The following is a 111476-nucleotide window of genomic DNA, read 5'->3' as shown; positions in this document are numbered from 1 at the left end:
GCGGTACGCGCCGCGCGGCAGGCGCGGGGCGCTGACCTCGCGGTCGCGTGGCCCGCGACCCCCCCGCACACGCCGAGCCCCGGACCCCCGCCCACGCCTGACCGCCCGCCTAAGATCACCCCCGTGCCTCCCCCACGCCGCCCCCGCCCCCTCCGTACCGCCCTCGCCGCCTTCGCCGTGCTGATCCCGGTGGCCGGCTGCGGGGGCGGGGGAGTGCACGGGACGCCGGGGGCGGCCGGGGTGCTCGACCCGCTCTTCCCCCGGCTGGGCAACGGCGGTTACGACGTACGCCACTACGACCTCGCGCTCGACTGGGCCCCGGCCCGGTCCGGGGAACGCGCCGAGCAGCCCCTCCGCGGGACGGCGCGGATCACCTCGCGGGCCACCCAGAACCTCAGCGCCTTCAACCTCGACCTGAAGGGGCTGGAAGTCACCTCCGTCACCGTGGACGGCCGCCCCGCCCGCTACGGCCAGGCCGGGACCGAACTGACCGTCCGGCCCGAGGAGGAGCTCGACAAGGGGACGATCTTCCGGACGACGGTGGCGTACGCGGGCCGCCCCGGCCCCCTGGAGGACGCCGACGGCAGCGAGGAGGGGTGGCTGACCGGGAAGGCGGGCACGGTGGCGCTCGGCGAGCCGTCCGGGGCGATGACCTGGTTCCCCGGCAACCACCACCCGCTCGACAAGGCCACGTACACCCTCCGCGCCACCGTCCCGGAGGGGCAGCGGGCCGTCTCGGGCGGCGAACCGGAGACGCTGAAGCCGAAGCCGCGCGCCGACGGCCGCACCACCTGGACCTGGAACTCCCGCCGCCCCATGGCGAGTTTCCTGACCACCCTCGCCATCGGCCGCTACGAGCTGAGCACCGGCCGCGCCTCCTCGGAGCTGCCGCTCGTCAACGCGGTCGCCCCCGGCGAGGACGCCGAGGTGCTGGAGCGGCTGCCGGAGGTGCTCGACTGGTCGGTGGAGCGGTTCGGGGCGTACCCGTTCGACTCCTACGGCGCCCTCGTCCTCGACCCGGGCACCGCCGGCTACGCGCTGGAGACCCAGACCCGCCCCGTCTACCCGGGCGCCCCCGGCGTCGGCCTGGTCGTCCACGAGACCGCCCACCAGTGGTTCGGCAACTCCGTCACGCCCCGGACCTGGCAGGACATCTGGCTCAGCGAAGGCTTCGCCACCTACGCCGAATGGCTCTGGGAGGAGGACCACGACGGGCCCACCGCCCAGTCCACCTTCGACCGCCTCTACGCCACCTCCGAGGACGCGGACCTCTGGGCCTTCCCCCCGGCCGACCCGCCCGGCCCCGACGACCTCTTCTCCGACCCCGTCTACCAGCGCGGCGCCATGACCCTCCACCAGGTCCGCCTCCTCCTCGGCGAGGACCGCTTCGCCCGCCTCCTCACCGGCTGGCCGAAGAAGCACGCGTACGGCAACGCCCGCACCGCCGACTTCACCGCCTACGCCGAATCCCTCGCCCCCGACACCGCGACCCGCGAGGCCCTGACCCGCACCTGGGCCGCGTGGCTGCGCGCCGAGGGCAAGCCGGACAGCGCGCGGCCGGGGCGCTGACGGCCCCCGGCGCCTGGGTCAGGGCAGCCGGAAGGCGTCTGCCAGCAGGTTCATCTGGAGCGGGAGCAGCGTGGCGGGCCGCTGGCCCATGCCGGTGAACTGGCCCGCCGCCTCCAGGCCGACGATGCCGTGTGTCTGCGGCCAGGCCGTGACGGCGCCGGTGAGCGCGACGGCCGCCCCGGGCGCGTCCGCGGCGAGCCCCGTCCACCGCTCGGCCCAGGCGGCGACCCCGGCGTCCTCGCGCAGCCACGCCTCCGACTCGGCCATCAGCGGCTCCAGCGCGGGCGTGGGCCGCCCCTGGGCGAAGACGGTGAGGAAGGGGCCGAGCACCGCGCGGGCCCGCTCCACCGTCTCGGCGGGTGCCTCGAAGCCGGGCACGGGGGTGCCCTGGATCAGCAGGTACAGGTGCGGCTGGGCCAGTGCCCACGCGCGGTAGGCGGCGGCCAGCGCCTGGAGTGCGGCGCGCCCCCCGCCGTCGAGGTCGACGGCGCGCAGGGCGTCCGCGAGCGCCTGGTAGGCGTCGGTGACCAGCTCCGCCAGCAGCTCGTCCCGGCTGCCGAAGTAGCGGTAGAGGGCGGGCCCGGAGAGGCCGATCTCCTTGGCGATCCGCAGCAGCGCCACGTTCTCGACGCCGCCCTCGGCGAGCCGCCGCACCGCGCTCCGCTTGATCTCGCCGCGCGTCTGCTCGCGGTACCGCTCGCGTGGCGTGCGGGCTCGGTCTGCCATGCGGGGCCTCCTTCTGGCTTCTGGCCGTGGCGCACACATTAGGGCCTCGCGGCGGCGCGAAGGTTCCGCCCTCGCGACTGCTACTCACTTCAGTTACATGCTATAACTGAAGTGATGGATAGTAGCTTCGGGTCCTCTGCCCAGCCGGTCCGCCCGTGTCCGCCCCGCCCACGAGAGGTGAACGAGACCATGACCACCGCCACGCACGACGCCCCCGCCCACCTGCACGTCGTCCTCGGAGCCGGTCCCGCCGGCACGACCCTCGCCGGGGAGCTGGCCCGGCGGGGACACGAGGTCCGCCTCGTCAACCGCTCCGGCACCGGCCCGGCCCCGGCCGGCGTCACCCGCGTCCCGGGCGACGTCAGCACCCCCGAGGGCGCCCGGGAGGCGATCCGGGGCGCCGCCGTCGTCCACCACTGCGTCAACGTGGCCTACCACCTCCAGACCGCCGTCCTGCCCGGCATCCAGGAGGCCGTCCTCGGCGCGGCCGAGGCCGAGGGCGCCCGGCTCGTCGTGCTCGACACCCTCTACCCGTACGGCGAGACGCACGGCGAGGTGATGACCGAGTCCACGCCCTGGCGGGCGACCGGCGCCAAGGGGCTGATGCGGGCCGCGCTGGACGAGAAGTACCTGGCCGCGCACCGTGCCGGGCGGGTCCGCGTGGTGCTCGGCCGCTCGGCCGACTTCGCCGGTCCCGGCGTCCTCAACTCCACCCTCGGCGGCGCCGTCTTCCCCGGCGCGCTGACCGGCGGCGAGGTGCTGGCGCTGGGCGACATCGACCTGCCGCACAGCTACACCGACATCCGGGCCGTCGCCGCCGGCCTCGCCACCCTCGGCGAGCACCCCGAGGGCGACGGCCGGGTCTGGCACCTGCCGACCGCGCCCGCCCGCACCACCCGCGAGGTCTTCCGGATGATCGAGGAGCGGACGGGCCGGCCGCTCGAACTGCACGTCATGGCAGACCCGCGCCCCTTCGGCCCGTTCGACCAGACCTTCATGGACGCGTACGCCGAGCTGTTCTACCAGCACACCGAACCGCAGGTGATGGACTCCACCGCCGTCCAGGACGCCTTCGGCCTGCGCCCCGTCGACCTCGGCACCACCCTGGACGACACCCTCGCCTGGTACCGCGCGTTCCTCGCCGCCCGGCGTTAGGGCGTGGCCCCGCGGCCCCGCTTCGGAAAGGACGCCTTGTCGCGGTCGGTCCCGTCGGTGAACCACCAGTGGCCGCCGCCGCTCAGGGCCAGTTCGGCCCGGCCGTCGCCGTCCCAGTCGGCGGCGGCGAAGAGGGAGCCGTCGACGGGGCCCTCGTCCACCGGGCCCGAGGGCTCGGCGACCGTACGGCGGACGGTGCGCCAGGGTTCGGAGGCGAGCCCGTGTTCCGAGCCGCCGTGCAGCACCGCGAACCGGGCGTCGGCCGCCTCCTTCTTCCGGGTCAGCTGGACGGCCAGGTCGTCGCAGCCGTCGCCGTCGAAGTCCCCGGCGCCCAGCCGCGTACCGAAGCCCTCCTGGGGCGCGCCGCCCTCCATGGTCACCCACGTGCCCGGCTCCTTGCCGTAGGCGATGCGGAGCTGGCCGCGCCGGTAGGGGGTCTCCTCGTCGTCGTACGGGTCGACGAAGCTCCGCCCGACCGCGATGTCCCGGCGCCCGTCGCCGTCGAAGTCGCCGAAGGCGACGCTCTCGCCCGCCGGCAGCCGCGCGGGCTCGGCGCTGAGGCCGCTCGGGGTGTCCGCGCCGCCGGTGAGCAGCAGCGGCGGGTCGTACGGGGAGTCGTAGACGGCGAGGTCGGCGGCCCGGTCGCCGTCGGCGTCGCCGAGGAGCAGGGCGGGGAAGGCGGCCTCGTTGACCGGGGTGGGTGTCTCCGCGGTGTCGGCGGGGGCGCCGGAGCGCTTGAACGGGCCCTTCAGGACGACCAGTGCGGGGTTCTTGGCGGAGAAGCGGTAGGCGACGAGGTCGATGTGACCGTCACCGTCGACGTCCCCGGCGACCGGGACGGTGTGGTACGGGCGGCCCGGCAGCGGGACCCGCCCGCGCGGGCCGCCCGCCCGAGGCCCGTCCGGCCCGCCCCAGACCACCCGGGCGTCGCCGCTGACGACCAGGTCGAGGTGGCCGTCCCCGTCCAGGTCGGCGACGGTGGGCCGCCAGGTGTCGTCGATGGTCTGGACGGAGTCGGGCACGCCCAGGTCGTCCCGGTTCAGCACGGTGGCGCGGCCGGAGACCGGCCCGCGCGCCGAGCCGGGGACGACGACCACCTGGAAGTCGTCCGGGTCCTGGGAGTCCTCGTAGACCAGCTCACCGAAGCCGTCCCCGTCCAGATCGGGGGCGAGCAGGGGGTCCGTACGCGCCGGACCGTCCGCCCGGCAGGGGCTGCCGGGCACCGACGCCACCTCGCCCGAGGGGAGCAGCACGAGGTACGCGACCACCGCCACCGCCACGGGAACGGTCACCAGGACGCGCTGTCCGCGCGGCCGCCGGAACAACTTCCTGCCTGCTGTCGAGGAACCCATTCCCCCGACTCCACCCGCGCGGACCGCACCCGGGCAAGGAACCGGAGGGTTCTGTTACGTGGGTGGTGCACAGACCGGCCCGGCTCCCCGCTCCCGGCCGGGACGGGCCGTCAGGGGCGCAGGACGGCCTTGACCATGCCGTCCTCCCGGCGGTCGAAGGTGGCGTAGAAGCCAGGGGCGTCGTCCAGGGTGCCGTGGTGGGTGACGACCCGCTCGGGGTGGGCGCGGCCGTCCAGGATGAGGTCGCGCAGGAGCCGGGTGTAGCGGCGGTCGTGGGTGCGGCCGAAGCCGACGCGGACGCCCTTGTCGAAGAGCTGGGCCCAGGGGACGCGGAGCGAGCCGTCGCGGTGCCCGGCCGGGGCGGCGGGGTGCGGGTCCTTGGCGGCGTAGACCCCGGCGATGCCGAGCGAGCCGGTCGGGTTGACCAGGCGGGCCAGGTCGTCGACGACCTGGGCCGGGTTCTCGTGGGCCGGGTCGGCGCGGTCGCGGGCCTGGAAGCCGACGGCGTCGATGCCCCGGTCCACGCCGCCGGTGCCCGCCTCGCCGGGCGGCAGGCCGCGCGCCCGGCGGTGGACGCGGATCTGCTCGACCGGGTCGCCCGCCGTGAAGTCCACCGCGACCGCGCCGAACTCGGCGGCGAGGGCGAGCCGGGCCGGGACGTGGTCGACCACGTAGACCTCGCCCGCGCCCCGCAGCAGCGCGGAGTGGGCGGCCAGCAGGCCGACCGTCCCGGCGCCGAAGACCGCCACGCTGTCGCCCGGCCCGACCCCGGCCAGCTCGGTGGCGTGCCAGCCGGTCACGAAGGCGTCGGCGAGCAGCACGAAAGCGTCCTCGAAGCGGTCCCCCGGCTCACCCGGCAGCGGTACGCAGTTGGCGTCGGCGAAGGGGACGCGCAGCAGCTCCGCCTGCGCGCCCCGGTACGGGCCCATCCCCGCGTAGCCGTAGGCGGCGCCGAAGCCGCCCGGGCGCACCCGGGAGCAGGCCGCCGTCAGGCCCTGGGCGCAGTGCGGGCAGGTCCCGCAGTACAGGTGGGTGGGGAGGACGACGCGGTCGCCCGGGCGGACCGCGGTGACGGCGCCGCCGGTCACCTCGACCACCCCGAGCGGTTCGTGGCCCAGCACCAGCCCCGGCTCGGCGCCGGCCCGCCCGTCGTACATGTGCAGGTCGGTGCCGCACAGGGCGCTGGAGGTGATCCGGACCAGCGCGTCGGTCTCCTCCTCGACCACGGCGTCCTCGACCTCGCGGACGACGACGCGGCGCTCACCCTCGTAGACGACGGCGCGCATCAGCTCTCGCCCGCCGCCGCGCCCGCCTCGGCCCGGCCCTCCCGCGGCCCGGCCAGCTCCCGGCGCAGCACCGTGCACTCCCGGCCGCGGCGCAGGTCGGGGCGGTGGTCGACGGGGACGTAGCCGAGGGCCTGCCAGAAGGCGAGGGCGGTGGTGTTGGTGTCGAGCACGGCGAGGCGCAGCCCGGTGCGGCCCGCCTCGCGGAAGCGGGCGGCCAGGTGGCCGGCGAGGGCGCGGCCGTGTCCCTCGCGGCGCCGCTCGCCGTGGACCAGGAGCAGCCCGATCCACGGATCGGGGTCGTCCGGGTCGGCCGGGTGGTGGTCGAGGGTGACGGCGACCGCGACCAGCTCGCCCCTGACCCGGGCCAGGTGGACGACACTGCCGGGCACCGACAGCTCGTCGGCCAGGGCGGCGGCGACCTGCGGGACGCGGATGTCGCCGGCGTCCGGGAAGTCACCGGTCAGCTCGTGGAAAGCCTGCGCGGAGGCGTAGACCCCGGTGATCTCGGTGAGCAGGGCGCCGGGCAGTGCCGCGTCGTCCGGGGTCACGATGTCGACGTACATGGCGGCCACGCGCGCTCACTCCCTCGTCCGCACCACCCCCGGTCCGGCGGGAGCGGGGGCTTCGATTCTGCGGCGGGGGGCCGGAAACCGCGACCGCCCGGCCCTCCGGGGTGGGACGGAGGGCCGGGCGGGGCGGGATCCGGGGCGTCGGTCAGACGTTGACGCCGAAGTCCTGGGCGATGCCGACCAGGCCCGAGGCGTAGCCCTGGCCGACGGCGCGGAACTTCCACTCGGCGCCGTTGCGGTAGAGCTCGCCGAAGACCATGGCGGTCTCGGTGGCGGCGTCCTCGCTCAGGTCGTAGCGGGCGATCTCGGTGCCGCCGGCCTGGTTCACGATGCGGATGTAGGCGTTCCGCACCTGGCCGAAGTTCTGCGAGCGGGACTCCGCGTCGTAGATCGAGACCGGGAAGACGATCTTGTCGACGTCGGCGGGGAGGCCGGCGAGGTTGACGTTGATCGCCTCGTCGTCGCCGTCGCCCTCGCCGGTGCGGTTGTCGCCGGTGTGGACGATGGTCTGGTCCGGCGTCTGCTTGTTGTTGAAGAAGACGAAGTGGCCGTCGGAGTAGACCTTGCCCTGGGCGTTGACCGCGATGGCGGAGGCGTCGAGGTCGAAGTCCGTACCGGTGGTGGTGCGGACGTCCCAGCCGAGGCCGACCGTGACGGCGGTCAGGCCGGGAGCCTCCTTGGTGAGCGAGACGTTGCCGCCCTTGGACAGGCTTACAGCCATGGGATGTCCCTTTCGTCGTGTGTCGCGGGCTTCGTACGCGGGACGAAGCTACCGTCACCCTTTGCAACGCGGCAGCCACCCCGGAGGGTTCCATCTCGCTTTACTTTCTTTGCCGAGAGGCGGGAAAGCCGCCCGCGCGCGGCGAAAACGATGTGACGCGAGGCCGCCGGACGCGCGACCATGGATGACATGTCCACCGACCGAAAGCCCGGCACCCCGAAGCCCGCCCCCACCGGCGGTCGCGTCATCCGGGGCTCGGTCGTCCTGCCCGACTCCGAGCTGACCTGGCGTTTCTCGCGCTCCTCCGGCCCGGGCGGGCAGCACGTCAACACCAGCGACAGCCAGGTGGAGCTGCGGTTCGACCTGGCCGCCACCCAGGCGCTGCCCGAGGTGTGGAAGGAACGGGCGCTGGAGCGGCTCGCCGGCCGGCTCACCGGCGGCGTCCTCGCCGTCCGCGCCTCCGACCACCGCTCGCAGTGGCGCAACCGCGAGACCGCGCTCGACCGGATGGTCTCCCTGCTCGGCGAGGCCACGGCGCCCCCGCCCCGGCAGCGCCGGGCCACCCGCATCCCGCGCGGGATCAACGAACGCCGGCTGCGCGAGAAGAAGCAGCGCTCCGAGGTGAAGAAGAACCGGGGGCGCGGCGGCGACTGGTGAGCCGCGCGCCCCGGGGCAACCCCCGGGGGCGGTTATCGGCCGAGGTGGCGGTAGCGGCCCCGGTAGTAGACGAGGGGCCCGCCCTCGGCGGAGGGCAGGGCGGCCGACAGGACCCGCCCGATCAGCAGGGTGTGGTCGCCCGCCTGGACGCGCTGCTCGGTACGGCACTCCACGGCGCCGAGGCCGCCCTCGATCAGCGGGGCGCCGGTGAACTCGCCCCGGGTGTGCGGGAGTGAGGCGAAGAGGAGGCTGTCGCTGAGGCGACCGCTCATCGCGAACCGGCCCGCGATGTCGCGCTGGTCCTCGCCGAGGAGCGAGACCGCCCACAGCGGCCGGTCGGTCAGGACGTCGTCCATCCGGGAGCCGGTCCGCACGCTCACCATCACCAGCGGCGGGTCGAGCGAGACGGAGACGAAGGCGGTGGCGGTCATCCCGGCGTCCTCGCCGCGCGGGCCGTCCTCCGGGTCGTGCGCGGTCACCAGCACCACGCCCGCCGCCAGCCGGGACATGGCGGCGCGGAACTCTTCGTTGCTCACCCCTTCAGCATGCCCCGGCCCGGCGGCGGGGGCGGCGGGGACGGCGGACGCGGGGGAGCCGGAGGTGGCGCGGGTCGTGAACACCCTCGTCACGCTAGTCCGGGCCCGCGCGCCGCCACATCGGCCGGGGGAACCAGCGGGGACCTAGGTCCCGGGTCCGACCCCGGCCCCGGTTTCGCGGCCGGGTTGGCCGGATCAGGCCGCTGTCGACCGTCCGATGCCGCAGAGTGGCAGGGTGTGAGCGGAAGGGTACCTTCCGGGACCGGGCGGGATGCGTGTTCCGCCCAGGTTCGGGCAGGCCCTGAGCAACTCCGGGTGAATATGCCGCAAGGTGGCCAAGTCACCCGTGGATCATGTGACTTGAGTCACAGAACGCACATTTTGTTGACCCTGTGTACCGAGTGAACAGCTCGCTGTGATTCAGTGGCCGGGAACGGATGACGTGACACTGAGGGACGCTGCCCATCCTGGAGTTGCTGTCGAGGTCTCGGGGAGAGAGCGCATGGAGACCGAGTCGGAGCCCTACGTCCGCCTTGCGACCCTGCGGCAGCTGCATCAGGTCATCGCGGACCTGAACAGTGCCCGCAGCCTCGCGGACACCCTCCAGACCGTCGCCGACGGCGTGGTCACCGGCCTCGGCTACGAACTGTCCGCGGTCAACCTCGTCCAGGCCGACGGGGACCTCGTCGTCGCCGCCGTCGCCGGGAACTCCTCCGCCGAGGCCCTCCTCACCGGTCAGGTCGGCCCCCGCCACTCCTGGGACCACCGCCTCTCCATCGCCGAACACTGGGGTGACCTGCGGTTCATCTCGCACACCGAGGCGTGGCAGCTCGACGAGGACGGCGTCCCCGGCTGGTACACCCCCGCCCCCGTCCCCCGCTACGAGGACGAGTGGCACCCCGGCGACCGCCTCTTCGCCCCGCTCCACGTCACCGGCAGCGACGAACTCCTCGGCGTCATCTCCGTCGACCGCCCGCGCAACGGCCGCCTCCCCGGCCCCTGGGGCCAGGAAGCCTTCCAGATGTACGCCTTCCAGGCCGCGATAGCGATATCCAACGCCCGGCTCCGCGCCAACATGCAGCGCGCCCTGGTCCGCCTGGAGCGCGAACAGCAGGCACTGCGTGCCAGCGAGGAAAGCTTCCGCCAGGCGTTCGAGTTCGCCCCCAGCGGCATGGCCATCGCCGAGATGGGCGGGGACCAGCACGGCCGCATCCTCCGCGCCAACGACGCCCTCTGCCGCCTCCTCGGCCGCCGCGCGGGCACCCTGCGCCGCTACACCTTCTCCGACCTCGCCCACCCCGAGGACATCGGCACCCTGCTGCGCACCAGCGCCGAGGGCGGCCGCACCGAGGTCCGCCTCTCCACCAGCGAGGGCGCCTACCTCTGGGTCAGCCTGCGCAACTCCGTCGTCGCCGACGCCACCGACGGGCCCCGCCTCCTCCTCACCCACGTCGAGGACATCACCGAGCGCAAGCGCCACGAGATGCAGCTCGCCCACCGCGCCAGCCACGACGCCCTCACCGGCCTCCCCAACAGCGCCGAACTGCGCGCCCGCCTCTCCGCCCGCCTCTGCACCCGCCCGCACGCCGGCCGCCCCAGCGCCGTCGACACCCTCGACGCCGCCTACGGGGGACCCGCCCCCGGCTCGTTCCCCGGCCCCGCCGCCGACCCCGACGCCTACGACGCGGACGCCCACGACTTCGACCTGGGCCTCGGCCTCGGCGGCGCCCGCCACGCGGCCGGGCCGACCGGCGCCGGATTCGGCGTCGCCCCCTACGAGCACCACGTCCACACCGTCGCCCCCGACGAGGACGGCGACCAGGACGGCGAGGGCGCCAAGGGCCTGGCCGTGCTCTTCTGCGACCTCGACGGCTTCAAGTCCATCAACGACCGCTTCGGCCACCACACCGGCGACGCCGTCCTCATCGAGGTCGCCCGCCGCCTCACCAGCGGCGTCCGGGACGGCGACACCGTGGCCCGGCTCGGTGGCGACGAGTTCGTCGTCCTCGCCGACGGCCTCTGCCACGCCGACGCCCAGGACCTCGCGGTCCGCCTGCGCAACGCGATCATCCCGCCCATCCGCGTGGACGGACGCGCGGTGCGCGTCGGGGCCAGCTTCGGGATCGGCTGGGCCCACTGCGGCATGTCCGTCGAAGAGGTCCTGCAAAGCGCCGACCAGCGCATGTACATCGAGAAACGTTCCCGCTCCAAGCAGCAGCGGCGGGCCGGATAGGGCCCGTCCGCCTTGGTTTGGCTGTTCTGCCGGGCTGGGGGTTGCCGGGCCTGGAAGGGGTGGTCCGGGGCGTCGTCGGGCGTGGCTTTCTCTCTCTTTCTTCGGGTTTCTCCCCTGGGAGGGGTGCGAAGGTGAGTCCGCGCACAGCCCCGGCGGGACCGCGGACCCAAACGTCCCCGTAGCTGTAGGCGAGTTGAAACCTTGGGGAGGGCTACATCACCCCTTCGCGTCAGTTCGAGCGGGTAGGCTCGCCGAGTCGATGACCCTGCGATTCCGGTACGTGTTTGAGGAGTGACCACGGGATGACACCCGGCCCTGGCAACAACGGCGCCTCTGGCGACAACGGCACGCCCGAGGGCGACGACCCCTTCGGCTACCTGTACGCCGACGGGCAGGCGGCCGGTGCCACCCCGCCAGGCGGGGGCGGCGGCTACGGCTACCCCGGCCCCCGTTCCTCGTACAACCAGGTGCGTGCCGTCGGTGAGCGGCGGTACGGCGGGCAGCAGGCCCAGGGGCAGCAGGGTGGGTACGGCTATCCGCCCCAGCAGCAGCCCTACGGGCAGGCGCCGCAGGGCGTGCCGCAGCAGCAGCACGGGGCGCCGCCGCCGGTGGCGCCCGGGGGCGGGCACGGGCGCGGTTCCGGTTCGGGCGGGCCCAACACGCGGATGCTGCTGATCGGCGCCGTCGCGGTGGTCGTCGCGGTGATCGTGGTGATCGCCGTCACGATGTTCTCCGGCGACGACGACAAGGGCGACGAGGCCGGCAAGGACACCGCGCCGACCGCCGACGCCGGGGGCGGCGAGGGCGAGGGCGAGCAGCAGGAGAAGCCGCAGGAGGACGAGGAGGAGAAGCCCGTCGACCTGCCGAAGACCGATGCCAAGGCCCTCAAGCTGGAGGGCGGCACCGTCACCGCCTCCGACATCCAGGGCGCCGAGGCCGGGACGTACGTCGCCGGGTTCAACAAGGTCGGCGCCAAGGTGACCTGGACGGTCAACGGCATCCCGGAGGACGCCGGTTACAGCCTGCGCGTCTCCTACGGCGTCCCCGGCAAGGCCGCCAACGCCACGATCTTCGTCAACGGCAAGGCCCAGGAGCGCCCGCTCAACATGGACAACTTCGCCAATGTCGAGGAGGGCGAGTGGTCCGACAAGTGGGTCAACACCTGGGCCGTGGTCAACCTCACCAAGGGCACCAACACCATCACGCTCTCCTGCGAGGAGGGCAACCAGTGCGACGCCAACTTCGACCAGCTGTGGCTGAAGGAAGGCACGCAGGGCTGACGCCCGCCACCGGCACTCGCTGAGGTACGCGGCCGGGCCCGCCCCCTGTACGGGGGGCGGGCCCGGCCGTTCGCGTACGCGTTCCCGGTGGCGGGGTCGGCTCAGACCCCGGACAGCACGGTCAGGAAGTGGTGCGCGCGGCCTCGTACGGCCGCGCGGGCCAGGGAGAGGTACGGGCGCGGGTCGGGGTGGTCGGTGAGGTGGGTGGTGAGGGCGGAGGTGAACGCCTGGTTGAGGGCGGTCCCGATGTTGATCTTCGTCGTGCCGGAGCGGACCGCGTGGGCCAGTTCCTCGTCGGGCACGCCGCTGGAGCCGTGCAGCACCAGGGGGACGGGCACGGCCGAGCGCAGGGCGGCGATCAGGGTGTGGTCCAGGGCGGCGGTGCGCTCCGTCATGGCGTGCGAGGAGCCGACGGCCACCGCCAGGGCGTCGACCCCGGTCTCCTTCACGTACGCGGCCGCCTCGGCCGGGTCGGTACGGACCCCGGGGGCGTGGGCGTCGAGCGGTGGTTCGCCGGGCTTGCCGCCGATCCGGCCCAGCTCCGCCTCGACCCAGAGGCCGTGGGCGTGGCCGAACCGTACGGCCTCGGCGGTGCGGCGCAGGTTCTCCTCGGCGTTCAGCCGGGAGGCGTCGTACATGACCGAGCCGAACCCCTCGGCGGGGGCGGCCTCGACCAGTTCCCAGGAGTCGGCGTGGTCGAGGTGGAGGGCGAGCGGCGCGGTGGAGCAGCGGGCGACGGCGCCGGTGGCGGCGGCGATCGGGCCGAGCCGGTGGCCGTGGTAGGCGACGGCGTTCTGGGAGATCTGGAGGACGGCGGGCAGCCCCGCCTCCTCGGCGGCGGTGGCGACGGCCTCGGCGTGTTCGAGGGTGATGACGTTGAACGCGGCGACGGCCCTCCCCGCGGCCGCCGCTTCGGTGACGAGTTCCCCGGTCGGTACGAGTGGCACGGCTCTCCCCCTGCGGGTGTCGGCTGACGTCGGCCGGGCGGCCGCGTCCGGTCGGGCTCGGCGCTACGGGCTCAGGCGGCTCCGGGCAGCGCGGTGGCGGTGATGCGGGCGGCCAGGTCGCGGTAGGCCGCCTCGTCGTACTCCCCGGCGGCCGAGGCGTGCACGGTCGCGGCGGAGAGGGCGGCGGCCCGGACGAGGCGGTCCGGCCAGTCGGCGCCCTCGGTGAGACCGGCGAGCAGCCCGGCCACCACGGAGTCGCCCGCGCCCGTCGGGTTGCCCCGGACCGGGGCGGGCGGGGCGGCGCGCCAGGCACCCACGGGGGTCTCGGCGAGCAGGCCCTCGGCGCCGAGCGAGGCGACCACGGCGCGGGCGCCCCGGCGGCGCGCTGCGCGGGCGGCGTGGCGGGGGTCGCGGGTGCCGGTGAGGTCGGCGAGTTCGGTGGCGTTCGGCTTGACCAGGTCGGGGCGGGCGGCGATGCCCCGGCGCAGGGGTTCGCCGCTGGTGTCGAGGAGGACGGGGACGCCGGCGGAGCGGGCCTCGCGGATCAGGTGGGCGTAGGCGCCGACGGGCACGCCCGGCGGGAGGCTGCCGCAGAGGGCGACGGCTTCGGCGCCGGGGAGGAGGGAGGCGTACGCCTTCTTCAGGGCCTCCCACTCGGCGGCGGTGACGGTCGGGCCGGGTTCGTTGAGCTGGGTGGTGTTGCCGCCGGCGGCGTCGACCACGGCGACGGTGCGGCGGGTGGTGCCGCCGATGGGGACCAGGGCGTCCTTGAGGTGGGGTTCGCCGGAGAGGGCCTCGCGGAGCCAGGTTCCGGTGGGGCCGCCGGCGAAGCCCGTGACCGTGGTGGGGTGGCCCAGCCGGGCCAGGACGCGGGCGACGTTGACGCCCTTGCCGCCTGGGCGGTCCTGGGTCTCCGTGACGCGGTGCGTGGTGTGGGGGCGCAGGGTGGGGACGTGGTACGTCAGGTCTACTGCGGTGTTCAGAGTGACGGTGAGGATCACGGTTCCAGCCCTGTGCTGCCCTGGCCCGCCTGGGGGTTCCGGCGGGTCTGCCTGCGGTTTCGTGGCCTGATCATGCCAAACCTAGGCGATGCGGCAGGGTCGCGGAAGAGGGCTGGGGGGACGGGGAGTTGGCCTGCCCGGTGCGAGCCGAGTGGGATGGGGATGTTCCCGCGGCGGGCTGACCACGAGGTCCACCTCGCGTGCGACGGCGACTGCCGCCCCCACCCTTCGTTCTCACCACGGCCTACCGATGGCGGCCCCGGACGAACAGGTGATGCAGCGGCTGTGCGGTGCGGCGTGAACGGCGTGAACGGTGAGAGGACCCCGGCGGCGGCGCCGGGGTCCTCGGCCGTCAGCCGTGCTGCCTGGTCCGGCGGCTCCGGTTGAAGACCATCGCGCCACTGGCGAAGACGACCGCCCCCAGGCCCGCCACCACCGCGGGCACGGGGACGGCAGCCTCGTCGCTGGCGGCTGCCAGCTTCTCGCCGGCCGCGGCGTGTCCGGCGTGTCCGGCGGCGTGGACCGGGTCGGCCTTGGTGTTCTCGACGTCCGCCCCGATCGCCTCGACCTCTGCGGCCGACCGCTTGCCGCCCGCCAGGCCGGTGACCTCACCGCTGCCGCCGTCGAAGACGACGTCGGAGCAGGAGAAGAAGTTCTCCTGGCTGTCGGAGCGGATCCACTGGATGAAGAGCAGGTGCTGACCGCTCCGCTGCGGTAACTGGAGGTTCCAGTAGTAGTGGCCTTCGTCCGTGCCCACACCGCCGTTCTGCGGCGGGTTGGTCACCGTCTGCAGGTGGTCCAGGTCGTCCCACGCGAGGGCCTTGGCCGGGCTCCACCCGCTCTTGGTGAGGTAGACCTCGAACTTGCCCGGATGGGCAGCCCAGTTGCTGTACTTGAGCTGGATGTCGGAACCCGAGGTCAGGTGCGTCTTCGGCCAGTCGGTGCGGACCGCGTTGTACGCGGAGAAGTCGTACGGGCTGCGGTCGCCCGCGCTGCACAGCTTGCCGTCCGGGACGTAACCCGCGCCCCTGCCACCGGCGTTGGAGTCCAGAACGGCGAACCAGTTGTACAGCGGGGTGGTGCCGGTCTGCCGTACCGCGTCGGCGCAGGCGGGGTTCGACGGCATCTGGGTCGAGCCGTTCTGGAGCAGGTCCTTGTAGCACAGGTTGGTCCGCGAGCCGGGCATGATGCTGACGCCGTGCGCCGATGCCGGGGACGGCACGGAGAGCACCGCTGCGGCAACGCCCGCGGCCGCGGTCAGGGCCAGTGTGTGCCGGGCACGGATCGAGTTGAGGGCCATGAGTCGGTCTCCTTCGTGAAGGTTCCCTTTCGAGCGCCGGCCGGTCGGCCGGGACCTGTCGCGGGCGTCGCCCCATGCTGCGGGAGCCGACCGTTCGGGCCCGGCGATCGACGTGCAAGAGGGACTGGCGTGGAGGGTGGGGGGTTGACGAGGGCGGTGGGAGCGCTCCCATCCGTTGTAGCGCGTGGGGGTGGAGTAGTAAATGGCCTCGTCGAAGTTACTGACAGGTCCTGGTCAAGAACTCTCCTCGGAGTGGGCGTCGGCAAGGGCCTCGCCGAAGAGCCGCCCGGCGAGTTCCAGGCAGCGCATCCGGGCAGGAGAGAAGTCGTAAGGCATCTTGGTGAACGCTGCGGCGGCGCTCATCCCTCTGCCCTCGTCCCCATCCGTGTCGGCGTCCCAGCTCTCGAGGATCTTCGCCTCGGCCGCTTCGAGATCAGCTGCCTCGATGGCCTGGTTCAGGGCCATCTGGTGAGCGCATCGTTGTACGGCGAGCTCTTCGACACGCGGGTCGTCGGGTGCGACGCCGTCGTCGAGGGCGGCCTCGGCCGCCTCAAGACGGTCGTCCTCGGCCCGCAGGCCGGGGTGGGTGGTCAGCACGATGAACGCGCTGGCCTGGATCGCGGCGCCCAGCGGCCCGCAGATCCGTTCCGTGACCAGCAGGGCGTCCAGATCGGAAGGGCGCAACGCGCCCGGGGGCAGATGGCTGAGCCGGTCCGAGACCAGTTCGGAGAGCAGCCCCAGCGGGCTGCCCACCGCCTGCAGGCGCTGGACGGCCGCGCGCCGGCGTTTGATGGCGACCTCCTGCGCCGCCAAGGTCTCCTCCAGCCTGCTCAGGACCGACTCGATACCCGGGGCCTGGTCCGAGGCCTCGTCTGCGGTGCCATCCCGGGCTTCGCCGAAGGCGGCCCGCATGTCGTCCAGGCTGATACCGGCATCAGCCATCTTGCGGATCCACAGCAGGCGGATCATGTCGTCATAGCCGTAGCGGCGGCGGCCGTCTCCGCCGCGCTCGGGCTCCGGCAGCAGGCCGATCCCGTGGTAGTGGCGGATGGCGCGTGGGGTGATCCCGGCGAACGCAGCGGCATCACCGATCTTGACCTGCCGGGGAGGCGTGAGGGAGGGGTACATCGCAGACAGAGCCTTTCGTGCCGTGGTCCCCCGACCCCACCACATGCCGCTACGGCATGTGCAAGGGCGGCGATCGAGGCCGGTCAGTGACCGGTACGGGCGGCAATCGGCATCCCCGGCCGCGGCGCGGCCACACCCAGGGGGTCAGGCCGCAGCAGCCACCTGCGGAGCAACAACCCAGTCCCCGCGCCGCAGAACCCCCTTGACCTCGAACCCCTCGTCGAGAACGACGAGATCCGCGTCCTTGCCGGGCTCCAGCGACCCGATGCGATGGTCGAGCCCGAGCAACCGGGCAGGGTTGGCGGAGAGGGCCCGCACGATCTGGCCGACCGGGAGCTTGTCGACCAGCGCGGCACGCCGGAAGGCCCGGTCCAGAGTGAGGGTCGAACCGGCGATCGAGCCCCCCTCGACCAGCCGGGCCACCCCGTCGACCACGTCGACCTCCAGCGGCCCCAGCAGATAGCGGCCGTCACCGAACCCGGCCGCGTCCATCGCGTCGGTGATGAAGGCGACCCGGTCCGCGCCGGCGCGGTGGAAGGCCAGTTCCAGGGCGGCCGGGTGCAGGTGGGTGCCGTCGTTGATCAGCTCGACGGTGACCCGCTCGTCCTCCAGCAGGGCCGCGATCGGGCCGGGGGCGCGGTGGCCCAGCGGCGGCATCGCGTTGAAGAGGTGGGTGGCGACGGTCGCGCCCGCGTCGATGGCCTCCACCGTCTGCTCGTACGTGGCGTCGGTGTGGCCGACCGCCGCGATGACCCCCCGGTCGGCGAGGAGGCGTACGGAGTCCAGGCCGCCGGGGAGTTCGGTGGCGAGGGTGACCATGCGGGCGGCTCCCCGGGAGGCGTCGAGGAGGGCGGCCACGTCGGCGGGGTGCGGGTCGCGCAGCAGGGCCTCGCTGTGGGCGCCCTTGCGGCACGGGGAGATGAACGGGCCCTCGAAGTGGATGCCGGCCAGGTCGCCCTGTTCGGTCAGTTCCGAGAGGAGTCCGGCGCGGGCGGTGAGGAACTCCATCTCGCCGGTGACCGTGGAGGCGACCAGGGTCGTCGTGCCGTGCGCCCGGTGCGTGGCGATGCCGGTCAGGACGTCGTCCACCGTGCCGGAGGTGAAGGAGGCGCCGCCGCCGCCGTGGTTGTGGAGGTCCACGAAGCCGGGCACGATCCAGTGGCCCGACAGGTCCCAGCGTTCTGCCTCGGGCTCCTGACCAGCCGAGGGAGCGCTCCCGCCGATGTGCGCGCCGTCGATCACGAGCTCGCCGTCGTCGACCGTGCCGGAGGGCAGCACCACCCGGGCGCCGGTCAGTACCTTGCGTGCGGGAGCGGCCATCAGGCGGATACCTCCGTGGCGAGTAGATCCCAGGCGAGGAGCCCCGCGCCCAGGCATCCGGCGGTGTCCCCGAGGGCCGCCGGGACGATCGTGGGGAGCTTCTGGAAGGTGACGCGTTCCTCCACAGCCGCCCGCAGCGGTGTGAACAACGTTTCCCCCGCCTCGGCGAGGCCGCCACCGATGATCAGGGTGCGGGGGTCCAGCAGAGTGACAGCGATGACCAGGCCGTCGGCGAGCGCGTCCACCGCCTCCTGCCAGACGGCGACGGCCCTCGGGTCGCCCGCCGCCACGGCGCGGGCGCAGTCGGCGGCGTCCGCCTCCGGGTCGCCGCTCGCCTCCGCCCAGGCCAGGGAGACGGCGGAGGCCGAGGCCAGCCGTTCCAGGCAGCCCCGCTGGCCGCAGCCGCACGGGATGCCGCCGGGCCGGATCACGACGTGGCCGATCTCCCCGGCGGAGCCGTGCGCGCCCGGCTCGATCACGCCGTTGATGCCGATGGCGCCGGCGATGCCCGTGCCCAGCGGCATGAACAGGAACCGGTCGGCGCCCCGGCCCGCCCCGATGCGGCCCTCGGCGAGGCCGCCGGTACGGACGTCGTGGCCCAGGGCGACCGGGATGCCGCCGAGGCGGGCGGTGAGCAGGTCCCGCAAGGGGACGTCGGACCAGCCGAGGTTGGCCGCGTAGACCGCGACGCCCTTCTCGGTGTCGACGATGCCGGGCACGGCGACGCCCGCCGCGGCGGCCTCCTCGCCGAACTCGGCCAGGCCGTGGGCGCGCAGGGCGTCGGCGAAGTCGAGGATCGAGGCCACGACGGCGTCCGGGCCCCGGTCGCGGCCCGTGTCACGGCGGGCCTCGTGCAGCAGCTCGCCGTCCGGGCCGACCAGGGCCGCCTTCATTCCCGTGCCGCCCACATCGAGCGCGATCACATGTCTCACCCGGACAGTCTGACCGGTGGGGCGGGAGAGGTCTAGTCCAGTGGGGAAATCGGCTGCGGCGCGCTTGCTGGGCGGGGGTGCCCCCCGGCTGGGCTTTCCTGTGCCGCGACCGGGGCCGGGGCGGGGTGGCCTCAAGCGCCGGCCGGGCTGTTCCTGGGGTGGTCGGACTCGATGCGCGAGCTGATTTCCTACTCGTTTGATACGGTCGGGTGTATGGCGGAAGCTGAGTACAACATCGGTGAAGGGCCTGCGACCCGGGTGAGTTTGTCGCTTCCTGAGGGGACGGCCGAGGCTATTCGGACCCGGGTGGGGAAGCGGGAGTTCTCCGCGTTCGTGACGGCGGCGGTCGAGCGAGAGTTGCGGGGGCAGATTCTGGACGAGTACCTGGCCGACTACGAGCGACGTAAAGGGCCGCTCCCTGCTTCGATGCAAGCAGAGGCGCGGGAGCTTTTCGATGAGATCTTCGCTGAGGAAGCGGCTCTCGGGGATGACGAATCCGGCCCGGCCGAGGGTGACCAGTGGCGCGCCGCAAGCTGACTCATGCGGGCACGATGGTGCTCGACAGTGAAGGGCTGGCCAAGCTGCTGGCCGACGACGCCGGTGTGGTGGTCCTGGTCGGGGAGGCTCGACGGCGCGGCATGGAGGTGGTGATCTGCGCCCTGACCATCATCGAGGCCGTGCACGCGCGGACGAACAGGAGTCGCCTGGCCTGGGTGCTGTCAGGGCTGCGCGTGGCACCCGTCGGGGACGAGGAGGCCAAGGCGGCCTCCGCCCTGCTGACGCGGACAGGCTTGCACGGGCACAAGCATGCGATCGACGCGGCCGTCGCAGAGCTGGCGATGCGGCAACAACGCCCTGTCACCCTTCTGACGTCAGATCTCGACGACATGGGAAAGCTCTGCGAAGGCCGCGTGCGACTCATCGCCGTGTGACGTGCCGGTCAGCTCTCCCCGCCCCCCACCCCCAGCACCACGCTCCGCGTCAGGTTCCTCGGCCGGTCCGGGTTGTGGCCCTGGGCTTCCGCGAGGGCGACCGCGAGGCGTTGGGCGCGGATGAGGTCGGCGAGGGGGTCGGTGGTGGGGTGGTGTTCGAAGTGCCCGCCGACCCGGTGGACGTCGTCGGAGAGGCCGGCGGGCGCCTCGCCGAAGAGCCAGGTGACGCGGCCGGGGGCGGTGATGGCGATGGGGCCGTGGCGGTACTCCATGGCCGGGTAGGACTCGGTCCAGGCGCCTGCCGCCTCGCGCATCTTCAGGGCCGCTTCCTGGGCGAGCCCGTAGGCCCAGCCGCGGCCGAGGAAGGTCCACTGGCCGGCGGTGAGCAGGGGGCGGGGGAGGGGTTCGGTGACGGCGCGTTCGGCGTCGTCGGCGGCGCGGGGGACGGAGGCGAGGCCGGGGAGGTCGCCGAGGGTGGCGCGGAGGAAGGCCAGGGCGGTGGTGGCGAAGCGGGTCTGGACCACGGACTCCTCGTCGGCCCAGTCCAGGACGGCCACTTCGTCGGCGGCGGTCATCACGGGCGTCGCCGGGTCGGCGGTCAGGGCGACGGTGGCGGTGCCGGCGGCGCGGACCAGGGCGAGCAGTTCCAGGACCTCCGTGGTGGTGCCCGAGCGGGTCAGGGCGACGACCCGGTCGTAGGCGCCGACGGCCCGGGCGCGCGGGAACTCCGAGGCGGCGAAGGCGTCGGTGGTTCCCTGGCCGGCGGCCTCGCGCAGGGCGGCGTAGGACTGGGCCATGAACCAGGAGGTGCCGCAGCCGACGACGGCGACGCGTTCCCCGGGCCGGGGTGCGGCGGTGAAGCGGGCCGCCTCCTCGGCGGCGCGGCGCCAGCAGGCGGGCTGGGTGGTGATCTCTGCTGCGGTACGGGACATGCGCGGCTACCCCTCACGGTTCTCCGCCCGGGCGGCTCCGGTGCGGCCGCCCCCGGCGGGGCTGTGCTCTCGCTCTCGTACGTTCCGGCGGCCGGCTGCGGGCCGGTGGTGCCCTTCCAGGTCTGACGGTACGTCGGACCGCCCGCGGTTCCCGTCCTGCTGTGCGGACCCGCGGGAGGCCGCGTGCGGTCCTCGTGACGCACGGTGGACGCGGTGTGCAAGGTCGATGTGACCTCGGCACGGAAGTGCATAGCAGTCCCGGACAAGCCGGGGCAACGGCCACCGGAGGTGGTCCTGGCCAGGCCCTTCGGCGGTGTACACCTTCCCGGGACGTCCGGGAGCGGCCCGGACCCGGCGGATCAGGGCGAGGAGCACGGCGTGCGGCGACACCACGAGGGACGGGGCGAGGGATCAGGGCGTGTCCGGGGGGCGGCGCGGACGGCCGCCGCGCTCGTGGCCGCCCTCGCGCTGGCGGCCACCGTCGCCGGCTGCGGCTCGGGAGAGGCCGAGGAGGGGACGGGCGAGGAGGTCACCCTGCGCCTGGTCGCCCCCGAGTACGGCGACTCGGCCGAGAACAGCAGCAAGGGGTACTGGAAGCGGGTCGTCGCCGGCTTCGAGAAGGGCCACCCCGGGACCACCGTCGACGTGGAGGTGCACCCCTGGCGCACCGTCGACAAGGTCCTCGCCCGCCAGGTCGCCACCGGCAACGCCCCCGACCTCGCGATCAGCGGCACCTACGCCTCGTACGCCGCCGACGGCAAGCTCTACCGCGCCGACGACCTGCTCTCCATCGGCACCCAGGCCGACTTCCTGCCGCCGCTCGCGCGCGCCGGGGAGATCCAGCGGGTGCAGTACGGCATGCCGTTCGCCGCCTCGACCCGGCTGCTCTTCTACAACCGCGACCTCTTCGAGGAGGCGGGCCTGACCCCGCCGAAGACCTGGGACGGGGTGCGTACCGCCGCCGAGGCGCTGAAGAAGCGGGACGTGCCCTACCCGTACGCGCTGCCGCTCGGGCCCGAGGAGGCGCAGGCCGAGACGCTCAACTGGCTGCTGTCGGGCGGTTCCGGCTACACCGACGACCTCGGCTCGTACACGCTCGACTCGCCGGAGAACGTGGAGACGGTCGGCTGGCTGAAGGAGGAGCTGGTGGGGGAGGGGCTGACCGGGCCCACCCCGCCGGGCGAGCTGGACCGGGCCGACGCCTACGCCGCCTTCGCGAAGGGGCGGGTCGGCATGGTCAACGGCCACCCCTCGCTGATGCGCGCCGCCGAACGCTCCGGTGTGCGCTACGGCGTCGCCCCCGTCCCCGGGCGGACCGAGGAGGCCGGGGCCACCCTCGGCGTCACCGACTGGATGATCGGGTTCCGGCAGGCGGGCCACCCCGAGGAGGCCGGTGCCTTCCTCGACCACGTGTACAGCGAGAAGAACGTCCTCGCCTTCACCCGCGCCCACGACCTGCTCCCCGTCACCCACACCGCCTCCGACACCCTCGCCGCCGCCCCCGGCGACACCACCCTGCGCCGCTTCCTCACCGAACTCCCCGAGGCCCGCCTCTACCCGTCCGAGAAGACCTCCTGGCCCGAGCTGAGCACCCGCATCAAGTCCGGCCTCGCCGACGCCGTCGCCCCCGGCGGCTCCCCCAAGGCCGTCCTCAGCCGCCTCCAGCGCCACGCCGCCGCCTATGAGAACCCGCAGGCGGGCAACGGCTGACACCCCGCCCGTGAAGGGCGGAGACACCGGAGGGGCGACCGCGCACGCGGTCGCCCCTCCGGTGTCTCCGTTCGTGAACGCATACGTCGGGGCGGCCCGGGAACGCGGAGGAAAGGCCCGGTCGAATACGTGAACGGGCGGACCGGAGGAATCGATGAGACAGGGCAGGAAGCCTTATGGCGAAGGATGAGGAGAACGACGGAAAGGAAAGCGGCGGTGCCCCCGCGCGGGTCGGGATATCCGAGGCGATGCGCAAGGCGGCCGGGCAGCTTTCCGAACTTCTCGGCTGCGAACCGAGTTCCGTCTCTTCGCTGAAGGCCACGGACGACGGATGGACGGCGGACGTGGAAGTGGTCGAGATCGAAAAGGTCCCGGACACGACCAGCGTCATGGCGTCCTACCACGTCTCCCTCGGAAAGCAGGGAGAACTTCTCGGATATGAACGCACACGCCGCTACACGCGCGGTCAAGTAGACCGTTGAGCGTTCCCCGCGGCAGAGACCGCGGGGAAAGGCTCGCGCGCACCCAACAGTGGGAGGGAGCCCGGCCATGAGTCTCGTACAGCAGAGCAGCGCCCCGAACAGCGGGGGCGGTTCCGGAAATCTCTACGACGTTCTCGAGCTGATCCTCGACAAGGGCCTCGTCATCGACGCCTTCGTGCGGGTCTCGCTCGTGGGCATCGAGATCCTGAAGATCGACGTGCGGGTGGTCGTCGCCAGTGTCGACACCTACCTGCGCTTCGCCGAAGCCTGCAACCGCCTGGACCTGGAGTCCGGACGCAAGGCGCCGACCCAGCTCACCGACATCGTCGGGGACTCCGTGGAGAGCGGTGCCAAAGGGAAGTCGAAAGGAGCGCTGACCGGCGCGGTGGAGGCGTTCACCGAGTCCTTCCAGGGCGGCCGTGACGACTCCGAGGACAAGGAGAAGGAGGAGGAGAAGCGGCCGGCCCGCAAGTCCACCTCCTCCAGCCGCCGCAGCAGCCAGCGACGAGAGGAGTGACCATGGCCACCTACATCTACGCCATCACGGCGGCCGACCACCCGCTGCGCCTCGACGGGCTCGTCGGGGTCGGCGAGAACCCGTCCGAACTGCGGGTGGTCAGGTCCGGGCGGCACGCGGCCGTCGTCAGCGACGCCCCGGCGGAGCTGCGGGCCAAGCGCCGTGACCTCGTCGCCCACCAGAGCGTCCTGGAGCGGCTGATGACCGAGGGGGCCGCGCTGCCGATGCGGTTCGGCCTGGTCGGCCCCGACGACGACCAGGTGCTGGCCGCGCTCGAACAGGAGCAGGACACCTACGCCCAGCGGCTGGAGGAACTCGACGGCCGCCTGGAGTACAACCTGAAGGTCGCGCGGGACGAGGACAGCCTCCTGCGGGAGATCCTCACCGAGTCGGACGAGGCGCGGCGGCTCAGGGACCACACCCGGAGCAACCCGGACGCACACGGGGAGAAGGTCGCCCTCGGCGAGCTGGTCTCCCGGGAGATCGAGGCCAGGAGCGATGCCGCCGCCGAGCGCATCGCCGGACAGCTGGCACCGGCCGCGGAGCGCAGCTCCGACGCCGGCCCCACGAAGGCGCATTTCCTCAACGTGTCCTATCTGGTCGCCCGCGACGACGCGGCCGCCTTTTCCCAGGCGGTGCACGAGGCGGCGGAGAAGTACGGCGACGACTACACGTTCACGCTGAACGGCCCGCTGCCGCCCTACAGCTTCGTGTGACCCGCGGTTTCCCGCGATTCGTGCGACCGATCGGAGGCATTCGCCATGGGTCTCCTCATGAATGTCCTCACGCTTCCCCTCGCCCCGGTCAGAGGCGCCGCTTGGGTACTCGATCAAGTGGTGCTCGCGGCCGAGCGAGAACACTACGACCCGGGACAGGTACGGCAGCAACTCGCCGCGCTGGAACAGCAACTGCTGAACGGTGAGATCGACGAGGAGGAATTCGACCGTCGTGAGGACGAGTTGCTGGACTGGCTCGAAGAGTGCGAGGCGTACCAGCAGAGCCAGCAGAATTCCTGAATCCCGGAGAACGAGGTCTCAGCAATGACGGAGAACGTCAAGATAGGCGCGGCCCTGGTGGGTGGATACCTGCTGGGCCGTACGAAGAAGGCGAAGCTGGCAATCGGCTTCGGCATGTTCCTGGCGGGCAAGAAGCTCGACCTCGACCCGAAGAAGCTCGGCAGCATGCTGGCCAGTTCGCCGGTGCTCGGCGGCCTGAGCGACCAGGTCCGCAAGGACCTCGTCGGGGCCACCCGCACCGCGGCCACCAACGCGCTCACCCAGCGGGCGACCAGCTTCGCCGACTCCCTGCACCAGCGCACCCTGCGCCTCGACGACCCGGAGGCCGCCCAGGAGGAGGAGCAGCGCGACGCCGACGACGCCGACGACGCCGACGCGGCCGAGGACGAGGCGCACGAGCCGGAGGACCGCGACGAGGAACCCGGGGAGAAGTCCGGGGAGAAGCCGGCGCGCTCCGGCAAGTCCTCGTCCGGACGCAGTGGTTCGGGCAGCGGGGGCTCCTCGGGCTCCGCCCCGAAGAAGAAGGCGGCCTCGACCGCCCGGCGGACCACCTCGCAGGCGCGCGCCAAGGCTCCGGCGAAGAAGACCGCGGCCAAGGCCCGCTCGACGCGTGGGGGCAGCCGTGGCTGATTCCGCCTTCACCAAGTTCAAGGACGACGTCGCCAAGAATCCGGCGACCGAGCGGCTCCGCGACGAGTTGCAGAACTACCTGAGCGCCCGGGCACGGCACGCCGTGACCAACCTCGGCCACAAGCTGGGGGAGAGCGCCGGCAAGCTCGCCGACGGCTCGGCCCCCACCGGCGCGGTGAAGTCCCTCGCCAAGGGCGGCAAGGCGCTCGGCGAGGGCAAGTCGCCCGCCCAGGCGGCGCTGAGCGCCGGCGGCTCCCACGTGATGGACACGATCAAGGACAAGGTCAAAGGCGTGTTCGGCAAGGGACGCAAGGGCGGCGGCGGCAAGTCGAAGAGCGTCACGATCTCCGAGGACATCGACGTGGGCGTGCCCGTGCGCGAGGCGTACGACCAGTGGACGCAGTTCCAGGAGTTCAGCACCTTCGCCAAGGGCGTCGTCAGCGTCGAGAAGTCCGACGACACCAGCAGCAACTGGAAGGTGAAGGTCGCCAAGTCCACGCGCAGCTGGAAGGCGAACGTCACCGAGCAGGTGCCGGACGAGCGGATCACCTGGACCACCGAGGGCGCCAAGGGCACGGTCAAGGGCGTCGTCACGTTCCACCGGATCACCGACAACCTGACGCGGGTGCTGCTGGTCCTGGAGTACTTCCCGAAGGGCCTCTTCGAGAAGACCGGCAACATCTGGCGCGCCCAGGGCCGCCGGGCCCGCCTCGACCTCAAGCTGTACCGCAAGTTCATCATGATGCGCGGTGAGGCGACGGACAGCTGGCGCGGGGAGATCCGCGACGGCGAGGTCGTGGTCGACCACGACGAGGCCGCCCGCCGCGAGGAGGAGTCCGAGGAGAACGACGGCGAGGACACCTCCGGCGAGGACACCTCCGAGGAGGAGGCCGAGTTCGAGGACGGCGAGCCCGAGGACGGGGCCGACGAGCGCGACGAGCCGGACGAGGAGTTCGACGACGAGGACGAGTTCGACGAGGACGACGCCGAGGCCGAGGAGTCCGATGAGGACGTCGAGCCCGAGGACGTCGAGGACGAGCCCGCCGAGGAGGCCGACGAGGAGGAGGCCGACCCGGCGGACGGGGACGCCGAGTGGGACGAGGAGGAGCCGGAGGAGGAGCCCCGGCGCCGTTCCCCGGCGCGCGGCTGACACCGCACAGCGATCGGGCCGGCCGGAGAGTACAGACTCCCGGCCGGCCCGATCGCGTGGTCGTGCCGGTGCGGGCTCCGAGGAGCCCGCACCCCGTCATCCCTCGTCCGCCACCGGTTCCTCGCCGGGCGCGGCCGGCAGCTCGGTGAAGGAGTACGGGGGCCACGGGCCGAGGAAGCGGATGCGGGCGGCGGGATGCTCCTCCTGGAGGTCGGCGAGGAGGGCGCCGACGGTGTCGATCTCCTCCCGGCGCACCAGCAGGGCGCCCGCGAAGACGCTGACCTCTCCCGGCTCCTGGCCGCGGGCGGAGCGGACGCTGATGTCGTCGGCGACGGCGGCGAGCCGGCGCCGGACGCCCGCGTGCAGGGTGTCGGCGAGGCGGTCCCCGGCCTCCTTGCGAAGGCGTTCCAGCCGCTTGGCGAGCATCCGCCGCAGCCCCGGCGACCGGCCCTCCATCTCCTCGACGAGCGACTTGGCCTCCTCGTCGTCCTCGGTGACGGCCTCCCGGTCGAGGCTGATCTCCACCCGGACCTCGGCCCGCCCGGCGAGCGAGCCCAGCAGCTCACGGAGGACGTCGGCGCGGGCGGAGAGCCATTCCTGGACCCGCTGCTCCGCGTCCGCCTCCTGGTCGGGGGCGACGAGGACGTTGAAGGTCATGGGCAGCACGGTTCCGGCGTACTCCCAGACGGCCACCAGCGCCGCGTCCTGTTCCCGGACCCACTGGCGCACCTGCTCGTCCGGGCCCTGGTAGGGGGCGGGGGCGGTGTGGTGCACGAGGGCGGTCACCCCGCTGCCCGGCGCGGTGACCAGGTGGAGCGGGCGGCCGTCCAGGCCCGTCGTGCCGGGCGGCAGCGTGGCGCCCTCCGGCAGCAGGGCGTAGACGTAGAGGGCGTTCCGGCCGGGCGCGTCCGCGCCGTCGGCGGCCGCCCCGGAAAGGGTCTCCTGCGACTCGTAGGTCATCGGCCGGCCTCCTCGGCCCAGCGGGCGGGGTTGACGAGCTTGTCGACGACGTCGTCCACGACCTCGTCGAGTCCCCGGTGGAGGTCGGCGACGGACGAGGTGATGCCGTGCTCCTCCTTGATCTCCTCCATCGCCTCGTCGAGTTCGAGGAGGGCGTCACCGAGGCGTTCGAGTTCCTCGGTGGTGAGCGAGCCGCCCTGCATCCGGCGCTCGGCCTGGCGCTCCAGCGCTTCCTGGATCACCTCGACCAGGGTCACCACGAGGGACAGCACCCCGTGCTTCAGGCTCTTCTCGTCAACGGTGATGGCCATGGTCTCCTCCTTCTGGCGTCAACGTGCGGCCGCGTCCGCGGGCTCGGCGGGAGCGGTCTTCCCGGTGGTCTCGCGGAACGACGCCAGCCAGTGCGCGGGGTCGGTGGCCGCGAGGGCGAGCACCCCCAGGCTCTGCGTGCGCACCTCCAGCACCGTGCCCTCGCCGCCCGGACTGCGGCCCGCCACCTGGCGGACGCCGAGGATGTCGTCGGCGGGCACGGCGAGGGCGGGGCGGGCGTCGAGCGGGGACTTCCAGACGAGTCCGCCGGGGGTGAGCTTCCCGGTGCCGCCGCGCCACAACGGGCCGTCCCGCCGCGGCTCCTGGTACCAGAGGTGGCCTTCGGCCAGCACCTGCTGGGCCGCGCCGGGCCGCAGCTCCTGGCCGAGGACCCCGGGCAGGCTGCGGTCGAGCAGGTCGCACAGGGCCCCCGGGTCGGCCGCGGAGAGCAGCGCGGTGGAGTCGTCGTCCAGTTCCAGGCGGACCCGGGTGCGAGGGGCGCCGCCCGCGCTGCGCTCCGTCTCCGGACGTACGGCGCGCACGGCGGACAGGTCGGCCTGCCACATGATCTCGCGCGGGTCGCGGCGCAGCACCACGAGGCGCTGGTCGGTGAGGAAGACGGTGCCGGGACGCCAGGCGGTGTACACGCCCTCCTCCAGGAGGTGGCCGCCGTGCATCTGCGCGACGTGCCGTTCGCCGTCGCGCAGGTCGAGGCCCCTCCGGGCGGACGAACCCTCCACCCAGGCACGGGTGTGCTCGTCCCACTGCCGCATCATGCCGTGTTCGAGCATGGTCTCCATCCCGGCGATCGCCGCCCGGAGGTTCACCCCGATGAGGGGGATGTCGGCGACGGAGATGATGAGGTCGAGATGGAGGACGGCCCCCTTGTTGAGCAGCACCTCGACGAGGTCGTCGAGGGTCACCCGGGGGTCGCGGGTGGGCTTCATGGGGGGCTGCTCAGCCACGGTCCCCCGTCCCCTCCGCCTCGGCCTCGGAACGCGCGCGCCCGGACGGCTTCCTGCCGCCCGGGCCCTTCTCCTCGTCCCTGTCCCGGCTCTCGGCGTTCCGGGCCCCGCCGTCTCTGGACGCGTCGGTGTCCTGGGCGTCCCCGCCGGCCGACGGGAGGGCGGCCCGGCCCTGCTCCAGGGACTGGGCGCTCCGCCAGCCGCACCACGGGCACCACTCCTCCAGCAGCTGCCGCGTCGGGGAGCGTTTGCCGCACTCGGGGCAGGTCTCCTTCTCGACCCGGGTCTCGCGCCAGGCGGCGGTCTCCGTGTCGGTGCCGGCGGGGAACTCCAGCCCGTAGCGCGACGCCGTCTCGAAGGACGCCAGGGCGGCGCGCAGCCGGATGCCCAGCAGCTCGACCCCCGCCACCGACACCATGATGTCGGCGTTGAGGACGAGCCCCTTGTCGAGCAGGGTCTCCACGACATGGGCGAGGCTGCCCTCGCCGTCCCTGCGCGGTTCCATGATCCGGCTCTGCGCCATCGGTCCCGAGGAGCCCCGGGCGGTCACGGTTCCCCGTGACCCGGGCGGCTGACTCGGGGTGACGGCCCGCTGGCCGGGTATCGGCTCTGGCTGGTTCGGGGTCATCTTGTCCGTATGTCCGCCCCCGGACGCCTCATGCAGGGAGGTGTCCCAGGTCTCCGCCGCCCGCGCGACGGCGTACGCCCCTGCCGTCCGCGCGTGAACGGACGGTGTTCGTCCCTCCCGGAGACGTTCTCGGGTCGTTCATTGTTTCGATCCCGAAGAGCGGGTTACGCGGCAGCCATGACTGCTGACAGCGATGAGACCAAGAACACGAACGGGACGACCACCAAGGGCCGTTCCGCCGCAGGCAAGGGCACTCAGGCCGTCAAGCGGGCCGGCAGCCGGGCCAAGTCCGGCTCGCAGACCGCCGCGGGCAAGGCCGAGTCCACCGCCGCCAAGGCCGGGGAGAGCACCCTGGGCCGGGTCGGTTCCGCGGGCGAGGCCACGAAGCGGTTCGCGTCGGCCGGCTGGGAGAAGAGCCAGCAGAGCGTCGCAGCGGTCGCGGGCAAGGTGTCCACCAAGGCCACGGCGGCCTGGACGATCCTCAAGTACCGCAAGGTGATCGCGGGCGGTGTCGCCGCCGGAGCCGTCTCCGTCGTCGGCGGGGCCTACGCCCTGGGCCGCCGCTCCGCGGCCGCCCACCACGGGCCGATCACCCGCCTGACCGGAGGCCGGATCTGACCGCTCCGCCCGTTCCCCGCCGCGACCCTCCCCCGCGAGGACGCGGCGGGGAAACGGGTGCGTACGCACCCCTCACCAGGGCCGACGCCCGCGGTGGTCGCCTGCGCCCCGCCGCACATAGGCTGAAGGTATGACCGACCACGAGCCCGCCTCCCCGGAGGCGGCGACGCCCCAGGAACCGGACTCCGACGGCGGCGGCGGGGACCTCGGCGACGGCCTCAGCGAGCAGGACCGCGCCGTCCTCGCCTTCGAGGCGCGCGGCTGGCAGCGCCCCGGCACCAAGGAGCGGGCCATCCGCGAGCAGCTCGGTCTCTCGCCCACCCGCTACTACCAGCTGCTCGGCGCCCTCCTGGACGACCCGGCCGCCCTGCGCCACGACCCGGTCACCGTCAACCGGCTCCGCGAACGCCGGGCCGCCCGCCGCGCCGCCCGCTGACCCGGCCGGGCGTGCCCCATGGGCAGCCGCGGCCCCGCTCGGTAGGGTCTGCCGCATGGCCAGCCCCGCGCGCCCCTCGCCCCTGCCCCTGCCCGACACCGCCGCCGGGCGGGAAGGGCTGGAGACCCTGCTGGCCCGGCCCGCCGAGGCCGTCGTCGGCCTGGACTTCGACGGCACCCTCGCCCCGATCGTCGCCGACCCCGACCGGGCCGGCGCCCACCCCGACGCGGTCCCCGCCCTCGCCCAGCTGGCGCCGCTGGTGCGCTCGGTGGCGGTGATCACCGGGCGGCCCGCCGAGAAGGCGGTCCTCCTCGGCGGGTTCGCCGACGAGCCCGGCCTCGGCCACCTCACGGTCCTCGGCCACTACGGCGCCCAGCGCTGGGACGCCGCCACCGGCCAACTCCACACCCCCGAGACGCCCCCGGGTCTCGCCGCCGCCCGCGCCGAACTCCCCGCCGTGCTCGCGGACGCCGGAGACCCGCCCGGCCTCTGGACCGAGGACAAGGGCCAGGCGTTCGCCGTCCACACCCGCCGCGCCGAGGACCCCGAAGGCGCCTTCGCCACCCTCCGCGGCCCCCTCGCCGCCCTGGCCGAACGCCACGGCCTCCACCTGGAGCCGGGCCGCCTCGTCCTGGAGATCCGCCCGCGCGGCATCGACAAGGGCGTCGCGCTGATCCACTACGTCCAGGAGACCGACGCCCGCGCCGTGCTCTACGCCGGGGACGACCTGGGCGACCTCGCCGCCTACGACGCCGTCGACCGGCTGCGCGGCGAGGGCGTGCCCGGGCTGCTGGTGTGCAGCGGTGACGAGGTCCCCGAGCTGGCCTCCCGCGCCGACCTGGTCGTGCCGGGGCCCGGCCAGGTCGCCGCGCTGCTGGCGGCCCTCGCCGAGACGATCCGCCGGACCCGGTGAGGCCCGGCCGGGCCGGTGGTCAGCCGCCCAGTGCCTCCAGCTGGTCCAGGAACCAGCGCTGGGGCGGCAGGGCCGTAGCGGCCGCCGCCAGGCGCTTGCTGCGCTCGGCGCGCTCCGAGGGCGGCATCATCAGGGCGTCGTGGAGGGCGCGGGCGGTGGCGCTCACGTCGTACGGGTTGACCGGCAGGGCGTCCTCGCCCAGCTCCTCGTAGGCGCCCGCCTCGCGGGAGAGGACCAGGGCGACGCCCGCGTCGGAGACGACCGGGACCTCCTTGGCGACCAGGTTCATGCCGTCCCGGATCGGGTTGACCAGCGCCACGTCGGCCAGCCGGTAGGCGGCCAGCGAGCGGGCGAAGTCGTCCTCGACGTGCAGGACGACCGGCGTCCAGCCGACCGTGCCGAACTGCTCGTTGATCTCGTCGGCCAGCGCCCGCACGGAGGCGGTGTACTCGCGGTAGACCGGCAGGTCCTGGCGGGAGGGGTAGGCGAAGGCGATGTGGACGACGCGGCCCGCCCACTCCGGGTGGTCGAGGAGGAGCTGGCGGTAGGCGAGCAGGCCGCGGACGATGTTCTTCGACAGCTCGGTGCGGTCCACCCGGACGATCGTCTTCCGGTCCGGCTCGCCGATCTGCTCGCGCAGCGCCACCAGCCGGTCGTCCACGTCGGTCCGGTGCGCCCGCTCCCGCAGGAACTCCGCGTCCGCCCCCAGCCCGTACACGCCGATCGCCGTACGCCGCCCGTCGTGCGCCAGCTCCGAGGCGCCGGCGCGCTCGGCGCCGAGGACCGCCTGCGCGCAGTCGGCGAAGGCGCCCGCCCAGCGCCGGGTGAGGAAACCGAGGCGGTCCGCGCCGAGCAGGCCGGACAGGAGCTGGGCGGCGATGTCGTCGGGGAGCAGCCGGAAGTAGTCCGGCGGGGCCCACGGCGTGTGCGTGAAGTGGGAGATGCGCAGGTCGGGCCGGAGCGCGCGGAGCATCCCCGGGACCAGCGCCAGGTGGTAGTCCTGCACCAGCACGGCCGCGCCCTCACCGGCCTCGGCGGCCAGCGCCTCCGCGAAGGCGCGGTTGTACGCCTCGTACGCAGCCCACTCCTCCCGGAACTCCGGGCCGAAGGCCGGCTCCACCGGGGTCTGGTACAGCATGTGGTGGACGAACCACAGCACGGAGTTGGCGATGCCGTTGTACGCGGCGGCGTGCGTCTCGGCCGGGATGTCCAGCATCCGCACCCGCTGCCCGCCGGTGTCCTCCGCGTCCAGCGTGCTCGTACCGGCCCGGCGCGCCGCCTCGCGGTCCCCGTCGCCCAGCGCGGCACACACCCACAGCGTGGAGGCGTCCGCCCCGATCGCGGAGAGCCCCGACACCAGCCCGCCCCCGCCCCGCCTGGCCTCCAGCTCCCCTTCGGGCAGCAGGGCGTACGAGACGGGGCCGCGGTTGGAGGCGACCAGAATGCGTGCACTGTCAGACGTCACAGCCATGCGGCGTACCTAGCCTGTTCCTGTGGGTGGCAAACACCCGCGACGGAGCTTGTCCTCATCCCGTCCGCCGGTGGTACGGGTCCTCCGGGACGCGGGTGTGGGCGGTGTGTTCCGGCAGGGGCTCCCGCGGGGCTCCGGCGAGGCGGCCGCCGCGGTACTCGGTGATCTCGATCATCGGGGGGCGCTCCTCCGTGTCGACCTGGGTGGTGCGGGCCACGAAGCCGTCGTCGCCGCGTTCGAACTGGGTCAGTTCCGGGCGGACCAGGTGGCCGCGGGCCAGCCGGAGCTGGGCCGTGCGGTAGATGGCTGCGGCCATGCGGCCGAGCGCCAGGCCGTCCTGGTGGCGGTGGATGCGGACGCCCACGTCCACCTGGGCCAGCGCGTCGAGGCCGACCGTGTGCAGGGCGTCCACCAGCAACCCCAGCTCCACGCCGTAGCCGACGGGGAACGGCAGCTGCTCCAGCAGGCTCCGGCGGACCGCGTACTCGCCGCCCAGCGGCTGGACGAAGCCCGCCAGCCGCGGCCAGTGCAGGTTGAGGACCGGGCGGGCCATGAGTTCGGTGACGCGGCCGCCCTGGCCGGGGGCCGAGCCGAGCGGACGGTCGTACATCGCCTTGACGAAGTCGACGTCCGGGTCGGTCAGCAGGGGGCCGACGATGCCCGAGACGAAGTCGGGCGAGAAGTCCTTCAGGTCGGCGTCGACGAAGCAGACGATGTCCCCGCTGGTCACCATCAGTGACCGCCACAGCACCTCGCCCTTGCCGGGCACGGCGGGCATCCTCGGCAGGATCACGTCGCGGTGCACGACCCGGGCCCCGGCGGCCGCGGCCTCCTGCGAGGTGCGGTCGGTGGAACCGGAGTCGATCACCACCAGTTCGTCGACGAGCGGTACGGCCTCCATGAGCGAGCGGCGGATCTCCGCCACGATCGCCCCGACCGTCGCCTCCTCGTTCAGGGCGGGCAGCACCACGCTGACCGTGGACCCGCTCCTGCGTTTGGCCGCCACCAGTGCGCTCAGCGGCCGGTCGGCGGCGGACCAGGACCGCTTGGTGAGCCAGCGCTCCACCTCTTCGAGCACGTGATCGTCCCCTCATGTCCGGGTCATGTCCGAGGCCATGTCCTAGGTGATGTCCCATGATCCCCCGGGCCTCCGCGCGTCCTCGCGGGAGGGCGATGCGCCAGAAAAGCGGTCGGTGACGAGGGGCGGCGGCCGGCGGCGCTGCCGGTACCTGGGCCCCATCTCGCGGTTCGGACGACCCACACAACTGTCCAAGCCGTCGGTTACAGTCTTGAACAGCGCGCGTGACCATCGCATGTCGAGAGACGCCGGTTCCGCGCCCGACAAACGCGTTCGGCCCCACCAGACAAGGGCTCCGACGCCATACCGCTCATCCAGAGGGGCAGAGGGACACGGCCCGTTGAAGCCCCGGCAACCCTCCGGTCGGTACTCCCGGCGCGTGTTCCACCCGCGTCCGCGAGGCTCCCGGCTCGGGAAGGTGCCAATTCCGTCTCGCGGCGAGATGCGTCGCGAGGAAGATGAGGAGAAAGGGCCTCGCCGTCATGGCTGTGCACACCGTCGCCACCCCCGCAACCCCCTCGCAGGACGCCCCCGCGGTCGATCTCGGTCCCGCTGTCGCCCTCTCCTGCCGTGAGTGCGGCGAGCGCTTCCCGCTCGGCCCCGTCTTCGCCTGCGTGAGCTGTTTCGGGCCCCTGGAGGTCGCCTACGACCTCCCCACCGGCGACCCCGAGGCCCTGCGCGCCGCCATCGAGGCCGGCCCGGACAACATCTGGCGGTACGCCCCGCTGCTGCCCGTCCCCGCCGACGTGGCCACCAAGCCCAGCCTCAACCCGGGCTTCACCCAGCTGGTCAAGGCCGACCACCTCGCCGCCGAGCTGGGCGTCACCGGCGGCCTGTACGTCAAGGACGACTCCGGCAACCCGACGCACTCCTTCAAGGACCGCGTCGTCGCCATCGCCGTCGAGGCCGCCCGCGCCTTCGGCTTCACCACCCTCTCCTGCTCCTCCACCGGCAACCTGGCCGGAGCCGTCGGCGCCGCCGCCGCCCGCGCCGGATTCCGCTCCTGCGTCTTCATCCCGCACGACCTGGAGCAGGGCAAGGTCGTCATGGCCGCGGTCTACGGCGGCGACCTGGTGGGCATCGAGGGCAACTACGACGACGTGAACCGCTTCTGCTCCGAGCTGATCGGCGACCCGCTCGGCGAGGGCTGGGGCTTCGTCAACGTCAACCTGCGCCCGTACTACGGCGAGGGCTCCAAGTCCCTGGCGTACGAGATCGCGGAGCAGCTCGGCTGGCGGCTGCCCGACCAGATCGTGATCCCGGTGGCCTCCGGCTCGCAGCTCACCAAGATCGACAAGGGGTTCAAGGAGCTGATCGCGCTCGGGCTGGTCGAGGACCGCCCGTACAAGATCTTCGGCGCCCAGGCCGAGGGGTGCTCGCCGGTCTCCACCGCGTACAAGGCCGGGCACGACGTGGTCCGCCCGCAGAAGCCCGACACCATCGCCAAGTCGCTGGCGATCGGCAACCCGGCCGACGGCCCGTACGTCCTGGACATCGCCCGGCGTACCGGGGGCGCCGTGGAGGACGTGGACGACGCGCAGGTGGTCGACGCCATCAAGCTGCTCGCCCGTACCGAGGGGATCTTCGCGGAGACGGCGGGCGGCGTGACCGTCGGCGTCACCCGGAAGCTCATCGAGGCCGGGCTGATCGACCCGTCGCTGACCACCGTCGTCCTCAACACCGGTGACGGCCTCAAGACCCTGGACGCGGTGGCGCCCACCACCGGACCGACCGCGACCATCCGGCCCGACCTGGACGCCTTCCGCGCCGCCGGTCTCGCCACCTCCTGACGCCGACGCCCGACGCCGTCCTCGCCCCGCGCGTCGCCGACGCGCCCTCACCCGTACCGCAGCCCCAGCTTCCGGAAGGCACTCCCATGAGCGTCAACGTCCGCATCCCCACCATCCTGCGCACCTACACCGGCGGCCAGTCCGAGGTCCCGGCCGAGGGCGCCACCCTCGCCGAGGTCATCGCCGACCTGGAGAAGAACCACTCCGGCATCGCCGCCCGCGTCCTGGACGACCAGGGCAAGCTGCGCCGCTTCGTCAACGTCTACGTCAACGACGACGACGTCCGCTTCGAGCAGGGCCTGGAGACCGCCACGCCCGACGGCGCCGGTATCTCGATCATCCCGGCGGTCGCCGGCGGCTGCTGAGCCCCGCCGCCTCCGCGGCGAACCCCCGCTCCACCGCATTGCCCTCTCCGCTCCATTCCCTCCGGGGAAAGCGGAGGGGGCAATTCTGCATGGTTGAACGCGGTAGAGTTGGGGAACAGCCTCCCGCGTTTGTGCCGGGAGCATATGAGCCGCCGTTCTTTCCCCGGCGAGCAGCACACAAAGTACCCCGGTTATTCGCCCCCTTGCGCGCCTTTTGCCGGGCCCGACTTGCCCGGAACTCCGGCGCATCCTCCCGGTTCCGCCCTTTCCCCGCGCCCGGATTTCTCGTCCGACTGACCTGTTGCAGACGGCAGTTGGGCAGATACATTCAGCGGCGGTCGACGCGTTCCGGCGCACACCCCCGACCGAAGGTTGGGGGGTGAGGTCTGACCCGGGTCCGCGAAGTGCGGGCCTGTGCAAGGGCCAGTAATAGGGGAGTTAGGCATGGCTCAGGGCACCGTCAAGTGGTTCAACGCGGAGAAGGGCTACGGCTTCATCGCGGTCGACGGTGGTGCGGATGTATTCGTCCACTACAGCGCGATCCAGATGGACGGCTACCGCACCCTTGAAGAGGGTCAGAGGGTCGAATTCGAGATCTCGCAGGGTCAGAAGGGGCCGCAGGCGGACATGGTCCGCGTGGCCGCCTGAGGCGCCGACCGCACCACACTCACGAGGGCCCGCCCCACAACAGGGGGCGGGCCCTCTGCGCTGGCCTCACACGCCGACCGGGCTCGATGGCCTCAAGCGACGGCCGGGCTCCGTGGCCTCAAGCGCCGGCCGGGCTATAGATAGCCCGGCCGGCGCTTGAGGCCATCCTTCGAGCCCGGCCGGCGTTTGAGGCCACCCCACCCCCGCCGCGGCAAGGGCGGCCTGACCTCCGCATCCGCCGGTACGGACAGGGCGCCCCCAGCACGCGGGCGCGGGGCCGGAGGCCCCTAGCGCCTTGCACTCTCCTACCCCGAGTGCTAATTATTGGCGTTAGCACTCTCCGAGTGAGAGTGACAGAAGGACCGGGTCGGTGAGGCCCGCAGGCCGCGCGGGGCAAGGAACCGCGAGGCAGGCAGGCCGTCCGTCGCGGGCGCCAGCACGGTCCGGAGTATCCACCCTCCCCCAGACAGAGTCCGGGGGGACCCCCAGTCCTGGGAGGACCACTTCACATGGCCAAGATCATCGCGTTCGACGAGGAGGCGCGGCGCGGTCTCGAGCGCGGGATGAACCAGCTCGCCGACGCCGTCAAGGTCACCCTTGGCCCCAAGGGCCGCAACGTCGTCCTCGAGAAGAAGTGGGGCGCCCCCACGATCACCAACGATGGTGTCTCCATCGCCAAGGAGATCGAGCTCGAAGACCCGTACGAGAAGATCGGCGCCGAGCTGGTCAAGGAGGTCGCGAAGAAGACGGACGACGTCGCCGGTGACGGCACGACGACCGCGACCGTCCTGGCCCAGGCGCTCGTCCGCGAGGGTCTGCGCAACGTCGCCGCGGGTGCCAACCCGATGGCCCTGAAGCGCGGCATCGAGAAGGCCGTCGAGGCCGTCTCCTCCGCGCTGCTGGAGCAGGCGAAGGACGTGGAGACCAAGGAGCAGATCGCCTCCACCGCCTCCATCTCCGCCGCCGACACCCAGATCGGCGAGCTGATCGCCGAGGCCATGGACAAGGTCGGCAAGGAAGGCGTCATCACCGTCGAGGAGTCCCAGACCTTCGGTCTGGAGCTGGAGCTCACCGAGGGTATGCGCTTCGACAAGGGCTACATCTCGGCGTACTTCGCCACCGACATGGAGCGGATGGAGGCGTCGCTCGACGACCCGTACATCCTCATCGTCAACTCCAAGATCGGCAACGTGAAGGACCTGCTCCCGCTGCTGGAGAAGGTCATGCAGTCGGGCAAGCCGCTGCTGATCATCGCCGAGGACGTCGAGGGCGAGGCCCTGTCGACCCTGGTGGTCAACAAGATCCGCGGCACCTTCAAGTCCGTCGCCGTCAAGGCCCCGGGCTTCGGCGACCGCCGCAAGGCCATGCTCGGTGACATCGCCATCCTCACGGGCGGCACGGTCATCTCCGAGGAGGTCGGCCTCAAGCTGGAGAACGCCGGTCTCGACCTGCTGGGCCGCGCCCGCAAGGTCGTCATCACCAAGGACGAGACCACGATCGTCGACGGTGCCGGCGACAGCGACCAGGTCAACGGCCGCGTCGCGCAGATCCGCGCCGAGATCGAGAACAGCGACTCGGACTACGACCGTGAGAAGCTCCAGGAGCGTCTGGCGAAGCTGGCCGGCGGCGTGGCCGTCATCAAGGCCGGTGCCGCCACCGAGGTCGAGCTGAAGGAGCGCAAGCACCGCATCGAGGACGCGGTGCGCAACGCCAAGGCCGCCGTCGAGGAGGGCATCGTCGCCGGTGGTGGCGTGGCTCTGCTCCAGGCTTCCTCGGTCTTCGAGAAGCTGGAGCTCGAGGGCGACGAGGCCACCGGTGCCGCCGCCGTCAAGCTGGCCCTGGAGGCCCCGCTCAAGCAGATCGCCGTCAACGGTGGCCTGGAGGGCGGCGTGGTCGTGGAGAAGGTGCGCAACCTCGCCGTGGGCCACGGCCTGAACGCCGCGACCGGCGAGTACGTCGACATGATCGCCGAGGGCATCCTCGACCCGGCCAAGGTGACGCGTTCCGCGCTCCAGAACGCCGCGTCGATCGCCGCCCTCTTCCTCACCACCGAGGCCGTCATCGCCGACAAGCCGGAGAAGGCCGCCGCCGCTGCCCCGGGTGGCATGCCCGGCGGTGACATGGACTTCTGACCGGACTCGCTTCCGGTCGGCCCGTCCGGCACCACGCCCACCGGGGCGGTGTCCCTCTTCCGAGGGATGCCGCCCCGGTGGCGTTGGTGCTGTCCGTCCTCGGGATCGCCTCGGACACCCGCGATGTGCGAGGGTGGACCCGGCCTCACGGCCACGGAACGTCCGAGAGAAAGGAGCGCGGTCATGTCCTCCAAGCGTCGCCGTAAGAAGAAGGCGCGTCGCAAGAACGGCGCCAACCACGGCAGCAGGCCGCAGTCCTGACTTCCGTGCGGCGCTCCTGAGGCCGGGGGAGACCCCGAAGGGCCCGGGCGCGCCGGCACCACGCCCCCGTCACACCGCCGCAGGCGGCAGGCGGGGGCGTCGTCGCGTTCAGCGGGTCGGCGCGGTCAGCAGGGTCCGTCCTCGGCGGAGACGTGGAGGATCGACCGGTCGGCGGCCGCGTCGTGGCCCTCGTAGACGTGGAGGCAGTACGCGGCGGAGGTGCCGGAGCCGGTGACTGTGTACGCGGTGCGGTCCGGGCCGGTGCCCCGGTGGACGGAGGCGCCGATGAACGGGGTGCCCGGCTGCCGGTCGACGGCGTCCTCCAGGGACCAGGCGTAGCCCAGGTCGGAGTGGTGGACGTGCGGGGCCCGGTTCATCTCCTCGGCGGCCCGGTAGACCGCGTCCCGCAGTTCGCCGCGGCTCCAGCTGCCGGTGTCGTGCAGGTAGAGGATGACGCCGAGCGCGGTGAGCGGCGCCAGCAGGATCAGGGCGAGCCCGACCGGATTGCGGTGGTTGTAGACGTACCGCGTGCCGCCCCGGGCGGGCGTGAACACCGGCTCGTACGGGTCGTCCGCCCCGTCGGGGGCGGTGCCGGGGCGGGTCGTGGTCATGGGGCCCATCCTCCGGTACGCGGGAGGGTGGCGGCCCGGCGGGGGTGTGCGGGGTCGTCGTCCGGAGGGCTCCGCGCGCCGTCGCCACCCCCGGATGTGCCTGCCGCTACCCCCGGATGTGGGGAGGAGCGCCACTGTCGGGGGCCTCGGCGCGTTGAACACGCTGTGTGGGCAATCTCACTACAGAGCGTGGACGATGGAGAGGGAGTGAGCGCCGTGAAGGGCACGGAGGCGCACGGCAGGACCACCGACCGGGTGGGGGCCGCCCAGGAGGCGGTGGACCGGCTTCGCGCCGGGCTGGCGGAGGCGGGGATCGTCCTGCCGTCGCTGCGGCTGGAGCCGGTGTCGAGCGCGGGGAACGACCCCGCCCCGCTCGTCGACCTCGGGCGGTGCAACGTCGAGACCGCCGACCGGCTCAGCGCCGTCCTGGAGGGGGCCCGGCAGCGATGAGCGACGACGATGCCTGCTGCGCCGGTGCCGACGAGCCGGAGGCGCCCGAGGTCGTCTGGGTGGTCGGCGCCTTCGCGGTCGACGCGCGGGACGGTCGCCTCGGCCGGGTCATGGGCAGCGAGGGCCCGTACATCCAGCTCCGGCCGCCCGGCGGCGGCAAGGAGTGGGACTGCCCGCCGCGCGCGGTCCGGGCCGCCGACCGGAAGGAGGTGCTGCGCGCCAAGGTGCGGGAGATCAACTGGGAGGGGCGGCTGCCCTGAGGCGGCCCCCCGCCGGGCTCACGGGCGCGGCTCCACCTCGCCGAGGATCAGCTGGTAGCGGTGGTGGTCGCGCCAGGCACCCGCGATGTGCAGGTAGTCGGGGGCGGTGCCGTACCAGGTGAAGCCCGCGCGGAGCAGGACGCGCTGGGAGGCGGTGTTGTCCAGCAGGGTGCCCGCCTCCAGCCGGTGCAGGCCGAGCGCGTCCCGGGCGTACGCCACGGCCTGGGCCAGCGCCTGCCCGGCGAGTCCGCGCCCGGTGTGCTCCCCGTCCACCCAGTAGCCGACCGAGGCGCTGAGCAGCGGCCCCCGGACGATCCCGGTGAAGGTGAGGGTGCCGAGCACCGGAGGCGTCCCCGGCACGTGGGAGCCGTCCAGCACCCACGGCACGGCCCGCCCGGCCTCCCACTCCCGCAGTTGCCCCGCGATCCGCTCGGCCTGCCCTTCGAGGGTGAGGAACCGCTCCCCGCGCCGGGGCTCGGTCGGCGCGAGGTGCGCGGCGTTGCGCCGGTACGCGGCGAGCAGGGCGGGGGCGTCGTCGGGGCGGACCAGGCGCATCAGGGCGCCGCCGGGGAGCTGGGCGTCCGGGACGGGGGCGGGGGAGCCGGGCTCGGTCATCCGGCCGATGGTACGCCGCAGGACGGGGGCGAGGCGGCCGGCCGCCACCGCCTGCGGTCCGTCTTCTCCTCGTACGGCTGCGGGTCCGGGTACGTCACCAGTTCCAGGGTGCTGCCCCACGGGGTGCGGAGGTAGGCGAAGCGGTTGGCGGGGCCCGCCTCGGGGCCGGGGAGGGGGTGCGGTGGGGAGAGGGGGTGGGCGCCCGCCTCGATGGCGCGGTCGCGGAGGGTGTCGAGGTCGTCGACGTACAGGGCGAGGTGCTGCCAGCCGAGATCGCTGGGGAGGGCCGGGGAGCGGCCGGGCGGGTCGTAGGCGAAGAGTTCGATGCCGGGGCCGTCGGGGAGGGCCAGCATGCGGATGGCCAGTTGGCGGGTGCCGGGCGGGACGCCGAGGCGCTGTTCGGTCTCCGGGCCGCCGACCGGCCCCCGGCCGGCGGGGAGCGTGTCGTACAGCACCTCGGCGCCGAGTGCGTCGGCCAGGAAGCGGGTGGCGGCCTCCAGGTCGGGGACGGTGAGGCCGATGTGGTCGATTCCTCGTACGCGTGCGGTCATCGCGCCATGATCCGGCGCCGGGGCGCGGCGGGGGTGCCGCCGCGCCGGGCGGGGGTCAGGCGTCGGGGGCGCCCAGCCGCTCCAACTCGGCCTCGCCCAGGCGCAGGGAGCCCGCCGCCACGTTCTCCTCCAGGTGGGCCGGGTCGGTGGTGCCGGGGATGGCGAGGACGTGCGGGCCCTGCTGGAGCGTCCAGGCCAGTTTCACCTGGGCGGGGGTCGCGCCGTGCGCCTCGGCGATCTCGCGCACGGCCTGTCCGGGCTCGCCGGCGCCCGCCTCGCGACGGGCGCCGGCGAGGGAGAAGAAGGGCACGTAGGCGATGCCGGCCTCGCCGCACTCCTGGACGAACTCCTGCTCCTCGGCGCTCGCGCCGATCCCGTACAGGTTCTGCACGCAGACCACCGGGGCGATGGCGCGGGCCTCCGCGAGGTGGTGCGGGCGGACGTTGGAGACGCCGAGGTGGCGGACGAGGCCCGCCTCGCGGAGTTCGGCGAGGGCGCCGACGTGGTCGGCGAGGGACTGGGTGGTCTCCTGGCGCGCGACGCGGAAGTTGACCACGTCGAGGTGGTCGCGGCCGAGCTGGCGCAGGTTCTCCTCGACCTGGCCGCGCAACTGCTCGGGCCGGGCCCACTGCCACTCGCCCCAGGTGTCGCGGCCCGGCCCGACCTTGGTGACGATGACCAGGTCGTCGGCGTAGGGGGCGAGGGCGGCGTTGATCAGCTCGTTGGCGGACCGGGTGGTGGAGAAGTAGAAGGCGGCCGTGTCGATGTGGTTGACGCCCAGCTCCACCGCCCGGCGCAGCACCCGCAGCGCGCGCTCGCGGTCGGTGCCGGGCCCGTTCAGAGGGCCGGGCAGCCGCATCGAGCCGTAGCCGACGCGGCGGACGGCGGGCAGGTCGTCGGCGAGCTGCCAGGTGCCGGAGTCCAGGGCCGAGGGGTGGGGCGGGGGTGTGGTCATGGGGTGGATTCAAGCAGGGCGTACGGCCCCCGGCACCGCGTTGTCGATCATGCGACGCGGTGCCGGGGGCCGTACGGGTCAGCTGCTCGGCGCGGGCGCCGGGGCGGGGGCCGGGGGCGTCCCCGGGCGGGGGTCGCCCGGGGTCCCGGATGCGTCCGGCGCGTCCGGGGAGTCGGGCGTGTCCGGTGCCGCGTCCGTCGGCTCCGACTCGGCGCGGGCCTCGCCGGACTCCCCGGCGTCGACATCGGCGTTGAGGTCGGTGAGCATCTGCTTGCTGAAGCCGAAGAAGTACGTGGCGAGGAAGCCGGCCAGGTAGCCGGTGAGGAGGCCGCCGCCGTAGACGGCGATGAGCAGGCCGAGGCTCTGGTTGCCCGCGAGGAGCGGGAAGAGGGCCCAGCCGGAGGGGCCGATCGCCGTGGAGCCGACGGTGTCGCCGAGCATCGAGAAGGCGCCGATGAAGGCACCGCCCGCCGCGCCGCCGACGCAGGCCGTGATGAAGGGGCGGCCCAGCGGCAGCGAGACCCCGTAGATCAGCGGTTCGCCGACGCCGAGGATGCCGGCGGGCATCGCGGAGCGGATGGTGCGGCGCAGCGAGGCGTTGCGGCGCAGCCGCAGGTAGACGGCGACGGCACAGCCGACCTGGCCGGCGCCGGCCATGGCGAGGATCGGCAGCAGCGCGGTGTAGCCCTGCGACTCGATCAGGGTGGTGTGGATGGGGATGAGCGCCTGGTGCAGGCCGAGCATGACCAGCGGCAGGAAGAGCCCGCCGAGGACGAACCCGGCGAAGGCGCCGGTGTTCTCCAGCAGCCAGTCGGCGCCGGTGCCGATGCCGGAGGCGATCTGCCCGGCGACGAACATCAGGCCGAAGACGGTGACCAGGCCGGAGACGAGCACCGTGACGGTCGGTGTGACCAGCACGTCCACCGCCTCCGGCACCCAGCGCCGGCACCACCGCTCGACGTAGACCGCGAGGACCGCCGCGCCCAGCGCGCCCAGCACCCCGCCCTGGCCGGGCGAGAGCTGGGAGCCGAACACCTCCACGTCCCCGATCCCGGGGAAGACGATGATCGAGGCGACGGCGCCGCCCAGGATCGGCGTACCGCCGAACTCCTTCGCCGTGTTGTAGCCGACGAAGACCGCGATCAGCGCCATGAAGCCGGAGGCGAGGGCGCCGAGTGCCGGGGTGACGCCGGGCGCCCAGCCGAGGTTCGTCAGCAGGCCGTTGACGCCCGCGATGATGCCGCAGCCGATCAGGGCCGGGATGAGCGGCACGAAGATGTTGGCGATGCGGCGCAGGAACAGCTTGAGCGGGGTGGCGTTGCGCGCCTTGCGCTCCGCCTTGATCTCGGCCCCGCGCGCCGCCAGCTCCTCGGCGGTGACCGGGTGCGGCTCGGGAGCGCCGGCGGTGGCGGGCACGGGCTGCGGAGCCGGAGCCGGAGAGGCCGCCCGCTCCTCCTCCACCAGCACCTCGAACTCCGGCGTGACCCGGGCGACCGTCCCCGGCCCGAGGACGATCTGGTACGTGTCGTCCTCGACCACGCCCATCACCCCGGGCACGGCCTTCAGGGCCTCGTCCTGGACGAGCGAGCGGTCCGCGAGACCCAGCCGGAGCCGGGTCATGCAGTGGACGACGGTGGTGACGTTGGCGGCGCCGCCGACGAGCGGGAGGATCGCGGCGGCGAGGGCGCGGTTCTTGTTCTCAGCCATGGTGCGTGCTGCCTTGCTGTGCGGGGGTGGGGCGGTGGTGCGGTCAGGTGGTGCTGCCGGGACGGGCGGCGGCGAGCGCCTCCCGCAGATGACCCCGGGCGTCGGTGAGCAGGCGGTCGGCGGCCGGGGCGTCGACGCCCCCCAGGATCGTCAGGATGGCGTTCTTCACCTCGCCGCCGGTGGCGGTCAGCGCCGCCTCGATCTCCTCGTCCCCGGCGCCGGTGGCCAGCGCGACGATGCGGCGCGAACGGGCGCGCAGCTTCTCGTTGGAGGCGCGCACGTCGACCATGAGGTTCCCGTACGTCTTGCCGAGCCGGATCATGGTGAGGGTCGAGATCATGTTCAGCACCAGCTTCTGCGCGGTGCCGGACTTCAGCCGGGTCGAGCCGGTCAGCAGCTCCGGCCCCACCACGACCTCGATGCCGTGGTCGGCGGCGGCCGCCAGCGCGCTGCCCGCGTTGCAGGACAGGCCGACGGTGAGCGCCCCGGCCCCCCGGGCGTACTCCACGGCGCCGACCGCGTACGGCGTGCGGCCCGAGGCGGAGATCCCGACCACCGTGTCGTCGGCGGTGAGCGCCAGCGCGGCCAGGTCCCCGGCGGCCAGCTCGGCGCTGTCCTCGGCGCCCTCGACCGAGGTGACCAGGGCGGTGGGGCCGCCCGCGATGAGGCCGACGACCTCGGCGGGGTCGGTGTTGAACGTGGGCGGGCACTCGCTGGCGTCCAGCACGCCGAGCCGCCCGGCCGTGCCGGCGCCCGCGTAGACCAGCCGTCCGCCGCGCGCCATCCGCTCCGCGATCTGGTCGATGGCGGCGGCGATCTCGGGGAGCACCCGCGCCACGGCGCCGGGCACGGTGGCGTCCTCCGCGTTCATGGTGCGGGCGATCTCCAGCGTGGAGAGCCGGTCGATCTCGGCCAGCTCGGGCCGGAACGCCTCGGTGGTCAGCGTCTCGAGCTGGGCCCGGAGGCCCCCGCCGGAGGGGGCGTCTGCACGGGCGGTGGTGTCGGTCATCGGGCGGGCTCTTTCGGTACGGGGTGCGGGTGCGGGGTTCTGGGGCGGGCGCGGGTCAGCGGCGCCCGGAGCGCGGGTCGTGGCGGTGCGCCAGCGCCTCGTACGAGGCGGAGAGCGCGGGCGCCGCCGTCTCGTACGTACGCTGCGCGACGCCCACGAAGAGGCAGTCCACGACGAGGAGCTGACTGGTCCGCGAGGACATCGCGGCCGGCCGCAGCTCGCTCTCGCGCGCCGTCGAGGTGGTCAGCAGGTGGTCGGCGTACTGGGAGACGGCGCCGTCGGGCCGCCCGGTCACCGCGATCGTGGTGGCGCCCCGCTCGAAGGCGGTGCGCAGCGGCTCGATCACGTCGCCGGTGGTCCCGGAGTGGGTGATGGCGATCGCCACGTCACGCGGGCGCAGCTGCACGGCGTTGGTCACCGCCAGGTGCGGGTCCGCGTGGGCGTGGGCGATCAGACCTATCCGCAGCAGCTTCTGCGCCAGGTCCTGTGCGACGAGGCCGGAGGCCCCGATGCCGTAGATGTCGATCCGCCGGGCCCCCGCCAGCGCGTCCACGCACGCCGCGAGCTGCGCGGTGTCCAGCCCGGCGGCGGTGTCGGCGAGGGTCTGCTGCTCGTCGTAGGCCAGCTTCGCCACCACGTCCGCCAGCGAGTCGTCCACCGCGATGTCGGCGGTCACCGCCGGCGACTGCCCCGACTCCTGCTGTGCCGCGAGCCCCGCCAGCGCCAGCCGCAGATCCCGGTACCCCGGATACCCCAGCAGCCGGGCCGTCCGGACCACCGTCGCCTCACTGGTCCCGGTCAGCTCCGCCAACCCGGTCACGGTCAACGCCGAACACCCCGCGGGGTCCCCCGCCACGGCCTCCGCGACCCGCTGCATCGACCGCGTCATCGACGGCGCCAACGTCCTGACCTTGGCCGCGAGCGCGGCGGGGGCGGGCGGGGCGGAGTGCCCGAAACTTTCCTTCACGTTGCTGGTCACCTTTGAAAGGTATTTTCAGAGTCAGGTGTTTGGCAAGAGGTGACGGCGGTCGGGGAACGGCGGCGGCCCGCCGGACCATCCGGGGTGGAGGGTGGTCCGGCGGGCCGTGGCGGAGTGCCGTCGGCGCGGGCGCCTACATCACGAACCGGAAGCTCTGCCAGCCGTGGCCGAGCTGCTTGCGCGGGCCGAAGCCCTTGCCGGTGTGGGGGTAGTACCAGAGCTTGCCGCCGGAGTCGACGCCGAGGATGTCGGCCTTGCCGTCGCCGCTCCAGTCGGCGGCCATGACGTGGCGGAAGGAGCCCCAGCCGTGGCCGAGCTGGACGGGTGAGCTGAGGGCGTTGCCGTTGTGCGGGTAGTACCAGAGCTTGCCGCCGGAGTCGACGCCGAGCACGTCCGCCTTGCCGTCGCCGCTCCAGTCGGAGACGCGCTCCAGGTCGGGGCGGGTGGAGGAGCCCGGCCGGTTCTGGCTCAGCGGGGCGGAACCGGTGGGGTAACTGGTGCCCGTCTCCACGGTGTTGGGTATCTCGCGGCTGAGGAAGCTGCTGCAGTGCACCACGTTCCAGTGCAGGTGCGGGCCGGTCACGTTGCCGGTCGCGCCCGAGCTGGCGATCCGCTGGCCCTGCCCCACCCGGGCCCCGGCCCGGACGCTGACGGAGCTGAGGTGGGCGTACTGGGTGCACCGGTTGTCGCCGTGGTTGATCAGGACTTGGTTGCCGCCGCCCCCGTCGGTCCAGCCGGCGTAGTGCACCGTGCCGCCAGCCGAGGCGACGATGGCGGTGCCCGTGCCCATGGCGAAGTCGACGGCGTGGCGGTTGTAGTCGTCGTTGTGCGAGTAGCCGCTGCCCGGGGTCTGGGTCACGGTGTACCGCTGGCCCGCCGGGTACGGCAGTTTGAACGGCGCCCCCGCCGCGAGGCCGGTGACCGGGCCGGGTGCCGGGCCGGAGACGGCCCGCACCTGTGGTCCGGGGGTACCCGGCGAGCCGCCCGTCGTTCCCGCGTACGCGGCTCCGGCGGGCGCCGCCGTGGTGAGGAGGGCGAGAACGAGGCCGAGCCCGGCCCTGACGCTGTGCCGCACGAGCGCCTCCCTGGCTGAAGGGAGGGAGGCGCGCGGCACGGGTGTGCCGTTACCCCCCTCCGGGTCAACAAAATGTGGACGTCCGGTGTGCGTCAGACGATGCGGCAGCGGCGGGAGAGCCGTCAACGGAGCCGCGGGCCCATTCGCCCCGGCTGGGTCCGGGCCCAGGCGTCGACCCGCTCACTCTTCCCTCAGGCACCGCGACCGGCAGCGGACTTGGGGCGACACGGAGGTGACGGGGACGGCCGCCGGTCCGCCCGGAATGCCGGGCGGCGCACCGGGGAAAGGCTGGAGGTGCGTCGCGCACCCGGGCGCCCCCGCCACCGGTCACGAAGGGACCCCGCATGCCCACCCCGCTCCTGTCCCTCCCGCCCCTCCCCACCGTCACCCGCCTCGCCTCCGTCACCGTCGTCCGCCACGGCGAGAGCGAGGCCAACGTCCGGTACCGGCGGGCCGTGGGGACGGGGGACGTGGCCGTGCCGGAAGGGCGGGCCGAGGACACCGCGTTGACCAGGCTCGGGGAGGAGCAGGCGGCGGCGTTCGGGCGGTGGTTGGCCGGGGCGGGGGTGGAGGCCGGGCCGGAGTTGGTGGTGTGTTCGCCGTACGTGCGGGCGCGGCGGACGTGGGAGCTCGCGGCGGGGGAGTTCGGGGAGCGGGCAGTGCCGCCCGTGGTGGTCGAGGAGCGGGTGCGGGACCGGGAGAACGGGGTGTTCGCGCTGCACTCGCCGCCGGCGTGGCGGGCGGCCGACCCGGAGGAGTGGGCGCGGCGGGAGCGGAGCGAGGAGTGGACGTACCGGCCGCCGGGTGGGGAGTCGCTGGCGGACGTGGCCCTGCGGGTGCGCGGGCTGCTCGGGGATCTGGACGCGGTGGCGGCGGGGCGGCGGGTGCTGATCGTGGCGCACGACGCGGTGGCGCTGGCCGTGGCGTACGTGCTGGAGGGGATCGGGGCGCCGGTGCCCGACCGGCCGCAGGTGGCCAATGCCTCCGTGTCCACCTGGCACAACGAGGGCGGGCGCCTCGTGCCGGGGGTCTGGAACAGCACCGGCCACCTGTAGCCACAGCGGTCAGCGGCCCCCGGTCAGGATTCGACCGAGAAGGCGAGTTCGGCGTAGCGGTACTCCGCGATCTCCTCGGGGGTGCCCGAGATGTAGGTGATGCAGTCGCCGTCGGAGACCGCGCCCTCCGGGATGGCCACGAGGAGGATCTCCCCGCGGTCCTCCAGCGGGTCGTGCCAGGCGGGGGACCAGCCGCCGAGCTGGATCTCGTAGGACCAGGGGGCGGAGACCAGCGACTCCAGCTTCGCGAACAGCTCGTCCAGGAGCTCGGCCCGTTCGGCGTTCCCCTCCACGTAGGCGGCCGCCTCCGGTATCTCCGCGCTGTCGACGTACTTGGGTGTGGTGAGGCCCGGTACGGCGTGGAGCGGGAAGGGGGCGACGGACGCCAGGGGGTCCCGCTCCGCCGGGGGGCGTTCGACGGTTTCCGTTCCCGCCGGGACGTGGAAGACCCAGCCGTGGTCCTGGTCCGTGATCTCGGCGAGGACTGCCACGTGGCCGTCGGTGGGGAAGGCGATGTCGAGGACGCCGGTGGGCAGGGCGGCGCAGTCGACGGTCAGGACGTGCGGGACGTAGCCGGGGACCTCCACGCCCTTCGGCAGCCGGGCGGGTCCGCCGACCCGGGCGGCCGGGCGGACCTCTGTCCGCAGCTCCTCCGGCAGTTTCTCGTACGGGCAGAGGTGGAGGCAGGGGCGCAGGAGGCGGACGTACGCCTCGGTCACCGGCTCGGGGAGGCCGAGGGCACGCCCGGCGTCGAGGGCGGCCTCGCGGACGGCTTCGTGGGTGAGGATCGCGGTCATGGGCGGCACCGCGCGATGCCCCGGCGGCACGGCCGCGCCGCGGGGGACAGCCCGGGGGGACAATGGACCCATGAACGACATGGCGCGGACGGAACAGGCCCTGCACACCGCCCGGGCGGCGGTCCTCGCCGATCTCGGGGCGCGGTCGGCCGAGGAGGCCGACCTGGTGGAGGACGCGGTGGCCGGGCGGCGCTGGTGGGTCGAGCAGTGGCCCGAGGGCGCGGCGTACGTCACCGGGCTGGTCGCGCAGGACGTGCAGGACGCCCTGCTGGAGCGGGTCGGGCGCTGGCCGCTCTGCCCGGTCTGCGGGGACGAGGACCCGCACGCCCTGGACGTCGAACCGGAGCTGGGCGAGGACCCGCACTGGGTGTGCGGCAAGGCCGGGACCGTGATCGCGCCGGTCGGCTCGCTCGGCGGCGCCCCGACGGGCTGACGGGGCGCCCGTGATCTACATCGACCCGCCCACCTGGCCCGGCCACGGCCGCCTCTGGTCGCACCTGGTCAGCGATGTCTCGTACGAGGAGCTGCACGCCTTCGCGGCCCGGATCGGGGTGCCGCCGCGCGCCTTCGAGCGCGACCACTACGACCTGCCCGCCCACCGGTACGCGGACGCGGTACGGGCCGGGGCCGCCGAGGTCTCCAGCCGGGAGGTGGTCGTGCTGCTCACCCGGGCCGGGCTCCGGCGGCGCAAGCGGCGGGATGGCGGGGGACCCTCTTAGCGGCCGGCCGGTCGCCCGTTCAGCCTCGGCCCACGCGCTCCCGCGCCTGAGATGGGGCCCGTCTGGACGCAGGGTCAAGGAGTGGGGAGCCCGGGTCAAGGACAGGGGGCCGTGGGCTTGGCAGGCTTTCTCTCGCGGAGCCCCGGCTCCTCCCGGCGGGGGATGGGGAGGGCCCGGGGCCCGCGGTGCGCTCAGCCGCCCAGGTGGGCGCACTCCTGGCTGTGGCCGCCGCTGCGGCAGCCGGCCATGCCCGGCGCCTCCGGGGCGGTCGGTGATCCGGGCGGGGGTTCCGGGCGGGCGGAGTCGTGGGTGGCGAGGGCGAGGGCGGTGAGGGCGGCGCCGGTCAGCAGGACCGCCATGAGGCCCTGGGTGACGGCGACGCCCCACGCCCGGCGGCCGCCCCAGGTGACCGCCACCGCGCCCGCGCCGACCCCGATCGCGACCACGGCGAGCAGGTAGGGGGCCGGGGAGACCTCGGGCGCCGGGGTCCCGGCGTCCAGGTGGAAGGAGGCGAGGAACCAGATCAGCAGCGCGGCAGCCGTCAGTGCCACCTCCAGCACGATCAGCCCCAGCGCCACGCCGAACTGAGCCGGAGCGCCCATCGGTTCGGGAGGCTCGGCCGGGGGCGGGAGCCTGGTCCCGGGTCTCGGTGAGGGTGAACTCGGCGTCATGGCACGGACTGTGGCGCACCGGACGGGTACGCGCATGAGTAGACGTACTCAGGCCCGCCGCTCGTACCGCAGGTCCATCCCCTCGTCCAGGTCCTCGACGACCGGAGGGTCGGCCGGGGTGAAACCGGCGCGGCGCAGGACGGCTTGGGACGCCCGGTTGTCGGGGTCGACGCGGGCGCGCAGGGTGGGGGAGCCGGGCTGGCCCAGGCCCCAGACGGCGAGGGCGCGCAGGGCGGCGGTGGCGTGGCCGTGGCCGCGGGCCTTCTCCTGGAGGCCGTAGCCGACCTCGGCGCTGCCGGTCTCGTCGGGCGGGCCGTGGAAGCCGACGGTGCCCAGCGCCCGTTCGTCGCGGAGCCGGACCAGGACGAAGGTGCCCCACTCGGGCCGGTGCGTGCCCCGGGCGTACGCCCGCGCCACCATGGCGCCCGCCGCGCGGCTGCCCTCGTCGGGGTCGTCCCCGAGCCAGGTGTGGCCGGCCGTACCGCCGACCGAGAGGTCCATCGCGGCGGCGGGGGAGAGTTCGCGCAGCTCCAGCACGTCCGCGGCCTCCTCGTCCTCGACGGGGAGCACGATCGCGTTGTGCCAGTGCCAGGACGTGACCTCGGGCCGCCCCGGGAGCTCGCCGCGGCCGGTCGCCCACAGCAGGGTGCGCGCCGGGTCGGGGCCCGGCTGCACGTGCGGGAAGAGGTGGGCCAGCAGCGACTGGCTGAGCTGCCCCGGCGGCCGCCAGCGCTCCGCCCCGAGCCCGCACGCGATGTCGTACGTGTGCAGCAGCAGCTCGGCGACGCCCATCCCCGCGAACCCGGTCCGGTCCCCGGCGCCGTACGCGAAGGGGTGCCAGCCGCGCACCCCCGGCGGCGTCGTGCGGACGACGGCCGAGAGCAGGCCGCCGGTGGCGGTGACGACGCCGGCCGCGTCCTCGTTGCTCAGCCCGTCCTCCAGCGTGATGCCGAACCCGACGTACCGGGAGGTGGCGCGGCCGGTCAACTGCCCGGCGTACGCGATGAGATCGTCCGCCACGTGCTCCACCGTGCACCGCACCGTCCACTCCAGGGAACCGGCCGGCACCTCCCAGTCCCGGTCGGCGACCGACCGCAGCAGCGCCGCGCACTCCGCGACGGCCTCGTCCACCTGATCCGCGCCCATCTCCAGCATGAGCCCGAGGGTAGGCGCTGCGGCCGGGACCGGCAGGGGTTTCACGCGGTGCCGGAGGCGGGCGCGGTCTGCGGCTCGGGCAGGTCCGGGGACCGGCCGGCCGAGCGGGCCGCGACCCTGCTGCGACCACCGCCCTTGCCCAGCCGCAGGGCCAGCGCGACCGCCGCGATGCCGACGAGGAGCATGGCCGCGCCCGCCCAGGCGGTGGCCGGGTAGCCGAGGCCCGCGTCGATGACGGTGCCGCCGAGCCAGGGGCCGCCGGTGTTGCCGAGGTTGAAGGCGGCGGTGGTGGTGGCGCCGGCCAGGGTGGGGGCGGCGCCCGCGACGTTGAACATGCGGGCGTTGAGCGCCGGGGCGGTGTAGAAGGCGGAGAGGCCCAGCAGGAAGGAGAGGGCGACGGCGAAGGCGGCGGTGGAGGAGAGCAGGGCCAGCGCGGTGAGGAAGACGGCGGAGGCCGCCATCCCGCTCAGCAGGACGCCGAAGAGGTGCGCGTCGGCCACCCGTCCGCCGATCGCCGTCCCGACCAGCGCGCCCGCGCCGAAGAGCGCCAGCACCCACGGCACCGAGGACTCGGCCAGTCCCGCCACGTCGGTGAGGAGCGGCGCCATGTAGCTGAACGCGCAGAAGACGCCGCCCGCGGCGAAGGCGGTGGCGACGATCGCCAGCCACACCTGCCGGTCCGCGTAGATCGCCAACTCCATGCGCAGCACCGGCTTCTCGGCCGGACGCGGGATGCGCGGCACCCGCGCCACCACCCCGATCAGCGCCACCGCCGAGGCCGCCGCCACCGCCCAGAACGCCGAGCGCCAGCCGAACTGGTCGCCGAGGAAGGCGCCCATCGGCACCCCGAGCACGTTGGCGACGGAGAGCCCGCCGATCATCACGGCCATCGCCCGCGCCCGCGAGGTGACCGGCACCATCGCGATGGCCACCGCCGCCCCGACCGCCCAGAACCCGGCGCAGGCCAGCGCGCTGACCACCCGGGAGGCGAACAGCACGCCGTACGAGGGGGCGAGGGCGCCCGCGACCTGGCCGAGGCCGAAGACGGTGATCAGCGCGATCAGCGTCACCCGGCGCGGCAGCCGCAGCGTCGCCACCGCCAGCAGCGGCGCGCCCACCACCATGCCGACGGCGAACGCCGATATGAGCAGCCCCGCCTGCGGAATGGTGACGCCCATGTCGCGCGCGATCGGCGGCAGCAGCCCCGACAGCATGAACTCACTGGTCCCGAGGGCGAAGACGGCGAGCCCGAGGACGTAGACGGCGAGGGGCATGCGTGCGCGGGCGTCGGGCCCGGCTCGCTCCGGGGGCGCGGCGGGCTGCTCCGGGGCGGTCGTGGGGGCGGGGGTGCGGGTGGGATCGGGCTCGCGAGGGTGCTCAGCTGAATCGGACACGTGGGGGCAACGGCCGCCGGGGGGACGGCATTCCCGGTGCCGCGGAGGACCGCGCGCGGGGGCCGGGGGCCCTGCGGGCACCCCCGCGTCCGCCGTGCCGTTCCCGCACGACGGCCTCGTCAGGCGAGGCGGCGTGCGACCGCCCGGCCCAGTTCGCCGGCCGGGGTGTCCTCCCCGCCCCGTACGCCCAGCCGTTCCGCCAGGTCCGTCAGATGCAGGTCGACCGCCGTCTCCACGAGCGTGGCGAGCAGGCTCGCGGCGACGCGGGCGCGGCCGACGGCCGTGGCGAGGACCGCGGCCGCGACGAGCGCGCCGGGCCACCACAGCACCGCGAGTGCCGCGTACAGCACTGCCCAGCCGGCCAGCCGTGCGGCGGAGTCGTACGCCTGGCGGGCGCCGGTGATGTCGGCGCGCAGGGTTTCGGGCAGCAGGGCCCAGAGCCGTGGCCAGGCCGGCTCCAGGTCGAGCGCGTGGCGCCGGTGCACCCGGACCGCGGCTCGGTGGAAGAGGTCCCCGATCCGGGTCGGGCGCTCGGGCCGTTGAGGCTTCCGCCGGCGGGCCGCGTGCCGGGCGTAGGCGTGTGCCAGCCGTCCGCCCGGACGCCGGCCGGAGGAGGTCCGGGCGATGGCGCGACGGGCCCGCTCCGCCTGTCGCCGCCGGCTGCGCCGGCGCCACCGCACCACCCAGGACAACGGGGGCCCGGCACCGGTGGCGCCCCACAGCCGTTGGAACGCCCCGCCGAGCGCTCCGGCCGCCAGACCGGCGGCGCCGGCCGCCAGCAGCCCCGACGCGACGGCCAGCGCCACGGCGGAGAAGCTCCGTCCCGCCCGGTCCCGGGCGATCTCGTCCAGCCACGCGGACAGGCGGCCGGCGTCGAACGGGTGCGCGTGACCGAGCCGTACGGAGATGACCAGGGCCGCGACCCACAGCAGGCCGGCCAGGACGACGGTCTGCAACCAGCGTTCCGCGATCCGGGTACCGATCCCGGTGAGCAGCGCGGACATCAGCGCGGCGGGTAGGCGCGCAGCGGCGTGCCGCCGGCCGCGCAGGCGGGCCGGGCGGTCGCCTCCTCGGGGAACACCACCCGGCCGCAGTGGCTCCACGGGCAGACCCAGGCGTCCACCGGGTCCGCCCCGGCCGCCGGGGTGCCGCCCGGCGTCAGCGCGAACCCGGGAGGCAGCCGCGCGTCTGCCGACCGGAGGTGTTCGAGACCGCGTACGTCCAGGTCGGCCAGGCCGTGGCGGGCGCAGGCGTCCTCGATGGCGTCCAGCAGGGCCCCGAGCCGTGCCGTGGAGGCCGGGGCGCCGGAGGCGTCGGGCGCGGTGGGCAGGAGGCCGAGGAGTTCTTCCAGCTGGGGCCCCGCGCCGGCGGCCTCGATCTCCGCCGCCATCGTCCGGTGCCGGGTGAGCTGGTCGCACAGCACTCCCAGCCGGTCCCGCACGTCGTTCACGGTCCCCCACCTCCCCATCGCGCCAACGAGCCGCCAACTCCCCGGCAACCGGGCAAGATTGGCAGTGTACCGCCCTGTAGCCAGGTGTACGCGGACAGAGAGGGACGTGATGCCCGACCCGAACGAGTGGCTCGCGGATCTCCGGCGGCGTGTCCGAACGGCCCGTGCCACGGGGGACCTCCGTACCGTGTGCACCGCCGAGGCCGCGAGCGCGGCCGACGCGCTCACCCCGGTCTTCGGGCCGGCTCCCGACTTCGCCAGCGCCGCCGTTCTGGGCTGGTACCACTGGCTGCGCTTCCAGGCGGAGGACGGGGTGGACCAGGAGAAGCTGGTCCAGGCCGTACGCCTGCTGGCACCGGTGCACGCGGTGGACCCCGGAGCCGTACCCGAGGAACTGGCCGCCGTGTACGCGGGCGACGAGGGGACCGATGCCGAGGAGGCCCTGGAGTACGGCCTCCTCCTGGGCCTCGCCCACGAACGGAGCGGCGCGGTCCCGCTGCTGCGCCGTGCCACCGAACTCTTCCGCATCGCGGCGGCGGGCCCCTCCCTCACGGGCCTCGACCGGGCGATGGCGCTGAACAACCTGGGCCACACCCTTCGGGCGGTCTACGAGGCCACGGGGGACGCGACGGCCCTGGACGAGGCCGTCGCGGTCGCCCGGCAGGCGGTGAGAGTCACGCTCCATCCCGAGCACGCGATGTTCCTCAACAACCTCGGCATCGCCCTGTTCCGTCTGTCCGTCCGGGACGACGACACGGCCGCGCTGGACGAAGCGCTGACCGCCTGCCGCCGGGCCGTGGCCGCGACCCGCCCGGGCCACCCCCACCTGGTGCGGTACCGCGCCACCCTCGGGCTCGTGCGGAGCAGGTGGGCGGAGCTGCACCAGGACGCCACCGCGGGCGCCGAGGCGATCTCGCTGCTCCGGCTCGCGGTGTCCGCGACACCCGGCCGGGACCCGGCTCACCGCGACCGCCTCCTGCTCCTCGTCCGCGCGCTGGACGCACAGTTCGGACACACCGGTGACGAGGCGCACCTCGACGAGGCGGTGGCCTTCGGGCGACAGGCCGTCGCCATGACGCCCGAAGGCCACCCGGAGCGCTGCGAGGCCCTCAGGACGCTCGCCGGGGTTCTCGCGTCGTCGGCCGGTCAGGCACACGACCTCCCGCTGCTGCGTGAGGCGGTCGCCACCGCCCGGAACGGGGTCGCCGCCGCCGACGCGTCGCACCGTGCCAGGTGTCTGCTCCAGCTCGCCGTGTGCCTGTGCGCGGTGGCCGAGTCCGCGTCCGACCCCGGCGAAGGGGGCCCGGCCGCGGCCGAGGCCGTTGCCGTCGCCCGTGAGGCCGCGGCCGGCCCGGGCCACGAGTTCCTGGGCGTGCTGGCCCACGCCCTGCTCCGCCGGTTCCAGCACACCGGTGACACACGGACGTTGACCGAGGCGGCGGAGGTCGCCCGGCGCGCCGTCGCCGCCGCGCCCCCGGGCACCCCGGGGCACGCGTCCCGGGCGAGCAACCTGGTGTTCATCCTGTTCCGCCTGCACGACGTCGCCGCCGAGGACCGCGTCCTTCGGGAGGCGATCGCCCTCGGCCGCCAGGCGGTCGCCGCCCTGCCGGAGGGCCACGGGGCCCGGCCCGCCGCCCTGTCCCATCTCGGAGCGGTCCTGATCCGGGCGTACGAGCACACCGGGCGGGCGGCGCTCGCCGAGGAGGCCGTCGCCCACCACCGCGGGGCGGTCGCCGCGTCTCCCGGCCTGGTGAGCGCGGCCAGCTGGCTCATGAACCTCGGGATGGCCCTGGCCTCGCTGGGGCGCGGCGAGGGCCGCCCCGAACCCGCCCGGGAAGCCGTCACCGTCCTGCGGAAGGCGCTGGAGGCGCTGCCGAGCGGCCACCCGGAACGGGCGACCGCGCTGAGCAACCTCGCGATCGCCCTGTCCGGGCACTCCTTCCACACGGACGACCCCGCCGCGGTGCTGCGCGAAGCCGTCCGTACCGCGCGCGCCGCCGTCACCGCCACGCCCGCCAGCCATCCGCACCACGCCCAGCACCTGAACACCCTCGGACTCACGCTGTGGGCCCTGGCCTGGCAGACCGGCGACTCCGCGCCCCTGCGGTCGGCGGTCGAGGCCGGCCGGCAGGCGTGTGCGGCCGCTCCCCCGCACCACCCCCACCGGGCGATGTTCCTGGGCAATCTGAGCTCCGCACTGCGGATGTCCTACGCCCGCACCGGGAAGCCGGAGGAGATCGCCGAGGCGGTCGCGGTCTGCCGGGAAGGGCTGGCCACGCTGGCCCGGGACCACCCGTACCGGCTCCGGCTGCTGTACAGGCTCGCCGACACGCTGTTGACCCGGGCCTTCTGGGACGACGATCCCCGCCTCCTGGAGGAGGCGACCGAGGTCTGCCGGGAGGCTGCCGCCGTCCTCGGCGACGACGGGCTCCGGCCGCTGGAGGGCCTGCACATGCTGGCCGCCGCGCTCGTGCTCGCCGCCGTACGGGACGGGGACGCCGCCCCGCTGCACGAGGCCGTCGCACACACCCGCGAGGTGACCGAGCGCGTCGGCCCCGGCGGGCCGGACAGTTCCGCCGCCCTCAGCCAGCATGCCGGCGTGCTCTACCTGCTGCACGCCCGGACCGGCGACGGCCGTCTGCTCGAAGAGGCGCTCTCCGCCGCCCGCACGGTGGGCGCGGACGAGTCCGCCGAACCCGGACTGCGCATCCTCGCCCACCGTCTGCTCGCCGCACTGTCCGAGCCCAGGGAGGCACTGGCCTCGGCCGAGGCGCTGGTGGCCCTGCTCCCGCAGCTCGGTGGTGGGGCGCTGGACGTGGGCGACCTGGGGCAGATGCTCGGCGGCCTCGGGGCGGTCGCGCCGGTCGTGGCCGGGGCAGCCGTGGCGGCCGGCAGTCCCGCGCGGGCCGTGGAACTGCTGGAGCAGTCACGGGGCCTGCTGACCGCCGAGCCCGTCGCCGCCGCCGGCGCCGACCTGGACCGGCTCCGTGCGCGCGCCCCCCGGCTCGCCGCCGCCTTCTCTGACCTGCGGAACCGGCAGGAGGCGCTCACCCGCCCCGGCCCTGCGCCCGGGGACTCACCCGTGACACCCGAGACCCGGGCCGTCGCCCGGCTGGAGACCCAGCAGGCGTGGCACGCCCTGCTCCGCCGGGTCCGCGCCCTGGACGGCTTCGCGGAGTTCCTCATGCCCCCGCGAGCCGCCGCCCTGACCACAGCGGCGGCCGAAGGCCCGGTGGTCTACGTCTACGCCGCGGTGAAGCGCTGCGACGCGCTCATCCTGACCGGAGACCCCGACGACCCGGTGACGGTGGTGCCCCTCCACCGGCTGCGCGAACCCGAACTCGCCCGGCAGGCCCAGGCACTGGCGACCGCCGTCGACCGGTCCGTCGACCCGGATGTGGACCCCGCGGCACGCCGCGCCGCCCAGGCCGAGGTCCTGGAGGTGCTCGCCTGGCTCTGGGACACCGTCGCCGAACCGGTGCTCACCGCCCTGGGGCACACCGGGCCCCCTGACCCCGGCCGGCCCTGGCCCCGGCTGTGGTGGTGCCCTGTCGGCAATCTCGCGCACCTGCCCCTGCACGCCGCCGGGCACCACGGCGACGTGACCGGCGCCGACGACTCGCCGCACCGGCACGCCCCCCGGACGGTGCTGGACCGGGTCGTCTCCTCCTACACCGCCACCGTCCGGGGTCTGGCCCGGGCCCGCGCGGCCGGCCACGAGGGCGGCGCCCCGGCGCCCCGCGCGGCGGTCCGTACCGTCGTCGTCCCCGTCGCGGACGCGCCCGGAGCCGGAGTCCTCCCGGGCGCCGCGGCCGAGGCCGGGCTGCTCGCCGAACTGCTGCCCGGGGCCACGCTCCTGACGGACCCGACACGCGCCTCCGTGCTCGCCGCCCTCCCGGGCCACCAGGTCGCCCACTTCGCCTGCCACTACCGGCCCGCCCGGATCGATCCCTGGCAGGGCACCCTGCTCCTCCCCGACCACCGGCGGGACCCGCTGACGGTGTCCGACGTCGCCGCCCTGCGACTGAGCGGCGGACTCGCCTACCTCTCCGCCTGCTCCACCACCCGGACCCGGCTCGCCGACGAGGCGCTGCACCTCACGGGAGCCTTCCAGCTCGCCGGCTACCCGCACGTCGTCGGCACGCTGTGGCCGGTCGGCGACCGGTCCGCCCAGCGGCTCACCGTCGACTTCTACCGCGCTCTCACCCACGAAGGCCGGACGCCGCCCGAGCTCGCGCACACAGCCACGGCCCTGCACCACGCCGTCCGTCGGCTCCGCGAGGCGTACCCCCTCGTGCCCACGGCCTGGAGCGGGCACACTCACACAGGCAGGTGATGGAGATTGCGCGAAGAAACGGGACGACGCGCGTCGTCCTTGTCCACCTGGTGCCACATTCGTGGAAACAACACGACCACATGCGAAACGGGGGCGAATCCGCATGGCGGAACCACGAGGTGTCCTGCTGCCGGCGTACGTACTGGTCGACGAGTCGGGGTCGATGGCGCCGTACCGCGGCGACCTCGCGGGCGGAGTGGCCTCGCTCTGCGAGGGACTGCGGGCCGAGCCGATGCTCTCCGCCAAACTGCGGCTGACCGTGCTGGGTTTCTCCGACGACGTGCAGGTACGGCTGGCCATGTCCGACATGCGCTCCGCGACGAGCCTGCCCGAGGTGGCCATCCGGGGCCTGACCGACTACCGGGCGGCCTTCGACGACCTGCTGAAGCGCGTTCCGTACGACGTGCAGCGGTTGCGCGGTGAGGGGTACAAGGTGCACCGCCCGGTGGTGTTCTTCCTCAGCGACGGGCAGCCCACCGACGGAGGGTCCTGGCGCGGCCCGCACGGCACGCTCACCGACAAGGCGCGGACGCCCACGGCCCCGAACATCGTCGCGTGCGGCATCGGCGACGCGCAGGCGTCCACCATGGTCGAGGTGGCGACGCGGAAGGAGTTCGCGTTCGTCGCCAAGTCCGGTACCGACGTCGGCAGGGCCGTCGCCGAGTTCTTCCACGCGCTCACCGCGAGCCTGGTCGCCACGGGCCAGGCGCTGAACTCGGGCGACCCGCACCTGGTGGTGAACCGCCCGGACCAGTTCACCATGGCGATCGACGAGGTCGGCTGATGGGAGGGCCGGGCCCGCACGTTCCCGGCCCCGGAGCGGACAGCCGTGTTCCCGGGCCCGTCATCCCGCCCAGACCCACGGCCCCGCCCACCGTCGGTCCTCCCGCGCCGCCCTGGCGGCGCCTCACGGTGGGGGAGCCCGGCCCCGGGTTCGAGGCGCGGCCACCGTCCGGCCCGTCCGCCCACGGCGTTCCCGACACCGAGTGCGACGGCTGGTCGACGCCGCGGTTCACCCTGCGTTTCGCCTCCGTCCGGGGCGCGAAACACCGCTACTACCGTCAGCCCCGCCAGGACGCCGCCCGCGCCGCCGTGCACGAACCCACCGGAAGCGTGGTGTTCGCCGTCGCCGACGGGGTGTCGAGCGCCTCGCACGCCGAAGTGGGCGCGGCCGAGGTCTGCCGCACGGTCGTCCGGCGCATGCTGGAGCTGCTGACCCGCCAGCCGGGCCCGGTGGACCTGCGCGAGGTCGCCCAGCACGCCGCCGCACGGCTGTGGGAGCTGGCCAGGGGGGAGGCGGGCGGCCGGGAGCCCGGACCGGGCGAGGTGACCGGCCGGTACGCGACGACGCTCGTCCTCGGAGTGGCGTACTCCGGCCCGGCCGGCAGCACCGTGGACATCGGCCGGATCGGCGACTCCGGGGCATGGCTGCTCGACCTCGCGGACGGCACGTACCAGGCGCTGTTCGAGACGAAGACCGGGGCGGACGTCCTCGTGGTGTCGAACGAGGTGCGTCCGCTGCCCCAGGTGCCGGACCCGCTGCCGTCCGCGGCCGTCCACCCGGTGCCCGGTCAGGCCCTGCTGATCGGCACCGACGGCTTCGGTGACCCCCTCGGTGACGGCGACGGGCAGGTCGGCGCCTTGTTCGCCGGGCACCTCGGCGCGCCGGAGCCGCCGTCGCCGCCGTGGCTCGCCCACCTCCTGGACTTCTCCCGGGCGACCTTCGACGACGACCGCACCCTCCTCGTGCTCTGGCCCCGCACCGCGGCGGTGGAGCCGTGACAGCCGGCGGGGTCCCCGTCGTCGACCACGGCACGCTCGCCCTGGGGAGGCGGCTCGGCCAGGGCGGACAGGGCACCGTGTACGAGGTGACCAACAAGAGGGTCACGCCCCCGCGGGGCGGCGGCTGGGACGCCGTCTACAAGGAGTACGCCCCGCCCGTGCTCTCCCAGCTCGACGTGGCCGCGCTGGAGACACTGGTGGGGCTGCCGGGCGCGTCGACAGCGGCGCAGGGGCAGTGGCTGTGCGAGCGAACGGCCTGGCCCGCCGCGGTGGTTCGCAGGCAGGGCGTCACCTGCGGTTTCCTGATGCGGGCCGTACCCGAACGCTTCACGTTCGACCTGCGGGGCCTGGGGAACACCGTGGTGGGGCGGCACCTGGCGAACCTGGAGTACCTGCTCAACGACGACGCCTACGTCGCAGGGATCGGGCTGGTCGTCAGCGACCGGGACAGGTTCCTGCTCATGGCGGACCTGGCGGAGACGCTCGACCGGTTCCACACCATGGGCGTCACCGTGGGCGATCTGTCCCCCAAGAACCTCCTCTTCACCACCGCTCCGCGCCCCGCCTGCTTCTTCATCGACTGCGACGCGGTGAGGCTGCGCGGCGCCACCGCGCTGCCCCAGGCCGAGACGCCCGACTGGGAGGTCCCCTCCGGAGAGCGGAAGGCGACCCCCGCGAGCGACGCGTACAAGCTGGCCCTGCTCGCCGTACGGCTGCTCGGGCGCCACCAGACCTCCACCGACCCGGCCGCCCTGGCCTCGTACGGTCCCGAGCTGGGCCGGCTGGCGCGTGCGGGCCTCGGCCACGATCCGGCGGCCAGGCCGGAACCGGGGCAGTGGACCGCACCGCTCAAGGCCGCGGGCAGGAGGGCGTCCACCAGACCCGCCCGGGGCAACGCGCGCCCGGGCCGGCCCCGTACCGGCGCTCCGCCTGGCGGCGTCGGCGCCGGCACCCCGCCGCCCCGCCGGGCCCAGGGCGTCGGGGTCGCTGTCGCCGTCGTCCTGGGCCTGGCGGCGCTGCTGGTCCTGGAGGCGCAGGACGACGACACCGCCTCGGCCCCCGGCGCCTCCGCGGGCGCCACCCCGGCCGTGTCGCCGACCACGGCCCGGCCCGCCCCCGCCCCGCCGGCGCCCGCCCCCACCCCGACCACGGTCCGCCCCGCCCCACCCCCGCCCCGGCCGGCCCCCACGCGCACGCGGACGACTCCGCCCCCGCCGCCGCCCAAGCCCAAGCCCCCGCCGCCCAAGCCTCCGCCGCCCAAGCCCCCGCCGCCCAAGCCCCCGCCGTCCTACTACGGGGCCATCGCGGTGAACACGGACGGCGTGGCCAAGAGAGCGTGGGACCACCGCACCCGGGACGCGGCGAGAGCGGCCGCGCTGAAGAGCTGCAACCGCAGCGACTGCAAGGTCCTGGTGACCTTCGTCAACAGCTGCGGGGCGGTCGCCTACAACCCCTCGACCCGCCGGTACCACGGGGGGAGCGGCGACAGCTCGGGCGCGGCCACCCGGGACGCCATCGCCCGTGCCGGCGGTGGCCGGTGGATCACCTGGGTGTGCACCACGCGGTAGTCCCGCCCACACGGGGGGACCGTCCGGAAGGGAGCCCCTCCCCTCGCCGGGGAGGTCCGCATCCTGGTGCGGTGTCTCGCCGTGGTGGTGGGCGGTGGCCGCCGCGCTGACCGCGGCCGGACTGGCCCTGCCCCTCGACGCCGTGACGGGGCTGGTGCTGCCCGCCGTCTGGATCTGGCCCGTACTTCCCGCTCCTCGCCCTGCTCCTGCTCGGCGCCACCTTCCTGGCCGCCGGGACCAGACGCCGCCTCACCACCTGACCGCCCGACGGCGGCCCGACCGCCCAACGGGGCCTACATCACCAGCAGATCCAGCTCCGTTCGCAGATTCTGCCGGGCCTGCTCCTCCCAGTGCCGGTGCCCGTACTCCGTGCGGAACAGCGCGGGCCGCTCCAGCATCTGGAGGAGCAGCTCGGCGCGGACGGCCCGGAAGGTCTCGCCCTCCACGAAGCCGTACTCGGTGCGCACCGCCGAGGCGTACGCCGCGTACTCCTCGGGGCTGCCGGCCAGCACCCCGAGGTCGGCGTCGCACAGGACGGCGCCGTTGCCGTCTGCGTCGGCCGGGTCGTGGCTGAGGGTGAGGCGGACCAGGCGGACCACCTCGGCCACGCGCCGTTCGTCCAGGCCCAGTTCGGCGAGGGCGCGTTCGGCGAGGCGGGCGCTGCGCTCCTCGTTGTTGTCCCGCTCGGGCAGGTACACCGCGTCGTGGAACCAGGCGGCCAGGCGCACCAGTTCGATGTCCTCGGCGTAGGAGTGCGCGGCCAGCAGGTCGATCCGGTCGAGCACCGCCGCAAGGTGCGCCACCGTGTGGTACGCCCGCTGCGGCTCGTCCCACCGGCCGAGCAGGTTCTCGGCGTAGGGCTCGGGCGCCGGACCCGCCACGTCCGGCCCGCGTACGGCGTCGACGGTGGCCACCCAGCGGGCGACCAGGGCGGGGCGGGGGTCGGCGGCCGGGACGGGCCCGGCGGATACGGAGGCCATGGCCCCATTGTGGCCGCCGGACCCGGCTCTGTCCGGAGTCACCCTGCCGTGGCGGCCTCGCGCCGCGTAGGGTGGTGCATTGGACTAGACCTATCGCGCCGCGTGCGGCACGTACTGGTCGGGTATGTCTGTATTGCCCATACTTGACACATTGCTCATCGTGTTGCCGGTCAGCGGGACAGGCAGCGGTGGTCGTCGGAACCGGCGGTCGGAATAGGGGTCACCCATGAACAAGCGCGCCCTCCTGGAGGTGATCGCCCTCGACGCACGGGACGCCGTCGCGGCGGCCGAAGGCGGAGCCGACCGGCTGGAACTGGTCACCGACATGGCGGCCGACGGCCTCACCCCCTCCCTCGCCACCTTCCGCGAGGTCCGGGCCGCCGTCCCGCTGCCCGTCCGGGTGATGCTCCGCGCCTCCGACGGCTTCTCCGCCGGTACCGCCGCCGACCTGCGCGCCCTCACCGAGACCGCCCGCGCCCTGCGCGACGCGGGCGCCGACGAGTTCGTCTTCGGCTTCCTCGACGAGACCGGCGGCCCCGACCTGCGCGCCCTCGACGCCCTCCTGGCCGTCCTCGCCGACCCGGCCCCGGCCCGCTGGACCTTCCACCGAGCCATCGACCGGGCCGCCTCCCGCGAATCCCTCCGCAAGCACCTCACCGACCTCCCCGGCCTCGACACCTACCTCACCGCCGGCTCCCCCACCGGCGTCACCGACGGCCTCCCCACCCTCCTCGCCGAGGCCGCCCTCACCCACACCGCCGAACCGGGCTACGAACCCGTCCTCATGGTCGGCGGCGGGCTGCATCTCACCCACCTCCCCGAACTGCTGGCCGCCGGCATCACGGCCTTCCACATCGGGGGAGCGGCGCGGCCGCAGGGGTGGGCGGGGCCGGTAGCGGCCTCGGCGGTGGGGGAGTGGCGGGGGGTGCTCGGGCGGTAGCGGCGGGCGGGGCGCCGCTTTCGGGTGAAGAAGGGCCTCGTCCGTAGCCGTCGGCGGACTTTCGAAGTACTTTCGAAGTCATGTCGACCGACGGTGCCTCCGTGCACTTCTCCGAGCTGGTGAACAGAAACCGGCGGACGCTCGCCCGGCTGGAGGGCTCCCGTAGCCTGCTGCTCCGGCGCCGCGACGGTGAGGACCTGGTCCTGACCACCGCGAGCCGCGCCGAGCAGGACCGCACGGTCGTCTCCGCCGCCACCCGCATGCTGCTGGCCATGGCCCGCCGTGGGCCCGGCAGCATGGAGCTCCTCCTCGATCTCCTGCCCGACGCCTTCCCCTGGGTGCGCTTCCTGCCGGAGACGGACCTCCACGCGTTCGCCGTCGAACTGGTCGACACGATGCGCGCTGCCGACTCCGTCGGCAACAACGCTTCCGTGGCCCAACTACTCGTCGAGTGGCAGCACACGGCAGAAGTGCATTCGGACCCAGAGCTGCTGGCCGCCCTCACCACGGATCACGGTGAGGACTACGGTCCGGTGCCGGACCCCAGGGAGGTCGCGTGACCCCCGGCCGGGGTGACCGGGCCGCCCCGCCCGCGCCGGAAGGGCACTGGGAGGTCCGGTTCGCGGATGCGGCCTCGGCCAAGGGCTGGGAAAGCCTCGCCCGGCAGGCTGGCGAGAACACGTACCGGGCATGGGTCCTTCTGCGTACGGAACCGTGCCCCGCGACGCCCACCCCTCGCCACCACAGGCTGAAGGGAGCTCTGGCGCACGGCACTTACCGAGGAAGACCCTGCGAGCAGTGGCAGATCGAGGTGACCGGGAGCGGCCGGATCTGGTATTTGCTCGACGTCTCCCGAGCCACGTGCTGGATCACCTACGCCGGTACGGGCCACCCTCGGGCAACGGACCGCTCGTGATGTGGGGCGGGCTCGCCAGTGGCCCCGCCCCACACCTCACTTCACCTCACCGCGCCTCACCCCAGCGTCTCCGCCAGCACCCGGGCCGCGTCCGCGACCAGGGCGTCGTCGCGGACGGCGTCCTGTTCGGTCTTGGCGGTGAGGACGGTCAGGACGATCGGGGGGCGGCCGGGGGGCCAGGTGACGCCCGCGTCGTTGTTGGTGCCGTAGCGGCCGGCGCCGGTCTTGTCGCCGAGGGTCCAGTCGTCCGGGAGGCCCGCGCGGAAGCGGTCGCCGCTGGTGGTGTTGGCGAGGAGCCAGCTGGTGAGCAGGCGGCGGTCGCGCGGGTTCAGGGCATCGCCGAGGACGAGGCGGCCGTAGGTGCGGGTGATGGCGCGCGGCGAGGTGGTGTCGGTGACGCGGCCGGGCTCGGCCGAGTTCAGCTCCGGCTCCCAGCGGTCGAGCCGGGTGACCCGGTCACCGAGCGAGCGGGCGAACCGGGTGACGGCGGCGGGCCCGCCCAGCTCGCGCAGCGTGAGGTTGGCGGCGCAGTTGTCGGAGGCGGTGATGGAGACCTTGCACAGCTCCTCGACGGTCATCCCGTTGGCCAGGTTCTCCGGCTTGCCCGTCTCAGGGGCGCCGTCGGCCTGCTCCACGTCGGCCTGCGTGTAGAAGATCCGGCGGGACAGGAACTCCCCGTCCCGGTCGAGGTCGCGCAGAACGGCCGCCGACGACAGCGTCTTGAACACCGAACACATCGGGAACAGCTCGTCGGCCCGGTACGCGACCGTCCGCCCGCTCCCGGTGTCGTACGCGTACACCCCGAGCCGCGCCCCACTGGCCCGCTCCAGCCCGGCGAGCCGCCGTTCGGCGTCGGATGCGGAACCGTGCCCGCGCCCCCGCCCGCCGGAGGAGGCGTGCGCGGTACCGGGTACGAGCGCGGCGGCGGCCAGGGCTGCGCCCGCCGTGGCGGTCAGCAGGGTGCGGCGGGAGGGACGGGAGGTGCTGGGGTGCACGGGGTGGTTCCTCTCGGTCAGGGGTGTGGGGGGACTCAGTGAAGGACGCCATGACCGGCGAGGGCGGTTTCAGCGGGGGACGCGAAATCGCCTGGTCGACCGTCGACCGTCGACCGTCGGCAGGGGCTGAGTCCCACAGCCTGGCCTCAGCCCCGTACCACTCACCCCAACTCCTCCGGCAACTCCCCTTCGTGCACCACAGTCAGCCCCGACACAGCCCGGGTAAGCCCCACGTACAACCGCCGCAACCCCGCCCCCCTGGTCGGCTCCGCCTCCACCACGGCGGCGGGCTCGGCCAGGACCACGTAGTCGTACTCCAACCCCTTGGCGAGCGAAGCCGGGACGAGGGTCAGTCGCGCGTCCGCCCGCGTCTCCTCACCCGGTGCCAGCGCCGGCAGCCCGGCCTCCGCCAGGGCTGCCCTCGCCGCCTCCACCAGCGGGTCGGGAACGATCAGCCCCGTCGACCCCTCGTGCGTGAGGGCCGCGTGGCACGCCTCCACCAAGCCCGGCAGCAAGGCGCCCTCCTCGACCCGCACCAGCCGCAGCGACCCCGGCGACTCGCGGACCGAGCGGACCTCAGCCAGACCGGGGGCGATGGCGGGGAGGAGGCGTGACGCGTAGGCGATGACCTCGCGGGGGACGCGGAAGCCGGCCGTGAGTTCTTCCACGTGGGCGTCGGGTTTGCCGAGGTGGTGGAGGGCTTCGGGCCAGGCGGGGGTGGCCCAGGCGGTGGTGCCCTGGGCGAGGTCGCCGAGGACGGTGGCGGAGCCGGTGGAGCAGCGGCGGCCCACGGCGCGGTACTGCATGGGGGAGAGGTCCTGGGCCTCGTCGAGGACGACGTGGCCGAGGGAGGGGGTGCGTTCGACCAGGTCGCGGGCCTCGTCGATGAGGACGGCGTCGGCGGCGGACCAGCGGGCCGACTTCACGCCCCGGTAGGGCTTGGGCCAGAGCAGGGCGGCGCGTTCCTCGTCGGTGAGCAGGTCCTCGGAGTGGGCGCGGAGGAAGTCGGCGTCGCCGAGCAGGCGCAGGACCAGCTTGGCCGGGTCGACAGGCGGCCACACCTCCTTGACCAGGGCTTTCACGGCGCGGTCGCGGGCCACGGCGTTCTGGACGCGGTCGTCGGGGGCCTCCCCGGCCTGTTCCATGCGGATCAGCACGGCGTGCGCGATGCGCTGGGGCAGGGCCTCGCGGGCGGCGCCGTAGCGGATGTCGCGGGCGAGGAGTTCCTCGATCAGGGTGGTGATCTCGTCGGCGGGGACGCGCCAGCGGCGGGAGCCGCGGACCACGACGAGGGATTCGGTGGGGCGCCCGACGTGGGAGCGCAGCGCGCGGCGCAGCACCTCGGCCATGCGGGCGTCGCCCTTGACGATCGCGGTCGGGGCCGGGTCGCTCCCGGTGACCGGGACGTGGGCGACGAGGGAGTCCACGGTGGCCTGGTGCACGGTCAGTTCGCCGAGAGCGGGCAGGACCTGCTCGATGTAGCGGAGGAAGGAGTCGTTCGGCCCGATGACGAGGGTGCCGGTGCGGGCCAGCCGCTCCCGGTGCGCGTAGAGCAGGTAGGCGACGCGGTGCAGGCCGACGGCGGTCTTGCCGGTGCCGGGGCCGCCCTGGACGCAGACGGTGCCGGACAGGCCGGAGCGGACGATCTCGTCCTGTTCGGGCTGGATGGTGGCGACGATGTCGCGCATGGGACCGACGCGGGGGCGTTCGATCTCCTGCTGGAGGAGGCGGCTGGTGGCCTCGGCGCCGTCGCCGGAGGCGGTCAGGTCCTCGTCCTCGTACGCGGTGATGTCGCCGCCGGTGTAGCCGAAGCGGCGGCGCAGCGCGACGTCCAGGGGGCTGGTACGGGACGCCTGGTAGAAGGGCTGCGAGACGGGGGCGCGCCAGTCGATGACCATGGGGTCGCCGGCCGGGTCGTGGACGTGGCGGCGGCCGATGTAGAAGCGTTCGGCGCGGTAGGGGCCGTCGGGGGCGGTGCCCTCCTCGTCGGCCGCGACCTCGCGGACGTAGTCGAGGCGGCCGAAGAAGAGCGGGGTGTGGGACAGGTCGGCGAGGGACTTGATCCGCTCCTCGATCTGGGCGTTGAGGACGGCGGCGTTGACCCAGTTCGCCGTGACGTCGGTGAGGTCGAGCGACTCGACGTCCTCGCGCATCGCCCGCAGCGCGGCCCGGGAGGCGGCCAGGTGGGCGCGTTCGCGGGCGAGCGGGTCGCCGCCGGGCGGGGCGTCGGCGGGGTGCGGGGTCGCGGGCTCGGGGGTGTCGTGCGGCGTGAGCACGGGCGCTTGCCTCCGTGGTGCGGTCTTCGTACGGGCATCGTGCGGGCACGCGGGCGGGGCGCACCGGGCCCGGGCGGAAGCGGGGCGGGGCGCGCGGCGAGGCGTGCCGGGTGTGTGAGGGTCGGTCCGCCGAGAGGGGCGGTCACTTCACGACGCGTCGGCCGGTTTCCGTCCGGCCGGCAGCGCTCCCCGGAGGGGAGGCGGGCAAGGCCGCAGATTGTAGGCGGGGGAGGGCGGTGGGGGCCAATGGATTTCCGGCGCCCGTGCGAGGAGCCCACGCGCACTCATGAGGAGCCCGCGAGCAGCTCATGAGGAGCCCGCGAGCAGCTCATGAGGAGCCCGCGAGGGACTTCGCGTACGTCCGTGCCCCGCGCCTCCTCCTTGCGACAGGCGTTCCCCCGGCCGCCCCCGGGGTCCTGCGGGCCGGGGCCGGTGCCCTGCGCCCGCCCGGCCGGAACCGTGCACGCCCGCTTGCCGGGGCGCCGAGATCCACTAGGGTCGCGCCCGTGACACACCTGGCAGTGATCAAAAGGTCACCCGGTGTACGACTGGCGGCCTGCGTGCTGGCGCTCTCGTTCACCGCGTTCGTCGTCCTGTGCCTGATCCAGCACATCGCGATGGCGGACACCCTCGTCTACCGCGCCGAGGGCCGTGCGGTCGTGACCGGCAGCGACCTCTACGGCTTCACCGTCACCGAGTGGGAGCTGCCGGCGACGTACCCGCCGTTCGCGGCGATCCTCTTCGTGCCGACCACCTGGCTGCCGATAACGGCGCTCAAGGTCTGCTTCATCCTCGGCAACACCGCGCTCCTCGCCCTCCTCGTCCACCTCTCCTGCCGCCTCGCCGGACGCGCCACCCGCGCCCCGTTCCTGCTCCTCGCGGTGGCGGTCGGCATCTGGCTGGAGCCGGTCTTCCAGACGCTGCTCTTCGGCCAGATCAACCTGGCCCTGGTCTGTCTCGTCCTGTGGGACCTGACCCGCCCGGCCGGCGCCCTCGGCAAGGGCTTCGCCCTCGGCGTCGCCACCGGCGTCAAGCTGACCCCCGGCATCTTCATCGTCCACCTGCTGATCACCGGCCGGGTCCGCGAGGGCCTGACCGCGCTGGCCTCCTTCACCGGCACCGTGCTGCTGGGCGCGCTGGTCCTGCCCTCGGCCACCGTCGACTTCTTCACCCGCCGCCTCTACGAGACGGGCCGCGTCGGCCTCGCCTGGATCGTGGACAACCAGTCCCTGCAAGGGCTGATCGCCCGCACCCTGCACACCGAACACCCGGGCCTGGCCTGGGCGGTGCCGACCGCCGTCACCGGGCTCGCCGGGCTGTGGCTGGGCCGCCGGCTGACCCGGCGGCTCGGCGTCGAGAGTCCCTGGCCGGTCCTGGTGACCGCCGTGACGGGCCTGCTCGTCTCGCCGATCAGCTGGTCGCACCACTGGGTGTGGTGCGTGCCGCTCCTCGTCGTCCTCCTGGCACGGGGCCGCACGGCCCTGGCCGCCGCCCTCACCGTGCTGTTCCTCGCCCGCCCGCACTGGCTCCTGCCCCACCAGGGCGACCTGGACCTCCATTTCCCCTGGTGGCAGCAGCCGTTGGGCGCGCCGTACCCGTTCCTGGGGCTCGGGCTGCTCGGGGCGGCCGTCTGGGCGGGGTACGGGCTGCGGGGGTACGGCGACAGCGGGGCGCGTGTGCCCCGGCAGGGCGGCCGGGGTGTGGGCAGCGGGGCCGGGGAGCCCGTGGGGGACCGGGCGGGGTAGGGGTCGGGGCGCCTCCCGGCCCGGGTCAGCCCGGCTCGGAAGCGCGCTCCAGCCGGGCTGTGATGTCCGCGAGGACGCTGCGGGCCAGCTCCTCGAACAGTTCGTCCGGCGTCGGCGCGGGGAGCCCGGCCGCCTCGGTGAGGCGGGGCAGGTCCAGTCCGGGGTGGGCGGCGGCCCAGCCGTCCGGAAGGGCGCCGGTCGCGTCCGCGTCCCCGGCGGTGCCCCGGTCGGCGGGGTGGTCGACGAGCAGGGTGAAGGCGAACATCCGCGTGGCCAGGTCGCTGTGGACGTACAGCGCGTCGCGCACGCCGAGCCCCGCGCCGCGCAACAGGCCGAGCAGCGCCTCCGGGTTCCTGAGGCGGTTGGGGTGGACGCCGGCCGGGGAGACCCGCTCGTCCAGGGAGACGAGGAGCGCGCGGGGGTGGCGCCGGTACAGGGCGCGCTGGTGCTCCAGGTAGGTCCGCAGCCCCTCCCGCCAGCGTCCGGGGTCGAGCGGAGGCACCTCCCACCGGGAGAGGAAGAGCGCGGCGGCGAGGTCCACCACCTCCTGGCGCTCGTCCACGTACCGGTAGAGCGCGCGGACGGTCACCCCCAGCTCCTCGGCCAGCCGCCGCATGGTGACCGCCGGGAACCCCTCGTCCCCCGCGATCTCCAGCGCCGCCTCCGCGATCAGCTCCCGGGTCAGCGTGGGGCGGCCCTTGCGTGTGGCGGGGCGGCGGCGCTTCGCGGGCGCAGGTGCGGGCGCGGGTTCGGGATCGGCGTCTGCTGGCATCCGGGCCAGCCTACCGAGGCCCACCGGACCCGGCCGCCCTGACCGCCCATCCTTGAAGTGCACGGTGCGTTGACTTTAAGCGCTGCAACCTTTTACGTTGGTGAGGTAACCCTTACTCCCCGTCGCCGCCCGGTCCCGCGCGGTGGCTCCGCCCTGCCGTGGAAGCGAAGGTGTCCGCCATGCCCCAGCCCCCGGAACAGCCGACCGGCGACCTCAACTCACCCACAGCCGAGCCGAGTTCGCGGGTGGCCGAGTCGTCCGCCCGTGCGGGCCGCGCCGTCCTCGCCCTGGTCGTCGCGGCCAGCTCGCTCGTCGTCATCGACATGACGATCGTCGCCATCGGCCTCCCCGACATCCGCCGGGACCTGGGCGGCAGCCTCGCCGACGTTCAGTGGGTGATGGTGGCGTACCTGATCACCATGGGCGCCGTCACCCAGGTGATGGGCAGCCTCTCCGACGCGGTCGGCAGGCGGCGCGTCTTCCTGCTCGGCGCGGCCCTGTTCACCGCCGCCTCGCTCGCCTGCGGGCTGGCGCCCGGGGTGTACGTCCTCGACGTGGCGCGGGCCGTGCAGGGGGTCGGCGGGGCGATCCTCATGGTCAACGCCCTGCCGCTGCTCTCCCACCAGTTCGAGGGCGAACGCCGCAACATGGCGATCTCCACCTGGGGCTCGGCCGCCACCGCCGTCGGCCTGCTGGCCCCGCTGCTCGGCGGCGTCCTGGTCGAGTGGCTGAGCTGGCGCGCCCTCTTCCTCGTCAACCTGCCCGTCGGTCTCGCCATCCTCGCCCTCGGCCTGCGCCACCTGCCCGCCGACACCCCCGCCCCCGGAGCCGTACGCACCGTCCGCTGGCCCGGCGCCCTGCTCCTCGTCGGCGCCCTCGGCCTCGCCAACTTCGCCCTGCTGCGAGGCGCCGGCCAGGGCTGGACCTCCGCCGCCACCCTGCTCCAGTCAGCCTCCGCCCTCGCCCTCCTCGCCCTCTTCCTCCGGGGCGAGTCCCGCGCCCGGTCGCCCCTGCTCGACCCCGCCCTCTTCCGCGCCCCGGCCTTCACCGGCGCTGCCCTCGCCGTCTTCATGTCCCGGGTGCTGACCATCGGCGGCACGGTCTACTTCGTCCAGTACTTCCACGACGCCCTGCACCTCGGCCCCGTCGCCACCGGCCTGCTCCTGGCCCCGGTCTTCCTCGCCCAGATGGCCGCCGGAATGGCGGGCGGCAAACTCCTCACCCGCTTCGCCCCCGGCCACGTCATCGCCACCGGTTACGCCTGCAAGGCCGTCGGCGCCGCCCTGCTCGGCCTCGCCTTCCCCTCCGCCGCCGTCGAGGCCCACCCCTGGCTGCTCGTCCTCCCCCTGCTGGTCTGGGGCACGGGCGGCGGAATCGCCGGGGCGCCCGTCATGGCCGTCGCCATGAACGTCACCGGCCGCGACCGCGCCGGAATGGTCTCCGGCACCATCACCAGCCTCGCCTCCATCGGCGCCGGCCTCGGCACCGCCGCCCTCGGCGTCCTCTACGCCTCCCGCCTCACCGGCGCCGGGTCCGCCACCGGGTCCGGCGCCACCCCGTCACCCGAGGCCGTCGCCACCGCCGCCGCGACCGTCCTGTACGCCTCCGCCGCCCTCGCCACCCTCACCCTGGCCGCCGTGCTGACCCTGATCAGCCCGCGCCACGCCCCGGCCCCGGCGCGGAAGGTCTTCCCGGGCTGACCCGTCCTGGCCCCGGACTCTTCGTGGCCGCCGGCAGACGGTGGGGAGGGCAGGGCTACCCGGGGCCCTCGAAGAACCCCAGCACGGACACCGCGCCGAAACATCCCACCGCCAAGTCCCGCCGCGCGGCCGTCCAGTAGACGCTGCCGTCGACGAGAGCGCCCCCGTACCACTGGGCCAGGAGGACCTGGTCCCGGCGCGGGGTGCCTCCCAGGGCCCGGACTGCTCCTCCACGGGCTGCCCCGAGACACGCGCCGCCTGCCGCGCGGAGGCCGTGAGCATGGGGGCTCGGCGGCCCGACAGTCGTGCGGCTCTGGTCACTCTGTGCCGCATTTTCGCCACCCCTCCCCGGAAGGCGTGATCATGACAGCCGCTCCCGTCGCCATCCAGGCCCGCCCCGCCCCAGGTCTACCGCGAACTCCCCGTCCGTCCCGGCCCCTTCGCCTTCCCCCGAACCCTCGCCTGCGGCGCCGGCCAGCTGTGAACCGGTGCCCCCGTCGAACTCAGCTCCAGATACCGGCGTACCGTCGCCCGGTCGTCCGCCCCCAGCGCCCGGTGCGTCCGCCGCTGCCAGTGGGCGCCCGAGCGGCCGGTCAGTACGCGCCCCTCGACCACCCCCAGCCACCGCTGCACCTCGTCGTCGGCCACCCCGGCGCCGGCCAGTCCGGCGGCCGCGCGGGGGAGCAGGGCGCGGACGAGGTCGCGGGCGGCGAGGCGGACCGGGGCGGAGGTGCCGGCGGGCCACCAGAGGCGGGCCGCCATGCCGTCGCGGGCGGCGGTGTAGAAGTTCTCGCGGGCCAGGGCGAAGGGGAGTTCGCCGCCGAGTTCGCGGGCGGCGCGGTCCAGGACGAGGCCGGTCAGCAGGGCGGTGTTGGCGACCATGTCGGCAGGGGTCGGGCCCGAGGGCAGGGCGCGCAGTTCGATGCGGAGGTGGCCGTCGCCGGCCGGGTCGTACACCGGGCGGTTCCACCACCACAGCGTGCCCAGGTGCAGGCGCAGCTCGTCCAGGGCGGGCGGGCCGCCCGGCCGCAGCGGCCGGTCCCAGTCGCCGTCCGAGCAGAGCGGCACCAGTGGCGCGTACCGGCGTACCGCCTCCTCGACCAGTTCCCGCACGCCCCCGCGCAGCCAGCCGTGGCCGAAACCGGAGCGCCGGTCGGCGGGGGCGACGCGGCGCCGGTGCTGGCCGAAGGCCTGCTCGTACCAGGGGATGCGGGACTCGTCCCAGGCCCGCCGGCCCAGCAGCAGCGGCGAGTTGGCGGCGACGGCGAGGACGGGGGCGGTCATCAGCTGGGCGGCGTTGTGGACGCGGGTGAACTCCTCGGGCCGTACGGTCAGATGGACCTGCCAGGAGCTGGCGGCGCCCTGCGCGCAGAACGTGTCGGAGCGCATCCGCAACCGCTGCTCCCCGCTGACCCGCAGCCCGCGCCCCGCCCGCCCGAGGGCGTCGTCGATCACCGCGTACCGGCCGCGCGGCGACATGTTGCGCCGGGTCAGGTCGGCCGGGCGCAGGGTCGGCAGCAGGCCCGCGCAGTACGGCTCGGCGCCGTGGGCGTCGCCCGCCCGGCGGACCGTGTCCAGCAGGGTGTCGGCCTCGTCGTGCAGGGCGGTGAAGGGGCGGGGGCGTAAGGGGACGGGGGTCAGGTTGGCCTCCAGGTTGTAGCGGTTGACCTCCAGGACGAGGCGGGGGTCGGCGGCGGCGCGGCGGACCTCCTCGTTCCGGTGGACGGGCACGCCGTCGCGCGTCACGAGGAACATCTCCAGCTCCGCGCCGAGCGTCGGCTCCCCGGCGCCGAACCCGGGCGAGGTGAGGAGCCCGTCGAGGAGGCCGAGCGAGGCCCGCAGCCGTGCCCGGAACCGTTCCCGGTCCTCGTCGGTGAAGTCGCGCTGGGGAAGATCACGTCCCATGGCCTGCTCCCGGCATGCGTCAGGGGCCGGTCACCCGGCTGCCGCCGGAACCGGCCGTCGTCTCGGAGGACCACAAGGGCCCGGCGTTGCTTGCCCGCCCGCGCCCGCCCCCACACCACGGGCGACGGCGGCTGGCCGGAACGGGTGCCTAGCCCGCCCCTAAACTGGTTGCGGGCAGCCCAGTTGACGCCCCTAAGCTGGCCGGATGGCATCGGTCAAGCAGGTCCAGATCACCTTCGACTGCGCGAGCCCTCAGCGCGTCGCCCGCTTCTGGAGCGAGGCACTCGGCTACGTCCTCCCGACCCCGCCCGAGGGCTACGCCTCCTGGGAGGCGTACGACGCGGAGCAGCCCCCCGAGGAGCGCGACTCCTGGTCGGCGTGCAGCGACCCCGAGGGCGTCGGCCCGCGCCTCTTCTTCCAGCGCGTCCCCGAGGGCAAGACCGTCAAGAACCGCGTCCACCTCGACATCCGCGCCGGCACCGGCCTCGTCGGCGACGAACGCCTCGCCGCCCTGGAGTCCGAGTGCGTACGCCTCGAAGCCCTCGGCGCGACCCGCGGCACCCTCCTCCTCGCCGACGAGGAGAACGAGTCCTGCCAGAACATGCAGGACGTGGAGGGGAACGAGTTCTGTTTGGACTGAGCAGCCACCGGACGGTACGCATGGCCTCCTGGCGCACCCGAAGATGTCGCCCAGGCCGCCTTCTCGGTGAAGTTCAGCCGTTTCGCGCTTGAAACGACAGGCGATGGTGCATGTTAGTGGTGACTCGCCGCCCCACCACGAACCGAACCAGGAGGCCCGCCGCCGTGCTGCTCCGCTTCCAGGTCACCAATCACGCGTCCATCCGGGACGAGCAGGAGATCTCCTTCATCGCGGACGCCAGCGCCCCGCACCGTGTGGAGACGCCCGTGCCCGCCTCCACGCACCGCGCGGTCCCGGTCGCCGCCGTGTACGGACCCAACGCCTCCGGCAAGTCCAATGTGCTCGACGCCCTGGACTGGACCGGCAAGGCGGTCCACCGGTCCTTCGCCCGCTGGACACCGGACCAGGGGATTCCGCGCCGGCCCTTCTCGCTCCGCCCGGACGCGCGCACCTACCCCAGTACGTACGAGATCGATTTCGTGGTCGGCGGGGTGCGGTACACCTACGGCTTCGAGGTGGACGACGAGAGAGTGCGCGAGGAGTGGCTCTTCTTCTATCCGGAGGGGAGCCGCCGGAAGCTCTACCAGCGTGTCACCGACGACGACGGCGAGTCCCGGATGAGCTTCGGGCGCTCGCTGACGGGCCGGCGCAAGGTCATCGCGGATCTTCTCCGCCCCAACAGCCTGTACCTGTCGGTCGCGGCGGCCCAGGGGCACGACCTGCTGGGCGAGGTGTATCGCTGGTTCAGCACCTCCCTGCGTTCGGCCACGGACCGGGACTTCGAGTCGCGACTCGGCTTCACCGTGGACCTGTACGGCGCGAGCGACAGCGACGAGCCCCCGGCGTACCGCGCCCCGCTCCAGCACCTGCTGGGCCTGGCGGACCTCGGTGTCAGCGGCCTGGCCGTCTCCGATCCGGACGAGAAGGCGGCCCAGGAGATCCACCAGATCGTCGGCGCCGTACGCGAGGCGGTGGGAGGCCGCGTGCGCGTGGACACCAGGTCTCCCCGGCGCGTGCAGGTCGAGCACCGGACGGAGGACGGCGTCCACCGCCTGAACCTGAACGAGGAGTCGAGCGGCACCCGGACCTGGATCGGCCTGCTCGGCCCCATCGTCACCACCCTCCGGGACGGGACGGTCCTGAGCGTGGACGAACTCGACGCCCGCCTCCACCCCCACCTCGCCGACGTCCTGGTAGGACTCTTCCAGTCCCCGGAGGTCAACCGCCGGGGCGCCCAACTCCTCTTCAGCACCCACGAGGCGTCCCTCCTCGGACGTAACGCACGCACGGAACTCCTCCGCGACCAGATCTGGTTCACCGAGAAGGACAGCCGCACTGGCGGCACCCTGGTGTTCCCGATGTCGGACTTCCAGGTCCGGCCGGACTCCACACAGAACTTGGAGAAGCGCTACCTGGAGGGGCGCTTCGGCGCGCTTCCCCACCTCGACGACGACCTGCTCGCGCGACTGGCCGACAGCCTGCACGAGTCCGGCCCCGGCGATGGGGCGGCACACCGGAACGACGACCACCACGGGGGGACGGATGGGCAGGGGGCGCTCACTCGCCAGAGGCAAGCCCAAGCGGCCGGAGCTGCCTAGGGTCCTGGTCTACTGCGAGGGCGAGGAGACCGAGGAGCAGTACTTCAAAGGGCTCAAAGCCGAGCTGCGCGGCATCGTCAACGTCCAGATCGGCTCGACGTCGGGCGAACCGGTCGGCCTGGTCAGGGATGCCGTCAAGCACCGGAACCGCGCCCCGGAGAGCTCCTCGGACCGCTACACCGCCTACGACGAGGTCTGGTGTGTCCTGGACGTGGAAGCGCCGAAGCCCCACCCCGGACTCAGCCAGGCCCTGGCCACGGCGCGTTCCGAGGGCATCAAGGTCGCGCTCAGCAATCCCTGCTTCGAACTGTGGCTGCTGCTCCACTTCCAGTTCGCCGGCGGCTACAGCACCTCGAAGCAGGCCCAGAAGCTCCTGGAACAGGGCGACCGGTGCGGCTACCGGGCCGACCGCAAACACCTGGACTACGAACGACTGCGTCCCCTCCACGGCGAGGCGTGCGCTCACGCGGAACGCCTGCGGGAGTCCGCACCGGGCATGGACGCCGTGAGCCGGAACCCCTGGACCGACGTGGACCTCCTCGTGGGGCCTCTGCTGCGGGCCAAGCGGAGGTGAAGGGCAGGACGGGCACCGCCCCCGCCTGGCGCCTCCGCCGCGCCACCCCCGCCGACGTCGGCCCCGCGGCAGAGCTGCGGGCCTTCGTGCTGCGGGAAGATCTGACGCGGCTCGGGCGGTACGACGCCGGGCGGGTGCGGCAGCGGCTGCTGGACGGGTTCGTGGCCGGGCACACCTGGGTGATCGAGGTGGGCGGGGAGTTCGCCGGGTGCGTGGCGTTGCGGCCGGAGGCGGACGGCGACGCCCGCTGCCTGGAGCACTTCTACCTGGACCCTCGGCTCCAGGGCGGCGGCATCGGTACGGCCGTCCTGCGCGAGCTGCTGGCGCGGTGCGACCGGGACGCCGTACGGGTCCGGCTCAACGTGCTCAGCGGGAGCCCGGCCCGGCGGCTGTACGAGCGGCACGGATTCACCCTGGAGAGTGAGGACGCGGTCGACGTGTTCCTGGTCCGGGAGCCCGGACCGCGTCAGCCCGACGCCTCGCGCAGGTCCAGCATGCAGAAGACCTTGTCGTAGCGACGCTCCCCGACCGCCACGAAGCCCGGCAGGCGGCCGTACTCCGTGAAGCCCAGCGAGCGGTACAGGCGCAGGGCGCCTTCGTTGTCGCCCCGGGCGTCCAGCGTCAGCACCTCCACCCCTGCCTCCCGGGCGTCGGCGACGAGTGCGGCCGTCAGCGCCCTGCCCACCCCCTGCCCGTGCGCGGCGGCGTCCACGGCCAGTTTCTCCAGGTCGGCGTGGGGCCGGTGGGTCGGCCGGGCGTACCGCAGCCAGTACCCGAGCCCCACCAGCCGCTCCCCGAGGTACGCGACCCGCAGCGCCCCGTCCCCGGCCCGGGCGGCGGCGCGCACCTCAGCGAGGAGTTCCGCCACCTCGTCCGGGGAAGGCGGCTCGACCCAGCCCAACGCCGCGCCGTCCCGCACCAGTTCGGCCAGCAGGCGGTGGGCCTGCGTCGCGAACCCGGGCTCCCGCGCGGGATCGGCGGCCAGCTCGGTGGCGTCCAGGAGGAGGGGCACGGTCTGCGGCCGGTTCATGGGCCCAGCCTAGAGCGGGAGAAAGACCCTGATCAGAGGGTGTCGAAGTCCGGCAGGGTGAGGGTGCCGTCCTCGGCGAGCGGGAAGCCGGGGTTGTGGGCGACCTCCCACGGGTGGCCGTCCGGGTCGGCGAACGCGCCCGAGTAGAACCCGTGCGGGGACGCCGCCGCCGGCTTGGTGACCCGGCCGCCCGCCTGCTCCGCCTGGTCGAGCAGCGCGTCCACCTCTTCCCGCGACCGCACGTTGTGCGCGAGCACGATCCCGCCGAAGCCGGTAGCGGGCCCCGCCTCCGCGTGCCCGCTGTCCCGGGCCAGCTTCTCCCGCCCCCACAGCACCAGCCCCAACCCGCCCGCCTGGAAGAACACGGTCTCCTCGACCTCCTGGCCCCGCCAGCCCAGCGCTTCGTAGAAGCGGCGGGCGCGGGCCAGGTCGGTGACGCCGAGGGTGATCAGGCTGATGCGTGGCTCCATGGCGGCAAGCTACCTGCCGACCGCGGTCCCACGGGCAGGCCAGGGCCGACACAAAGACGGCCAGACCGGACGGGAGAAGGGGTCACGGGGCCGTGGGGGGCCTGATTTTGCCTGATGGCTGTCGCGGGCCGGGGCGAAGCCGGATACGGGCAGGGTCCCTGACTGGGGTCAGGCGGACAGTGCGCCCTGCTGGACGGCGGAGACGAAGGATGCCCAGGCGGGGCGGGTGAAGGGAAGGACGGGGCCGGTCTCAGCGGTCTTGCTGTCGCGGACGGGGGCGAGGCCGGGGAACGCGGCGGCGAGTTCGAGGCAGTTGCCGCCGTTGTTTCCGCTGAAGCTGCTCTTCACCCAGGACGCTGCGCTGAGGCTCTGCTGGTCCATAGTGCCCGTTCCTCTCGATCACCGCGTCGAACAGAGCGGCCGTTTCCCTGGCCGACAGCGCGTCCGCCCTGAGCAAATCATAGGTCTGCTTGTGCTGTGCCAGGACCTCTGGTGCGTTGCTAAAATGCCCTCTGTCCAGCGACTCCGAGTACACCCACTCCTTCCCGTCCGGCAGGGTGATCAGGGACATGGATGTGTTGGGCAGGACCGCTTCGGTGTGGCTGCCCGGTATCACTTGAATCCTGATGTTCGGCTGGGCGCCGACGGCGCGAAGATGGGCCACTTGGCGCGCCATGATCGCAGGGCTTCCCATGATGTTGCGCAGGCAGCTTTCGTCCAGCACGACGAGGTACAGGGGGCCACCGGGGCTCAGGAATCGCTGCTGTCGGCTCATGCGAGCCATCACGCGATCGGCAACCTCGTCAGGCCCTGACACCTGGCCGAACTGAGCCGTGGCGTACTCCTCTGTCTGGAGAAGTCCGGGCATGGTCTGCTGCTGGTACTCCAGCACCGCCACCGCCACTTCGTCCATCTCAGCCCGGCGCCTGAACCAGTCCGGGTGTTCCACTTCCGGGTACCAGTCGATGCGGACCCAGAGCCGCATCAGGGCGCCGTTGGTTCCCAGAACTCTGTCGCACGTTTTGACGAAGGTGTCGTGCGGGACCCGGTCGCCGCTTTCGACGCGGGCGACCTGGGAGCGGTCGCACGGGATGTGTTCCGCCAGGGCTTTCTGGGTGAGGCTCGCCTCCTCGCGGAAGTAGCGCAGAACCTCGCCGAAGACGTCGGCGGTGGTGGCGGCTTCGACATTGGGCGCGGTGGTGCGTCGGGCCACGAGCACTCCCTCGTGATCGCTTGTGACAGGCGGTCAGTGACACGCGTCGGGCATGGCGACGCGCAGTCGCGCTGGGCAACACTGACCGCACACAAAGTAACCGTTCGTCCCGGGGCGCCGGGCGAAAACCCAGTACGGAGAGAGCAATTGGCAAGCCGAGCGAGCAACGGTGACCCGAGGCGGCGCGGGGCGGTCGTCTACGACGCGGCCTCGGGGCGCGCGGGGGAGTACGTGGGACAGGACGGGGCGCACGCCGTGCTGCGGCCCGTCGGCGGGGGCGGCGAGTGGCGGACCGACCCGGACCGGGTGCGGGCGGCGACGCTCGCCGAGCGGCTGAGCGCGGGGGTGCAGGCGGCCAACCGGCGGGCGCGGCGGACGGTGGCCCAGGCGCTCGACGTGGACCCGGACCGCCCGCCGCAGGCCGTCGCCGGGTGCGCCGAATGCGCCCGCCTCGACCGCGAGCGGGCCGCCGCCCGCGCTGCCTTCGACTGGAGCGCCCAGACCGACGCCAACGTCCTGCTGCGCCGCCACCAGAACACCGACCACGCGGCCTGACCGGGGTCGGGGTACGGGATCAGGCCGGCCGGTCTCCGAGGAGCTTGGCGATCTGGGCGTCGACCAGGGCCTCGTCGGGGCTGGGGAGGAGCGTTGCCAGGTGGTCCTTGTCGAGGGCGGGGCCGTAGCTGATCTTGTGGTGGAAGGCGGTGACGAGGTCGCCGGTGCGGACGTACGTCGTCAGGGAGTGGAGCGTCGTCTCCTCCCCGGCCTCGGTGACGCGCTCCACCCGTAGTGCCTCGTCGCCGGCGTCCGGCTCGGGGAGCCAGGTCATCCGGTCGGAGTGGACACCGTCTCCGAAGGAGCTCTCGCTGCGAAAGGTGCCGCACCGCTCCTCCGCCTCCCGGAGCTCCGCCATCCACTCGGCCGCCTCGCCCTTCGCGTACAGCGTCGTGGTGATGTCGCGCGGGTGCAGATCCTCGGGCTCACCGTCGTGCTCGTACGTGACGTTGGCGCCCGCGCCGCCCTCGGGCTGGGCGATTACGGCGCAGGCGCGGGGCTTGAACGTCTGGGTACCGAGGGGCGGCCGGGGTTCGCTCCAGGAATCGGCTTCGACGACCCGGTAGCCGGGCATCTCCTCCGCCGTCAGCATGCGGGCCTCCACCTCACCGGCGGTGGTGGGCAACGGCTTCGGGGCCCCCTTCGGTTCGGCCCCCTTCTGCTCGGCCGCCTCGCTGCCGCCGCCTCCGCAGCCGGTCGCGGCCGTGGCGAGGAGGAGGACGGCGAGAGCCGCGCCGGGGATACGTCTTCGGGTGGGGCTGCTGGGCATGGCGGTGATGGTCCTCTCCCGGGTGATCCACGGTGATGAACTGTGATCCACGCTGATCCACTGCGCGCTCGACGCGGGCAGCCTAGAGGAGAGGGTGAGGGAGGGCGCCGGGCTTTTCGCGGACCCGGCGGCCCCTCGTGTCAGGTGCGGGGCCAACGGCTCACCCCGCCAGCAGCTCGTCCGCGTCGACGATCCGGTACGCGTAGCCCTGTTCGGCCAGGAAGCGCTGGCGGTGGGCGGCGAAGTCCTGGTCGATGGTGTCGCGGGCGACGACCGAGTAGAAGCGGGCCTCGTGGCCGTCGGCCTTCGGGCGCAGGACGCGGCCCAGGCGCTGGGCCTCCTCCTGGCGGGAGCCGAAGGTGCCGGAGACCTGGATGGCGACGGTGGCCTCGGGCAGGTCGATGGAGAAGTTGGCGACCTTCGAGACGACCAGGACCGACAGTTCGCCGGTGCGGAAGGCGTCGAAGAGCTTCTCGCGCTGGGCGTTGGAGGTGTCGCCCTTGATGACGGGGGCGTCGAGGTGCTCGCCCAGTTCGTCGAGCTGGTCGATGTACTGGCCGATGACGAGGGTCTGCTCGCCCGCGTGCTTGCGGACCAGCGCCTCGGTGACCTTCTGCTTGGAGGCGGTCGTCGCGCAGAAGCGGTACTTCTCGTCGGACTCGGCGGTGGCGTAGGCGAGTCGTTCGCTCTCGGTGAGGTTGACGCGGACCTCGACGCAGTCGGCGGGGGCGATGTAGCCCTGTGCCTCGATCTCCTTCCACGGCGCGTCGAACCGCTTCGGGCCGATGAGCGAGAACACGTCCGACTCGCGGCCGTCCTCGCGGACCAGGGTCGCGGTCAGGCCGAGGCGGCGGCGGGCCTGGAGGTCGGCGGTGAACTTGAAGACCGGCGCGGGCAGCAGGTGCACCTCGTCGTAGACGACCAGGCCCCAGTCCCGGGAGTCGAACAGCTCCAGGTGCGGATAGACGCCCTTCCGCTTCGTCGTCAGGACCTGGTACGTCGCGATGGTGACCGGACGGATCTCCTTCTTGGTCCCGCTGTACTCGCCGATCTCGTCCTCGGTCAGCGAGGTCCGCTTGATCAGCTCGCTCTTCCACTGCCGGGCCGAGACGGTGTTGGTCACCAGGATCAGCGTCGTCGCCTTGGCCTCGGCCATCGCGCCCGCGCCGACCAGCGTCTTGCCCGCGCCGCAGGGCAGCACGACCACGCCGGACCCGCCGTGCCAGAACCCCTCCACGGCCTGCTTCTGGTACGGGCGCAGCGCCCAGCCGTCCTCGGCCAGCTCGATGGCGTGCGCCTCGCCGTCCACGTACCCCGCGAGGTCCTCGGCCGGCCAGCCCAGCTTCAGCAGGGCCTGCTTGATCTGGCCGCGCTCCGAGGGGTGCACCGCGACGGTGTCCGGGTCGATGCGGGCGCCGACCAGCGGCTGGATCTTCTTCGAGCGCAGGATCTCCTCCAGCACCGGCCGGTCGGTGGAGGTGAGGACCAGGCCGTGCGCCGGGTGCTTGGTGAGGGTGAGGCGCCCGTACCGGTCCATCGTCTCGGCGATGTCGACCAGCAGGGCGTGCGGCACCGGGTACCGCGAGTACTCCACCAGCGCGTCCACGACCTGCTCCGCGTCGTGGCCCGCCGCCCGCGCGTTCCACAGGCCCAGCGGCGTCAGCCGGTAGGTGTGGATGTGCTCCGGCGCACGCTCCAGCTCGGCGAAGGGCGCGATGGCCCGCCGGCAGGCGTCGGCCTGCTCATGGTCGACCTCCAGCAGCAGCGTCTTGTCGCTCTGCACGATCAAACAGGACACCCGAACAACCTCCGTCTTACGCCCGTCCGCACCCGTCCCCGCCCCGGCGACGCCCCACGGACGCACCGGGCCAGTCCTCCATGGTCCCGCATGGCGGGGCGAAGTGGGGGCGTGGTGGTGTCGGACGGGTCACGTTCGGGGGGCGCGGGCGCCACTTCCTCCCCCCGCACGCCGTCAGCCGGCCCGGCGCCCCATCTTGGCCGAGTGCCGGTTGCCCCCTCGGATGGAGGGCGGCGACACCGTGCCGACGCTGCCGCTGCTGCGGCGGCTGGCCAGGGCCCTGGAAGGTTCGCTGCACCTGGCGATCGACGAGGGGGACTCCCGGGACGCGGTGGCCGCCGAGCCCGTGGAGATGCTGAAGGCCCACCAGCACGTTCAGGAGCTGGTGGAGACGGCCGTCTGCGAGGAGCGCGCCTCCGGCCCCGTCACGCTGCCACGCTCGTGTCCCCCTCCAGCGCCTCCCGCATCCGGTGCAGCCTGCGGAGCTGCTTCCTGCCCTGGAAGTAGATCCAGACCGGGAAGGCGACGGCGAGGATGCCGAAGCCGATGGTCTCGCGGGGGCCCGCGGTGAGGGCGGTGAGGACGGTGACGCCGCCGAAGAGGAGGACGAGGAAGGCGAGGGCCCAGGGCCGGTTGCGGGTGCGGTGGAGGCGTTTGGCGACGAGGGCGCGCAGGGCCTCGCGTTCGGCGGGGTCGGTCGGGACCTCGCCGGAGCGGATGCGGCCGTCGAGGGTGACCAGGCCGGTGGTGTCGGTGCCGGTGGCGCGCTTCTCCCTGCGGCGGACGGCGAGCAGGACGGCGACACCGCCGAGGGAGGAGAAGGCGACCCGGATCAGCACGGCCGCGGGGGATTCGCCGGGGCTGATCAAAAGCACCAGGGCGCTGGCGCCGAGGACGGACAGGACGACCTGGGCCCAGAGGTTCCGGGTGAGGAAGGTGTGGAGGCGGGTCACCGGGGCGTCCCTCATTCCCGGATCTGGCGGCGGGGGAGGGAGAGGCGCAGGCCCAGGGCGCCGGCGAGCAGGAGGCCCGCGACGGCGGAGTACGCCCAGGCCGTGTCGCCGCGCAGCGCGCCGACGGCCGCCGTCACGCCCCACAGGGCGAGCACGGTGAACAGGGCCGTCCAGGCGATGTCCAGGGCGCGGAAACGGAGCTGGCGGCGCTGGCGGGTGCCGGGGCCGAGGTCGCCGAGCGGGGCCGCGCGGTCGGGTTTCGGGTCGTCGGTCATCGGGGGTTCCCCTCTGCTGGGTCCGCCGGGCGGGCGGAAGGGTCAGAGGTGGGCCGTGTACCCCGGGCATGTCCGGACACGCCGCCCAAGTCCCGCAGCGGGGGAACGGGTTGGGGTCAGCGGGCCGGCTCGGCCCCGTCCGCCTCCTCCGCCAGTTCCGCGACCCCCGTGATCCGGTGCAGGGCGTAGGTGCGGACCTCGTCGGCGGTGTGGTCGTAGCCGGTGACGTAGCCGCCCTCGACGCGCAGGGGGGCCAGCAGGCGTTGGGAGGCGGCGCCCTCGGCGTTGACGTGGCCGATCCAGACCGACTCGCCGGTCATCGCGGCGGCCTGGACGGTGGCCAGGGTGTCCGCCGGGGAGGTGCGCGGCAGGCCGCCGGGGGCCTCCGGGGTGTCCTTGCGCGGGGCCGTCGCCGCCCGGTCGCCCGCGCGGACCGCCCGTACGGCGGCGGTCAGCAGGGTGGCGTCCGGGGCGGGCGGGCCGTCGGGGACGGGCGCCGGGGGCGTGCGCGGCGGGGTGCGGTGGGCGTGCGGGCGGGCGATCATCACGTCGCCCTCGGCGGACTCGGCGGCCGGGGCGAACCCCATCGCGCGCAGCCCCTCGATGAGGGTGCGCGGGTCGGCCTGGGCGGCGACCACCGTCGGTGCCAGGCGGCGCAGGCGCAGGGCGGTGGCCCGGCGGTCGGCGAGGATCTCGTCGAGCGCCGACTCGTCGTCGCAGCGGACGTAGGACGAGGCCGCCCCGACCCGCAGCAGCCCGTGGCGGCGGGCCACGTCGTCGATCAGGTACGTCAGCGGCTGCGGCACCGGCGTGCGGGAGTGCCGGTCGAGGAAGGCGTGCAGCTCGGTGGCGGTGCGCCCGGCGTCCAGGGCGCGGCGCACCGAGCCCGGCGTGAAGCGGTAGACCGTCGCCCCGCCCTTCGACTCCACGTCGGCCAGCACACCCAGCGCCTCCGCCAGCGGCCGCACCAGCGGGCCCGGGGCGACCGCCGTCAGGTCGGCCTGGAGCAGGACGTGGTCCAGCGGCTCGGGGAGGAGTGGGGCGAGCAGCGCCGCCACCACGGTCGCCCGCGCCGACCCGGCGGCCGGCGCGCCCGCACCGGCCCCCTCGGACCTGCCCTCGGTGCCGAGCAGGGCCCGGCCGTGGCTGGCCAGCGCGCCGCGCCCGGTCACGCCCAGCATCTCGGCCTCCAGCAGGGCCCACTCGGTGAGCTTGGTGCGCAGCGCCTCCGGGTCGTTGGCCGCGACCCCGCCGCCGTACGCGGGGCGTACCCCGGCGCGCGGCGGCTCGGGCTGCTCGCGGCGCGGCCCCGCCGAACGCAACGGGCGCTCCCAGCGCAGCCGCTCCAGCAGGGTCGCCGGGTCCGGGGCCTGGCCCGGCTCCAGCTCGGCCATCAGCTCCAGCACCCGGCGCCGCACCTCGGGCGCGGGCGAGCGGTCCAGGCCGGGGCCGAGCGCGGAGAGGGTCCGGTCGCGGCCGTCGCGCCCGCCGATCAGGCCCGGGGTGCGGGTGCCGGGCAGCCAGGCTTCGAGGAGCCAGGCCCAGCGGTCGGCGGGGGGCAGGTCGCGCCAGGCGTCGTACTCCGGGGTGGGCGCGTAGTGCTCGGCCTCGCCGGAGCGGCGGCGGGTGCGGGCGTCGCGGGTCTCCTCGTCCTCGTAGCCCTCGGCGTCGGCGTCGGGGCGGTCGTGGCGGTCGTGGTGCTCCTCGACGTAGCCGCCGTCGGAGGCGATCAGCCCGGCCGCGTACGCCAGCTCGACCCAGAACGCGGCGACCGGCTCGGGCACCTCCAGGACGGTGGCCGTCCGCTTCAGGTCCCGGATGCTCAGCCCGCCGGCCCGCAGCACGGCCGGCCCGCCCTCGTCCCAGGAACGCAGCAGCTCCTCGACGGTGTCCAGCGCCGCGAGCGCCTGTCCGCCCGCCGCCGCGTCCACCACCTGCGGCTTCCGCTCGGCGGCCACGGCGACCTGCGGACGCGTCGGCTCCGGTACGCGGTGGGCGCGGCCCCCGCGCAGCGACAGGGCCGCCTCACGCGGCAGCACCACCGTGCCTGGCGTGGTCGGCAGCAGCAGACCCCGGTCCAGCAGCCACCGCAGATGGGCCGCGGGCTCGGCCGTCACCTGGCCGTACGGCGGGCCCCACACCAGCCGGCCCAGCACCTCCCGGGACGCCTCGGGCGCCCCTTCCAGCAGCTCCGCGACCCGCGCCCGGTCGGCGAAGAGGGCGCTGAGGGCGGCCACCGCCGACACCGCGTCGTGGGTGTGGGGCAGCCCGGCCGCCGTCAGGATCGCCTGGATACGGCCCGGCGACATGCCCGAGGTCGCCTCCGCCACCGAGGGGCCCAGCCCGGTCGGCGAGGAGTGCGAGGCGGACGGCGCCAGCAGCTCGCGGGCGGTGCGGACCAGCCGCAGCCGGTCCTCGCCGCCCCAGACCAGCGCCCGCTCCCGCAGCAGGGCCACCGTGGCGGGCAGCGCCCCGGCCACCTCCTCGTCCCCGTCGTCCCCGGCGAGCAGGTCCAGCAGCTCCTGGTACGAGGCCGGGTCCGGCGCCACCGCCAGCGCCTCGGCCGCCTGGAGGGCGAACCGGTCCAGGTGCTCCAGCGCCCGCAGCACCGAGGCACGGGTCCCGGCGCGGGTCGCCAGCTGGGTGACGTCGGTGGGGACCGGGTGGAGCAGGTCGGGGCGGGACCGGAGCAGGGCCCCCAGCGAGGCGTCGTCGCGCTCGCGCAGGGCCTGCGCCAGCGACCTCGGCCCCGGGTCCGCCGCCTGACCGTCCCTGTGCTGCTGCTCAGCGCTCATCCAGCCCACGGTAGCGGCCCGCACCCTCTCCCCGCGCCGACCGGCCCGAACCGTCACCGGTCGGTGGGCGGGGCGTGACGCTCTCGGAGGTGCCCGCGCCGAAGAACACGGCGCCTCGGTCGACGACCGGGCCCACCCCTCCCCGTCCCGCCCGGCCCTCCACCGACCACCCGCCCGACATCCCCGAACCGCCGCCGCGATGCGTACCGTTGGTCCCGGCGGTCTCCCGGGTAGGGGCGTCGCGTACGAGCGGAGTGAGGGGCAGCGTGGGGATCGAGAGTGACCAGCTCGTCTTCGACTATCTGAGCCGTGTCGGCGACCTGGCCCAGCAGCGGCAGGTGCCGGCCGCCGAACGGATGCGGCTCATCACCGAGTTGCGGCGCGACATCGACCAGCGCAGGGCCCGGCCCGGCGGCGACAGCCCCGCCGCGGTGCGGCGCGCCCTCGGCAAGCTCGGTACCCCGGCCGAGGTGGTCGCCAAGGCGGGCGGCGCCTCCGCCGCGCCCGAGGCACCGGCGCACACGCCCGTCCCGCCGCCGCGTCCCGCCGAGCCCGGGCCCCGTCCGCACCGCCCCAGCCTGCGCAAGGTCTTCCCCGCGCCCCGCGAGGAGGCGGAACCCCCACCCGCGCCCCGGCGGATTCCCGGCCTGGAGGACGTCGGGCGCGGCGTCTCCGGGCCCGACCTCGCGGGGGCCTCGCCGGACTGGTGGCGGGTCGAGGCCACGCCCGAAGGGCTGGGTGGCGGTGGGGGCGCGGGGACCTTCGGGACGCGGCTGCCCGGGGAGTTCGCCGGGTTCCAGGGCGGGGTGGAGGTGCCCGAACTCCTCAATCCGGGCGTACGGACGGACAAGCCCGAGGCGCCGGGTGCGGCGAAGGAGAAGGCGGAGAAGGACGAGGCGGCCGCCGGGGCCGAGGCGGCGCCGGCGGAGGCGGCCGAGGACCCGCTCGGTACGGCGACCCCGCGCCGCCGCCGGTTCTCGCCGCGCGCCCTGGTGGGCGGCGGGCTCGGCAGCCCCCTGCTCCTGCTGGCCGCCGCCCTGCTGGTCGCCGGAGCCATCCTCGGCAACCTCTTCTGCCTCCTCCTCGGCTGGCTCACCGCCTACCTCACCAAGCGGCTCACCCCCGTCCAGGCCAAGTTCGCCGCCCTCGGCATCCCGGCCCTGACCCTGTCGGGCGGCGCCGTCTGGCTGTGGGGGCGTACCGAGGGCCGTTGGGGCGAGCCGATTCCCGAGGCGGGCATGGCCGACGCGATCACCGAGCTGTGGCCGGTGCTGCTGCGTACGGCGGCCGTGGCGTCGGCGGTCTTCCTGCTGTGGCGGGCGCGGCGGCGCGGGTGAGTGCACGGGCCCGGCCCGAACGTCCAACAGGTGTGTAAACACGGCGTGTTGTGACGCTCCTGTGAGCATCGCCCATCGATGCCGCAATCAGATCTGAACAAATTCGCGCGGTGATACGATCATCTGACTTTCAGCAGACTGACGGTGCGTGAGATCACGCGCTACGGGGGGCAGTCGCGACGGCTCCATCGTGGAGGAGCGGGTGTGGTCCCCCCAATGAGGTCCCTATGAGGCGGCCCGCGGCCTTGGCCTCCCCAGTGGAGGAGGTCCGCCGGCTCTGCCACGGGCCCCTTTGGCTGCCCGAAGCTCCGACGCGATGCGACTTGAAGAGAGTCTCATGACGTCATTCATCCAGGAGCCACTGCTGTGGGTCCTGCTTGTAGTTCTGGTCGCTGCGGCGCTCGCAGTGCTGAGTGCCCGCAGAACCAACCTCGCCCTGCGGCGGGGGAAAGGGGAGCTGGAGAGGAGCCTCGCCGAGGCCCGCGGTGAGATCGGCCGCCTGCACCTGCGCCAGCAGGAGATGGGCGCCCGCCACGCCCACGACGTCGCCGACGTCCGCGCGGACGCCGAGTCCGCCACCAAGGCCGTACTGAAGTCCGCCATGGGCACGCTTCAGTCCCTCGCCGAGGAGCAGCAACTGCTCCTCGACGGGCTGCTCAAGAAGTACGGCAACGACGCCGAGGTGCTCGGCGACCTGATGTCCGTCGACCACACCGGCAGCCAGTTCTCGCGCCGCGCCAAGGGCATCTCCGTCCTGTGCGGCGGCTGGCTCGGCCGCCGCGACGGCACCGCCACCGTCTACGACGTGGCCCGCAGCGCCCAGGGCCGGATCAAGGACTTCGGCCGGGTCAGCGTCCACTCCCAGGTGAACGTCGCCGTCACCAGCAAGGCCGTGGAACCCGTCGCGGTGGTCCTCGCCGAGCTGCTGGAGAACGCCACCAACTACAGCGCCCCCGGCACCCCCGTCGAGGTCAACATCCAGGCCGTCCCCAGCGGCGTCTGCTTCATCGTGGACGACGCCGGTCTCGGCATGGACCAGGAGACGAAGGACCGCGCGGCCACCCTGCTGGCGAGCGACGGCACCGTCGACATCACGAGCCTCGGGGACCCGCCCCGGGTCGGATTCGCCGTCAGCGGCATGCTCGCCGCCCGCTACGGCTTCGCCGTCTCGGTCGGGTCGGTGTCCCCCTACGGAGGTGTGCGCGCGGTGATCCGTGTTCCGGAGGAACTGCTCACGACGGAGTTCAACGAGCCCGCCCAGGCCCCCGCCCGGGTCGAGTCCGTCCCGGCGCTCCCCCCGCAGCACCTGACGGCCGTGCCCGACGCCAACACCCCGTACGTCGTGGGCACCACCACCGGCGGCCTGCCCAAGCGCCGCAGGCGCGCGGGGGAGGTGGCCGCCAAGGCCGCCGCCGAGCCCGCCACCACCGTAGAGACGCCGGCCGCCGAAGACAGCGAGATGACCGCGTCGCGACTCGGGGCCTTCGCCCGCGGGACGCGTATCGGCCGGGACACGATGACCACGGAAGGACCCGAGTACCAGTGAAGACCGATCTGTCGTGGGTGCTGAACGACGTGCTGGAAGTGCGCGGTGCCCGTCACGCCATCCTCGTCTCGGGTGACGGCCTCCTCCTTCAGAGCTCGGACGGCATCGAGCGCGGCGAGGCCGAGACCAACGCGGCCGCCATGAGCTCGATGCAGTCCCTCAGCCGCGCCGTCGCCGGCTTCGTCGGCCTCGGCCGGGGCGTGTGGAAGCAGACCCTCATGGAGTACGACGGCGGCTGGATCTTCCTCATCGCCGCAGGCCAGGGCGCCTACCTGGCGGTCTCCGCGGCCGTCGACGTCGACATGGAGTCCATGTCCATCCGGATGCAGAAGACCGTGGCGGCGCTGAGCAGAGCGATGGGCGTGGCGCCACGCTCGAACAACGGTGTGAGCGTATGACGAGGCCCGGCGAGGAAGCTTCCGTCACCAGCGACTTCGTCCGGTCCTACGTCATCACCGGCGGGCGCACGCTGCCCGCCGGGGACCAGCTGGCCCTCCAGACCCTGGTCACCATCGCCCCCGAACGGACGCTCCCGCTGGGGGCGTCCCCGGAGGTCAAGGCCATCTGGGAGCTGCTGGGCGGCGGGTACCTGTCCGTGGCCGAGGTGGCCGCCCACGTCGCCCTGCCGGTCGGTGTGGCCAGGCTGCTGCTCACCGATTTACTCGACCAGGGCCACCTGCTGCGCCGTGCCGAACCGCCGCGGGCGCAGAACGTTGAGAGAGACACTCTTGAGAAGGTTCTGAATGGACTCCAATCCCTCATCGGCTGAGACGGCCCAGGGACCGCTCTACGTCTCCGAGGCGGTGACCACCGCTGCCAAGATCCTGGTGGTGGGCCACTTCGCCGTCGGCAAGACGACCCTCATCGGCGCGCTGTCGGAGATCAAGCCGCTGCGCACCGAGGAGAAGATGAGCCAGGCGTCGGTGCAGTTCGACGACCTGAGCGCCGCTCCCGACAAGCGCACCACCACGGTCGCCCTGGACTTCGGCCGGCTGACCCTCGCCGATGACCTGGTCCTGTACCTCTTCGGCACCCCGGGCCAGCAGCGCTTCATGCAGCTGTGGGAGGACACGGCCCGCGGCGCCCTCGGCGCGCTGCTCCTGGTCGACCCGGCCCGCCTGGAGGAAACCTTCCCGGTCATCGACCTCATCGAGAGCTACGGCCTGGACTACGCGATCGCCGTCAACAGCTTCACCCCGGAGCAGAAGTACGGCGAGGACGAGGTCCGCGAGGCCCTCGACCTGCTCCCGGACACGCCGGTCGTCTACTGCGACGCCCGCGACCGGGAGTCCTCCGCCCGCGCCCTGATCGCCCTCGTACGCCACCTCCTCACGCGCGAACGCGTCGCCTGACGCACCCCGCCCCCGCCCCGCCCCCCGACGGGACGCCCACCAGGACCCCCCGCCCGCCCGGACCGCCCGGGCCACAGAGAGAGACCCCATGGAAAGCCATCCCCCGTACGTCTCGGCGACCGGCAGATGCCCGATGCACGACGCCAACTTCGCCGCCGACCCCCAGGCGGTCTACGAGCAGCTGCGCGAGCAGGGCCCGGCCGGCCCGGTCGAGCTGGCGCCCGGAGTCGACGCGACGCTGGTCGTGGGGTACGAGACGGCGCTGCGCGTCCTCCAGAACCCGACGAGCTTCCCCCGTGACGCCCGCCGCTGGGCGGCGCTGAACGAGGGCCGCGTCCCGATGGACAGCCCGGTCCTGCCGATGATGGCGTACCGGCCGAACGCCCTGTTCACCGACGGCGCCGTCCACCTGCGGCTGCGCAAGGCGGTCACCGACAGCCTCGCCAAGCTCAACATCACGCGCATCCGCCGTGACGTGGAGCCGATCGCCGACTACCTCATCGACCAGTTCAGCGAGCGCGGCCGCGCCGACCTCCTCGCGGAGTACGCCAAGCTGCTCCCGCTGCTGCTCTTCAACAAGCTCTTCGGCTGCCCGGCCGAGATCGGTGACACCCTCACCACCGAGATGTCGGCGATGTTCGACGGCAAGGACCCGGTGCGGACCAAGGCCCGCCTCGACGCCTGCCTGATGCAGCTCATCGCGATCAAGCGCCGCGAGCCGGCGGACGACGTTATCTCCTGGCTCATCCAGCACCCGGCCGGGCTGACCGACGAGGAGCTGAAGGACCAGCTGGTGATGTTGATGGGCGCCGGCATCGAGCCGGAGCGCAACCTCATCGGCAACGCCCTGCTGGAACTGCTCTCCGGCGGCGCGAGCGGCCGGGGCGCCGGGATGATGGTCGAGGAGGCGGTCGACCACGTCCTGTGGCACCGCACCCCGATCGCCAACTACGCCGCCCACTACCCGGTCCAGGACACGGACTTCGGCAACGGTGTCATCGCCCCCGCCGGCAGTCCCGTCCTGATCTCCTTCGCCGGGGCCAACAGCGACCCCGCCCTCGCCGAGGCCCGCCGCAGCGCGGGACGCGGCGCCCACCTCGCCTGGGGCGCGGGCTCGCACGCCTGCCCCGCCAAGGACCCGGCGCAGGTCATCGCGGTCACCGCGGTCGAGAAGATCCTCAACGCCCTGCCGGACCTGGCACTCGGCGTCCCGGAGGAAGAACTCCAGTGGCGTCCGGGCCCCTTCCACCGGGCCCTGGTCTCGCTGCCGGTCGCCTTCAGCCCGACCCCGGCCACCCGGATGGCCGCGGCCCTCCAGAGCCGGGGCATCCCGCAGCAGCAGGCGGCACCCGCCACCTCGCAGCCGCAGCACACCGCCACCGCCTCCTCGGACGGCGGCGGTCGCAGGAAGGGCTTCTGGAGCTCCTTCCTCGACATCTTCCGGGTCTGACCCGGACGCCTCCGGCCCGGCGTGCCGCCCGGAGGACGAGAGACGAAGGACGGCCCGTCGTGCCCACGCACGGCGGGCCGTCCCGCGTCACGCCGCCGTTCGCCTCAGCCCGTCATGCCGCGTCCGGCTCGCTCTCCCGGAGCCCGCCGGTCCCGCCGGTCAGGGACTCGGGGCCGCCGGCGGAGGCCTCCGGGGCGGCCTCGACCAGGCCGGCGGGGTCGCTGCCAGGCAGGTTCTCCGGTACGAAGAAGCGTTCCGTCAGGGCGAGGATGTGGGGCTCCAGGTCCGCCACGACCCGCTCGACCTCGTCCGGGAGCCGCCGTACCTGCTCCGCCGTCAGCCGCTCCCCGGCCAGCAGCTCCCCGCTGTGCGCCGCCACCTGGCGCAGCGCGAACAGGCGGTGCAGGTCGCGGATGTGCTCGGCCTCCTCGGCGGTGACCCGGTCGGCGCCCTCCAGCAGGGCCTCCCCGGCCAGCCGGTGCGCGTGGGCCGCGACCAGCTCCAGCGCCGGGGTGACCGCCCCGTTCCAGCGGGCCATCGGGTTGCCCCGTACGCCGCCCGAGCGCAGCCGCGTCCGGGCCCGCTCGTGCCAGATCCGCTCCACGTCCGCCATCAGGTCCTGGAGGTGCGTACCGTCCCGCAGGGAGCGCTGCTCGGGCGCGGTCTCGCTGGGCGGCTTCGGGGTGAACCCGCCCATCAGCAGCTCACCGGCGGCCTTGACCCAGATGACCTTGTTGTCGCCCTCGGCGGTGATGGTGCCCTCGTTGGCGGCGAGCTGGCCCGCGATCCCCTGCGTCAGCAGCAGCCCCTTGGCGCCGCACCGCTCACGGCAGGTCGTCATCGTCTCCCGGGCGGCCCAGGTGATCCACCCCTTGGTCACCGCGACCAGCCGGTCGACCTCCTCGCGCTCGGCCTCCTCGGCCACCTCCCACTGGCGTACCACCGAGCGGTGCAGCAGCGTCGCCGCGTACGTGGTGGCAAGGGCGTCGAGCAGCGGCTCGTGGTGGCTGCGGTGGGCCATCAGCGGGACCCTGATGCCCTTGGTCATGCCGGAGGTCAGCCGCGTGGAGCCGTGGCGTACGGCGACCGCGATCGCCTGCCGGGTGGCGCCCAGGCTGTATCCGGACATGCAGAGCTTGCCCATCGACACCCGGCCGATGGACCGCAGGAAGCGGATACGAGGGCTCCCGAGCGTGCTCTCGAACTCGCCCTCCGGGCTGAGCCGCCCGTGGTCGCCCTGGAGCATCGCGCTGTGCGGCAGCCGCACGTGGTGGAAGCGGGTGGCGCAGTGGTCCACGGGCGCGCCGGACGTGTGCGGCAGCCGCTCGACGCTGACGCCCGGCAAGTGGCCCCGCTCGTCGCTGAGCGGGGTGAGGAAGAGGAAGATGCCCAGGTCGCGGCCGTCGACCAGCAGCCGGGCGGCGACCACGGCGTCCTTCGGGCCGCCGGTCAGCGAGGTGTTGGGCATCCACTTGGCCGCCCCCGGGCCCGGGGTGTGGAGGACGAACTGACGAGAGGCGCGGTCGTACTCGGCGGTCGTCTCCATGTTCACCGCGTCGTTGCCGTGCTCGGCCTCGGTGCACAGGAACGTGCCGATCCGGTCCATCCGGAGCCACGGCTCCAGGTCCCGCTCCTCGTGGTCGTGGTCGAGGAGGCTGCCGAGGAAGAGGTTGTAGTGGATGGAGGCCAGCGTGGCCATCCCGGGATCGGCCGGGCCCGCCCACTCGTGGAGCGCGGTCAGCGCCGGCGCGCTCAGGGCGAGCGCGCGTGGGTCGGGTATCGCGGCGGCGACGGTACGCAAGCGCCGATAGGACAACTCCACCCTTTCCCGGTGAGGCAAGTCCCGGTGGCCGAACTCCTCCGTGCTGAATAGCTCCCGCCAGCGCAGGTGTTCTTCGCCGCGCGTCGCGAAGAGCAGGTGGTCGGCGGCGGTGGCGGAGGCGGAGGTGGAGCCGTGGCGGAGCGGAATCTCTCGTTCAGTAATCACACTTCGTAAAGTAACGGTCGCCAGGGAGTCATGGGTAGGGCCCAACTGATCATGTGTCATATGTCAAGTGACCAGTTCAGGCCAGCTCCTGGCGGGATGTACGCGCCCTCTGCGCGTGATCGTCCCTCTTGCCCGCAAAACGTGCGCGACGCCCGCGCCGGGCGAAAAGCGGAAGAGGATCACGCGCCGGCCGAGGGCCGCCGGGGTTCGCCGGAAGTGGTGGCCCCGGCGGGATCGTCCTCGTCCGTGGGGTGGCAGGGCGGCGCGCCCGGGCCCCCCTCCGCGCGGCACAGCTCCGCCGTGAACTGGGCGCCGAGCAGCAGCGCGACGTTGGAGAGCCACAGCCACACCAGGAAGACGACGATCCCCGCGAGCGAGCCGTAGAGCCGGCTGTACGTACTGAGCACCGAGGCGTACAGCGCGAGCCCCGCCGAGGCGGTCAGCCAGAGCGTCGCGGCGAGGACACCGCCCGGGATGCTGTGGGCGCGGCGGCGGGCGGCCACCGGGCCGTTCCGGAAAACGACCACGACCAGACAGGCCACCAGGCAGAGCAGCAGCGGCCAGCGCAGTACGCTCCACGCCCACGCCACCCCCGCGTCCAGCCCGAGCAGCCGCCCGATCGACTCGGCCACCGGCTCGGTCAGCATCAGCAGCAGCGAACTGACCAGCAGCAGCGCCAGCAGGGCCAGCGCCGTCGCCACGATCCGGTGCGCCTTGCCCCACGGCGAACGCCGGTCCCGTACCCCGTACATGCGGTGCAGCGCGCGCCGTGAGACCGCCAGGTAGCTGGAGGCCGACCAGAGCGCGCTCGCGCCGCCCGTCACCAGCAGCGTCCACGCCGTCGAGTCGACCCGCACCACCCGCGTCAGCACCTCGCGCAACGAGGCCCCCGAGCCGCCCGGCGCCCACGCCGTCACCTGCCCCACGAACCGCTCCGCCGTGTCCGGGCTCACCAGCCCGAAAGCGATCACGACCACCAGCAGCGCCGGCAGCACGGCGAGGATCGCGTAATAGGTCAGCGCCGCCGCGAAGTCCGACACGTCGTCCCGCCAGAACGCCCCCGGCGTCCGCCGCAACGCCCGCCACCACTCGGCCGCCCGCCCCGGCTCGCCCCTCACCGGCCCGTCCCCCTCGACACCCTCCACCGGCCGCGCCTCCTCGGCGACGGCCCCGCCCGCTGTCCCAGCCGGTTGCTTCATCGTTCCTCCTGGCGGCACCGGTGCCGTTACGGGTCCAGGGGTGCCTACCCCGTTCGTCGCGCGGCCGACCTGCGCGCGGGGGGTGCACGCTACGCGGGCTGGCGGGCCGGCCGGTACTCAGGGTTTGTCCGTGGCCGGGCGCCGGTACGGTGGCTGGGTCGTACGGGTGGGCCCCGAGTGCCCGCCACGGTTGGGGAGTTGGGGGCGTCGTGAGGGACATCTGGACCGGTGAGAAGCTGCGGCTGCGCGGGGTCGAGCCCGAGGACTGGCGTCACTTCCGCGAGCTGGCCCGGGACCTCGACGGGGTGCGCGCCGCCGGCCTGGTGGAGCCGCCCCGCTCGGACGAGAGCTTCCGGAGGTGGACCGCCGAGCGGGCCGGGCGTCCGCCCGGGGGTGAGGCGTTCCGGCTCGTCGTCGAGGATCTGGCCGACGGGGGGTTCGCCGGGGCGGTGACCGTGGGGGAGGCGGACCGGCGGGCCGGGCGGTTCCGGATGGGGGTCAAGATCGGGCGGGCCTACCGGCGCCGGGGGTACGGCCGTGAGGCCGTCTCTCTGCTGCTCGGGTACATGTTCCGCGAGGAGCGGTTCCACAAGTGCGAGGTGGAGGTGTACGCCTTCAACGAGGCTTCCCTCGCGTTGTTCCGGGGGGTGGGGTTCGTCGAGGAGGGGCGGTTGCGGGAGCACGAGTTCGTGGGCGGGGTCCACCACGATGTGGTGGTGCTCGGGATCACGGCTCCCGAGCATGCGGGGTGAGGGGGGCGGGGCGCCCCCTTTCGCCTGGCCGGGGTGTGGCTGCGCCGCGACTGGGGGTGCCGGTTGTCGCCCGTGCGGGTCAGCGATTGGCCTCAAGCGCCGGCCGGGCTGTTGATTGCCGGGCTCCGTCTCGACGGTGCCGGTCACCGATGGCCTCAAGCGCCGGCCGGGCTGGGTTGGGCTGCGGTAGGGCTGGGTTCCGTCTTCGCCTGCCCGCCTCGGCCCTGCGGGTCACCGATGGCCTCAGGCGCCGGCCGGGCTGGGGTTCGGTGGGGTGTGGCTGCGCGTGGCTTCCCGGCCTTCCGGTTGTGACCGTGCCGGTCACTGACTGGCCTCAAGCGCTGGCCGGGCTGTGAGGGTCGCGGTTTCTCCGGTGCGTGGGTGGGGCGGGGCCGCGCCGGGGTACCTCCTCACAAACTGCATGGTGCGGGGTGAGTTGGAGTATGGCGGCCGTGTGTGCAGTTTGCTGCGGGGGCACCCCGACACGTCCCCACCCCACGGTCTCGTACGCGGCCGACCGCCGGAGGGGCGGATGAGGCCGTCACCGATACCGGGCTTCTCCACAGCGACCACCGTCGTCACTTCAGCTGGTCACACAGATCAATGGGTGGCGGTCTGTCTTTTCTCCTCCCACCGGCGGGACGACGCCGGCGAGACGGAAGGGCGGGGTCGTGCCGGGGTGCCCCCGCAGCAAACTGCACACACGGCCGTCTTGAAGCGACTGACCCCGCACCCTGCAGTTTGTGAGGAGGTACCCCGGTGCGGCCCCGCCCGACCCAGACGGCGAACGAACCGCGAACCCCTATAGCCCGGCCGGCGTTTGAGGCCAATCGTTGACCGGCAGGGTCGAGAACCAGCAGGTCAGGGCGGAGCCCAGCCGCAAAAGACAGCCCGGCCGGCGCTTGAGGCCATCGGTGACCGGCACGGCCGAACGGGCCCGGCCAGAGGCGGCCCAGCCCCGTTCAGGGGCCAGCGGGGAACGGGCCCCCGGTGGGGCAGGCGGCCGATGACAGCCCAGCTGGCGTATGAGGCGGGTCAGTGGGCGAACTCCGCCAGCCACGCGGGAAAGGCGGCCAGGTCCGGGAGGACGAGGTCGGCGCCGGCGGTGCGGAGCTCGTCGGGGGTGCAGCCTCCGGTGGCGACGGCCACGGAGAAGGCGCCGGCGGCCTGGGCGCCGCGAACGTCGCCGATGTGGTCCCCGACGTAGACGGTGGCCCCCTGTGCGCGCAGCGCGACCCCCTTGGCCTCGGCCCAGAGACTGCCCACGACGAGGTCTGCCCGCAGGCCGAGGTGATCGAGGTGGAGCCGTGCGTGCTCCTCGTTCTTGGCGGTGACGACGAGCGAGCGTCCGCCGTGGGCCCGTACGGCCTCCAGGGCCTCGGCGGCGCCGGGCAGGGCGAGCGAGGGGGCTATCGCGGTGGACGGGTAGACCTCGCGGTAGCGCGCGGCGGCGGCGGGGACCTGGTCGGCCGGGAACCAGCAGGCCAGCTCGGTCTCCAGGGGCGGCCCGAGCCGGGAGACGACCAGGTCGACGTCGATGGGGACGCCGGTCTCGGCGGCGAGTACGCGGTAGGCGGCGCCGATGCCCGGCCGGGAGTCGATCAGCGTCATGTCGAGGTCGAACCCGACGACGGGCCCCGCCCCGCCCGGAGCCGGACGTGCGGCCGGTACGGCGGGGTCGGAGGGGGCGGGCGCGGCGGGGGAGGTGAGGTGCTCGGGCATCCCTCCATTGTGCAGCCCCGGCAGCCGTACACTTAGCCAAGCCTAAGTTCCGGTGCAGAACGGGCAATTGGGGTGGTGTGCCGTGATGTCCGCTCCCGGCCGCCGCCCCGGTGACAGCCCGGAGGCGCCCCCGGAGACGACCCGGAAGGACCCGATGACCCCCGCGCCACCCGCCGCCCCGCCCCTGGCGAAGGCCCCGCCCGCCGCACCCCGGCCCCGCCGGGACAGCTCCGTACGCCGGGCGGCCTGGACGGTGGCGGCCCTGGCGGCGCTGCTGGTCGCGGTGGTCCTCAGCCTGGCCGTCGGCGCCCGTACGGTCGCGCCCGGAACGGTCGTGGAGGCCCTGTTCCAGGGGGCCACGGGCCCGGACGCCGAGGTGGTCCGGGAGATGCGGCTGCCGCGCACGCTGATCGGCGTGATGGTCGGCGCCGCCCTCGCCGTCGCCGGGACGGCTCTCCAGGGCATCACCCGCAACCCGATCGCCGACCCGGGCATCCTCGGCATCAGCCAGGGCGCCTCCGTCGGGGTCGTCCTCGCCATCGCCTTCGCGGGGGTGCACACCCTGGCCGGGTACGTGTGGTTCGCGTTCGTGGGGGCGGGGCTCGCGGCGGTCGCCGTGTACGCGGTCGCGGCGGGCGGCCGGGGCGGCGCGACCCCGGTCAAGCTGGCGCTGAGCGGCGCCGCGATCAACGCCCTGCTGGTCTCGGTCACCACCGCCGTGCTGACCACCAGTTCCAGCGCCCTGGACGAGTTCCGCTTCTGGAACGTCGGCGCGCTCCAGGGCCGGGACGCCGAGGTGGCCGTACAGGTGTGGCCGTTCCTGCTGGTGGGGCTGGCGCTGGTGGCCTCCTCGGCGCGGGGGCTGGACGCGCTGGCGCTGGGGGAGGACGTGGCGAAGGGGCTGGGGCAGCGGGTAGCGGCCGTACGGATCACCGCGGGGGCCGGAGCCGCCGTGCTGACCGGGGTCGGGGTGGCCGCCGCCGGGCCGATCGCCTTCGTCGGCCTAGCCGTCCCGCACCTCGTCCGCCACCTGGTCGGCGGCGACCACCGCTGGGTCCTCCCGCTGGCCGCCCTGACCGGCCCCGTGATGCTCCTCGCCTCCGACACCGTCGGCCGCGTCCTCTTCCCGCCGGGCGAGGCCCCCGCCGGGGTCATGACGGCGCTGATCGGCGTGCCCTTCCTGGTGGCACTCGTCCGGGGCAGGGCGGTGACCGCGTGAGCGGCGGCACGGTGCTGAAGGCGTGGCCGGAACCCGCCCGCGTACGACCCGCCGGGTACGCCCCCGTACGGCTGGGGGCGGTCAGTCTCCTCGTCCCCGTGCGGGCGGTGGCGACCGGCGCCGTCCTGGCGGCCGTGCTGGCCGTGGTCTGCGTCGCGTACCTGAGTGTGGGTGAGAGCTTCGTCGCGCCCGGGTCGGTGGTCGACGTGCTGCTGGCGCGTCCCTCGCCGGACACGCTGGTCGTGGGGGAGCTGCGGCTGCCCCGGATGGTGGCGGGGGTCTACGTCGGGGCGGCGTTCGGGATCGCGGGGGCGCTCATCCAGACGGTGGCCCGCAACCCGCTGGCCAGCCCGGACCTGATCGGCGTCAGCCAGGGCGCGAGCGCCGCCACGGTCGCCGCGCTGACCTTCGGCGTCACCTCGTACACCGTGCTGCCCTGGATCTCGGTGGGCGGCGGGCTCCTCGCGGCGCTCCTCGTCTACCTCTTCGCCTGGCGGGGCGGGCTCCAGGCCACCCGGTTCGTGCTGGTCGGGGTCGGGTTCGCGGTGGCCCTGCGGGCGCTGACCACGCTCTTCCTGACCAAGGGCGACCAGACCGTGGCCCAGCAGGCCCAGGTGTGGATGAGCGGTTCCCTCAACGGCCGCGCCTGGCCGGAAGCCGCCCTCGTCGGCTGGACCCTGCTCGCCGCCCTGCCCGCGCTGGTCTGGGCCGCCCGCGCCCAGCGCACCGTCACCCTGGACGACGCCACCGCGACCTCCCTCGGCGCCCGCCTGGGACGGGCCCGCCTCGGCCTCGTACTCGTCGGGGTGGTCCTCGCCTCGGTGGCGACCGGCGCCGCCGGGCCCGTCGACTTCGTCGCGCTGCTCGCCCCGCAGATCGCCCGGCGGCTGACCCGTACCGCGCAGATCCCGCTGGTCTGCTCCGCGCTGGCCGGGGCCGTCACCGTGGTCGCCGCCGACCTGCTGGCCCGCCGTCTCTTCGCGCCGACCGAACTGCCGGTGGGGGTGCTCACCGCGGCGGTCGGCGCCCCGTACCTGATCTGGCTGCTCGTCACCCGACACGGCCCCCGCGCCACCGGAGGCACCTCATGACCCGCCCCGCCGCCCGTCTCACCGCCCGGGACCTCACCCTCGCCTACGAGGACCGCACCGTCGTCCCCGGTCTCGACCTGGACATCCCCGACGGCCGGGTCACCGTCATCATCGGGCCCAACGCCTGCGGCAAGTCCACCACCCTGCGGGCGCTCGGCCGGCTGCTGCGCCCGGCCGGCGGCGCCGTCCTCCTCGACGGCACGGAACTGGCCCGGCTGCCCACCCGGCAGATCGCCCGGCGGATCGGGCTGCTGCCGCAGACCCCGGTGGCGCCCGAGGCGATCACCGTGGCCGACCTGGTGGCGCGCGGCCGCCAGCCGCACCAGCGGTGGTGGCAGCAGTGGTCCGAGGAGGACGAGCGGGCGGTCGGCGAGGCGATGGCCCGCACCGCCACCACCGACCTCGCCGACCGTCCCGTGGACGCCCTCTCCGGCGGCCAGCGCCAGCGCGTCTGGATCGCCATGGCCCTCGCCCAGGAGACCGACCTGCTCCTGCTCGACGAGCCCACCACCTACCTCGACCTCGCCCACCAGGTCGAGGTCCTCGACCTGGTCCGCCGCCTCAACCGCGAGCAGGGCCGCACCGTCGTCCTCGTCCTGCACGACCTCAACCAGGCCGCCCGCTACGCCGATCACCTCATCGCCTTCCGCGAGGGCCGCGTCGTCGCCGAGGGCGCCCCCGCCGAGGTCGTCACCGCCGGCCTGGTCCGGGAGATCTTCGGCCTGGAGTGCGTCGTCGTCCCCGACCCCGTCACCGGCTCCCCGCTCGTCGTCCCGGGCGCGCCCTGGGGCGCCCGGCCGGCGCCGGAACCCGCTGTCCCCACCCGAGAAGAAAGCAGGGCCACGCCATGACCCGACGTACCGCCCGTCCGCTGCTCGCCGCCACCGGCGCCCTCGCGCTCGCCGTCACCCTCACCGCCTGCGGCGCCGGCGAGGACACCGCCGCCGACGCGGGCAAGGACGCGGGAGCCACCCGTACGGTCAGGACGGCGATGGGTGAGGTGAAGGTCCCGGAGGCGCCGAAGCGGGTCGTCGTCCTGGACACCGCCGAGCTGGACTCCGCGCTCACCCTTGGCGTGAAGCCGGTCGGCGCCGTCCGCTCCGACGCCGCCGGCGGCTTCGCGAGCTACCTGCCGAAGAAGGAACTGGCCGGGATCGAGAACGTCGGCGTCATCGCCCAGCCCAACCTGGAGGCGATCGCCGCGCTCAAGCCCGACCTGATCCTCACCTCCAAGGTCCGCGACGAGGCCCGGTACGCCCAGCTCAGCAAGATCGCCGCCACCGTGATGACGGAGAACACCGGCTACCCCTGGAAGGAGAACTTCCAGCTGCACGCCGAGGCCCTCGGCAAGCAGAAGGAGGCCGACCGCGCCACCGCCGCCTACGAGAAGCGGGCCGCCGAGGTCACCGAGGCGGTCGGCGGCCCGGCCAAGGCGAAGGAGACCGAGGTCAACGTGGTCCGTTTCGTCGAGGGCGCCGACATCCGCATCTACGGCAAGAAGAACTACATCGGCACCCTCCTCGCCGACGTCGGCCTCGGCCGCCCCGCCGTCACCGACAAGGCCACCGACGGTTTCTCGTACGACGTGTCCCCCGAGAAGATCGACCTGGCCGACGCCGACGCCGTCTTCACCTCCACCTACGGCGACCCGGAGAAGGCCAAGGAGACGCAGACCACCAAGTCCGCCCTCTGGCGCTCCCTGAACGCCGTCAAGTCCGGCGCCGTCCACAAGGTCGAGGACGAGCTGTGGATCCAGGGCATCGGCTACACCGCCGCCCAGCAGATCCTGGACGAGCTGGAGGAGGCCCTGGCCACCACCTCCTGAGCCCCTCCGGGCCCGGCCCCGGCCCCCTCGCAGCACGCTCCGAGCCCGTCCGCCATGACCCGTTCGGACCATGCGTTTCCCACAACTCGCCGATGACAAGCGTTACTTACCGGCACCGCCCGACCACGGGCAGTGTGGAACCCGTCATCGACGCACGGCACAGCACAGCACGGCACGGGAACGCAGACGGCGAGGGGGGCCGGTGAATCCGGAGTACGCGCTCTACAGCGGCGCCGACCGCTGGTTCTACGACACCCCGCGCCGGGCCGGCCGTGCGGCCGACGGCGACGACCAGGGCGGCGGCGGTCACCGTTACGCCCTCGCCCTGCGCCCCGCCCCCGAGGGCTGGGAGAGCGCCGAGCGCGGCGACTGGTTCTCGCTCGCCCCGGCCGGGCGCCAACTACCGCCCCAGGGATGGAAGATCCACGTCTCCGCGACGTCGGACAACGCCGAACAGGTCCTGGAGACCGTCGCCGGGATCTGCCAGGAGCACGCCACCGCCTTCAAGTTCCTCGCCGGGCCCGCCCTGCTGCTCCACCGCAACACCAAGTACGCCGACCGCGCCGGCAGCGGCAAGTTCGTCACCGTCTACCCGGCCACCACCACCGCCTGCGGCGAACTGGCCGCCGAACTCGCCGACGCCCTCAAGGGCAGCGCCGGCCCGGTCGTCCTCAGCGACCTGCGCTGGGGCGAAGGCCCGGTCCACGTCCGCTACGGCGCCTTCGCACCCCGCTTCACCCGCACCGCCGACGGCTCCCTGGTCCCGGCGGTGGCCGACCCGGCGGGCCGCCTCGTCCCGGACCCCCGCGGCCCCGCCTTCCGCCTCCCCGACTGGGTGGAACTCCCCGACTTCCTGCGCCCGCACGCCGAGGCCCGCGCCGCCCAGGGCACGACCGACCTCCCGTACACCGTCGAACGCGCCCTGCACTTCTCCAACGGGGGCGGGGTGTACGCCGGTTCGCACCGGGAGACCGGCGAGGCCGTGGTGCTCAAGGAGGGCCGGCCGTACGCCGGGCTCGCCGCCGACGGGGCCGACGCCGTCACCCGCCTGGAGCGGGAGTACGCGGCCCTGCGCGCCCTCGAAGGGCTGGCGTGCGTCCCGCGCGTGCACGGACTGCACACCGTGGGCGAACACCGCTTCCTGGCCATGGAGTTCATCCCGGGCACCCCGCTCAACACCGTCTTCGCCCGCCGCTTCCCGCTCTCCGCCGCCGAACCGGCCGCCGAAGCCCTCGCCGAGCACACCGCCTGGGCCCTGCGCACCCACCAGCTCGTCACGGAGGCCGTCGAAGCACTCCACGCCCGGGGCATCGCCTTCGGCGACCTGCACATGAACAACATCATGGTGGCGCCGGACCAGCTCTCCGTCACCCTCCTGGACTTCGAGGCCGCCACCCCGGCCGCCGAGCGCCGCCCGCAGATCGTCGCCAACCCCGCCTTCGTCGCCCCGCCCCACCTGCGCGGCACCGAGGTCGACCGGTACGCCCTGGCCTGCCTCCGCCTCGCCCTCTTCGTCCCGCTCACCACCCTGCTGCCGCTCGACCGCGACAAGGCGGCCCACCTCGCCGACCTCGCCGCCGACCGGTACGGCATCGACCGCGCCCTCTTCGACGAGGCGGTCACCGAACTCGCGGGCCCGGCCAGGCCGGAGGCCGCGACACCCCGTGGCCGCCCCCCGGTGAGCGCCACCGACTGGCCCGCCGCCCGCGACTCGATGGTGGCCGCCCTGCTCGCCTCCGCCACCCCCGAACGCGACGACCGCTACTTCCCGGGCGACATCGCCCAGTTCGCCACCCCGGCCGGCGGACAGTCGTACGGCTACGGCGCCGCCGGTGTCCTGCACGCCCTCCACACCGTCGGCGCCCGCTGCGAGGAGGCCGAGGAATGGCTGATCCGCACCACCCGCCGCCCCGCCTCCGGCACCCCGACCGGCTTCTACGACGGACTCACCGGCATCGCCTGGACCCTGGACCGCCTCGGCCACCGCGAGGACGCCCTGCGCCTCGCCCACCTCGTCGCCGCCGAACCCCTCGACACACTCGGCCCCGGTCTGCACTCCGGCGCCCCCGGCGTCGCCCTGGCCCTGCGCGACCTGGCCGACGCCGCCGACGACCCCGCCCTCGGCAAGGCCGCCGACCGCGCCGAGGCCGCCGCCCTCCGCCCCGCCGCCCCCGGCGGCAGAGCCGGACTTCTGCACGGCCCGACCGGCACCGCCCTGCTCTGCCTGCGCCGCCACGCCCGTACCGGCGAGGCCGCCCTGCTCGACACCGCCGCCACCGCCCTCCGTCAGGAGCTGAGCCGCTGCGTGCCGGGACCGGACGGCTCGCTCGTCGTCTCCGAGGCCCGGCGGACCATGCCGTACCTCGGCTCCGGGAGCGCGGGCATCGCCCTGGTCCTCGACGACTACCTGGACCGGCGGCCCGACCCGGACTTCGAGGAGGCCCGTACCGCCCTCCTGCGGGCCACCGGCTCCGCCTTCTACATCCAGCCGGGCCTCTTCCGGGGCGTGGCCGGACTCCTCCTCCACCTGGCCCGCACCACCACCCCCGGCGACCGGGCCGCCCGCACCGCCCTCCTGACCCGCCAGACCACCCTGCTGGACTGGCACGCGCTCACCTACGAAGGGCATCTCGCCCACCCCGGCGAACAGTTGACGCGCCTGTCGATGGACCTCTCCACCGGCACGGCCGGCGTCCTGCTCGCCCTGGCCGCGACCTACGGCGAACCCGCCGCGCACCTGCCCTTCCTCCCGCCGCTCCGGCGGCCCACAGACCGGCCCTGAACCCAGGGTCGCGCACCACCCAGCACCACCAGCACCACTCGTTTTCCCAGGTGGCGGTCGTCCGACCGCTCGACACGAAGGAGTACGTCATGGCGCTTCTCGACCTCCAGGCGATGGACACCCCGCAGGAGGAGGCGGTGGGCGACCTCGCCACCGGCAGCCAGATCTCGCTGCTCATCTGCGAGTACAGCTCGCTGAGCGTCACCCTCTGCACCCCGTGACGCAGGGCTGACCCCGGCTGTCCGCCGCGCGCCCGGCCCCCGCGGGCCGGGCGCGTGCGACAACCCTTGGTCCCGGGCGCCCCAGCGCCCGGGACCTCCCGCGTTCCGCGCCCCTCCCGGACGCCCCCGCCCCCCCCGCCCGCCCGAACGGAGCAGCCATGACCGCCGCCCCCGCCGACGCCGACCGGGCCCGCGCCACTCCCGGCCCGCCGCCCGCCGAGGGGCGCCTGCTGCGGGAGGCGGTACGCCGGGGCAGGGGTCCCGCGGCCCTCGTCCTCGCGGCCACCGCGCTCGGCGCCGCCGCCGCCGTCACCCTGCCCCTCGCCCTCGGCCGTGCGGTCGACCTGCTCATCGCCCGCGCCGACGCCGGGCTCTGGGTCCTGCTGTGCACCGCGCTGATCGCCACCGAGGTGGCCACGGACGCCCTGGTCGCCCGCACCGGCGGCCGGACCGGCGCCGCCACCACGGCCTGGCTGCGCCGCCGCGCGCTCGCCGGCTTCCTCGCCGCGCCCCCCGCCGCGACCACCGGCACCGGCCTGCCCACCCGCCTCACCGCCAACGCCCTCGACGCCGGAACCGCCCCCGTCGCAGCCGCCACCGCGGCCGCCGCCGGCCTCGCCCCCCTCGGTGGCCTGGCCGGGCTCTTCCTCGTCGACCCGTGGGCGGGCGCCGCCTTCGTCTGCGGCGTCCCGCTCCTCCTCCTGATCCTGCGCGCCCTGCTCCGCGACGGCCGCGCCGCCCTCACCACGTACCAGGAGGAACAGGGCCGCATGGCCCGCCTGCTGACCGGCGCCCTCACCGGCGCCGCCACCATCGCCGCCGCCGGAACCGTCCGTGCCGAGGAACGCCGCGTCCTCGCCCCGCTGGCCGGGATGCGCGCGGCCGGCGAGCGCACCTGGCGCGTCCAGGGCCGCGCCGCCGGCCTCTCCGGCGCGCTGATGCCGCTCCTGGTCGCCGCCGTCCTCGCCGTCGGCGGCGTACGCCTCGTCGCCGGCCACCTCACCCCCGGCGACCTCCTCGCCCTCTCCCGCTACGCCGTCCTCGCCGCCGGAGCCGGAGCGCTGGCCGGCGCCCTCAACGGCTGGGTACGCGCCAAGGCGGGCACCGCCCGCGTCGAGACCGTCACCACCCTGCCGCCCACCCCCTACGGGACGCGCGACCTGCCCCCCGACGGCGATGGCACCCTCACCCTCCGCGGCGTCCACGTGACCCGCGACGGCGTACCGCTCCTCGACTCCGTCACCCTCACCCTCCCCGGCGGCACCACCACCGCCCTCGTCGGCCCGTCCGGCGCCGGAAAGTCCCTGCTGGCGGCGGTGGCCGGCCGCCTCACCGACCCCGACGAGGGCACCGTCCTCCTCGACGGAACCGACCTGCGCACCCTCTCCGCCGACGCCCTGCGCCGCGCCGTCGCGTACGCCTTCGAACGCCCGGCCCTCTTCGGCACGACGATCGCCGACGCCGTCGCCTGCGGCCCCCTGCCCGAGCCCGACCTCCGCCGAGCCCTGCGCCGCGCCGCCGCCGACACCTTCACGAACCGCCTCCCCCACGGCACCCGCACCCCCCTCCCCGCAGCCCCCCTCTCCGGCGGCGAACTCCAACGCCTCGGCCTGGCAAGGGCGTTCACCCGCCCCACCCGCCTCCTGATCCTGGACGACGCCACCTCCAGCCTCGACACCGTCACCGCCCACCTCGTCACCCGCGCCCTCACCGACACCCCCGGCACCCGCCTCACCGTCACCCACCGCCTCACCACCGCCGCCCAGTCCGACCAGGTCATCTGGCTCGACGCGGGCCGGGTACGGGGGACGGGGCCGCACTCCGCCCTGTGGCGGGACCCGGCTTACCGTGCGGTCTTCGGGGCGGGGGCGGGGGCTGGGGTTGGGGGCGGCGCTGGCGCAGGCGTCGGGGTCGACAACGGCACCGGGGCCGCCGAGTGACCCGCCTTCGCGACACCGACGGCGCCCCCAGCCCCTTGCTGCGCCCTGGCCTCACCTTCGCCCGCCGCCGCAAGGGTCCGCTCGGGGCGCTGGCCGCCTGGTCGCTCCTCGAATCGGCCCGTACCTTCCTCACCGGCTACGCCGTCGCCCGCGCCCTGGACGACGGTTTCCTCTCCGGGGACGTCCGCACGGGCCTCCTCTGGCTGCTCGCCCTCGCCGCCGCAGCCCTCGCCGGGGGCCTCGCCGACGCCGGGGTCTTCCGCGCGCTCGGCGGGGTGATCGAGCCCCTGCGCGACTCCCTGGTCCGCCGCGTCGTCCGCGCCACCCTGACCCGGGCCGTCACCTCACCCACCCCGGCCGACACGGCACGCGTCTCCCGCCTCACCGCCCAGACCGAGATCGCCCGCGACGCCGCCGGCGGCGTCCTCCTGACGGTACGTTCGTTCCTCTTCACCTCAGCGGGCGCGATCACCGGCTTGGCGGCCCTCTCCCCGAGGCTCCTTCCGCTCGTCCTGATCCCCCTCGCCGCCGGCCTCACGCTGTTCGCCGCCACCCTCCGCTCCATGGCCGCCCGCCAACGCGACCTCCTCGACGCCGACGAACACCTCGCCGCCTTCGCCGGCGAGACGGACCGCGCGGCCCGCGACATCTCGGCCACCGGTGCCGCCCCTCTGGTCGCCGCCGAGGCAGCTCCCCTCATCACCGCCGAGGCCACCGCCGCCACCGCCCTGGCCCGCTGGTCAGCCATCCGCGTCACCGCCCTCGGCCTCGCCGCCCACCTCCCCGTGGCCACCCTCCTCCTGGCCGCCCCCACCCTCCTCTCGTCCGGCCTCACCCCCGGCGAACTCCTCGCCGCCCTCACCTACGTCACCACCGCCCTCCTCCCGGCCGTCAACGCCCTGCTGACGGCCCTGGGCACGGCGGGGTCGCGGCTGGTGGTCGTGCTCCACCGGCTGCTGGGGGAGGAGGTTGACGTACGGGAGGAGCAGGCGGACGTACGAGGGAGAGGGGACGGCGTACGGGGGGCGAGGGCCAGCTCGCAAGGGAAGCCGGACGACGGACCCGCCATCCCCGCACCCTCGCTCCCCGAGCCCTCCCACGCGCCTGAGCCATCCCGCGCGGAACCCTCAACCCCCGGACCCCACCCCACCCGCCCGGCACCCCCCGCCGTCACCCTGCGCGGCGTGACCTTCGCCTACGGTCCCGACGCCGCCCCCGTCCTCGACCACCTCGACCTCACCGTCGAACCCGGCGAACACCTTCTGGTCGTAGGCCCCAGCGGCGCGGGCAAATCCACCTTGCTGGCCCTCCTCGCCGGCACCGCCCACCCCCGACACGGCCAGATCCACCTCGCGGGCCACACCGCCACCCAGGCCCGCGCCCTCGGGACGAACGCCCGCGTCCTCGTCCCCCAGGAGCCCTACATCTTCGAGGCCCCTCTCCGCGACAACCTCACCTACCTCGCCCCGGACGCCCCCGACTCCCGCATCACAGAAGCCGTCGACACCTTCACCCTGACCTCCCTCGCACCCGACCCCCTCTCCCCCCTCCGCCCGGACCACCTCACCCCGTCCGAACGCCGCCGCATCGCCCTCGCCCGAGCTTGGCTGACACCTACGCCCCTGCTCCTCCTGGACGAACCCACGGCCCACCTGGACGCGGGGGCGCGGGAAGCCACAGAGCTTGCCTTCGCTTCCCACCCGGCCACGGTCATCACGGTGAGCCATCACTTTCCGGTGCCTGATCCCGGGCAGCGTGTCCTGCTCCTGGACGGGGCCACCCCTTACCTGGGGACGCACGCCTCGCTGCTGCGGGAGTCGGCCTTGTATCGGGAACTGGCGGCGGGGGTGCGGCAGCCTTCGGCGGTGGGGAGTCGAAGCACAGCGTCGACCTCGGCCTGGGCGGGGAGTGGGCACGCTCAGGAGCGCTGACGATTGGCGCGAGCCCATCCCCGCACGCGCGGGGAGCAGCTGGCGCTTCTGCTCACGGTCGGCCGTCAGTCGGGACCAACCCCGCACGCGCGGGGAGCAGTCTCGCTGACCTGGGGTTTCACCCAGCCCAGCCACTCACACCCCGACCACACTCCGCAGGCTCACCTGGCCCCACCCCACTTGCCAACCCCACCCCACTCGCCAATCCCACCCCCAAGCCCCACGCCCCCTCAGACCCACCCCGCCGCCCGGCTGATCCGAATAGCATCCACCCGGTTCCGCGCCCCCACCTTCCGCGTAGCCGAAGCCATGTAATTCCGCACCGTCCCGTGCGACAGGCACAACCCCCGCGCGATCTCCGCCACCGAGTCCCCCTGCGCGGCCCGGCTCAGCACCCGCACCTCGCGCGGTGACAGCGGCATGTCCATTGCCCGGAGCAAGCTCATCGCCAGCCCGTCGTCCACGTACCGACCGCCCCCGGCGGCCAGGCGTATCGCGGTGGCCAGGTGGCCGGCGGCCCCGTCGCGGTCGACCAGGCCGAGTGCGCCGGCCGCGTAGGCGAGCCGGAGTACGCCGGGGTGGTCCGCCCCGGCCAGTACCACCAGTGCCGCGCGCCCCCCGCCCGCCCCGGCGAGCCCCAGCCCCGGCCGGGAGGCCGCGAGGGCGGGGGTGGCGTGGGTGGGTTCCTTGGCGGAGCCTTGCAGGGAGCGGCGTTCGAGGTGGGCCGCTCCCACGGGACAGGAGCCGTCGACGACGGTCACCGTGGCGGGGGCGCCGGTGGCGCTGGTGGTGCCGGACGACGCTCTGCTGAAGCCGGGGGCGCCCGTGACCTGGAACCTTTCGCGTTCCAGCAGGGCCACCAGGGCCGATCGCAGGACACCCGAGCTGTGGATCACCTGTACGCGAGCCGTCGTTTGTGCGCGAGACATCGTTCCGCCTTCCGCTTTCCGGAGACTCAGCGGGGCGTCGCGTTCCGGGTTCGGAAGCGGCGCCGTCGCTGTTCAGCCTTGGCCGACGGTCGTCGCCGATTCCGGGAGGCGAAACGCTTCCGCCAGCGGAGCGGGCGGCGTCCGTGGTCGCCGCAGATCGGCGGCGGGCCCATCATCGGCGGGAGCCGGAGAGCGGGGGAGGGCGCGGAAGAGGGCGCGCGGGGCGCCCGGAACGTTCGGAAGTGAGCCGGAGCGTGCCGGGCGGGGTGTGGCGCTCAGCCCTCGACGGCCGCCCGGGTCTCGCGCCGCTGCGCGGCGATCTGGCGGACCAGCCCGGCCCCCGCGACGAGGAAGCCGACGCCCATCAGCATGGAGACCAGGTAGGCCGCGGTCGGGAACGGGTCGGAGCCGAGGAAGAGGGGCGCGACGGTGACGAGGGTCGCCAGGGCGCCGATGATGAAGACGATGCCGCCGGTCTTCACGAGGCGGTCGCCGGGGGCCGGGGTCTGCTGGGTGGTGTCGGACACGGGACCAGGGTAGTTCCCCGGCCCCCGTAATCTCCGCGCCGGGGTGGAGCGGATGGGATAGCTTCGCCGTGGGTACATCCCCCCTGATATGTGACCAGGACACTGCGGCCGGACGGCGGCAGGGCGAGAAGGGACAGTGCTTTGCCGACTGGCAAGGTCAAGTGGTTCAACAGCGAGAAGGGCTTCGGCTTCCTCTCCCGCGACGACGGCGGCGACGTCTTCGTGCACTCGTCCGTGCTGCCCGCCGGCGTCGAAGCGCTCAAGCCCGGTCAGCGGGTGGAGTTCGGCGTGGTCGCCGGGCAACGCGGTGACCAGGCACTTTCCGTGGTGCTCCTCGACCCGGCGCCCTCGGTCGCCGCCGCGCAGCGCCGCAAGCCCGACGAGCTGGCCTCCATCGTCCAGGACCTCACCACCGTCCTGGAGAACGTCAGCCGCAGCCTGGAGCGCGGCCGCTACCCGGACAAGGCCTCCGGCGCCAAGGTCGCCGGCATGCTCCGCGCCGTCGCCGACCAGCTCGACGTCTGAGCGAGCGACTCCCTTCAGCGCGTACGACGAGACCGCCGGAACACGCTGTTCCGGCGGTCTCGTCGTACGTGTTCCAGCCGTTCCGTTCCGGTCACGGGAAACGCAGGGCGTCCGGGGCCAGCGGCGGGACCAGGCCCTCGGCCGCCGCCCGGGTCAGCAGGCCGCGCACGGCCGCGTACCCGTCCTCGCCGAGGTCGGCGGTGAACTCGTTGACGTACAGGCCGATGTGCTGGTCGGCGACGTCCGCGTCCATCTCCTGGGCGTGCGCCAGGACGTACGGGCGGGAGGCGGCGGGGTCGTCCCACGCCATCCGGACCGAGGTGCGCAGCGCCTGGGCCAGCGCGGTCAGGCGGTCGGCGCCGAGTGAGCGGCGGGCGATGATCGCGCCGAGCGGGATCGGCAGGCCGGTCGTGGCCTCCCAGTGCTCGCCCATGTCGGCCAGCTTGTG

At 74.1% G+C, this 111476-nt stretch carries 109 protein-coding genes, 1 pseudogene and 1 riboswitch (2 of these 111 cut by a window edge); of the genes and pseudogenes, 57 read left to right on the top strand and 53 right to left on the bottom strand.

Annotation, left to right across the window (positions count from 1 at the left end; translation table 11 throughout):
- Together OIM89_RS12785 and OIM89_RS12780 are read left to right on the top strand one after the other, a co-directional pair.
- Positions 1 to 35 carry the end of a TetR/AcrR family transcriptional regulator gene (locus OIM89_RS12785; RefSeq protein ID WP_030697168.1) on the top strand. It extends 577 nt beyond the left edge of the window, so only the last 35 of its 612 coding nucleotides appear in the window; the start codon falls outside the window, past its left edge; the stop codon is at positions 33 to 35.
- A gap of 178 nt (positions 36 to 213) precedes the next feature.
- Positions 214 to 1569 (top strand): M1 family metallopeptidase, encoded by a 1356-nt coding sequence (locus OIM89_RS12780; RefSeq protein ID WP_264491786.1) that lies wholly within the window; start codon positions 214 to 216, stop codon positions 1567 to 1569.
- Between the two features lie 18 nt (positions 1570 to 1587).
- Here OIM89_RS12780 and OIM89_RS12775 read toward each other — a convergent pair whose 3' ends face one another.
- Positions 1588 to 2295, bottom strand: coding sequence for a TetR/AcrR family transcriptional regulator (locus tag OIM89_RS12775; RefSeq protein WP_047470866.1), 708 nt, complete (start codon positions 2293 to 2295; stop codon positions 1588 to 1590).
- Between the two features lie 189 nt (positions 2296 to 2484).
- Between OIM89_RS12775 and OIM89_RS12770 the strand changes: the two genes are divergently transcribed.
- Positions 2485 to 3450, top strand: a complete 966-nt coding sequence (locus tag OIM89_RS12770) for an NAD-dependent epimerase/dehydratase family protein (protein WP_264491276.1) — start codon at positions 2485 to 2487, stop codon at positions 3448 to 3450.
- Here OIM89_RS12770 and OIM89_RS12765 read toward each other — a convergent pair.
- The 4 genes from OIM89_RS12765 to OIM89_RS12750 form a co-directional block, all read right to left on the bottom strand.
- Positions 3447 to 4802 carry an FG-GAP and VCBS repeat-containing protein gene (locus OIM89_RS12765; protein WP_247860466.1) on the bottom strand — a complete coding sequence of 452 codons (1356 nt, stop codon included), beginning with the start codon at positions 4800 to 4802 and terminating at the stop codon, positions 3447 to 3449. The genes OIM89_RS12770 and OIM89_RS12765 overlap by 4 nt on opposite strands.
- Positions 4803 to 4912: 110 nt before the next feature.
- On the bottom strand, positions 4913 to 6088 hold the full coding sequence (locus OIM89_RS12760; RefSeq protein WP_226964212.1) for an alcohol dehydrogenase catalytic domain-containing protein: 1176 nt from the start codon (positions 6086 to 6088) through the stop codon (positions 4913 to 4915).
- Entirely contained in the window at positions 6088 to 6660 is a 573-nt protein-coding gene (locus tag OIM89_RS12755) for a GNAT family N-acetyltransferase (RefSeq protein ID WP_030697174.1), read from the bottom strand. The genes OIM89_RS12760 and OIM89_RS12755 overlap by 1 nt, the downstream gene beginning before the upstream one ends.
- A 142-nt stretch (positions 6661 to 6802) precedes the next feature.
- The gene (locus OIM89_RS12750; protein WP_030697175.1) at positions 6803 to 7378 is read right to left on the bottom strand and encodes a TerD family protein; all 576 of its coding nucleotides are present in this window, start codon (positions 7376 to 7378) and stop codon (positions 6803 to 6805) included.
- A gap of 189 nt (positions 7379 to 7567) precedes the next feature.
- Here OIM89_RS12750 and arfB point away from each other — a divergent pair, with 189 nt between their 5' ends.
- Entirely contained in the window at positions 7568 to 8035 is a 468-nt protein-coding gene (gene arfB / locus OIM89_RS12745) for an alternative ribosome rescue aminoacyl-tRNA hydrolase ArfB (protein WP_018893864.1), read from the top strand.
- A gap of 32 nt (positions 8036 to 8067) precedes the next feature.
- Here arfB and OIM89_RS12740 read toward each other — a convergent pair whose 3' ends face one another.
- Complete coding sequence (locus OIM89_RS12740) at positions 8068 to 8655, bottom strand: flavin reductase family protein (protein ID WP_030697177.1); 588 nt, start codon at positions 8653 to 8655, stop codon at positions 8068 to 8070.
- Positions 8656 to 9073: 418 nt separating this feature from the next.
- On the opposite strand from OIM89_RS12740, the gene cdgB reads away from it, so the two are divergent.
- Both cdgB and OIM89_RS12730 read left to right on the top strand, forming a co-directional pair.
- Complete coding sequence (cdgB, locus tag OIM89_RS12735) at positions 9074 to 10804, top strand: diguanylate cyclase CdgB (RefSeq protein ID WP_151168552.1); 1731 nt, start codon at positions 9074 to 9076, stop codon at positions 10802 to 10804.
- Positions 10805 to 11106: 302 nt separating this feature from the next.
- Entirely contained in the window at positions 11107 to 12084 is a 978-nt protein-coding gene (locus OIM89_RS12730; protein ID WP_264491275.1) for a carbohydrate-binding protein, read from the top strand.
- 101 nt (positions 12085 to 12185) lie between these two features.
- On the opposite strand, the gene OIM89_RS12725 is transcribed toward OIM89_RS12730, so the two are convergent.
- From OIM89_RS12725 to OIM89_RS12700, 6 genes are all read right to left on the bottom strand, one after another.
- The gene (locus tag OIM89_RS12725; RefSeq protein WP_151168550.1) at positions 12186 to 13031 is read right to left on the bottom strand and encodes a class II fructose-bisphosphate aldolase; all 846 of its coding nucleotides are present in this window, start codon (positions 13029 to 13031) and stop codon (positions 12186 to 12188) included.
- A gap of 71 nt (positions 13032 to 13102) precedes the next feature.
- Positions 13103 to 14032: a 1-phosphofructokinase family hexose kinase gene (locus tag OIM89_RS12720; RefSeq protein ID WP_030697181.1), complete on the bottom strand. Its 930-nt coding sequence runs from the start codon at positions 14030 to 14032 to the stop codon at positions 13103 to 13105.
- A gap of 352 nt (positions 14033 to 14384) precedes the next feature.
- The gene (locus OIM89_RS12715) at positions 14385 to 15332 is read right to left on the bottom strand and encodes a lytic polysaccharide monooxygenase (RefSeq protein WP_195730589.1); all 948 of its coding nucleotides are present in this window, start codon (positions 15330 to 15332) and stop codon (positions 14385 to 14387) included.
- A 234-nt stretch (positions 15333 to 15566) separates the two neighbouring features.
- Positions 15567 to 16460: a MerR family transcriptional regulator gene (locus OIM89_RS12710; protein ID WP_264491274.1), complete on the bottom strand. Its 894-nt coding sequence runs from the start codon at positions 16458 to 16460 to the stop codon at positions 15567 to 15569.
- A 144-nt stretch (positions 16461 to 16604) separates the two neighbouring features.
- Positions 16605 to 17780: an N-acetylglucosamine-6-phosphate deacetylase gene (gene nagA / locus OIM89_RS12705; RefSeq protein ID WP_030697184.1), complete on the bottom strand. Its 1176-nt coding sequence runs from the start codon at positions 17778 to 17780 to the stop codon at positions 16605 to 16607.
- Positions 17780 to 18712, bottom strand: a complete 933-nt coding sequence (locus tag OIM89_RS12700; RefSeq protein ID WP_078858232.1) for an ROK family protein — start codon at positions 18710 to 18712, stop codon at positions 17780 to 17782. The genes nagA and OIM89_RS12700 overlap by 1 nt, the downstream gene beginning before the upstream one ends.
- Positions 18713 to 18925: 213 nt before the next feature.
- Here OIM89_RS12700 and OIM89_RS12695 point away from each other — a divergent pair, with 213 nt between their 5' ends.
- Positions 18926 to 19249: a hypothetical protein gene (locus OIM89_RS12695; protein ID WP_047470901.1), complete on the top strand. Its 324-nt coding sequence runs from the start codon at positions 18926 to 18928 to the stop codon at positions 19247 to 19249.
- Complete coding sequence (locus OIM89_RS12690; protein ID WP_030697187.1) at positions 19231 to 19644, top strand: hypothetical protein; 414 nt, start codon at positions 19231 to 19233, stop codon at positions 19642 to 19644. The genes OIM89_RS12695 and OIM89_RS12690 overlap by 19 nt, the downstream gene beginning before the upstream one ends.
- A gap of 8 nt (positions 19645 to 19652) precedes the next feature.
- Here the strand turns inward: OIM89_RS12690 and OIM89_RS12685 are convergent, their stop codons facing one another.
- Positions 19653 to 20576, bottom strand: a complete 924-nt coding sequence (locus OIM89_RS12685) for an SIS domain-containing protein (protein ID WP_047470851.1) — start codon at positions 20574 to 20576, stop codon at positions 19653 to 19655.
- Positions 20577 to 20954: 378 nt separating this feature from the next.
- On the opposite strand from OIM89_RS12685, the gene OIM89_RS12680 reads away from it, so the two are divergent.
- The 7 genes from OIM89_RS12680 (at position 20955) to OIM89_RS12650 (ending at position 26081) form a co-directional block, all read left to right on the top strand.
- Complete coding sequence (locus tag OIM89_RS12680; protein ID WP_030697189.1) at positions 20955 to 22286, top strand: extracellular solute-binding protein; 1332 nt, start codon at positions 20955 to 20957, stop codon at positions 22284 to 22286.
- 176 nt (positions 22287 to 22462) lie between these two features.
- Entirely contained in the window at positions 22463 to 22768 is a 306-nt protein-coding gene (locus tag OIM89_RS12675) for a gas vesicle protein (protein WP_264491273.1), read from the top strand.
- A 67-nt stretch (positions 22769 to 22835) separates the two neighbouring features.
- A complete protein-coding gene (locus OIM89_RS12670; RefSeq protein ID WP_030697190.1) occupies positions 22836 to 23285 on the top strand; it encodes a gas vesicle structural protein GvpA in 450 nt (149 codons plus the stop codon).
- A gap of 2 nt (positions 23286 to 23287) precedes the next feature.
- Positions 23288 to 24001 (top strand): GvpL/GvpF family gas vesicle protein, encoded by a 714-nt coding sequence (locus OIM89_RS12665; RefSeq protein WP_030697191.1) that lies wholly within the window; start codon positions 23288 to 23290, stop codon positions 23999 to 24001.
- Between the two features lie 45 nt (positions 24002 to 24046).
- On the top strand, positions 24047 to 24301 hold the full coding sequence (locus tag OIM89_RS12660) for a gas vesicle protein GvpG (RefSeq protein ID WP_030697192.1): 255 nt from the start codon (positions 24047 to 24049) through the stop codon (positions 24299 to 24301).
- 24 nt (positions 24302 to 24325) lie between these two features.
- On the top strand, positions 24326 to 24931 hold the full coding sequence (locus OIM89_RS12655) for a hypothetical protein (RefSeq protein ID WP_217466979.1): 606 nt from the start codon (positions 24326 to 24328) through the stop codon (positions 24929 to 24931).
- Positions 24924 to 26081, top strand: a complete 1158-nt coding sequence (locus OIM89_RS12650) for an SRPBCC family protein (protein ID WP_264491272.1) — start codon at positions 24924 to 24926, stop codon at positions 26079 to 26081. Before OIM89_RS12655 ends, OIM89_RS12650 begins: the two co-directional genes overlap by 8 nt.
- Before the next feature lie 96 nt (positions 26082 to 26177).
- Here OIM89_RS12650 and OIM89_RS12645 read toward each other — a convergent pair whose 3' ends face one another.
- The 4 genes from OIM89_RS12645 to OIM89_RS29865 are packed head-to-tail and all read right to left on the bottom strand — an operon-like array spanning position 26178 to position 28820.
- Positions 26178 to 27041, bottom strand: a complete 864-nt coding sequence (locus OIM89_RS12645; protein ID WP_264491271.1) for a GvpL/GvpF family gas vesicle protein — start codon at positions 27039 to 27041, stop codon at positions 26178 to 26180.
- Positions 27038 to 27352 carry a gas vesicle protein K gene (locus OIM89_RS12640; RefSeq protein ID WP_023417859.1) on the bottom strand — a complete coding sequence of 105 codons (315 nt, stop codon included), beginning with the start codon at positions 27350 to 27352 and terminating at the stop codon, positions 27038 to 27040. Before OIM89_RS12640 ends, OIM89_RS12645 begins: the two co-directional genes overlap by 4 nt.
- 18 nt (positions 27353 to 27370) lie before the next feature.
- A complete protein-coding gene (locus OIM89_RS12635) occupies positions 27371 to 28315 on the bottom strand; it encodes a gas vesicle protein (protein ID WP_226964216.1) in 945 nt (314 codons plus the stop codon).
- Positions 28308 to 28820, bottom strand: coding sequence for a gas vesicle protein (locus OIM89_RS29865; protein WP_307963098.1), 513 nt, complete (start codon positions 28818 to 28820; stop codon positions 28308 to 28310). The genes OIM89_RS12635 and OIM89_RS29865 overlap by 8 nt, the downstream gene beginning before the upstream one ends.
- 300 nt (positions 28821 to 29120) lie before the next feature.
- On the opposite strand from OIM89_RS29865, the gene OIM89_RS12625 reads away from it, so the two are divergent.
- From OIM89_RS12625 to otsB, 3 genes are all read left to right on the top strand, one after another.
- Positions 29121 to 29561, top strand: coding sequence for a hypothetical protein (locus OIM89_RS12625; RefSeq protein ID WP_030697198.1), 441 nt, complete (start codon positions 29121 to 29123; stop codon positions 29559 to 29561).
- Positions 29562 to 29691: 130 nt separating this feature from the next.
- A complete protein-coding gene (locus OIM89_RS12620) occupies positions 29692 to 29997 on the top strand; it encodes a DUF3263 domain-containing protein (RefSeq protein WP_264491270.1) in 306 nt (101 codons plus the stop codon).
- 55 nt (positions 29998 to 30052) lie between these two features.
- A complete protein-coding gene (gene otsB / locus OIM89_RS12615) occupies positions 30053 to 30910 on the top strand; it encodes a trehalose-phosphatase (protein ID WP_047470843.1) in 858 nt (285 codons plus the stop codon).
- 19 nt (positions 30911 to 30929) lie between these two features.
- On the opposite strand, the gene OIM89_RS12610 is transcribed toward otsB, so the two are convergent.
- Together OIM89_RS12610 and OIM89_RS12605 are read right to left on the bottom strand one after the other, a co-directional pair.
- On the bottom strand, positions 30930 to 32381 hold the full coding sequence (locus OIM89_RS12610; RefSeq protein ID WP_151168540.1) for an alpha,alpha-trehalose-phosphate synthase (UDP-forming): 1452 nt from the start codon (positions 32379 to 32381) through the stop codon (positions 30930 to 30932).
- A 55-nt stretch (positions 32382 to 32436) separates the two neighbouring features.
- Positions 32437 to 33459, bottom strand: coding sequence for a glucosyl-3-phosphoglycerate synthase (locus OIM89_RS12605; protein WP_047470840.1), 1023 nt, complete (start codon positions 33457 to 33459; stop codon positions 32437 to 32439).
- Positions 33460 to 33766: 307 nt separating this feature from the next.
- A riboswitch (SAM riboswitch) is annotated at positions 33767 to 33924 on the top strand.
- Positions 33925 to 33941: 17 nt separating this feature from the next.
- Here OIM89_RS12605 and thrC point away from each other — a divergent pair.
- The 5 genes from thrC to OIM89_RS29990 all read left to right on the top strand — a co-directional run bounded on the left by thrC (position 33942) and on the right by OIM89_RS29990 (position 38655).
- Positions 33942 to 35249, top strand: a complete 1308-nt coding sequence (gene thrC / locus OIM89_RS12600) for a threonine synthase (protein ID WP_175510534.1) — start codon at positions 33942 to 33944, stop codon at positions 35247 to 35249.
- 86 nt (positions 35250 to 35335) lie between these two features.
- Complete coding sequence (locus OIM89_RS12595) at positions 35336 to 35614, top strand: MoaD/ThiS family protein (RefSeq protein ID WP_030697204.1); 279 nt, start codon at positions 35336 to 35338, stop codon at positions 35612 to 35614.
- Between the two features lie 444 nt (positions 35615 to 36058).
- On the top strand, positions 36059 to 36262 hold the full coding sequence (locus OIM89_RS12590) for a cold-shock protein (protein ID WP_003949956.1): 204 nt from the start codon (positions 36059 to 36061) through the stop codon (positions 36260 to 36262).
- A gap of 509 nt (positions 36263 to 36771) precedes the next feature.
- A complete protein-coding gene (gene groL / locus OIM89_RS12585) occupies positions 36772 to 38394 on the top strand; it encodes a chaperonin GroEL (RefSeq protein ID WP_030697205.1) in 1623 nt (540 codons plus the stop codon).
- Between the two features lie 183 nt (positions 38395 to 38577).
- On the top strand, positions 38578 to 38655 hold the full coding sequence (locus OIM89_RS29990) for a 50S ribosomal protein bL37 (RefSeq protein ID WP_370443954.1): 78 nt from the start codon (positions 38578 to 38580) through the stop codon (positions 38653 to 38655).
- Positions 38656 to 38780: 125 nt separating this feature from the next.
- On the opposite strand, the gene OIM89_RS12580 is transcribed toward OIM89_RS29990, so the two are convergent.
- Positions 38781 to 39266 carry a hypothetical protein gene (locus OIM89_RS12580; protein ID WP_264491269.1) on the bottom strand — a complete coding sequence of 162 codons (486 nt, stop codon included), beginning with the start codon at positions 39264 to 39266 and terminating at the stop codon, positions 38781 to 38783.
- Positions 39267 to 39473: 207 nt separating this feature from the next.
- Here OIM89_RS12580 and OIM89_RS12575 point away from each other — a divergent pair, with 207 nt between their 5' ends.
- Positions 39474 to 39716 carry a hypothetical protein gene (locus tag OIM89_RS12575; protein ID WP_008411314.1) on the top strand — a complete coding sequence of 81 codons (243 nt, stop codon included), beginning with the start codon at positions 39474 to 39476 and terminating at the stop codon, positions 39714 to 39716.
- Positions 39713 to 39976, top strand: a complete 264-nt coding sequence (locus OIM89_RS12570; protein WP_023417847.1) for a hypothetical protein — start codon at positions 39713 to 39715, stop codon at positions 39974 to 39976. The genes OIM89_RS12575 and OIM89_RS12570 overlap by 4 nt, the downstream gene beginning before the upstream one ends.
- A gap of 18 nt (positions 39977 to 39994) precedes the next feature.
- On the opposite strand, the gene OIM89_RS12565 is transcribed toward OIM89_RS12570, so the two are convergent.
- The 7 genes from OIM89_RS12565 to OIM89_RS12535 form a co-directional block, all read right to left on the bottom strand.
- Complete coding sequence (locus OIM89_RS12565; protein ID WP_151168538.1) at positions 39995 to 40591, bottom strand: GNAT family N-acetyltransferase; 597 nt, start codon at positions 40589 to 40591, stop codon at positions 39995 to 39997.
- Positions 40588 to 41142 (bottom strand): VOC family protein, encoded by a 555-nt coding sequence (locus OIM89_RS12560; RefSeq protein WP_051727157.1) that lies wholly within the window; start codon positions 41140 to 41142, stop codon positions 40588 to 40590. Before OIM89_RS12560 ends, OIM89_RS12565 begins: the two co-directional genes overlap by 4 nt.
- A 55-nt stretch (positions 41143 to 41197) precedes the next feature.
- On the bottom strand, positions 41198 to 42097 hold the full coding sequence (locus OIM89_RS12555) for an oxidoreductase (protein ID WP_175458739.1): 900 nt from the start codon (positions 42095 to 42097) through the stop codon (positions 41198 to 41200).
- Between the two features lie 78 nt (positions 42098 to 42175).
- Positions 42176 to 43804, bottom strand: coding sequence for a PTS transporter subunit EIIC (locus OIM89_RS12550; protein WP_030697210.1), 1629 nt, complete (start codon positions 43802 to 43804; stop codon positions 42176 to 42178).
- Positions 43805 to 43847: 43 nt separating this feature from the next.
- Entirely contained in the window at positions 43848 to 44813 is a 966-nt protein-coding gene (gene murQ / locus OIM89_RS12545) for an N-acetylmuramic acid 6-phosphate etherase (protein ID WP_030697211.1), read from the bottom strand.
- A gap of 55 nt (positions 44814 to 44868) precedes the next feature.
- Entirely contained in the window at positions 44869 to 45792 is a 924-nt protein-coding gene (locus tag OIM89_RS12540) for a MurR/RpiR family transcriptional regulator (protein WP_003949966.1), read from the bottom strand.
- A gap of 133 nt (positions 45793 to 45925) precedes the next feature.
- Entirely contained in the window at positions 45926 to 46867 is a 942-nt protein-coding gene (locus OIM89_RS12535; RefSeq protein ID WP_257203734.1) for a VCBS repeat domain-containing M23 family metallopeptidase, read from the bottom strand.
- A gap of 344 nt (positions 46868 to 47211) precedes the next feature.
- On the opposite strand from OIM89_RS12535, the gene OIM89_RS12530 reads away from it, so the two are divergent.
- Complete coding sequence (locus OIM89_RS12530; RefSeq protein WP_264491268.1) at positions 47212 to 47922, top strand: histidine phosphatase family protein; 711 nt, start codon at positions 47212 to 47214, stop codon at positions 47920 to 47922.
- A 23-nt stretch (positions 47923 to 47945) separates the two neighbouring features.
- On the opposite strand, the gene OIM89_RS12525 is transcribed toward OIM89_RS12530, so the two are convergent.
- Positions 47946 to 48719 carry a hypothetical protein gene (locus OIM89_RS12525; protein ID WP_264491267.1) on the bottom strand — a complete coding sequence of 258 codons (774 nt, stop codon included), beginning with the start codon at positions 48717 to 48719 and terminating at the stop codon, positions 47946 to 47948.
- A gap of 70 nt (positions 48720 to 48789) precedes the next feature.
- Here OIM89_RS12525 and OIM89_RS12520 point away from each other — a divergent pair, with 70 nt between their 5' ends.
- Both OIM89_RS12520 and OIM89_RS12515 read left to right on the top strand, forming a co-directional pair.
- A complete protein-coding gene (locus tag OIM89_RS12520) occupies positions 48790 to 49152 on the top strand; it encodes a hypothetical protein (protein ID WP_030697215.1) in 363 nt (120 codons plus the stop codon).
- 10 nt (positions 49153 to 49162) lie between these two features.
- Positions 49163 to 49438: a DUF4031 domain-containing protein gene (locus tag OIM89_RS12515; RefSeq protein ID WP_030697216.1), complete on the top strand. Its 276-nt coding sequence runs from the start codon at positions 49163 to 49165 to the stop codon at positions 49436 to 49438.
- A 191-nt stretch (positions 49439 to 49629) separates the two neighbouring features.
- Here OIM89_RS12515 and OIM89_RS12510 read toward each other — a convergent pair whose 3' ends face one another.
- The 5 genes from OIM89_RS12510 to OIM89_RS12490 all read right to left on the bottom strand — a co-directional run bounded on the left by OIM89_RS12510 (position 49630) and on the right by OIM89_RS12490 (position 54108).
- Positions 49630 to 50040 (bottom strand): DUF6234 family protein, encoded by a 411-nt coding sequence (locus tag OIM89_RS12510; protein ID WP_226964220.1) that lies wholly within the window; start codon positions 50038 to 50040, stop codon positions 49630 to 49632.
- A gap of 117 nt (positions 50041 to 50157) precedes the next feature.
- Positions 50158 to 51264 carry a GNAT family N-acetyltransferase gene (locus OIM89_RS12505; protein WP_238470143.1) on the bottom strand — a complete coding sequence of 369 codons (1107 nt, stop codon included), beginning with the start codon at positions 51262 to 51264 and terminating at the stop codon, positions 50158 to 50160.
- 41 nt (positions 51265 to 51305) lie between these two features.
- Positions 51306 to 52538, bottom strand: a complete 1233-nt coding sequence (locus OIM89_RS12500) for a Cmx/CmrA family chloramphenicol efflux MFS transporter (protein WP_030697219.1) — start codon at positions 52536 to 52538, stop codon at positions 51306 to 51308.
- 239 nt (positions 52539 to 52777) lie between these two features.
- Entirely contained in the window at positions 52778 to 53662 is an 885-nt protein-coding gene (locus OIM89_RS12495) for a hypothetical protein (RefSeq protein ID WP_030697220.1), read from the bottom strand.
- Positions 53662 to 54108 (bottom strand): hypothetical protein, encoded by a 447-nt coding sequence (locus tag OIM89_RS12490; RefSeq protein WP_030697221.1) that lies wholly within the window; start codon positions 54106 to 54108, stop codon positions 53662 to 53664. Before OIM89_RS12490 ends, OIM89_RS12495 begins: the two co-directional genes overlap by 1 nt.
- Positions 54109 to 54295: 187 nt before the next feature.
- Between OIM89_RS12490 and OIM89_RS12485 the strand changes: the two genes are divergently transcribed.
- From OIM89_RS12485 to OIM89_RS12470, 4 genes are all read left to right on the top strand, one after another.
- A complete protein-coding gene (locus OIM89_RS12485) occupies positions 54296 to 58444 on the top strand; it encodes a CHAT domain-containing protein (protein ID WP_264491266.1) in 4149 nt (1382 codons plus the stop codon).
- 103 nt (positions 58445 to 58547) lie between these two features.
- Positions 58548 to 59228: a vWA domain-containing protein gene (locus OIM89_RS12480; protein WP_030697223.1), complete on the top strand. Its 681-nt coding sequence runs from the start codon at positions 58548 to 58550 to the stop codon at positions 59226 to 59228.
- A 128-nt stretch (positions 59229 to 59356) separates the two neighbouring features.
- Positions 59357 to 60226 carry a protein phosphatase 2C domain-containing protein gene (locus OIM89_RS12475; protein WP_030697224.1) on the top strand — a complete coding sequence of 290 codons (870 nt, stop codon included), beginning with the start codon at positions 59357 to 59359 and terminating at the stop codon, positions 60224 to 60226.
- On the top strand, positions 60223 to 61794 hold the full coding sequence (locus OIM89_RS12470) for a DUF4189 domain-containing protein (protein ID WP_264491265.1): 1572 nt from the start codon (positions 60223 to 60225) through the stop codon (positions 61792 to 61794). Before OIM89_RS12475 ends, OIM89_RS12470 begins: the two co-directional genes overlap by 4 nt.
- A 293-nt stretch (positions 61795 to 62087) precedes the next feature.
- Here OIM89_RS12470 and OIM89_RS12465 read toward each other — a convergent pair whose 3' ends face one another.
- Entirely contained in the window at positions 62088 to 62774 is a 687-nt protein-coding gene (locus OIM89_RS12465) for a hypothetical protein (RefSeq protein WP_257204466.1), read from the bottom strand.
- Between the two features lie 226 nt (positions 62775 to 63000).
- Here OIM89_RS12465 and OIM89_RS12460 point away from each other — a divergent pair, with 226 nt between their 5' ends.
- Together OIM89_RS12460 and OIM89_RS12455 are read left to right on the top strand one after the other, a co-directional pair.
- Complete coding sequence (locus OIM89_RS12460; RefSeq protein ID WP_151168517.1) at positions 63001 to 63714, top strand: copper homeostasis protein CutC; 714 nt, start codon at positions 63001 to 63003, stop codon at positions 63712 to 63714.
- An 80-nt stretch (positions 63715 to 63794) separates the two neighbouring features.
- Positions 63795 to 64274: a hypothetical protein gene (locus OIM89_RS12455; RefSeq protein WP_226964225.1), complete on the top strand. Its 480-nt coding sequence runs from the start codon at positions 63795 to 63797 to the stop codon at positions 64272 to 64274.
- A gap of 412 nt (positions 64275 to 64686) precedes the next feature.
- Here OIM89_RS12455 and bla2a read toward each other — a convergent pair whose 3' ends face one another.
- Together bla2a and OIM89_RS12440 are read right to left on the bottom strand one after the other, a co-directional pair.
- The gene (bla2a, locus tag OIM89_RS12445; protein WP_030699302.1) at positions 64687 to 65625 is read right to left on the bottom strand and encodes an Exo family class A beta-lactamase; all 939 of its coding nucleotides are present in this window, start codon (positions 65623 to 65625) and stop codon (positions 64687 to 64689) included.
- Between the two features lie 161 nt (positions 65626 to 65786).
- Positions 65787 to 67901 (bottom strand): HelD family protein, encoded by a 2115-nt coding sequence (locus OIM89_RS12440; protein ID WP_217466858.1) that lies wholly within the window; start codon positions 67899 to 67901, stop codon positions 65787 to 65789.
- A 560-nt stretch (positions 67902 to 68461) separates the two neighbouring features.
- On the opposite strand from OIM89_RS12440, the gene OIM89_RS12435 reads away from it, so the two are divergent.
- Positions 68462 to 69646 (top strand): glycosyltransferase 87 family protein, encoded by a 1185-nt coding sequence (locus tag OIM89_RS12435; RefSeq protein ID WP_030699300.1) that lies wholly within the window; start codon positions 68462 to 68464, stop codon positions 69644 to 69646.
- Positions 69647 to 69671: 25 nt separating this feature from the next.
- Here the strand turns inward: OIM89_RS12435 and OIM89_RS12430 are convergent, their stop codons facing one another.
- Positions 69672 to 70418 carry a TetR/AcrR family transcriptional regulator gene (locus OIM89_RS12430; RefSeq protein WP_047470894.1) on the bottom strand — a complete coding sequence of 249 codons (747 nt, stop codon included), beginning with the start codon at positions 70416 to 70418 and terminating at the stop codon, positions 69672 to 69674.
- A 179-nt stretch (positions 70419 to 70597) separates the two neighbouring features.
- On the opposite strand from OIM89_RS12430, the gene OIM89_RS12425 reads away from it, so the two are divergent.
- Positions 70598 to 72118 carry an MFS transporter gene (locus tag OIM89_RS12425; RefSeq protein ID WP_052231122.1) on the top strand — a complete coding sequence of 507 codons (1521 nt, stop codon included), beginning with the start codon at positions 70598 to 70600 and terminating at the stop codon, positions 72116 to 72118.
- A 408-nt stretch (positions 72119 to 72526) separates the two neighbouring features.
- Here the strand turns inward: OIM89_RS12425 and OIM89_RS12420 are convergent, their stop codons facing one another.
- Positions 72527 to 74023 carry a glutamate--cysteine ligase gene (locus OIM89_RS12420; RefSeq protein WP_264491264.1) on the bottom strand — a complete coding sequence of 499 codons (1497 nt, stop codon included), beginning with the start codon at positions 74021 to 74023 and terminating at the stop codon, positions 72527 to 72529.
- A gap of 205 nt (positions 74024 to 74228) precedes the next feature.
- On the opposite strand from OIM89_RS12420, the gene OIM89_RS12415 reads away from it, so the two are divergent.
- The 4 genes from OIM89_RS12415 (at position 74229) to OIM89_RS12400 (ending at position 77350) form a co-directional block, all read left to right on the top strand.
- Positions 74229 to 74663, top strand: coding sequence for a VOC family protein (locus OIM89_RS12415; protein WP_030699296.1), 435 nt, complete (start codon positions 74229 to 74231; stop codon positions 74661 to 74663).
- Positions 74664 to 74827: 164 nt separating this feature from the next.
- Entirely contained in the window at positions 74828 to 76261 is a 1434-nt protein-coding gene (locus OIM89_RS12410) for an AAA family ATPase (protein WP_229360039.1), read from the top strand.
- Positions 76206 to 76835, top strand: a complete 630-nt coding sequence (locus OIM89_RS12405) for an RloB family protein (RefSeq protein ID WP_195730566.1) — start codon at positions 76206 to 76208, stop codon at positions 76833 to 76835. The genes OIM89_RS12410 and OIM89_RS12405 overlap by 56 nt, the downstream gene beginning before the upstream one ends.
- Positions 76832 to 77350 (top strand): GNAT family N-acetyltransferase, encoded by a 519-nt coding sequence (locus OIM89_RS12400; protein ID WP_229360038.1) that lies wholly within the window; start codon positions 76832 to 76834, stop codon positions 77348 to 77350. The genes OIM89_RS12405 and OIM89_RS12400 overlap by 4 nt, the downstream gene beginning before the upstream one ends.
- Here OIM89_RS12400 and OIM89_RS12395 read toward each other — a convergent pair.
- From OIM89_RS12395 to OIM89_RS12380, 4 genes and pseudogenes are all read right to left on the bottom strand, one after another.
- Entirely contained in the window at positions 77302 to 77865 is a 564-nt protein-coding gene (locus tag OIM89_RS12395) for a GNAT family N-acetyltransferase (RefSeq protein ID WP_195730565.1), read from the bottom strand. The genes OIM89_RS12400 and OIM89_RS12395 overlap by 49 nt on opposite strands.
- Before the next feature lie 32 nt (positions 77866 to 77897).
- Positions 77898 to 78335 (bottom strand): VOC family protein, encoded by a 438-nt coding sequence (locus OIM89_RS12390; protein ID WP_030699293.1) that lies wholly within the window; start codon positions 78333 to 78335, stop codon positions 77898 to 77900.
- 168 nt (positions 78336 to 78503) lie between these two features.
- Positions 78504 to 78632 (bottom strand): annotated as a pseudogene (locus OIM89_RS12385) (DUF397 domain-containing protein); the annotation flags it as partial.
- Positions 78586 to 79548 carry a helix-turn-helix domain-containing protein gene (locus OIM89_RS12380; protein WP_195730564.1) on the bottom strand — a complete coding sequence of 321 codons (963 nt, stop codon included), beginning with the start codon at positions 79546 to 79548 and terminating at the stop codon, positions 78586 to 78588. The gene OIM89_RS12380 and the pseudogene OIM89_RS12385, both read right to left, overlap by 47 nt.
- A gap of 231 nt (positions 79549 to 79779) precedes the next feature.
- Between OIM89_RS12380 and OIM89_RS12375 the strand changes: the two genes are divergently transcribed.
- Positions 79780 to 80103, top strand: a complete 324-nt coding sequence (locus OIM89_RS12375; protein WP_195731461.1) for a hypothetical protein — start codon at positions 79780 to 79782, stop codon at positions 80101 to 80103.
- Between the two features lie 19 nt (positions 80104 to 80122).
- On the opposite strand, the gene OIM89_RS12370 is transcribed toward OIM89_RS12375, so the two are convergent.
- The 5 genes from OIM89_RS12370 to OIM89_RS12350 form a co-directional block, all read right to left on the bottom strand.
- Complete coding sequence (locus OIM89_RS12370; protein ID WP_195730563.1) at positions 80123 to 80872, bottom strand: hypothetical protein; 750 nt, start codon at positions 80870 to 80872, stop codon at positions 80123 to 80125.
- 160 nt (positions 80873 to 81032) lie between these two features.
- Positions 81033 to 82670, bottom strand: a complete 1638-nt coding sequence (locus OIM89_RS12365) for a DNA repair helicase XPB (RefSeq protein WP_026048378.1) — start codon at positions 82668 to 82670, stop codon at positions 81033 to 81035.
- Positions 82671 to 83095: 425 nt separating this feature from the next.
- Positions 83096 to 83623 (bottom strand): hypothetical protein, encoded by a 528-nt coding sequence (locus tag OIM89_RS12360; RefSeq protein WP_030699290.1) that lies wholly within the window; start codon positions 83621 to 83623, stop codon positions 83096 to 83098.
- 11 nt (positions 83624 to 83634) lie between these two features.
- The gene (locus OIM89_RS12355) at positions 83635 to 83898 is read right to left on the bottom strand and encodes a hypothetical protein (RefSeq protein ID WP_030699289.1); all 264 of its coding nucleotides are present in this window, start codon (positions 83896 to 83898) and stop codon (positions 83635 to 83637) included.
- 116 nt (positions 83899 to 84014) lie between these two features.
- Positions 84015 to 86693 (bottom strand): helicase C-terminal domain-containing protein, encoded by a 2679-nt coding sequence (locus OIM89_RS12350; RefSeq protein ID WP_247860441.1) that lies wholly within the window; start codon positions 86691 to 86693, stop codon positions 84015 to 84017.
- Positions 86694 to 86959: 266 nt separating this feature from the next.
- Here OIM89_RS12350 and OIM89_RS12345 point away from each other — a divergent pair, with 266 nt between their 5' ends.
- The 6 genes from OIM89_RS12345 (at position 86960) to OIM89_RS12320 (ending at position 92378) form a co-directional block, all read left to right on the top strand.
- The gene (locus OIM89_RS12345; protein WP_151168500.1) at positions 86960 to 88030 is read left to right on the top strand and encodes a hypothetical protein; all 1071 of its coding nucleotides are present in this window, start codon (positions 86960 to 86962) and stop codon (positions 88028 to 88030) included.
- A gap of 337 nt (positions 88031 to 88367) precedes the next feature.
- Positions 88368 to 89576 (top strand): ATP-binding protein, encoded by a 1209-nt coding sequence (locus OIM89_RS12340; RefSeq protein WP_030699286.1) that lies wholly within the window; start codon positions 88368 to 88370, stop codon positions 89574 to 89576.
- The gene (locus OIM89_RS12335; protein ID WP_030699285.1) at positions 89573 to 89974 is read left to right on the top strand and encodes a roadblock/LC7 domain-containing protein; all 402 of its coding nucleotides are present in this window, start codon (positions 89573 to 89575) and stop codon (positions 89972 to 89974) included. Before OIM89_RS12340 ends, OIM89_RS12335 begins: the two co-directional genes overlap by 4 nt.
- Complete coding sequence (locus OIM89_RS12330) at positions 89971 to 90345, top strand: DUF742 domain-containing protein (RefSeq protein WP_003950005.1); 375 nt, start codon at positions 89971 to 89973, stop codon at positions 90343 to 90345. The genes OIM89_RS12335 and OIM89_RS12330 overlap by 4 nt, the downstream gene beginning before the upstream one ends.
- The gene (locus tag OIM89_RS12325) at positions 90320 to 90928 is read left to right on the top strand and encodes a GTP-binding protein (protein ID WP_008406866.1); all 609 of its coding nucleotides are present in this window, start codon (positions 90320 to 90322) and stop codon (positions 90926 to 90928) included. The genes OIM89_RS12330 and OIM89_RS12325 overlap by 26 nt, the downstream gene beginning before the upstream one ends.
- A gap of 133 nt (positions 90929 to 91061) precedes the next feature.
- A complete protein-coding gene (locus tag OIM89_RS12320; RefSeq protein ID WP_037665595.1) occupies positions 91062 to 92378 on the top strand; it encodes a cytochrome P450 in 1317 nt (438 codons plus the stop codon).
- A gap of 112 nt (positions 92379 to 92490) precedes the next feature.
- Here the strand turns inward: OIM89_RS12320 and OIM89_RS12315 are convergent, their stop codons facing one another.
- Positions 92491 to 94425: an acyl-CoA dehydrogenase gene (locus OIM89_RS12315; RefSeq protein ID WP_226964232.1), complete on the bottom strand. Its 1935-nt coding sequence runs from the start codon at positions 94423 to 94425 to the stop codon at positions 92491 to 92493.
- A 119-nt stretch (positions 94426 to 94544) separates the two neighbouring features.
- Positions 94545 to 95564, bottom strand: coding sequence for a YihY/virulence factor BrkB family protein (locus tag OIM89_RS12310; protein WP_264491263.1), 1020 nt, complete (start codon positions 95562 to 95564; stop codon positions 94545 to 94547).
- Positions 95565 to 95773: 209 nt separating this feature from the next.
- On the opposite strand from OIM89_RS12310, the gene OIM89_RS12305 reads away from it, so the two are divergent.
- Complete coding sequence (locus OIM89_RS12305; RefSeq protein WP_264491262.1) at positions 95774 to 96316, top strand: GNAT family N-acetyltransferase; 543 nt, start codon at positions 95774 to 95776, stop codon at positions 96314 to 96316.
- A gap of 1035 nt (positions 96317 to 97351) precedes the next feature.
- Here OIM89_RS12305 and OIM89_RS12300 read toward each other — a convergent pair.
- Positions 97352 to 98038, bottom strand: coding sequence for an HAD family hydrolase (locus OIM89_RS12300; protein ID WP_175510490.1), 687 nt, complete (start codon positions 98036 to 98038; stop codon positions 97352 to 97354).
- 154 nt (positions 98039 to 98192) lie between these two features.
- Between OIM89_RS12300 and OIM89_RS12295 the strand changes: the two genes are divergently transcribed.
- The 8 genes from OIM89_RS12295 (at position 98193) to OIM89_RS12260 (ending at position 109047) form a co-directional block, all read left to right on the top strand.
- Entirely contained in the window at positions 98193 to 99257 is a 1065-nt protein-coding gene (locus OIM89_RS12295; RefSeq protein ID WP_226965542.1) for a FecCD family ABC transporter permease, read from the top strand.
- The gene (locus tag OIM89_RS12290) at positions 99254 to 100348 is read left to right on the top strand and encodes a FecCD family ABC transporter permease (protein ID WP_051727348.1); all 1095 of its coding nucleotides are present in this window, start codon (positions 99254 to 99256) and stop codon (positions 100346 to 100348) included. The genes OIM89_RS12295 and OIM89_RS12290 overlap by 4 nt, the downstream gene beginning before the upstream one ends.
- The gene (locus OIM89_RS12285) at positions 100345 to 101199 is read left to right on the top strand and encodes an ABC transporter ATP-binding protein (RefSeq protein ID WP_030700114.1); all 855 of its coding nucleotides are present in this window, start codon (positions 100345 to 100347) and stop codon (positions 101197 to 101199) included. Before OIM89_RS12290 ends, OIM89_RS12285 begins: the two co-directional genes overlap by 4 nt.
- Positions 101196 to 102173: an ABC transporter substrate-binding protein gene (locus tag OIM89_RS12280; RefSeq protein WP_047471897.1), complete on the top strand. Its 978-nt coding sequence runs from the start codon at positions 101196 to 101198 to the stop codon at positions 102171 to 102173. The genes OIM89_RS12285 and OIM89_RS12280 overlap by 4 nt, the downstream gene beginning before the upstream one ends.
- Before the next feature lie 202 nt (positions 102174 to 102375).
- Positions 102376 to 104955 carry a class III lanthionine synthetase LanKC gene (gene lanKC, locus OIM89_RS12275; protein WP_264491261.1) on the top strand — a complete coding sequence of 860 codons (2580 nt, stop codon included), beginning with the start codon at positions 102376 to 102378 and terminating at the stop codon, positions 104953 to 104955.
- 89 nt (positions 104956 to 105044) lie between these two features.
- Positions 105045 to 105176, top strand: coding sequence for a SapB/AmfS family lanthipeptide (locus OIM89_RS12270; protein ID WP_008415578.1), 132 nt, complete (start codon positions 105045 to 105047; stop codon positions 105174 to 105176).
- A 158-nt stretch (positions 105177 to 105334) separates the two neighbouring features.
- On the top strand, positions 105335 to 107116 hold the full coding sequence (locus OIM89_RS12265; protein ID WP_264296869.1) for an ATP-binding cassette domain-containing protein: 1782 nt from the start codon (positions 105335 to 105337) through the stop codon (positions 107114 to 107116).
- Positions 107113 to 109047, top strand: a complete 1935-nt coding sequence (locus OIM89_RS12260) for an ABC transporter ATP-binding protein (protein ID WP_264491260.1) — start codon at positions 107113 to 107115, stop codon at positions 109045 to 109047. Before OIM89_RS12265 ends, OIM89_RS12260 begins: the two co-directional genes overlap by 4 nt.
- A 230-nt stretch (positions 109048 to 109277) precedes the next feature.
- On the opposite strand, the gene OIM89_RS12255 is transcribed toward OIM89_RS12260, so the two are convergent.
- Both OIM89_RS12255 and OIM89_RS12250 read right to left on the bottom strand, forming a co-directional pair.
- Positions 109278 to 109976, bottom strand: a complete 699-nt coding sequence (locus OIM89_RS12255) for a helix-turn-helix transcriptional regulator (protein ID WP_192831828.1) — start codon at positions 109974 to 109976, stop codon at positions 109278 to 109280.
- Positions 109977 to 110251: 275 nt separating this feature from the next.
- A complete protein-coding gene (locus OIM89_RS12250) occupies positions 110252 to 110503 on the bottom strand; it encodes a hypothetical protein (protein WP_030700156.1) in 252 nt (83 codons plus the stop codon).
- 141 nt (positions 110504 to 110644) lie between these two features.
- Here OIM89_RS12250 and OIM89_RS29860 point away from each other — a divergent pair, with 141 nt between their 5' ends.
- Positions 110645 to 111028, top strand: coding sequence for a cold-shock protein (locus OIM89_RS29860; protein ID WP_023417793.1), 384 nt, complete (start codon positions 110645 to 110647; stop codon positions 111026 to 111028).
- A 91-nt stretch (positions 111029 to 111119) separates the two neighbouring features.
- On the opposite strand, the gene OIM89_RS12240 is transcribed toward OIM89_RS29860, so the two are convergent.
- Positions 111120 to 111476: the end of a 1,4-dihydroxy-6-naphthoate synthase gene (locus tag OIM89_RS12240; protein WP_257380528.1), read on the bottom strand. It continues 543 nt past the right edge of the window; only the last 357 of its 900 coding nucleotides appear in the window; its start codon lies off the right edge, out of view; it ends in the stop codon at positions 111120 to 111122.

The organism is Streptomyces sp. BI87, assembly GCF_025957665.1.
GTDB lineage: Bacteria > Actinomycetota > Actinomycetes > Streptomycetales > Streptomycetaceae > Streptomyces > Streptomyces albidoflavus.
The sequence above is the reverse complement of the archived record's forward strand: the minus strand, read 5'-3'. Positions and strand labels throughout refer to the sequence as shown.

Bases quoted from the DNA above. Each gene is read 5' to 3' on its own strand.
- OIM89_RS12775 (WP_047470866.1), bottom strand. From the start codon at position 2,295: ATGGCAGACCGAGCCCGCACGCCACGCGAGCGGTACCGCGAGCAGACG.
- OIM89_RS12770 (WP_264491276.1), top strand. From the start codon at position 2,485: ATGACCACCGCCACGCACGACGCCCCCGCCCACCTGCACGTCGTCCTC.
- OIM89_RS12765 (WP_247860466.1), bottom strand. From the start codon at position 4,802: ATGGGTTCCTCGACAGCAGGCAGGAAGTTGTTCCGGCGGCCGCGCGGA.
- OIM89_RS12760 (WP_226964212.1), bottom strand. From the start codon at position 6,088: ATGCGCGCCGTCGTCTACGAGGGTGAGCGCCGCGTCGTCGTCCGCGAG.
- OIM89_RS12750 (WP_030697175.1), bottom strand. From the start codon at position 7,378: ATGGCTGTAAGCCTGTCCAAGGGCGGCAACGTCTCGCTCACCAAGGAG.
- arfB (WP_018893864.1), top strand. From the start codon at position 7,568: ATGTCCACCGACCGAAAGCCCGGCACCCCGAAGCCCGCCCCCACCGGC.
- cdgB (WP_151168552.1), top strand. From the start codon at position 9,074: ATGGAGACCGAGTCGGAGCCCTACGTCCGCCTTGCGACCCTGCGGCAG.
- OIM89_RS12730 (WP_264491275.1), top strand. From the start codon at position 11,107: ATGACACCCGGCCCTGGCAACAACGGCGCCTCTGGCGACAACGGCACG.
- OIM89_RS12715 (WP_195730589.1), bottom strand. From the start codon at position 15,332: ATGGCCCTCAACTCGATCCGTGCCCGGCACACACTGGCCCTGACCGCG.
- OIM89_RS12710 (WP_264491274.1), bottom strand. From the start codon at position 16,460: ATGTACCCCTCCCTCACGCCTCCCCGGCAGGTCAAGATCGGTGATGCC.
- nagA (WP_030697184.1), bottom strand. From the start codon at position 17,780: ATGGCCGCTCCCGCACGCAAGGTACTGACCGGCGCCCGGGTGGTGCTG.
- OIM89_RS12695 (WP_047470901.1), top strand. From the start codon at position 18,926: ATGGCGGAAGCTGAGTACAACATCGGTGAAGGGCCTGCGACCCGGGTG.
- OIM89_RS12685 (WP_047470851.1), bottom strand. From the start codon at position 20,576: ATGTCCCGTACCGCAGCAGAGATCACCACCCAGCCCGCCTGCTGGCGC.
- OIM89_RS12675 (WP_264491273.1), top strand. From the start codon at position 22,463: ATGGCGAAGGATGAGGAGAACGACGGAAAGGAAAGCGGCGGTGCCCCC.
- OIM89_RS12670 (WP_030697190.1), top strand. From the start codon at position 22,836: ATGAGTCTCGTACAGCAGAGCAGCGCCCCGAACAGCGGGGGCGGTTCC.
- OIM89_RS12665 (WP_030697191.1), top strand. From the start codon at position 23,288: ATGGCCACCTACATCTACGCCATCACGGCGGCCGACCACCCGCTGCGC.
- OIM89_RS12660 (WP_030697192.1), top strand. From the start codon at position 24,047: ATGGGTCTCCTCATGAATGTCCTCACGCTTCCCCTCGCCCCGGTCAGA.
- OIM89_RS12655 (WP_217466979.1), top strand. From the start codon at position 24,326: ATGACGGAGAACGTCAAGATAGGCGCGGCCCTGGTGGGTGGATACCTG.
- OIM89_RS12645 (WP_264491271.1), bottom strand. From the start codon at position 27,041: ATGACCTACGAGTCGCAGGAGACCCTTTCCGGGGCGGCCGCCGACGGC.
- OIM89_RS12640 (WP_023417859.1), bottom strand. From the start codon at position 27,352: ATGGCCATCACCGTTGACGAGAAGAGCCTGAAGCACGGGGTGCTGTCC.
- OIM89_RS29865 (WP_307963098.1), bottom strand. From the start codon at position 28,820: ATGGAACCGCGCAGGGACGGCGAGGGCAGCCTCGCCCATGTCGTGGAG.
- OIM89_RS12625 (WP_030697198.1), top strand. From the start codon at position 29,121: ATGACTGCTGACAGCGATGAGACCAAGAACACGAACGGGACGACCACC.
- OIM89_RS12620 (WP_264491270.1), top strand. From the start codon at position 29,692: ATGACCGACCACGAGCCCGCCTCCCCGGAGGCGGCGACGCCCCAGGAA.
- otsB (WP_047470843.1), top strand. From the start codon at position 30,053: ATGGCCAGCCCCGCGCGCCCCTCGCCCCTGCCCCTGCCCGACACCGCC.
- OIM89_RS12610 (WP_151168540.1), bottom strand. From the start codon at position 32,381: ATGGCTGTGACGTCTGACAGTGCACGCATTCTGGTCGCCTCCAACCGC.
- thrC (WP_175510534.1), top strand. From the start codon at position 33,942: ATGGCTGTGCACACCGTCGCCACCCCCGCAACCCCCTCGCAGGACGCC.
- OIM89_RS12595 (WP_030697204.1), top strand. From the start codon at position 35,336: ATGAGCGTCAACGTCCGCATCCCCACCATCCTGCGCACCTACACCGGC.
- OIM89_RS12590 (WP_003949956.1), top strand. From the start codon at position 36,059: ATGGCTCAGGGCACCGTCAAGTGGTTCAACGCGGAGAAGGGCTACGGC.
- groL (WP_030697205.1), top strand. From the start codon at position 36,772: ATGGCCAAGATCATCGCGTTCGACGAGGAGGCGCGGCGCGGTCTCGAG.
- OIM89_RS29990 (WP_370443954.1), top strand. From the start codon at position 38,578: ATGTCCTCCAAGCGTCGCCGTAAGAAGAAGGCGCGTCGCAAGAACGGC.
- OIM89_RS12580 (WP_264491269.1), bottom strand. From the start codon at position 39,266: ATGACCACGACCCGCCCCGGCACCGCCCCCGACGGGGCGGACGACCCG.
- OIM89_RS12570 (WP_023417847.1), top strand. From the start codon at position 39,713: ATGAGCGACGACGATGCCTGCTGCGCCGGTGCCGACGAGCCGGAGGCG.
- OIM89_RS12565 (WP_151168538.1), bottom strand. From the start codon at position 40,591: ATGACCGAGCCCGGCTCCCCCGCCCCCGTCCCGGACGCCCAGCTCCCC.
- OIM89_RS12560 (WP_051727157.1), bottom strand. From the start codon at position 41,142: ATGACCGCACGCGTACGAGGAATCGACCACATCGGCCTCACCGTCCCC.
- OIM89_RS12555 (WP_175458739.1), bottom strand. From the start codon at position 42,097: ATGACCACACCCCCGCCCCACCCCTCGGCCCTGGACTCCGGCACCTGG.
- OIM89_RS12550 (WP_030697210.1), bottom strand. From the start codon at position 43,804: ATGGCTGAGAACAAGAACCGCGCCCTCGCCGCCGCGATCCTCCCGCTC.
- murQ (WP_030697211.1), bottom strand. From the start codon at position 44,813: ATGACCGACACCACCGCCCGTGCAGACGCCCCCTCCGGCGGGGGCCTC.
- OIM89_RS12530 (WP_264491268.1), top strand. From the start codon at position 47,212: ATGCCCACCCCGCTCCTGTCCCTCCCGCCCCTCCCCACCGTCACCCGC.
- OIM89_RS12525 (WP_264491267.1), bottom strand. From the start codon at position 48,719: ATGACCGCGATCCTCACCCACGAAGCCGTCCGCGAGGCCGCCCTCGAC.
- OIM89_RS12520 (WP_030697215.1), top strand. From the start codon at position 48,790: ATGAACGACATGGCGCGGACGGAACAGGCCCTGCACACCGCCCGGGCG.
- OIM89_RS12510 (WP_226964220.1), bottom strand. From the start codon at position 50,040: ATGGGCGCTCCGGCTCAGTTCGGCGTGGCGCTGGGGCTGATCGTGCTG.
- OIM89_RS12505 (WP_238470143.1), bottom strand. From the start codon at position 51,264: ATGCTGGAGATGGGCGCGGATCAGGTGGACGAGGCCGTCGCGGAGTGC.
- OIM89_RS12500 (WP_030697219.1), bottom strand. From the start codon at position 52,538: ATGCCCCTCGCCGTCTACGTCCTCGGGCTCGCCGTCTTCGCCCTCGGG.
- OIM89_RS12495 (WP_030697220.1), bottom strand. From the start codon at position 53,662: ATGTCCGCGCTGCTCACCGGGATCGGTACCCGGATCGCGGAACGCTGG.
- OIM89_RS12480 (WP_030697223.1), top strand. From the start codon at position 58,548: ATGGCGGAACCACGAGGTGTCCTGCTGCCGGCGTACGTACTGGTCGAC.
- OIM89_RS12465 (WP_257204466.1), bottom strand. From the start codon at position 62,774: ATGGCCTCCGTATCCGCCGGGCCCGTCCCGGCCGCCGACCCCCGCCCC.
- OIM89_RS12460 (WP_151168517.1), top strand. From the start codon at position 63,001: ATGAACAAGCGCGCCCTCCTGGAGGTGATCGCCCTCGACGCACGGGAC.
- OIM89_RS12455 (WP_226964225.1), top strand. From the start codon at position 63,795: ATGTCGACCGACGGTGCCTCCGTGCACTTCTCCGAGCTGGTGAACAGA.
- OIM89_RS12430 (WP_047470894.1), bottom strand. From the start codon at position 70,418: ATGCCAGCAGACGCCGATCCCGAACCCGCGCCCGCACCTGCGCCCGCG.
- OIM89_RS12425 (WP_052231122.1), top strand. From the start codon at position 70,598: ATGCCCCAGCCCCCGGAACAGCCGACCGGCGACCTCAACTCACCCACA.
- OIM89_RS12420 (WP_264491264.1), bottom strand. From the start codon at position 74,023: ATGGGACGTGATCTTCCCCAGCGCGACTTCACCGACGAGGACCGGGAA.
- OIM89_RS12415 (WP_030699296.1), top strand. From the start codon at position 74,229: ATGGCATCGGTCAAGCAGGTCCAGATCACCTTCGACTGCGCGAGCCCT.
- OIM89_RS12405 (WP_195730566.1), top strand. From the start codon at position 76,206: ATGGGCAGGGGGCGCTCACTCGCCAGAGGCAAGCCCAAGCGGCCGGAG.
- OIM89_RS12395 (WP_195730565.1), bottom strand. From the start codon at position 77,865: ATGAACCGGCCGCAGACCGTGCCCCTCCTCCTGGACGCCACCGAGCTG.
- OIM89_RS12390 (WP_030699293.1), bottom strand. From the start codon at position 78,335: ATGGAGCCACGCATCAGCCTGATCACCCTCGGCGTCACCGACCTGGCC.
- OIM89_RS12370 (WP_195730563.1), bottom strand. From the start codon at position 80,872: ATGCCCAGCAGCCCCACCCGAAGACGTATCCCCGGCGCGGCTCTCGCC.
- OIM89_RS12355 (WP_030699289.1), bottom strand. From the start codon at position 83,898: ATGACCGACGACCCGAAACCCGACCGCGCGGCCCCGCTCGGCGACCTC.
- OIM89_RS12350 (WP_247860441.1), bottom strand. From the start codon at position 86,693: ATGAGCGCTGAGCAGCAGCACAGGGACGGTCAGGCGGCGGACCCGGGG.
- OIM89_RS12340 (WP_030699286.1), top strand. From the start codon at position 88,368: ATGACGTCATTCATCCAGGAGCCACTGCTGTGGGTCCTGCTTGTAGTT.
- OIM89_RS12330 (WP_003950005.1), top strand. From the start codon at position 89,971: ATGACGAGGCCCGGCGAGGAAGCTTCCGTCACCAGCGACTTCGTCCGG.
- OIM89_RS12325 (WP_008406866.1), top strand. From the start codon at position 90,320: ATGGACTCCAATCCCTCATCGGCTGAGACGGCCCAGGGACCGCTCTAC.
- OIM89_RS12320 (WP_037665595.1), top strand. From the start codon at position 91,062: ATGCACGACGCCAACTTCGCCGCCGACCCCCAGGCGGTCTACGAGCAG.
- OIM89_RS12315 (WP_226964232.1), bottom strand. From the start codon at position 94,425: ATGACACATGATCAGTTGGGCCCTACCCATGACTCCCTGGCGACCGTT.
- OIM89_RS12310 (WP_264491263.1), bottom strand. From the start codon at position 95,564: ATGAAGCAACCGGCTGGGACAGCGGGCGGGGCCGTCGCCGAGGAGGCG.
- OIM89_RS12300 (WP_175510490.1), bottom strand. From the start codon at position 98,038: ATGCCCGAGCACCTCACCTCCCCCGCCGCGCCCGCCCCCTCCGACCCC.
- OIM89_RS12295 (WP_226965542.1), top strand. From the start codon at position 98,193: ATGACCCCCGCGCCACCCGCCGCCCCGCCCCTGGCGAAGGCCCCGCCC.
- OIM89_RS12285 (WP_030700114.1), top strand. From the start codon at position 100,345: ATGACCCGCCCCGCCGCCCGTCTCACCGCCCGGGACCTCACCCTCGCC.
- OIM89_RS12280 (WP_047471897.1), top strand. From the start codon at position 101,196: ATGACCCGACGTACCGCCCGTCCGCTGCTCGCCGCCACCGGCGCCCTC.
- OIM89_RS12270 (WP_008415578.1), top strand. From the start codon at position 105,045: ATGGCGCTTCTCGACCTCCAGGCGATGGACACCCCGCAGGAGGAGGCG.
- OIM89_RS12265 (WP_264296869.1), top strand. From the start codon at position 105,335: ATGACCGCCGCCCCCGCCGACGCCGACCGGGCCCGCGCCACTCCCGGC.
- OIM89_RS12255 (WP_192831828.1), bottom strand. From the start codon at position 109,976: ATGTCTCGCGCACAAACGACGGCTCGCGTACAGGTGATCCACAGCTCG.